The sequence below is a fragment of the Kribbella steppae genome (genome assembly GCF_004342025.1).
GTDB lineage: Bacteria > Actinomycetota > Actinomycetes > Propionibacteriales > Kribbellaceae > Kribbella > Kribbella steppae.
Map to the genome: position 1 here is coordinate 1 of NZ_SLWN01000010.1, position 112,949 is coordinate 112,949.

The window sequence follows — 112,949 nt, forward strand, 5'->3', positions numbered from 1 at the left end:
CTTCGACACGCCGGTACGTCGCGCCACCTCCATCGGCTTGTGCCCCCGACTCAACAGGTCCAGCACCAGCCGCCGCCGATCCCCAGACACCCTCGGTCTCGCCACAACACCCTCCAACAGTCAGGCGTTGCGACAATCACCTGAATCCAGCGTCGCCAGGCGGTACTTTTCTTCCGCAGAGTGCGGGTCAGCGGGTGCCGGTGAAGTCGAGGCCGTTGCCTCCGGCCCGGAGTTTGAGGCGGTTGGAGTCGACCCCGTAGCTGACGTCGCCCTTGAGGGTGGTGAGGAGGGTCTGCTCGAGCTTGCCCGCGTCGCCGGGGCAGGCCCGGCGGGTGGTGGCGATCTCGCCGAAGGTGAGGGTGCCGGTTCCGCGCGCGACCTTGGCCTGGAGTTCGTTGCAGCCGGTGGAGCCGGTGACGCGGTCGCCGTTGAGGGTGATCCAGGCCTTCCCGGAGCCGGCCTGATGGGACGCGGTCTCGTTGCTGATCACGGTCTCCAGCGACCACTTGGTGCCGTCGAGGACGAGGTCGGGCTCGGCCGACTTGCGGTCGGTCAGGGAGATCGTCGTACCGCCGGACGTGACGGTGAGCCGGTCGGCCTCCAGCTTCCAGGCAGGCTCGGACTGCAGGATCTTCATCAGCCAGCCGTCCTGCGCGTGCCGTGGTTCGTCACAGCCCATCGCCGTCGACGCGATCTCACGGTCGACGGTGATCTTGCCGTCGCCGGTGTCCACCGGTGACTGCATAGAGTTGCAGCCGGCACTGGCGATCAGCCGGCCGTCGTCGGTGAACGTCAGTCGGACCTGGCTGTTAGGGACAAGCTGCTTCGGTTTCCCGTCCTCCGTCACCGCTGTGGACAGGTACACCTTGCCCTTCAGTGATCCGCCGGCACTCGACTCGTCTCCGCACCCGGTCAGCGCCAGCATCAGGCCGGCGCCGGCAACGGCGATCATCCGCATCCTCACACCCTACGGACGCGGCCGGCGCGTCAGGCGTTGCACCGGTCGGCCGGTGGCTCTGGGTAATGGCGACACGCGCGACACCACTGGGAAGCCGGATACTCTCAGTGAAAAGGGGACCCCGGGTTGGCTTTTCAGATCACGGTTGGATAACGTCGGGCGCCGTACGTGCGAGAGCGAACGAAAAGGACATGGCCGGGGAGTCTGCATCTCCCGGTCTGCCCGGATCGGTGCGGCGCATCGGGGGCGTCGACTGTCCTGGCCTCTCTGGGGACCAAACAGAACAATTGTTGGGCCGTCCTGTAGTGCTGGGGCAACGCAGCGCGGCCCGTCGAGCAGACGAGGAATGTTTCGCATGCCCCCCATCCGAACTGCCCGAAGCCGCGTGGTCATCCCAGCGGTGTTCCTTGCCATCGGCGCGCTCATCGCCGCGCCGATCGCCGTTCAGGCGGCCAAGGACTCCCCTGTCGCTGCGACCACGACCAGCGCGGACAGCACGGCTTCGACCCTCCCGAGCGTCGGACGCGTGGAGACCTGCGTCCTGGACGCGTACTCCAGCTGTACGGTGCTGCACGGCTTCGGCGTGAAGCCGACCGCCATCACGGCGACCGGTGCCGGTCCGTCGATCATCTCGATCGACCCGAACCAGACCACTGACAAGAGCTTCCGGCTCCGGGCCCTGAGCCGCGGCGGTGACAAGTACCGCTCCGGCACCACGATCCGCTACACGGCGCACTACGACTTCGTCGCGGCGCCCGCACAGCCCACCACGCCGACCCCGACGGCCACGTCGACGCCGACCAAGGCGCCGACCAGCAGCCCGACGCCCACAGCCACCCCGACCAAGACCCCGACGGCGACACCGACCACGCCGACCCCGACGGCCACTCCCACCGCGACGTCGACCCCCACATCCACGGGTAGCCCGGTGAAGAGCTGCACGAACCCGGTGTGGACCACCACGTCGAACAACAACCAGGGCGAGGGCCGGACCTTCGGCGCGTACTACGTCCACAACAACATGTGGAACAACGAGAACGGCACCTACGCGCTGGGCGCCTGCAGCTTCGACAACTGGTACGTCGACGTCACCCAGCCGCTGCCGGGCGACAAGGGCGTCCAGGCGTACCCGAACGTGCACAAGGACTACAACGACGTGCCGCTGTCCAAGATCCAGTCGGCCAAGTTCGCCGCGACGACTCCGGCCAACTGCAGCGCCTGTATCTACAACGTCGCGTTCGACGCCTGGATCGGCGACGGGCTGAACAACGAGCTGATGATCTGGACCGACAACAAGGGTCAGGTCCCGGCCGGCCGCAAGGTGGGTACTGTCACCTTCGGTGGGTTCACGTACGACGTCTGGCACTCGGACGGCTACACCGCCTACGTGTCCCAGGTGACGCAGAAGTCCGGCACGATGCCGCTGGCCAGCTTCTTCAAGGACATGGTCGACCGCGGCTGGGCCCCGAAGGCCACGACCTGGCAGGTCGACTACGGCGTCGAGGTCGTGTCCACCGGTAACACCAAGCAGCGCTTCAGCTTCACCGACTTCTCCATCCAGGAGAACTGAGCCCGACCCCGCTCTCGCGAACCCGCGGCCGCCGTGACGCCCGACGTCACGGCGGCCGCCGCATGTACGTAGGGTGCTGGCGTGAGCGGACTGGTGATCTTCGACAACGACGGTGTGCTGGTGGACTCGGAGCGGTTGGCCAACACGATCCTGGCTGAGCTGCTGACCGAGGCGGGATTGCCGTACACCTTCGAGGAAGCGGTCCGCGACTTCATGGGCGGGAGCATGGCCTCGATGCGGCAGAAGGCCGAGGCGCAGCTCGGACGGTCGCTGCCCGCCGACCTGGAGGACCGGTACCACCAGCGGCTGTTCGACGGGTTCGCGCAGTTGCAGGCGATCGCCGGCGTCGAGGCGGTGCTCGATCACCTGGACGCCGGGGGAGTGGCCTATTGCCTGGCGTCGTCCGGCACCCATCGCCGGATTCGAACCGCCCTGACCACGGTGGGTTTCCTGGATCGCTTCGAGGGCAGGATCTTCAGTGCGGAGGACGTTGCCCACGGCAAGCCCGCACCGGATCTGTTCCTGTACGCCGCGAGCCGGCTGGGTGTGAAACCGGGCGACTGCGTGGTCGTCGAGGACAGCCCTCTCGGCGTCGCCGCGGCCAACGCGGCCGGGATGACGGTGTTCGGGTACGCCGGTATGACGGACCCCGCGAAGCTGTCGGCCGCGACCGCGGTTTTCCATGACATGGCTGCCCTGGCGGAACTGATCGACGGGGCCTGAGACACTGGAGGGGCTATGTCTACCCTCCAGTCACCTGGCAGCGATCGACCGGTCCGCGCCGAAGCGGTCGTCGACCTGGCCGCGATTCGTCACAACGTCACCACGCTGCGTGCCCGCGCCCAGGGCGCGCAGCTGATGACCGTGGTCAAGGCCGACGGCTACGGCCACGGCATGATCCCGGTCGCCCGGGCCGCCCGCGAGGCCGGTGCGGACTGGATCGGCGCGGCCGTCCTCGAGGAGGCACTCGCGCTGCGCGAGGCCGGCGACACCGGGCCGATCTTCTGCTGGCTGACCACTCCCGGTGAGCCGCTCGAGGACGCGATTGCCGCCGGCATCGATCTGTCCGCGGGCGCGCCCTGGGAGATCGACGAGCTCGCCGCCGGGGTGACCGACCGGCCGGCCCGGGTCCACCTGAAGATCGACACCGGCATGAGCCGCGGCGGCGCCGTACCGGAGGAGTGGCCGGGGCTGATCCGGGCCGCGCTCCGCGAGCAGCAGACCGGCCGGATCGAGATCAAGGGCCTCTGGTCGCACCTGTCCTCCTCGGACGAGCCGAAGAGTGTGGCGAACGAGGCCCAGCTGGCGACCTTCACCGAGGCGATCGAGGTGGCGGAGTCGTTCGGCATCGACGCCGAGTTCAAACACCTGGCGAACTCCGGCGCCACCCTCGCGCTGCCCGAGACCCACTTCAACCTGGTCCGGCCCGGCGTGGCGACGTACGGGCTCTCGCCGTTCGGGCACACGCTGCCGTCGGCCGAGCTGGGGCTGGTGCCGGCGATGACGCTCAAGGCCCGGTTCGCGATGGTGAAACGCGTCCCGGCCGGCGCCGGCGTCTCCTACGGACTGACCTGGACCGCGTCGCGGCCGTCCACCCTCGGGCTGATCCCGCTCGGGTACGGCGACGGCCTGCCGCGGCACGCGTCGAACGGTGCCCCGGTCCAGGCCGGCGGCGAACGCCGTACCATCGTCGGCCGGATCTGCATGGATCAGTGCGTGGTCAACCTCCAGGACGACCAGGCCGCCGCAGGCGACGAGGTGGTGCTGTTCGGACCGGGGACCGCGGGCGAGCCGACGGCGGACGACTGGGCCGATGCGGCGGGGACCATCAACTACGAGATCGTCACCCGGCTGGGAGCCAGGATCCCGCGTCGCTACGTCGATGGCGGACCGGCATGACCCCTTCTGTCTCCAAAGCAGGGCGGACCGCCGGCCTGATCGGAGCCGCGGTCGGGGTGCTGGCTGCCGGAGCGGCGGCCGGGGTCGCGGTCGAGCGACAGATGATCGGCCGCCGGTCGAGTCAGCGCGCGCAGCTCGAAGCCGAACCGTTCGGCTCGCTGCGCGGAACGCCGCACGTGTTCACCGCCGACGACGGCGTCGAGCTGTACGTCGAGGTGGACGAGCTGAAGCGATCACGCCGGGCCGCGCCGCCGCCGAAGCGACGGTTCGGCAAGCGGCTGCCGCTGCCACCGGAAGACCTGACCGTGATCTTCGCGCACGGCTACGGCCTGAACATGGACTGCTGGCACTTCGAGCGCCGCGACCTGGCCGGGATCGGCACGATGGTGTTCTACGACCAGCGCTCGCACGGACGCTCCGGGCGGTCGCCGAAGGAGAACGTCAGTATCGAGCAGCTCGGCCGCGACCTGTACGGGATCCTGCAGGAGTTCGCGCCGACCGGCCCGGTGATCCTGATCGGGCACTCGATGGGCGGTATGTCGATCATGGCGCTGGCCGAGGCGCACCCCGAGCTCTTCGGTGACCGGATCATCGGTGTCGGCCTGTGCTCGACCAGCGCGGGCGGCCTGGACCAGGTCCCGATCGCCTTGCCGGGCAGGCTGGGGATGCTGGTCCGGTCGCTGGCCACTCCGACGGTGTCGGTGCTGGCGCGGATCCCCGATGTGGTGGAGCGCAGCCGCAAGGCCGGCACAGACATCAGCTACCTGCTGACCCGGAAGTACTCGTTCGGCTCCGAGGTGCCGCCGGCCTTCACCGAGTTCGTCAACGAGATGATCGCGGCGACACCGATCTCGGTGATCGCGGAGTTCTACCCGATCTTCGCGCTGCACGACAAGTACGGCTCGCTGGAGCCGCTGCAGAAGGTGGAGTGCGTAGTGATCGGCGGTGACAACGACCACCTGACCCCGTTCGCCCACGCCGAGGAGATCGTCCGGCACGTGCCCGGAGCCGAGCTGGTCGAGGTGAAGAACTGCGGCCACCTGGGCTTGATCGAGCACCACCGTGAGTTCACGGCCGCGCTCCTTGGCATGATCGAGCGAGCCGAACAATCTCTAGGACACACATGACTGTGCTTTTGGCCGGGCCTTCGGCGCCGGCAGGGTCATGGGGCCTTGGCTCCCGGCCTTCCCTCGTCACTCCAGTCGCTGTGCACACTGCCACGCCTCCGGCGCGGCGGGTCATGGGGCCCTGGCTCCCAGCCTTCCCTCGTCACTCCAGTCGCTTCGCTCCCTGCGCTCCTCAGTCCAGGCCGGGAGGCCCCATGACCGGGCTCCCTGCGCTCCTCAGTCCAGGCCGGGAGGCCCGATGACCGATCTTCATGTGGTGGATGCCACTGCCGAGCATGCGGATGAGATCGTCGCGGTGATCCATCATGCGTTCTCGTCCCGGCGGGTGCTCGATCCGCCGTCCACCGCCTTGTCCGAGAACGCGACGACCGTCACCGCCGCGGTGAACAAGCACGGTGGTCTGCTGGTCCGGGTCAACGGCTCCCCGGCCGGTGCGGTGCTGTTCGAGGAGTCGGGTGACGTCCTCAATCTGCGCCGGGTCTCGGTCGATCCGCGGCACCAGGCGCGTGGGGTCGCGTCGGCGATGGTCGGCTGCGCCGAGGAGGTCGCCCGACGGCGGGGGCTGAGCCGGGTGCAGTTGATCGCGCGGATGGAGTTGCCGGACACCGTGGAGTTCTGGCGGCGGCGTGGGTACTCGGTTGTCGAGCAGCACGACCACAACCTGATCTACGCCAAGGCGATGCCGATCGAGCTCGCTGTCCCGACGGCCGACGACATGCGAGCGATCGGCGAGGAGCTTGCGGGTCAGCTGCGGGCCGGCGACGTACTCGTGCTGTCGGGTGACCTCGGCGCGGGCAAGACGACGTTCACCCAGGGCCTCGGTGCCGGGCTGAAGGTGCGGGGTGACATCACATCGCCGACGTTCGTGATCTCACGGGTGCACCCGTCGCTCGCGGGTGGTCCGGCGCTGGTTCACGTGGACGCGTACCGGCTGGGTGGGATCGCGGAGCTGGACGATCTCGATCTGGACGCGAGCCTGGACGACGCGGTCACGGTGGTCGAGTGGGGTCACGGGCTGGCCGAGTCGCTGGCTCCGGACCGGCTCGACATCGTGGTGACCCGCGGCGACGACGATACGGACGAGACCCGCGAGATCCGGATCACCCCGGTGGGTCCGCGCTGGGCGGCGTCCGGCGTCCGCGTGTCTGTGATGGAGAGTTACTGAGATGCTGCTTGCTTTTGACACCTCGAGTGCCGCGGTCACCGTCGCGCTGGCGGATCCGACAAGTGGTGAGATCGCGGCGTCCTCGACGACCGTCGACGCGCTTCGGCACGGTGAGTTGCTCGCGCCTGCGATCGCTGCCGCGCTGGAGAAGGCGGGCTGTACGCCGCGCGACCTCACCCGGATCGCGGTCGGCGTCGGGCCTGGTCCGTTCACCGGCCTCCGGGTCGGACTCGTGACCGCGCGGACCATGGCCGACGTACTCGGGATCGAGGTCGCCGGGGTGTGCAGCCTGGATGTTCTGGCCCGGCAGTCGTCGTTGTCGCTTCCCGTTGCCGTTGCGACGGACGCGCGGCGCAAGGAGATCTACTGGGCCTTGTACGACGGCCCGGCCGCGGACGGGAGCCGACGTCGCCTGGAGGGTCCGGCAGTCGATCGGCCGGCCGAGGTGGCGCACGTCCTGTCGGGCCTGCCGGTGATCGGGCGCGGTGCTGTGCTTTATGCGGATGTCCTTGGTGTGGCGGACGCTGAGGTCGTGGAGTACCCGTCGGCCGAGGTGCTGGCGACCGGGGTGGCGACCGGGACGCTCGAGGTCGTCGCGCCGGACCCGCTGTACCTGCGCCGGCCCGACGTGACGATGTCCGGCGGGCCGAAGAGCGTGCTGCCGAATTGACATCCTCCCCGCCCGTGGAGGTCGGGGATTTCAACTACTACGCGGAGGTAGCGTGTTGAGGTTCACGCTTCGGCGAGACCCGTACGGGCGTCTCTCGGCGTGCGCTGACGGCCCGTCCGGCCGCGATATTGACTGCCGCGTTCACGTCCGCGTTCGCCCGATGTCCGCAGGCTACACATCGGAAGACCGCTTGGTTCTCGCGGTTGTCCGGTGCGCAATGCCCGCAGACGCTACAGGTCTGCGACGTGAACGCAGGATTGACTCTCTCGACCCGCCTCGCGGCCTTGTGCTCCAGGCGCTGGACGAGCAGTCCCCAGCCGTTGGCCAGGACGCCGCGGTTGAGGCCGGCTTTGGCACGGCGACGGTTCGGCAGGTACGCACCCGGTCGCTTCGGATCGGGCTTGGGCTTCGGCCGCCTGATCATCTGCATGATGCGCAGGTCCTCGACGCGGATCACGTCGAAGCGGCGGGCGAGGTCGGTGCTGGTTTTCTCGACCCAGTCTTTGCGGCGGTCCGCGGCGCGGGCATACAGTTTGGCGATCGCGGCCTTCACCCGTTGGCGCCGTTTAGAGTCGCGTCGGCACCGGGAAAGTCGGCGCTGCAGGTGCTTCAGCCGTGTCTGCTCACGGCCCGACAGACCAGGACAGATCAGCAGCTCACCGGTCGACAGGGCGGCGGAGACGGTGACGCCGCGGTCCACGCCGACGACCTCGCCCGTCCCTGGTGCCGGGATCGGCGTCGGGATGACAGCGAACGCAAGATGCCAGCGGCCCGCCCGGTCGCGGGTGACGCGGTACGACTTCGCGTCGGGCACGGCCCGGGACATCCGGAACCGAACCCAGCCGACCTTCGGCACGTTGATCCCAGCCCACTTCCGGTTCAACCTGACGATCCGCGTCGCCTGACCGCCGACGATGCGGAACCCTTCGTTCAGGCCGGCCTTACGCCAGGTCGGCCGCTGGTGGGTGCCTGCGTAGAAGTTCTTGACGGCCTGGTCGAAGTCCCGAAGCGCTTGCTGCTGGACGGTCTGCGACCCGGCTCGCAGCCAGCCGAGCGCGGCTCGCGCTTCAGTCAACTGTCGGCACTGTTCGGCGAAGTTCGGCGTCGCTTCCTTGTCGTTGGTCCACATCGACCACTGCTCAAGAGTCAGATTCCACACGTACCGGGCGTGCCCGCACTGCTCCAGCAACGCAGCCTGCTGCGCGGGAGTCGGGTACATCCGGAACCGGGACATGGAATCGATCCAACCAGCCGGGACCGACAGTCTCCGATCCCCGAGGGGAGGCAGTCGCGGTACCTCCCCACCCCGAACGACGGGGCTTCTCCGCGACGATTCAGGTGAGACCCGCCATTCGACCGGTGACCGCGGACGACCTGCCCGCTCTGGTCGCGCTGGACGAGGTGTGCTTCGGGTCGGAGGCGTGGAGTACGGTCTCGTGGGCGGCTGAGTTCGACCGGCTGTCCGAGGACCGGGTGATCCTGGTCGCGGACGAAGGTGCGATCGTCGGGTACGTCGTACTGCTGGTGCCGCCGGTCGCGTTGGACGTGGTCGAGTTGCTGCGGATCGCGGTGGCACCGGCCGGGCGCCGGACCGGGATCGGTGGACAGTTGATGACGGCGGCGTTGTCGAAGTGCTCCGGCCGGACGGTGTTGCTGGAAGTTGCTGCGGGCAACGAGTCGGCCGATGGTCTCTACCGGGCCTTCGGGTTCGAGGAGATCAGCCGGCGGCGCGGGTACTACGCCGGTGGCGAGGATGCGGTGATCATGCGGTGGCGGGAGACAGTGTGAGTTCAAATACGGTGGAGCCCCTGATCCTGGGGATCGAGACGTCGTGTGACGAGACCGGTGTCGGGATCGTCCGCGGGCAGACGCTGCTCGCCGACGCGATCGCGTCCAGCGTCGAGGAGCATGCCCGGTTCGGCGGCGTCGTACCGGAGGTCGCCAGTCGCGCGCACCTGGAGGCGATGGTCCCGACGATCCGGCGCGCGTGCGAGACCGCGGGGATCAAGCCGACCGACGTCGATGCGGTCGCGGTCACCAGCGGGCCCGGCCTGGCCGGCGCGCTGCTGGTCGGTGTCGCCGCGGCCAAGGGACTCGCGCTGTCGCTCGAAAAGCCTCTGTACGGCGTGAACCACCTCGCGGCCCATGTCGCCGTCGACACGTTGGAGCACGGCGATCTGCCGAAGGGCTGTGTCGCGATGCTGGTGTCGGGCGGGCACTCGTCGCTGCTCGCGGTCGAGGACATCACCGAGGGCGTGCAGCCGATGGGGAGCACCATCGACGACGCCGCGGGGGAGGCGTTCGACAAGGTCGCGCGGGTGCTGGGGCTGCCGTTCCCGGGTGGTCCATATGTCGACAAAGCGGCGCGGGACGGTGGTGACCGGCTCTACGTGAAGTTCCCGCGCGGGCTGACCTCGCAGCGGGATCTCGAGCGGCACCGGTTCGACTTCTCCTTCTCCGGTCTGAAGACGGCCGTGGCCCGATGGGTCGAGGCGAAGCGTCGCGACGGGGAGGACGTGCCGGTGAACCATGTCGCCGCGGCCTTCCAGGAAGCGGTGTGCGACGTGCTCACGCGCAAGGCGATCGACGCGTGCAAGGACCGTGGCTTCGAGCACCTGCTGATCGGTGGCGGGGTCGCGGCGAACTCACGGCTGCGCGCGATGGCCGAAGAGCGGTGCACTGCGGCCGGCATCGCCGTACGCGTGCCGCGGCCCGGATTGTGCACCGACAACGGTGCGATGGTGGCGGCGCTCGGATCGGAACTGGTCCGGGCCGGGAAGGCGCCGTCGCCGTTGGGATTGCCGGCGGACTCGTCGATGCCGATCACGGAGGTGCTGAACAAGTGAGGTGGACGGGGCCGGACGGCTTCGAGGCCGACGACTCGGTCGAGCGCATCGATGTCGATGTGGTGCACGGCTTCCTCAGTACGTCGTACTGGGCGACCGGGATTCCGCGGGAGATCGTGGCGCGGTCGATCGAGGGCAGTCTGAATCTGGGTGTGTATGCCTCGGATGGCTCGATGGTCGCGTTCGCGCGGGTGGTGACGGACCGGGCGACGTTCGCGTGGCTCGCGGACGTGTTCGTGGTGGAAGGGCGCCGGGGTCACGGGCTCGGTCGGTTTGTCGTGTCCACACTGCTGGATCATCCGGAGCTGAAGGGTGTCCGCCGCTTCATGCTGGCGACCGCGGATGCGCACGAGCTTTACCGCAGCTACGGCTTCAGCGAGCTGGCGGACCCGAGCCGGATGATGGTCATTCGCAGGGACGCAGCCGAGCTCTACGGCGCGAGCTAGCTGCAGCGGCGGGACTACGGTGCAGCGGGGGACTGCGCTGCAGCGCGGGGAAGGGCGCGGCAGCGGGCAGAGACCTGGGGCTGATGCGCCGCTTGCTCCCCAGGTGAACGGCCAGCGGCTAACCGGTTCTGCACCGCACCCTGCCCCAGCCAGGTGAACGGGCGACTTCGGCCGGGTGACGGTCAGTCGACGTACGGCTCCTCAGCCCGTACGTCGACTTAGTGGCGGGCCCTCGGGAGAGTGCAGCAGCGGACGCAGCACCTCGCCCACCGGCAAGTCTCCCGAAGACCCGCACGCAAGATCGATCATATGTTCGACTGTACTCACAATGCAAGTTCACCCGGAGACTCGGCGGCACGAGTACGCGACGGCGTCCCGGCCGATTCGCGTGATGATCAGCGTGGCGCTCGCGGAGCCCTTCGGGGTGAGCTTCTTCCGGAGCTGGGCCGGATCCAGGTCGACTCCACGCTTCTTGATCTCGAGTGTGCCGATGCCGTGAGTGCGCACCCAGGAGCGCAGCGCCTTCTCCTTGTACGGCAGCTCCTCCACGACCTCGTACGCCGAGGCGAGGGGAGTCGGCACCAGCTTCGCTGCAGTGACATACGCAATCCGCGGATCCAGCAACCACCCATCGACTGCAGCAGCGACCGCAGTCACCAGACCGGCCCGCACCACGGCACCGTCAGGCTCGTAGATGTACTGACCCACCGGACCACTCTCAGCCTCCGGTGCCTCAGTCACCGAAGCGCCACTGGGTAGAAGGGTCGCCCGCCGCGCAGTACCGGCGTACAAGCGCCCAGACCACAGCGCGGCCTCCTTCACCTCACCGGCATCGCTGATCCACTCCGCCTCCACGCCATCCGGTACGGCGTCGTGCGGGATGCCCGGCGCGACCTTCACACACGCCGTGCGGCTCAGGAGCTCGGTGACGAAGGTCCACGGTGGTGAGTAGGCGTTGTGGTCGAACACGCGCCGGCCATCCGCCCGACGCGCCGGGTCCGCGAACACCACGTCGTACGGCGCGAGGTCGAACGACTCGGCGTCGCCGACGACGACCTCGCCGGGCAGGCCTAGTGCGGACAGGTTGGCGCGGGCCGCGGCGGCGGTGGCTGGATCGCGTTCGACGCCGGTGACTCGCAGGCCGGCGCGTGCAGCGCCGATGAGGTCGCCGCCGATGCCACAGCCCAGGTCGACCACGCTGCTACCTGGCAGCGTTGCTGCAATGCGCTGAGCCCGGTGAGAGCCCACAGTGCTTCGTGTCGCTTGTTCCAGGCCGTCTGGAGTGAAGAACATCCGGGCTGCGTCCGGACCGAACTTGGCAACGGCTCGGTGGCGTAGTGAGGCCTGGGTGACCGCAGTCGTCACGAGTGCGGCGTCGTACTGGCGGCGAAGCTTCTCGACCAGTTGGAGCTCCTGGCCGGGCTGGTAGCTCGCACAGGCGTCAGCGAGGAGTTCGGCGCCGGGTCCGTCCAGCAAGCCGGTGACTGTCACCCCGCCACTTTAGAGGGGGCTAGAGCAGCCCTTGCTCCAGCTGCGGGTGGCCATCGAGTAGAGGCGCCAGTTCATGGCCGAGCGGGTCTTGGGGCCGTAGATGCCGTCCGCGACGAGCTTGTGCCTGCGCTGAACCGTCTTGACCACCGCACGCGTGTTGCTGCCGTAGACGCCATCGACTGCCAGCTTGGTGCCGTAGCAGAAGTTGAGGTTGCGCTGCAGGATGCGGATGGCCGTGTCCGGGTCGCCGAACACCGTGGAGCCGCGGTGTGGGTCGTCGCCGTACATGAGGTTGCAGTAGGTGCTCGCACTGCCGTAGACGGACGGCATCGGGATGCCCCAGCTGCGGTTGACCGGGACCAGCATGGCTGATCGGCACTGCGGCAGCGCGGCCGCGGCGGCGGCCGTCCGGGCGCTGTTGGTGTCCGCGGCCGGCGCTGCCTGCGGGGGCGCTGCGGCCGGTGCGTCCATGCTGGGGCTGGCGGCAGGCTGGTCCTTCGAGGCGCCGGCGGCGACCGCTCCTACTGCGAGCGCGCCGGCTGCGGCGAGGACCGCGACAGTGCGGCCGGACAGTTTGGGCAGAGAGGGAAAACTGAGGGCCATGGTCTCTCCTCGGACCCAGGTCCCGAGGGCAGCCGGGACGCCGTACAGAGAACGGTCGCACGGCACCCCCGGTTAGGCCCAGCGTTTGACCACAATCCGTACTCGGATGGTCACAGCTGTATTCCGGCCGGCCGAGATCTAGCACTCGAGTTGACCGAGTGCTAATCGCGGCCTAGATTCGGTCTTGGCACTCTCCGGTGGAGGGTGCCAGCGGTCCGGCCTCTGACCCCCGCGACGGCAGGGGAGCGCGACCACTCTGAACCACAGACAAGCGAATCGACCGTGGAGGTCAGCAAGTGTCGGTCACGATCAAGCCGCTCGAGGACCGTGTCCTCGTCGCGCCGCTCGAAGCCGAGCAGACCACGAAGTCCGGCCTGGTGATCCCGGACACCGCCAAGGAGAAGCCGCAGGAGGGCGAGATCCTCGCTGTCGGTCCGGGCCGGATCGACGACAACGGCAACCGCGTCCCGCTGGACGTCGCCGTTGGTGACAAGGTCATCTACTCCAAGTACGGCGGCACCGAGGTCAAGTACGACGGCCAGGACTACCTGATCCTGGGCGCCCGCGACATCCTCGCAGTCGTCAACAAGTGACGACCGCCCGCTGTTCCTGACTGACACCGCCCTGGTGCCGACCACCGGCGCCGGGGCGGAGTCGGTCCGGTGCAGTGTGGCTCGGACCTGCTTGGCGCAACGAGAAGAGAATTCAGAGAGGGACTGGTTTTTCCATGCCGAAGATCCTCGAGTTCGACGAGAACGCCCGGCGCGCGCTGGAGCGCGGCGTCGACAAGCTCGCGAACACGGTGAAGGTGACGCTGGGGCCGAAGGGCCGCTACGTCGTCCTGGACAAGAAGTGGGGCGCCCCGACCATCACCAACGACGGAGTCACCGTCGCCCGTGAGGTCGAGCTGGACGACCCGTTCGAGAACCTTGGTGCGCAGCTGACCAAGGAGGTTGCCACCAAGACCAACGACATCGCCGGTGACGGCACCACCACCGCGACGGTGCTGGCGCAGGCACTGGTGCACGAGGGCCTGCGGGCCGTCGCCGCCGGGGTCAACCCGATGGGCCTGAAGAAGGGCATCGAGGCGGCCGTCGAGGCCGTGTCGGCGCGGCTGGTCGAGACCGCCCGGCCGGTGGACGACAAGGGCGACATGGCCCACGTCGCCACCATCTCCGCCCGGGACGCAGAGATCGGCACCCTGATCGCGGACGCGTTCGACAAGGTCGGCAAGGACGGTGTGATCACCGTCGAGGAGTCGAACACCTTCGGGACCGAGCTCGAGTTCACCGAGGGCATGCAGTTCGACAAGGGCTTCATCTCGCCGTACTTCATCACCGACGCCGAGGCCGGCGAAGCGGTGCTGGAGGACCCGTACATCCTGATCCACCAGGGCAAGATCTCCGCGATCGCGGACCTGCTGCCGCTGCTGGAGAAGGTCGTGCAGTCCGGCAAGGCGCTGCTCATCATCGCCGAGGACGTCGAGGCCGAGGCGCTGTCCACCCTGGTGGTGAACAAGATCCGCGGCAACTTCACCTCCGTCGCCGTCAAGGCGCCGGGCTTCGGTGACCGCCGCAAGGCGATGCTGGAGGACCTGGCCGCACTGACCGGTGCGCAGGTCGTCGCCCCCGAGGTCGGCCTGAAGCTGGACCAGGTCGGTCTGGAGGTGCTCGGTTCGGCGCGCCGGATCGTGGTGAGCAAGGACAACACCACGGTTGTCGAGGGTGCCGGCAAGGCCGACGACATCGACGGCCGGGTGAACCAGATCAAGGCCGAGATCGAGCGCACCGATTCCGACTGGGACCGGGAGAAGCTGCAGGAGCGGCTGGCCAAGCTGGCCGGTGGCGTCTGCGTGATCAAGGTCGGCGCGGCCACCGAGGTCGAGCTGAAGGAGAAGAAGCACCGGATCGAGGACGCTGTGTCCGCGACCCGGGCCGCGATCGAGGAGGGCATCGTCGCCGGCGGCGGCTCCGCCCTGGTGCACGCGGCCACCGTGCTGGAGGACGGCCTGGGCCTGGAGGGTGACGAGCTCGCCGGGGTCCGGATCGTCCGCAAGGCCATCGTCGAGCCGCTGCGCTGGATCGCCGAGAACGGCGGTTACGAGGGCTACGTGGTGACCGCGAAGGTCGCGGAGCTCGAGCTCGGCAGCGGCTTCAACGCCGCCACCGGCGAGTACGGCGACCTGCTGGCCCAGGGCGTGCTGGACCCGGTCAAGGTGACCCGGTCCGCGCTCGCCAACGCCGGCTCGATCGCCGCGCTGCTGCTCACCACCGAGACCCTGGTGGTCGACAAGCCCGAGGAAGAGGAGCCCGCCGCGGCCGGTCACGGTCACGGTCACGGCCACTGATCCTCAGGTCACACGCAACACCCGAACCGCCCGGCTGGTCCCTCGGACCGGCCGGGCGGTTCACTGTGTGTGGCCGGCGAGGCCCTCGTGAACCGGTCGAAGTGGCAACCGAAGCCTGAGGTCACCGGGTGTGCTTGGGTTGCGGTGTGATTCGGGAGCGGAGCAAGGACGACCTGGAGAGCTGTGTCGGCTTTCTGCGGGACGTGCATGAGCTGGCTGGATATCCGTTGAACTGGCCGGCGGATGCGCGGGCGTGGCTGACGCCGCCGGGGCTGCTCGGCGCGTGGGTGATCACGACTGAGGACGGCCGGGTCGCCGGGCACGTCGCTCTGACTGCCGGCTCGGACGGCAGCGCGCTTGTCGAGCGGTTGTTCGTGGATCCGAAGGCAACCGGCGGTGGCCTTGGGCGGCAGCTTCTCGACCATGCCGTGCTGATGGGCTCGGAGTTGGGGCGACGGGTCTGCCTGGAAGTGGCCGACAACTGTCATGCTGCGATCGGGCTCTATCGGCGGGCGGGGTGGCGGGAGATCGGTCGGACACCGATCGACTGGGGTGCCGACCAGGCCTCCGCCGTACTCCACTTCGAGCCCTCGTCCTGACGAACTGGGGCTGCGTCGCGCCACGATCTACCGGCAGATCGCCCGGCCCGGTGGCCGTACGGGCGGGTAGTGACAGATTGTGATGGAAAACCCTGCGTGATTACGAATTGCCACTAGGCAGGAGAAGGTGAGCGTCGTACCATCTTTCAGGCTGACCGGTCCAACACGAGGGGGCGAGGGTGACCGAGGTCCAAGCACCGCACACCCACGACCGGGTCGAGCTCAGGGATCTTGCCGCGCTTGCGAGCGAAGGCGACCGGACAGCTCTTAATGACCTGCTCACCAGGGTGCGCGCCGTTGCCCACCGCTACGTGCGGTCCAGGCTCTGGACGTATCCCGGCGGCGCCGACATGGTCGACGACGTCGCTCAGGAGGTATGTGTCGCGGTGTTCGGCGCACTCAGCCGATACCGTGATGAGGGAAGGCCTTTCGAGGCTTTCGTCTACGGCATCGCGGCCCGCAAGGTCGCCGATGCCCAGCGTGCGTTCGCGGTGGCCGACGTCTCGACGCCGGACCTGCCGGACGGCGCGGACGAGTCACCGACGCCGGAGGAGCACGCGGTCCGGCATTCAGAGGTCCAGCACATCATGGACCTGCTGGACAAGTTGCCGGAGAAGTTGCGGGAGATCCTCCGGCTCCGGGTGGTAGCGGGGATGTCAGCCGAGGAGACCGGCCGGGCACTGGGGATGACACCGGGGGCGGTGAGGGTCGCACAACATCGGGCGTTGAACACGCTCAGGGGGTTTGTGGGGCATGAGGCACAGCTGGAACGAGGAGCAGGGGAGGGGCATCATGGCTGACCGTTTCGATCTCGACGCGATCGACGCTGATGACGCACTGCTCGACCTGCTGGCCGCTGGTGGGGAGTCCGCGCATATCGCGGGTGAGCATGACCCGGCCGTGAAGCTGCTGGCCGATCTGCGGCTCGCCGTGGAAGTCGAGGATGAACTACCGGTCGAGACGATCGACGATCCGGAGAGCTTCCTGGCGCGGTGCGCGGCGCTCAACCCGGTGATGGACCCGTTCGCCCGCAAGATGGCGACGCGCGGTCTGGCACTCGGTGTCGCCGCGGTGGCCGCACTGTCGGTCTCCGGCGTCGCCGCGGCCGTGACCGGCGATCCGCTGTCGCCGTACGAGAAGGTCATCGAGAAGGTGGTCAACGCGGTCCGCCCGGAGACGAGCTTCCCGAAGGAACAGCTCGACGGCATGCCGGTGGTCGACAAGACGAAGATCGTCAAGGTCGCCAAGGACTTCCAGAAGAAGGCGGAAGAGCGGAAGGCAGCCGAGGAGGAGCAGAAGGCCAAGGTCGATCCGCTGGCGGCCGACCCGCCTGCCGACCGGCAGCAGGCCATGCCGCCGCTGCTGCGGCCGGCGCCGGTTGAGAAGCCGTCGGCGATCGAACAACCGATCGCACCGGTGACGTCCGAGCCGACCAAGGCGCCGGATCAGACCGGCGAGACGACGACGGATCCGACCACGGAGCCGACGACCGAGCCGTCCACCGATCCGACGACCGAGCCGTCCACGGAGCCGAGTGCGCCGCCGACGACCGAGCCGACGACTGACCCGAGCACGCCGCCGACGGAGCCGTCCACCGACCCGAGCACGCCGCCGACGACGCCGCCGCCGGCGAACAACGATGAGTCGGGCACCGGTGAGACGGGGAACCCGACAAACCCGGCCACGCCGCCGACGACGCTGCCGAGTGGTGACACAGGTGAGTCCGAGGACCAGTCGCCGGTCGGCAACCTGCCGGCCGACGAGACGCCTCAGCCGCCGGCCGACGCCGACCAGAAGGCGCCGCCGGCCGACGAGAAGCCGGCCGAATCGCCGCTGGACGGGCTGACCGGGCTGGTGGAGAAGATTCTGCCGGAGGTACTGCCGAGCTCTACCGGTGAGGCGGTCGAGGTGCCGAGCGCGGCGACGTTCTTCGGCACGGAGGGGAAGCACTCGAGCGGCAAGGTCACGACCGGTTCGGTCAAGGAGACGTACGCCACGGGCAGGCACTCCACCGGCAGCTACGCCGAGGGCAAGCACGCCGCCATCGCCCGCGCGCACGGATCCACGGACTCGCCGGACGTGCTCACGATCCTCAGCGTGGTCAACGCGCCGACGAACTGATCACCGCACGTGCCCGCCCGGTTGCTACCGGGCGGGTTCGTCGTGGTGCCGGGGAACCGCCGGTTGTGGACGGGCGGTTCGGGGTGCCTGGCGGGGGCGTCATAGGATGGTGTCCCGTTCTCGCCGTGTAAAGGTGCTCGTTTTCCCCATGGACATCACACCCGCTGGAGTTCCCGACAAGTTCGCCGTCCTCGGTCTCACCTTCGACGATGTACTGCTGCAGCCCAACGAGTCCGACGTCATCCCGTCCGAGGTCAGCACCCGGTCCCGGGTGAGCCGCAACGTCGAGGTGAACATCCCGCTGCTGTCCAGCGCGATGGACACCGTCACCGAGGCGCGGCTGGCGATCGCCATGGCCCGCCAGGGCGGCCTCGGTGTCCTGCACCGCAACCTCTCGATCGAGGACCAGGCCCAGCAGGTCGATCTGGTCAAGCGCTCCGAGTCCGGCATGATCGCGCAGCCGATCACCATCGGCCCGGACGCCAGCATCGGCGAGGCCGACGCGCTCTGTGGGCAGTACCGGATCTCCGGCGTACCGGTGGTCGACAACGCCGGTGTCCTGGTCGGCATCGTCACCAACCGGGACATGCGATTCGAGACCGACCTGTCCCGGCCGGTCCGCGAGGTGATGACCAAGCAGCCGCTGATCACCGGCAAGCAGGGTATCTCCGCCGACGACGCGATGGCGCTGCTCAGCCGGCACAAGGTGGAGAAGCTGCCGCTGGTCGACGACGCCGGCAAGCTGACCGGTCTGATCACGCTGAAGGACTTCGTCAAGCGTGACAAGTTCCCGCTGTCCACCAAGGACGCCAGCGGCCGGCTGATGGTCGGGGCCGCGATCGGCTTCTTCGGCGAGGCGTACAAGCGCGCCATGACCCTGGTCGAGGCGGGTGTCGACGTACTGGTCGTGGACACGGCACACGGACACTCCCAGGCGCAGCTCGAGATCATCCGCAAGCTCAAGGCCGACCCGGCCACCCGCGGCGTGGACGTGATCGGTGGCAACATCGGCACCCGTGAGGGCGCCCAGGCGCTGGTCGAGGCCGGCGCGGACGGCGTCAAGGTCGGCGTCGGACCGGGCTCCATCTGTACGACGCGGGTCGTATCCGGCGTCGGCGTACCGCAGGTCACCGCGATCTACGAGGCGTCGCTGGCCTGCAAGCCGGCCGGCGTCCCGGTGATCGGCGACGGCGGCCTGCAGTACTCCGGTGACATCGCCAAGGCCCTCGTGGCCGGTGCGGACACGGTCATGCTGGGGTCGCTGCTGGCCGGCTGCGAGGAGTCGCCGGGCGACCTGGTGTTCATCAACGGCAAGCAGTTCAAGGCGTACCGCGGGATGGGTTCGCTCGGCGCGATGTCGTCGGCCGGCGGGCTGCGCAAGTCGTACTCCAAGGACCGCTACTTCCAGAGCGACGTCGGCACCGACGAGAAGCTGATCGCCGAAGGTATCGAGGGCCAGGTCCCGTACCGCGGCCCGCTGTCGGCCGTCGCCCACCAGCTGATCGGCGGCCTCCGCCAGTCCATGTTCTACTGCGGCTCCCGCACCGTCCCCGAACTCCAGGACAAGGGCCGCTTCGTCCGCATCACCTCAGCCGGCCTGCAGGAATCCCACCCCCACGACATCCAGATGACAGTCGAAGCCCCCAACTACTCCGGCCGCTAACCGTCACCCAAAGCACCCCCGCAGCTTGCGGGGGTGCTTTGCGTCCGGGTGGTGTTTACGGATGCGGGAGCTTGCCTCGGCTCGGGGGTTCCGCCGCCGGATGGACTCGATGTCGGGGGAGACGGGGAAGATCGGTAGCCTGTCGGCATGAACGAGATTGAGATCGGCCGCGCGAAGCGGGGGCGGCAGGCGTTCGCGTTCGACGACATCGCGATCGTGCCGTCGCGGCGGACGCGGGACCCGGAGGAGGTCTCGGTCGCCTGGCAGATCGACGCGTACCGGTTCGAGTTGCCGATCCTGGCCGCGCCGATGGACTCGGTGATGTCGCCGGCCACCGCGATCGCGATCGGTAAGGCCGGCGGTCTCGGCGTGCTCAACCTCGAGGGCCTCTGGACCCGGTACGAGGACCCGACGAGCCTGCTGGAGGAGATCACCTCCATCACCAAGGAGCAGGCGACCCACCGGCTGCAGGAGATCTACTCCGCGCCGATCAAGCCCGAGCTGATCTCGCAGCGGGTCCAGGAGATCCGCGACTCCGGTGTCACCGTGGCCGGCGCGCTCTCGCCGCAGCGGACCAAGCAGTTCGCGAAGCACGTCGTGGACGCGGGCGTCGACCTGTTCGTCATCCGCGGTACGACGGTCTCCGCGGAGCACGTCTCGGGTCAGGCCGAGCCGCTCAACCTCAAGCAGTTCATCTACGACCTCGACGTACCGGTGATCGTCGGCGGGTGCGCGACCCATCAGGCCGCGCTGCACCTGATGCGCACCGGCGCGGCCGGCGTACTGGTCGGCTTCGGCGGCGGTGCGGCGCACACCACGCGCAAGGTGCTCGGTGTCGCGGTGCCGATGGCGTCCGCGGTGGCCGATGTGGCGGCGGCGCGGCGGGACTACATGGACGAGTCCGGCGGCCGGTACGTGCACGTGATCGCGGACGGCTCGGTCGGGCGGTCCGGTGACGTGGCGAAGGCGATCGCCTGCGGCGCGGACGCGGTGATGGTCGGTTCGCCGCTGGCCCGGGCGAGCGACGCACCCGGCGGCGGGTACCACTGGGGCGCGGAGGCGTGGCACGCCGATCTGCCCCGCGGTGAGCGGGTCGAGGTCGGCGTCACCGGGACGCTGGAACAGATCCTGTTCGGCCCGTCCTGGGTGCCGGACGGCACGATGAACCTGGTCGGCGCCCTGAAGCGCGCGATGGCCACCACCGGCTACACGGAGCTCAAGGAGTTCCAGCGGGTGGAGGTCGTCGTCGGGTGAGGACGGGCGTCCTGCTCCTGCACGGGTCCAGCGGTACGCCGGACCTGGAGCGCGCGCCGGTCACCGGGTGATCTTCCCCGGTGAGACGCCCAAGACCGGCGGTCAGCGGATGGCGCGCGGCGGGACCGAGGAAGCGGATCGCGAGCTCGGCACACTGGCCTGGGGCGACGTACGCAGGGTGCTCGGCGGCTGAGTGTGGGCGACGTGCGTCGAGTCCTCACCGGTTGAGTCGTTCTGGAAGGATGGCGCCATGGGATTGTTCAGCCGACAGAGCAGCCAGGACGCCGACAACGTTGCCCTCGCCGCCGCGCGGGGCAGACTCTCCTCGGACGACGTCGATCAGGTGCGTTTCCTGATCACCACCAAGAAGACGATCCACGCGGTCAAGCTGATCCGCGACCGGACCGGCCTGGACCTGAAGCACGCCAAGGGACTCGTCGACGACATCCGGCTCGGCCGGTACGTCGCGCCTGTCACCGACACACCGCTCGTCCGCCGGCCCGGCACGAACCTGGCCGAGCGCACCCGCGCCCTCAAGGCCCAGGGCGAGCTGCACCAGGCCACGGCGCTGGTCGTGTCCGAGACCGGCATGACCGAGGCCGAGGCAGGCCTGTTCGTCGGCGCGTTGAAGACCGACCTCCAGGATTCCTAGCCCTTCACGTAGGAGAGCTTCTCCGCTATCTTGCCGGCGCGCAGACGCAGTACGTCGACACCGCGGACATGACCGCGCTCACCGGACGGCTCCTGCCAGGAGTACTGCCAGCGCACCACGGCCCGATCACCCAGCACCACGGTCTCCTCGGTCTCGAACCGTGGGTCGCCGGTGTTCGCGAAGAGCTTCTCCCACTCCGCCCGTACGTCGGCCGCGCCCTCGAACCGAGCGCCGTCCGGAGCGGGTGAGGTGGACTCGAAGACACAGTCGTCGGTGACGAGTGCCATCACCGCCTCCAGGTCCTGGCGGTCGAACGCCGCACCGAACCGGGCGACGACGGAATCTGCCGTGGACCAGCGCGGGTTGCGGCCGAAGGCGCCGATGAGTTGGTCGGCCGGGTCGGTGAAGCCCGCGACCGCCTCGGCGACGGCGCCTGACGAGCGGTAGATCTCCTCCCGCTCTGCGTACCAGGTGGCGACCTCGTCCACCAGTTCCGGATCCAGCCGGGGTTCGGCGCCGATCGCGGCCGCCAAGTCCCAACCGTGGACGAGGTGGTCGGCGGCCAGTTGCCGAAGATACTCGGGCGGGTCCTCGTCGCCGTACGAGAGATGCACCTTGTCGATCGGCGCCGCGGCCGCCTCCTGGGCAGCGCGGGCGGCGGCGGCCGCGGCGGTGCCGGGGTCGTCACCGAGCAGGTCGCCGTCCAGGGAGTCACCGACGTCCGCGATGGTCTTGCCCTCCATCAGCGGTACGGTCCAGCGCTCCTCCCCGACGACATGGTTCACCAGCGTGCGCACGTCCCAGTCCGAGCACGGCGTCGGCGCCGACCACTGATCGGGACCCACCTCGTTCACCAACCTGACGAAGCCGTCGACCGTCCGGTTGTGCAGTTCCACCACGTCCATGAGCGCTCCCCCTCGGCAGGTGCCCCGTGCCGGAGCACTTAGCGCCAGAGTCCGCCCCGGGGAGAGGGGGCGTCAATTACCGGGGGGTTACCGCCCGAGCTGGAGCTGCTCCGCGGCCTCGTGGGCGTGCTGGGAGGCCATCATGTCGCCGGTGGCGGCGAGCAGGTTGCCGTGGTGGCGGTAGCACGAGCCGGCCAGGTCTTTCATCACCGTGTCGTCGTCGGTGAAGGGGATCAGCGCGGTCGCGACCTCCGCACACCAACCGCCCAGGTCGAGCGCCATCTCGGTCCGCCCGGCCTGGTAGTACGCCTCGGAGATGTCGAGCAGCAGTTGCGCCCAGATCGGCGCGTAGGTGCTCGTCTCGTACCGCATCCGCTGCGACTCCCGCTCGGACGAGATCGCGAACAGGTAGTGCGCCTCCACGCCCAGGGTGAGCGCGGTGTCGGCGTCCTGCAGCAACAGCGGCCGGACCAGCTCGGCCAGCTCGGTCGCGCGTACCGCCGCCGACTCGGGGTCGGTCCGGCCCGACACCGTCGCCAGTGTCATCCCCGGCGCAGGCTCGCTCAGCGCCAGCAGGCGGTGGTACTGCTCGAACGGCCCGAGCTTGATCTCCGCGTTCTCCAGCGCTGCGACCAGGGTCAGCGGCAGGCCACGGTCGAGCTCCTCGGTGACACGTGCGGCCGTCTCCGCGTCGGTGGCGAACGCCGTCTGCAGGCTGGTCTCGCCCTCCATCATCCGGCCGACGATGCCGAGGTGCTTGCCCTTGCGGGTGAGCGCGGCGACCAGCGTGCGGAGGTCGGTGGCCGACTCCGAGTCCGCGAGGGTGTCAGCGGTCGTCAGCCCGATCTCGTCGGCCTCGAGGGCGAGGTCGAGCCGGCCTTCGGCGGCATGTACGTCGGCCGATACGGCAGCCGCCGTACAGAGATATCGCGCGTAGGACAGCGACTGTGGGCTCTCGTTGATCCTGTCAGCCAACTGCAGGAACAGCTGGGTCGCCGCGTCCGCCGACGCCACCGCCAGCGCGGGGTCGCCGTACCGCCGCAGGATGAGCGCGTTCATCGCCAGTACCCGGGCGAAGTCAGGCTGGTGCTTCAGCCCGTCCTCGCCACCGACGAGCTGCCCGTACGCGATCACCGCCCCGTCCATCTCCAGTACGGCGGTCGCGCCGTGACCGCGATGGGCCTGGGTCATCGCCCGCCGGGCCCGGACGTCGGCCAGGAAGGAGGTGGCGTCGAGGACACCGGCGTCGCTGAGCTCGGTGTAGCCGAGTTGAGCCTCGTGCAGCGCGGCAAGCGCTTCCTCGTGCCGGCCCGACGCGTTCAGCGAGCCGGCCAGCTCGTACTGCGTCGCGGCCATCAGGTGCTTGGCCTCGTAATGATCCGGGTGCCCCTCGGCGCGTTCCCGGGCCAACTCGATGACACGTTGCTGGTACGGCCCGGCCTCGTCGGCACGACCTTCCTCGATCAGTACCTGAGCTGTTTGCAGAGCCTCAGCCAGCTCGTCCTCAGGAGGCGTCCAAAGCCCCCCGCTGTCCACCATCTTGACGTTCCACCCCTTCGCAGGTTCAACCGAACACCTTAGTGGTCTCTGGGGCGGAACCCTTAGGGCTGACACGTGCGATTTCCGGTACTGACATGAGTATTACCGGCAGGTAGCCTGGATTCATGAGCGAGCGTAGTGAGCGAATAATGGGTAGAGCAGTGTTCTCGCTCATTCCGGAACCGAGCGCCAGCGAGGTGGAGGAATGAGCGAGCAGACCTCGATTCCTGCCGACCCCGAGCTCGACCCGACCGCGTCGTACGCGACCGACCAGTCGGTTGTCCGCCGGTTGTCGGGGCTGCTCCGCGCCTCGGCCGGGGCCAGGACCACCTACGCGCCGGCGACCGGGCAGCCGATCGCGACACTACCCGTGTCCAGCCCGGAAGACGTGGTCGCGGCCGTCCGGTCGGCGCGGCGGACCCAGCAGACCTGGAGGCGGGTGCCGCTGGCCGAGCGTGCGGCGATCCTGCTGCGGTACCACGACCTGGTTCTGGACCACCGGCACGAGCTCGTGGACCTGGTGATCCTCGAGTCGGGCAAGGCGCGCAAGCAGGCGTTCGAGGAGGTCGCGCACGTCGCTCTCACCGCCCGCTACTACGGGCGCAAGGCCGCCGAGTTGCTGGAGCCGCAGCGCAAGCTGGGCATGTTCCCGATCCTCACCCGGGCCGAGCAACGGTTCGTCCCGAAGGGTGTCGTCGGCATCATCTCGCCGTGGAACTACCCGCTCAGCATGGCGATGGCCGATGGTCTTCCGGCCGTGCTCGCCGGTAACACCGTCGTACACAAGCCGGACAGCCAGACCCCGCTGACCGCGCTCCGAGCGATCGAGTTGCTGTACGACGCCGGGCTGCCGCGCGAGGCCTGGCAGCCGGTGCACGGCGACGGCCCGACCGTCGGCGGCGCGATCATCCAGAACACCGACTACATCTGCTTCACCGGCTCGACCCGGACCGGCCGGCTGGTCGCACAGCAGGCCGGCGAGCGGCTGATCGGCTGCAGCCTCGAGCTCGGCGGCAAGAACCCGATGCTCGTACTGCGGGATGCCGACATCCACCGCGCCGCGGAAGGCGCCGTCCGGGCGTGTTTCTCGAGCGCCGGTCAGTTGTGTGTCTCGATGGAGCGGCTCTACGTCGCCGACCAGGTGTACGACGCGTTCGTCACGGCGTTCATCGACCGGGTGAAGAAGATCCGGCTGTCCGCCGGGACCGGCTGGGACGTGGACATGGGGTCGCTGATCTCGAAGGCGCAGCTGGAGACCGTCACCCGGCACGTCGAGAACGCCCGGTCCAAGGGCGCCGTCGTACTGGCCGGCGGCAAGGCCCGGCCGGATATCGGCCCGCTGTTCTACGAGCCGACGGTGCTGTCCGGGGTGACGCCGGAGATGGAGTGCTTCGACAACGAGACGTTCGGGCCGGTGGTGTCGATCTACCGGTTCTCCGACGAGTCCGAGGCGATCCAGCGCGCGAACGAGGGCGAGTACGGGCTCAACGCCAGCGTCTGGACGCGGGACGGCCGGCGCGGCCGGGCGATTGCGGCACAACTGGTGGCCGGCACGGTCAACGTGAACGAGGCCTACGGCGCGACCTTCGGCTCGATCGACACCCCGATGGGCGGGATGCGGTCCTCCGGGCTCGGCCGCCGTCAGGGGGTCGAGGGCATCCGCCGGTACGTCGACATGCAGGCGATCGCGACCCAGCGGCTGCTGCCGATCGCGGCCTCGCACGGACTCTCCGACGAGACCTACGCCGAACTGATGACCGGAGCACTGCGGGTGCTGAAGAAGCTGGGCCGTCCATGACCTTCGACTACGACGTGCTGGTCATCGGGTCGGGGTTCGGGGGGAGTGTCAGTGCGCTGCGGTTGACCGAGAAGGGGTACAAGGTCGCCGTACTCGAGGCGGGCGCGCGGTTCGACGACGCCGGGTTCGCGAAGAACTCGTGGGACAAGAGCCGGTTCCTGTTCGCGCCGAAACTCGGCTGGTACGGCATCCAGCGGATCAGCGCGCTGCGGGACGTGATCATCCTGTCCGGAGCCGGTGTCGGCGGCGGCAGCCTGGTCTATGCGAACACCCTCTACGAGCCGCTGCCCGCGTTCTACACCGACCGCCAGTGGGCGCACATCACCGACTGGAAGGCCGAGCTCGCGCCGTTCTACGACCAGGCCAAGCGGATGCTCGGCGTCACGACGTACCCGGGCTTCACTCCGGCCGACGAGGTGATGAAGCAGGTCGCCGACGACATGGGGGTGGGGGACACGTTCCACCCGACCCCGGTGGGCGTCTTCTTCGGTGAGCCGGGTGTCGAGGTGGACGACCCATACTTCGGTGGCGCCGGCCCGCGTCGGACCGGGTGTATCAACTGCGGTGAGTGCATGACCGGCTGCCGGCACAACGCGAAGAACACACTGACCAAGAACTACCTCTACTTGGCCGAGAAGTCCGGCGCCGAGGTGTACCCGATGACCACGGTGACCTCGGTCGAGCCGCTGCCGGGCGGCGGGTACGCCGTGGACACCCGGCGTACCTCCGACCGCAGGAGCACGCGGCGGTTCACCGCCCAGCAGGTGGTGTTCGCCGCCTCAGCCCTCGGTACGGCGAAACTGCTGCACCGGCTCCGGGACGAGGGCAAACTGCCCCGGCTGTCCGACCGGCTCGGCGTACTGACCCGGACCAACTCCGAATCGTTGCTCGGGGCAATCTCCAGGGACCGCGACGTCGACTACAGCCGCGGCGTCGCGATCACCTCGTCGTTCCACCCCGACGACATCACCCACATCGAGCCGGTCCGGTACGGCAAGGGCAGCAACGCGATGTCGCTGCTGCAGACCGTGCTGACCGACGGCGACGGGGACCGGCCGCGGTGGCGGACCTGGCTGCGTGAACTCCGCGTCCAGCGGAAGAACATCCGCCGGCTGTACGACCTGAAGCACTGGTCCGAGCGGACCGTGATCGCCCTGGTGATGCAGACCGCGGACAACTCGATCACGACGTTCGGCAAGCGGGACCGGCTCGGACGTTGGCGGCTGACCTCGAAACGGGGTCACGGCGCACCGAACCCGGCCTGGATCCCGGTCGCGAACCAGGTGGTCCGGCGGATGGCGAAGCTGATGAACGGCACCCCGGGCGGCACCATCGGCGAGCCGTTCAACGTGCCGATGACGGCGCACTTCATCGGCGGCTGCGCGATCGGCGACTCACCCGAGACCGGCGTGGTGGACCCGTACCACCGGGTCTACGGGTACGACGGCCTGCACATCCTGGACGGCTCGACCATCTCGGCGAACCTCGGCGTCAACCCGTCGCTGACGATCACCGCCCAGGCGGAACGGGCACTGGCGTTCTGGCCGAACAAGGGTGCGGACGACGTCCGGCCGGCGATCGGATCGGCGTACCAGCGGGTGCAACCGGTGAAGCCAGGGCATCCCGTCGTACCGGCCGATGCGCCGGGCGCCTTGCGGTTGCCGATTGTGCCTAAGCAGCCTGTGACGAAGCCGTAACACAACGACAATACTTCCGCACAGTCACCAGGGAAATGAAAAAACCTCAGCACGGATGTGGCTGCTGAGGTTTCTGAGGTTTTCTGAAAAGTGCCATAAAAGGGAGCAGGTCCCTCAGGAACGTTTCCGCCCAAATCGTTTCCCGAGGGACCCACTCAAGCCGGGGTGAGGCGCCCGGCGCTTGGGATCGGGTCACCAGCCACAGCTGGCGACCCGAGCTCTTGGTACCCCACTCTACATCCGATTCCAGGAGTTTCGAGCTGTCGCAAGTGGTTGTGACCACTCTGCGTGCTGATCGTAATGATCAGCATTTCGTTGCTCCTTGTCACCGGGTGGCGGTCTTCCTTGCGGTTAACCGCCTCTGCACACATCAACGAGCCCTCTCACAGGGGGTTACGAGGTTCCCCGGAAAAATCCAGAAAGTTTCCCGGGGAGTGCGGAGAGTGGCTGACGCAGGTCGGGGCCAGGTGTTCCACGTGACGCCCCTCGCAGAGAGAACCGGCCCGGCTGTCTTACTGTGGGCCGACCGTCAGATGAGGCAGGAGAACGATGAGCGACATCCTCGAGGTGGCCCGGGCGCAGGTTCTGGAGCAGGGCGTGGGTCTGTCCCAGGAGCAATTGATCGAGGTGCTGCAATCGCCCGACGACCAATTGGCCGATCTGCTCGCGCTCGCGCACGACGTACGGGTGAAGTGGTGCGGTGAGGAGGTCGAGGTCGAGGGGATCATCTCGCTGAAGACCGGCGGCTGCCCGGAGGACTGTCACTTCTGCTCCCAGTCCGGCCAGTTCACCTCGCCGGTCCGTTCGGTCTGGCTGAACATCCCGGAGTTGGTCGAGGCAGCCAAGGAGACCGCGAAGACCGGTGCGACCGAGTTCTGCATCGTCGCCGCCGTCCGCGGTCCGGACCAGCGGCTGATGTCCCAGGTGAAGGCCGGTATCGAGGCGATCAACGCCGAGGTCGACATCAACATCGCCTGCTCACTCGGCATGCTCACCCAGGAGCAGGTCGACGAGCTCAAGGCGATGGGGGTGCACCGCTACAACCACAACCTCGAGTCGGCCCGCTCGTACTTCGGCGACGTCGTCACCACGCACTCCTTCGAGGAGCGCTGGGACACCTGCCTGATGGTCAAGGAGTCCGGCATGGAGCTATGCTGCGGCGGCCTGGTCGGGATGGGCGAGACCCTCGAGCAGCGCGCCGAGCTGGCCGCGCAGCTGGCCGAGCTGGACCCGCACGAGGTGCCGCTCAACTTCCTCAACCCGCGCCCGGGTACGCCGTTCGGCGACATGGAGATCATGGCCGGCAAGGACGCGCTGCGGACCATCGCCGCGTTCCGGCTCGCGATGCCGCGGACGGTGCTGCGGTACGCCGGCGGCCGCGAGCTGACCCTGGGCGACCTGGGCACCCGCGAGGGCCTGCTCGGCGGTATCAACGCCGTCATCGTCGGCAACTACCTGACCACGCTCGGCCGCCCGGCGACCGCCGACCTCGACCTGCTCGCCGAGCTGAAGATGCCGGTGAAGGAACTCCAGAAGACACTGTGAACGGGTACTGCGGTCATTGCGGCCGGGAACTGGCCGGCAGCAGTCACGAGGACTGCCGCCGGGCCCTTGCGCTGGAGCCGCCCCGCTACTGCGGTGAGTGCCGCCGCAGGATGATCGTCCAGGTGCACCCGATGGGCTGGTCGGCCCGCTGCTCTGTGCACGGCGAGCTGGATCCTCAGGATGGAGGCGGGAGCGGTGGCAGAGTCGGTCAGTGAGTGGTTGCAGCGGGATTCGGAGCGCCTCTGGCATCCGTACTCCTCGTTGAGCGAGCCGTCGCCGGTCCGGCTGGTCCGCGGTGCCGACGGCGTACGGCTGCGTCTGTCCTCCGGGCCCTCCGGCGAGAGCGGTGACGTTGCCGGTGACGTTGGTGGCACGGTCGAGGTGATCGACGCGATGGCGTCCTGGTGGTGCATGATCCACGGCTATCGCCACCCGGTGCTCGACGCGGCGGTGAAGAGCCAGGTGGACGACTTCAGTCATGTGATGTTCGGCGGGCTGACGCACGAGCCCGCGATCCGGCTGGCCGACCGGCTGGTCGAGATCACCCCGGAGCCGCTGCGGCATGTGTTCTTCTGCGACTCCGGTTCGGTCTCGGTCGAGGTCGCGATCAAGCTCGCCCTGCAGTACCAAGTTGCCCGGGGCAACAGTGGCCGGACCCGGATGCTGACCGTCCGCGGCGGGTATCACGGCGACACGTTCGCGCCGATGAGCGTGTGCGACCCGGTGAACGGGATGCACTCGCTTTTCACCGGTGCCCTGAAGGAGCAGGTGTTCGGCCCGCAGCCGCCGGCCGGGTTCGATCGCCCGGACGACGATCCGGAGTTCCTGGCCTGGGCCGCGGCAGTGTCTGACATCGCCGAGCGGAATGCGGACGGCATCGCCGGGATCATCGTCGAGCCGATCCTGCAGGGCGCGGGCGGGATGTACCCGTACAGCCCGGCCTGTCTGCGCGTACTGCGTGAACTCGCCGACCGTCACGGCTTCTTGCTGATCCTGGACGAGATCGCCACCGGCTTCGGCCGGACCGGGACGATGTTCGCCTCCGAGCACGCGGGGATCGACCCCGACATCCTCTGCATCGGCAAGGCGCTGACCGGCGGCTACCTCTCGATGGCCGCGACCTTGTGTACGACGGACGTCGCGCACACCGTCTCGAACGGTCCGGGCGGTGCACTGATGCACGGCCCGACCTTCATGGCGAACCCGCTGGCCTGCTCGGTCGCGCTGGCCTCGATCGATCTGCTGCTGTCCCAGGACTGGGCCGGCCGGGTCGCGCAGATCTCCGCGGGTTTATCGGCCGGCCTGGCGCCGGCGGCGTCGATGCCAGGGGTCAAGGACGTCCGCGTGATCGGTGCGGTCGGCGTCGTACAGCTGGGCGGTCCGGTCGACATGAAGCGGATGACGGAGGCCGTACTGCGCCGGGGAGTGTGGGTCCGGCCGTTCCGCGATCTGGTCTACACGATGCCGCCGTACATCTGTACCGACGAGGAGATCGCGACCATCGGCGCCGCAATCACGGGTGCTGTGCAGGAGGTCGGCTGATGCTCGAGGAATGGCTCGCCCCGAAGGCCGCCGCGTTGGAGTCGCGCGGACTCACCCGTCGACTCCGGGCGCGCGCGGCCGATGAACGGCTGATCGACCTGGCGGGCAACGACTATCTTGGTCTGGCGTCCGATCCCCGGGTGATCGAGGCCGCGGCTGACGCCGTACGCGTGTGGGGGACCGGCTCGACAGCTTCCCGGTTGGTCACCGGTACGACGGCTTTGCACGAGGAGATCGAGTCGTCGCTGGCTGACTACGTGGGCCAGGAATCCGCGCTGGTGTTCTCGTCCGGATACCTCGCCAACCTCGGCGTGGTCACCGCACTTGGCGGCCCCGGCACGCTCCTGGTGTCCGACGAGCACGTCCACGCGTCGCTCGTCGATGCCTGCCGGTTGTCCCGCTCCCGCGTCGAGATCGTCCCGCACAACGACGTCGATGCGGTCACCAAGGTCCTTGCCGAGCGCAACGAGCCGCACGCGGTGGTGATGACGGAATCGGTCTTCAGCGTCCTCAGCGACGCGGCCCCACTGACCGAACTGGCCGCCGCCGCCCGCGCGCACGACGCCGTACTGCTGGTCGACGAGGCCCACGGCCTGGGCGTCACCGGCGAAGGTCGCGGCTCGGTCCACGCCGCCGGCCTCGCCGGTCTCGACCACGTCATCGTCACGATGACGTTGTCCAAGGCAATGGCTTCCCAAGGTGGCGTCGTGCTGGGGCCGGCCTTGGTGCGTGCGCACCTGATCAACCGGGCGCGGTCGTTCATCTACGACACCGGTCTCAACCCGGCGGCCTGTGCCGCTGCGCTCGCGGCCCTTCAGGTGTTGAAGAATGAGCCCGAGCGGCCGCTCGCGATCCACACTGCCACGGCCCGGCTTGCGTCGGCCTGCGACGTTCCCGCTGCCTCCGGGCCGGTTGTCTCCGTGCCGATGCCTGGACCTCGCGAGACCGTGCAGGCCGCTGAGCTCTGCCTGGCCGGCGGTGTCCGGGTCGGCAGCTTCCGGCCGCCTTCGGTGCCGGACGGCATCTCGCGTCTTCGGCTGACCGCGCACGCCGGCCTCACCGACGCCGACCTCGACCAGGCCTGCGACGTCATCAGCCGCGCCATCCAGGACGTCTCGTGACCAAGGTCCTCATCGTCACCGGCACCGACACCGGCGTAGGCAAAACCATCGCCACCGCAGCCCTCGCCACCATTTACGCCGGCGCCGCGCTTCGCGCGGGTAGCGGGGTTGTGGGTGCCGCGCTCAACGTGGGTGGAGCGGGCGCGCACCGTGGGTCGTCCGTCGCGGTGGTCAAGCCGGCTCAGACCGGCGTCACGCCGGACGAGCCAGGTGATCTCGCCGAGATCAAGCGCCTGACCGGCCTCACCGACCTGCACGAAGGCATCCGCCTCCACGACCCGCTGGCGCCGACCACGGCCGCCCGCCGGGAAGGTGTTCCACTCCCGACGGTCGAGGCTCAGGCCAAGTTCATCGACGACCTGGCGACCACTCGGGACACCGTCCTGGTCGAGGGCGCCGGCGGCCTGTTGGTCGGCCTGGACGAGGACGGCCGGGGCCTCGCCGAACTCGCCGCTGCGTTGAGCGCACCCTTCGCCTTCGTCGTGGTGACCCGCTCCGGCCTCGGCACCCTCAACCACACCGGGCTGACCATCCAAGCTCTCCGGGCCCGCGGGCTACCCATCGACGGTCTGATCATCGGCTCCTGGCCCGCAGAGCCTGACCTGGCCGAGCAGTGCAACCTCGAGGACCTCCCCGTGACCACCGGCGTCCCGGTGATCGGCCGGATCCCGGCCAACGCTGGCCGGCTCGATCGGGCCGCCTTCACCGGCGCCGCGCCCGGCTGGTTCACATGACCGGTTGCCCCGCTCGGTACGACGAGGAGCTCGGGTACTGGATTGTCGACGATCCCGCGCTGGCCCGTGAGGTGCTACTGGACCCGGAGACGTTCCGGCCGGACAACGCCGTACTCGCGCACACGCCGTTGTCGGTGAAGGCGTTGCGGGTGTTGTCGGCGGTCGGGTTCGCGTTGCCGCCGACGCTGGCGAACAACGCGGGGGAGTCGCACCGGCCGATCCGGGCGGCGGTGGCGCGGTTCTTCAGCCCTGCCCGGGTCGCGGCGGTCGAGCCGCTGACCCGATCGCTGACGGCGTCGCGGGTGGCCGAGGCTGTGACCGTTCTGGCCAGGGGCGGCCAGGTCGATCTGGTGGAGGCAGTTGCTGCGGAGCCGCCGGCGCTGGTCGTGCTCGACCTGCTTGGTCTGCGCGATGTCGACGTACCCGCGTTGAAGGCGTGGAGTCGCGAGTCGCTGGAGCTGTTCTGGGGGTGGCCGGACGAGGACCGGCAGTTGGAGCTCGCGCACAGTGCGGCCGAGTTCTACGACTGGCTCCGATCTCGTACGACGGCCGCGCGCCAGGACCCAGGGGACGACCTCTTCAGCGTCCTGGTTGACCTCGGCCTCACCGACGAGGAAGTGTGTGCGGTCGGCTACTTCCTGCTGATCGCCGGCCAGGAGACGACGACCCAACTCATCTCCACCGCCTTTCATCGCACACTCCGCCCTGCGGGCAGCAGAGCGGAGAGCGAGCCGGGCGACGGAGTGGAGGGTGCGGGCGAGCATCCTGCGGAGGTGGTCGAGGCGGTGTTGCGAGAGGCCTCCTCGGTGCCCACCTGGCGTCGGGTCACGGCCCAGCCCGCTGTGGTCGGAGACTTCGAGCTGCCTGCTGGGGCTCCGGTCCTGCTCGGGCTGACCGGCCGAGGAGGTCCGGCCGATCTGGCGTTCGGAATCGGGATCCATCGCTGCCTGGGTGCTGGACTGGCGCGGTTGGAGGCTCGGGTGGCGCTCGAGTGTGCGGCTGACCTGCTGAGCGCCGTACACCTGGTGGAAGAACCGCCGATGATCGAGCTGCTGTCGTTCCGGGCCCCGCAACGACTTCGAGTCGTAACGCGCAGTAACACCTCGGACAACTAGCGGCGGTAGCGTCCGCTGGGTGAGCTTCCCTCCCCGCCGCCGGGTGCGGCTGTGGTTCGGCCGGCACCTGATCGCGGACTACATCGGCGAGCCGGCCTCCGCCGACCGGCACGAAGCCGCCATGCGCCGCCGGTTCCCGGGTCTGGAGATCACCAACGAGCCGCTGCGGACCTCGGATTACAACCCCGCTGACCTGCACCGATAGGCTTTGCGGGTGACTGAGCATGAGTTGGTTCTGGTCGTCGACTTCGGGGCGCAGTACGCGCAGCTGATCGCGCGCCGGGTCCGCGAGGCCAAGGTGTACTCCGAGATCGTGCCGCACTCGATGCCGGTCGAGGAGATGCTGGCCCGGAACCCGAAGGCGATCGTCCTGTCCGGTGGGCCGCAGTCGGTCTACGCCGAGGGCGCGCCGCGGGTCGAGTCCGGGCTGTTCGAGGCCGGGGTGCCGGCCTTCGGGATCTGCTACGGATTCCAGGCGATGGCGCAGACGCTCGGCGGCGAGGTCCGTCGGACCGGGCTGCGCGAGTTCGGCCGGACACCGGTGACGGTGAGCTCGGCGGGCACGCTGCTGGCCGGGATCCCCGAGGATCTCAACGTGTGGATGTCACACGGTGACGCAGTCCACGCGCCGCCCGCCGGCTTCGCCGTACTGGCCGCCTCCGAGGGCGCGCCGGTCGCGGCGTTCGAGGACCTGGACAAGCGGCTGGCCGGTGTGCAGTGGCACCCGGAGGTGCTGCACTCGCAGGCGGGACAGGCGGTGCTCGAGCACTTCCTCTACGACATCGCGGGCTGCAAGGGCGACTGGACCACCACGAACGTCGTGGAGGAGCAGGTCGAGCTGATCCGCCAGCAGGTCGGCGACAAGCAGGTCCTGTGCGCGCTGTCCGGCGGCGTCGACTCCGCGGTCGCGGCGGCCCTTGTACACAAGGCGATCGGCGACCAGCTGACCTGTGTGTACGTCGACCACGGCCTGCAGCGGGCCGGGGAGTCGGAGCAGGTCGAGAAGGATTACGTCGCCGCGACCGGCATCCGGCTCGAGGTGGTCGACGCCGAGGATCAGTTCCTCGGTGCGCTGGCCGGGGTCACCGATCCCGAGCAGAAGCGGAAGATCATCGGCCGCGAGTTCATCCGGACCTTCGAGGCGACCGCGCGGAAGCTGGACGCCGAGCGGCACATCGAGTTCCTGGTCCAGGGCACGCTCTACCCGGACGTGGTCGAGTCCGGCGGCGGCACCGGCACCGCGAACATCAAGTCCCACCACAACGTCGGCGGTCTGCCCGACGACCTGCAGTTCAGCCTGATCGAGCCGCTGCGGACGCTGTTCAAGGACGAGGTCCGCGAGCTGGGCCTGGCCCTCGGACTGCCCGAGACCATGGTCTACAGGCACCCGTTCCCAGGCCCCGGGCTGGGCATCCGGATCATCGGCGAGGTGACCAGGGAGCGCCTCGACATCCTCCGCGCCGCCGATCTGATCGCCCGCACCGAGCTGACCGCGGCCGGCCTGGACCGCGACATCTGGCAGTTCCCGGTGGTCCTGCTCGCCGACGTCCGCTCGGTCGGCGTCCAGGGCGACGGCCGGACCTACGGCCACCCCGTCGTACTGCGTCCAGTCACCAGCGAGGACGCGATGACCGCCGACTGGGCCCGCCTCCCGTACGACGTCCTGGAGCGCATCTCCACCCGCATCACCAACGAGGTCGACGAAATCAACCGCGTAACCCTGGACATCACCAGCAAACCTCCCGGCACCATCGAGTGGGAGTAACCACCCGCTGAGTGACGGGTGCTGCCCGCCAGCGCCCCGCCGCCGGACGGCGGGCGCGCGTGGGTTAGTTACTCGGTTAGGCGGACGTGGAGGGCGTGGGCTTCTTGGGATCGACCTTGGGTGTTCAGGCGGTCCACCAGGAGCCAGCCGGCGCGGTACCAGAGGTCGTGGCCGGTGGGGAGGGCGGTGAAGATCTGCTCGACCAGCTTCTCGTCGGTTGTGCCGTGTTCGGCGACCAGCAGGCGGGCGTTGGTGTGCTGGTCCTCGTAGCCGCCTCGTTCGTAGTGCTCCGCGGCCTGTGTCGCGTGTTGTACGGCGATGTCCGTTTCGCCTTGCTGGAGGGCGATCATGGCCAGGTCCCAGTGAACGCCGGCGGTCTGGAAGAGGACGCGCTGGTCGGCTGACGGGAGTGCGTCGAGGACTGGTCGGGCGCGTTCGATCAGCTCCACCGCTTGGGCGAAGTTGCCCGCATAGCGGGCCGACTGTGCTGCCAGCCGGACGGCCTGCACCTGCTCTACAGGTTGCTCGGCAGTCTCGTGGTACGACGCGGCCATGAGGAAGGCGTCGACCGCGTCCTCGTCGCGGTCGAGCTGTTCCAGCAGCAGGCCCTCATCCTGCCGAACCATGCCCAGCCAGGCGGGGTGTGCTTCGGCCGGTGCGGCGGCCAGTAGCTCCCGCACCTTCGTCAGTGCGGACTCCAGCTCGCCCAGCGCCCGGTAGGCATCGATGAGTACGCCGCGTACGTCTGCAAGCGGATCGGCGAGCTCAGGGATGCTGCCCAGCGCAGGTAGGGCTTCCTCACCCGTCTCTGCCGCCTCCAGCGGGCGTCCGGTCAGCAGGTACGCGCGGGCCAGCTCCACCTGAGTCAGTGCGACATGCACCTCCAGACCAGGCGTGCCCGCTGCCAGCGCGACCGCTTCGGTCAGATCCTCGGCTGCCTCGGCCGGACGCTCCAGCTCCAGCCGAAGACGCCCACGCTGCTTGTACGCAAAGGATCGGGGCAGCTCGGCCGACGTACCAAGGCCAACCGTCGCGGCCGCTTCTGCTTCCTCGAACCGGCCCAGTTGCGCCAGCAGGTTGCACTCGACGATCGCAGCGCCCGAGCGGAGGTCTTCGTCGATGTCAGCGCGTTCACGGAGCTCAGACAACTCCCGTACGGCGTCCTCGGGCCGGTCGGCCTGCGCGTACATGGTCGCCAGCGAGTACTGCCAGTGGCCACGGCGCCGTGGTTCGTCGTTGGCAACGAGCCAGCGCACTGGCTCCTCAGCCGTCGCGAGGCCTTCGTCGATCTGGCCGTTCTCACACAGCAAGCGGCCGATGCGTCCGCGGTCGCGCAGTACGCGGACCTCCTCGCCTGCCTCGGCGTACAACGCGAGCGCCTCGCGCCAAGCCTCCAGTGCGACCTCGGGCTCGTCGTGCGCCACCAGACCGCGGCCGTCCAGCACGCGGGCCCGGTCCACCGGCGTCCACTCGCTCTCCGGCACCTCCTGCTCGAAGGCCTGCCACGCAGCCGTCGCCTCATCGATCCGCGCCTGCTGCCACGCGTCCTCGGCCCGGTCGAGCCAGCCACGCCCAGTGGGCACAGGCTGCTCGTCGACTGCCGTATCCACCGGGCGCGGTGCCTGCTTGTGAAGCTGCGCCCGTCGCGCGGTCTCCGACAGCGGCAAGTACTCCACCCACGGCTCGGCGGTCAGCATCGCCTGGATCGCCTCACTGCGGTGCTTCGTCCCGTTGCGAGCATCGAACTGTGCAGCGAGCTCCAGCGCACGCCCGGTCAGTTGCTCGCTCAGCTCCGCCGCTGGGACGGCCTCTGCTCGCGGCAGCCGAATCGTCAAGCCGTCCACGCGGCCGAGTGCATGCGCGGCCGCCGCCGCGAACGTCATCTCCGCGTACGGCGACGGCGGGTCGTCGAACTCGTTCAGGTGCCGCTCGATCAGCTCCACGGCCTTCAGTTCGTTGCCGGTGCGAGCCAGGAACACCACGTGATCCGCGTGCTCAGCCAGCTCACCGACCCGGCCGCGCAGTATCCGGTAACCCTTGCGGTGCGCGTCGACTGCCTCGGAATACATGCCCTCGGCAACATATGCCGGCAGCAACGCGGTCAGCATCTGCTGCGGTTGTTCGGCGCAGGTCAGCTGCCCGTCCAGCACGTTCACGGCCAGCGCGACGGCGTCCGCCGTACGTCCGACGCTGGTCAGGTGGTGCACCTTGGACGTGGGGTCGCAGCCGACGCAGTCCGACAGGTCGTCGCGTGGTGCGGTCGACCAGAGCCGGAACTGCTCGGCCGCAGCCTCCACATCGCCGATGTGGTGCGCGACCAGCCACCGGTGCTGATGTACGGCGTGCATGCTGTGACCGCTGACCTGCCACCGCCGTTCCATGTCGTCCAGTACGGCGTACGCCCGGTCCAGCGGGACCTCGGGGAACTTGGTCAGCGTGCTGGGTGCGTACTTGAAGCACCAGTGGAACAGGTGCGAGTAGTCCTGGTACTTGCCCGGGTCCGCATCCCAGTCCGCCACACACCGAGCGAACGGCACCAACGACTTCCGCGGCTCTCCACCCATCACGTACGCCGTGACGAGCGACAGACGACTGTAGAACGCCAGGTCGTCCTCACCGGCCGCGTCAGCCCGCCGTACGACGTCCTCCAGCAAAGCGGACCGTGCTTTCCCGTACGGCGCGCTCTCGGCACGCTGAAGCCGGTCGACCAGTTCCTGGTTCATCGGGACGGGTCCTCCTGGGTGGGGACGGCCTGATCGAGCAGACCGAGGAAGGATCGGTTCACCAGCGCGGAGTCGGCCGGGCTGATCGGGTGGTAGCCGAGCATCAACGCGTGTCCGTACAAGCCTTCTACTGCGAGCTGTGCGAGCTCACGGTCGCCCAGCGACGCCATCCGCCGTACCAGCGGACTGCGGTGGTTCAGGACCAGTTGCGGGCGGCTGTCGTCGTGGGTGTCGAGTGCACCGAGCACCTCCGACCAGAGCGCGTCCGCACGGTCCTTGGTGGCTCTGAGCTCACTGGCGAACTGTGCAGACCGGTCGACGAGGTAGAGCGCGGGCAGACTGGCCGGCTCGAAGGCACGGACCACTACCTCGCAGCCAACCGAGTCCAGCGCGTCCTGTGCCAGCTGGACGAACGGGCGAAGCTGCAGCTCGGTGTCCGGGTCCAGACTGTCGAAGCTGGTGCTCAGCTCGGTCGGGTCGAACCTGGTGGTGACGAGGCCGGGGACCACCTCGGGCAGCCGCTCGAGCAACTCGCTGTCGTAGGTGTAGCCGCCGTTCACCACGGTGATCTGCTGCGCGGCGGCGACCGCGGCCAGCTGGCGGAACTCCTCGATCGTGGCGACGTACCGGATCTCGCCGGAGCGCTCCTGCAGCTCGGCGGTCGTCATCCGACCGTGGTTCGTCTCGAACCGGAGCCAGCGGTGGACCAGCCGCAGCATCTCGTCGTCGTGCAGCGCCAGGGCCTTCACACCAAGCTGGTGGATCGCGAGAAACTTGTCGAGCTTGGCAGGGTCCGTGCTGCCGAGCCGCACCAGCCAGCCGCGCAACTGCGCACCGAGTGCGTCCCGGGTGGCCTCGAGGTTCCCGTCGTCGAAGAGCGCCTCACGGCTCGCGGTCGGCCGCAGTTCGGAGGTGTCGATGACCGCGCGGACGAAGAACGCCCAGTCGGGCAGTAGCCCTTCGACGTTCTCGGCGAGCAGCATCCGCTTCAGGTAGACGCGATGCGTCGCGCGCTCGGCCGGGTTGGCCGCGAACGGCAGGACGAAGGCGACACCGGTGAGGCCGGCGGCCGGGTTGTTCAGGTGGATGACGTCGAACGGCGTGAACCCGAGCTTGTCCTGGGCGTAGCCGACCAGGTCCGCGCGCTGGGCGCCGCCGATCCCTTCCCAGGGTGCTTTGCCGTCGGTGACCTGCTCACCGTCGACGCGGATCTCGATCGGCAGCAGCGCACCGAACAGCCGGATCAGCTCGACGACGGTGGCCTGCTTGTACCACTGCTCCGCACCACGCCGGGCCTTGAGCGTGACCGTCGTACCGACCTCGGAGCGGTCCGCGGTGTCCGCGATCGTGTAGCGGCCGTCCGCCGTACCGATCCAGCGGGTCGCGGGGCCGTCGGCCGGCTGGGTGACGACCTCGATCTCGTCGGCGACCATGAACGCAGACAGCAGCCCGATCCCGAACTGGCCGAGGAACTCCGTCCGGGCGAACCCGATCTCGTCCCGCTTCGAGCTCCGCCCGATCGTGGCCAGTAACTCCCGGACCTCGTCCGGCCGCAGGCCGATCCCGGTGTCACTGATGCTCAGTACGTCGTCGGCGGTGCGTACGTCGATCCGCCGCGGCGCCTCGGGATCCATGCCCTGACGGGCGGTGATCGCGTCGACGGCGTTCTGCAGCAACTCTCGCAGATACACCCGCGGACTGCTGTACAGATGGTTGCTCAGCAGGTCGACGATCCCCTGCAGATCGACCTGGAAGTTCTCACTCACCCCGGCAACCTACGTCATCACGGTGTCGGCTGCGGAGTGAGCCGAGCCGGCGCCACAGTTCCCTGGCCCGTGGCGCCGGGGCCTCGGGTCAGCGAACCAGCTTGATCGAGTTGATCGGCGTCAGGTTGTAGTTGCCGTAGCTCCAGGCCGGAAGGTAGTCGGTGCAGTCGGTGCCGCTCGACCCCTTGCAGAGCCACGCCCCCGCGCCGCCGGACTGGTTGTTGAAGACGAAGTGGTCTGGTGGGGCGCTGAGTCAACCTTCCGTCGGTGGGCGGATCGCTCGCCCGGCCCTTCGGGATCGCCCGAATGGCGGTGGGGTCTCTTCGGATCTGGCCGAAAGGCGTTGGCAACTGTTCGCTTCGTGTTGGTGACGCGCGGTGGTGTACGGCGTACTTTCGTCATAGGGGGTGGGGACATGACACTGACGGTGGGGACCTTCAATCTGAACAACCTGTTCGACCGGTGGAACTTCGCCGGTGCGGTGGACGCGCTCGCGCAGGGGACGAGCTCGGTGCCGGCGACGTACACCTTCGAGGACGAGCACCGACGCCGGCTGCAGTTGGACAGCCGCGGCAAGCTGCTCGTGGCGAAGAAGCGCGAGGACACGGACCGGGTCGCCGAGCGGCTGCTCGCCGCGGATGCCGACGTGTGGGTCGTGCAGGAGGTGGAGAACGCCGACGTGCTGCGCGAGTTCAACCGCGTGCAGCTGAACGGCGCGTACGAGCACGTGATGGTGATCGACGGCAACGACTCGACCCGGTTCATCGATATCGGCCTGCTGTCGCGACGGCCGCTCGGCGGGGTGACCAGCTACCAGCGGACGTTCCATCCGGACGTGCCGGACCGGCCGATCTTCTCCCGCGACCTGGTCGAGGCGGAGATCCTCGACGCGCGCGGGCGGCGGGTGCTGACCGTGTTCGGGACGCACCTGAAGTCGAAGTTCGTCGACTTCACCGTCGAGGATCCGGTCGCGGCCGCGGCGGCCGCAGAACTGCTACGGGCCCGGCAGGCGGACACGATCATGCGGATCATCGCCCAGCGGACGAGCACCCGGCAGCGGTTCATGCTCTGCGGGGACATGAACGACACCCCGGACTCGCCGGCGCTGACGTCGTACGAGAAGGCCGGAATGGTGAACGCGCTGCTCACGCCGACCGAGGTCGGCACGGTCAAGACGACCGTGCAGCTACCGGCCAACCCGGCCTGGACGTCGACGTTCAAGGCGTCCGGGCAGCCGCGGGCGTTCGACCTGATCGATCAGATCTGGCTGTCTCCGGCGTTGGCGCCGCGGCTGCGGGACGCGTTCATCGGCCGGCGGAAGAAGCTCGAACGGGACGGGACCGATCACGACCCGGCCTGGATCTCCCTTGATCTATAGGGATTTCGCCTGAGCCTGGATCCCGTCCAGGAGGCGGTCGAGACCGTAGCGGTACGAGTCGGTGGCCGCCTCGCGGACGGTGTCCTGGTAGCCGTTCGCGTTCCAGATCGCCGTCATCGCGGGATGTCTTTCGACGTCGAAGTACGTCTCCCAGAGGTCGTTGCGTTCGTGCCACCAGGTCTCGTCGCTCTGGCCGGTCGCGCGCTCGACCAGTCGGCTCTCGGCCTCCAGGGAGGCGGCTGAGTCGACGTACGTCGTGATGGCAAGAGCGGCCGTGTTCGTGTCGCGAGGGCTGAGGCCGAGGGGGAGGAGGGTGGACAGTAGGTACTCGCGGCCGGCCAGCATGCCGGGGCCGACAGGCGGGCGGACGGTGGAGACCCGGGCGAGCCAAGGGTGGCGCTGGAACATCGCGCGGGTCTGTTCGGAGTACAGCTCGACCTGCTCACGCCAGTCGGCCGGTCTGGGGTCGCCGGGGCCGGGTAGCTGTCGCTCGGCCAGGATCTCGTCGACCATGAGGTCCAGGAGCTCCTCCTTGGAGGGCACGTAGGTGTAGAGCGTCATGGTCCCTACGCTGAGTGCCTTCGCCACTCCACCCATGGAGGCTGCTTCGAGTCCGCGCTCGTCGGCCAGTCGGATGCCGGCTCGCACTAGGCCGTCGACGTCCAATGAGGGTCGTCGGCCGGCAGTGCGTCGTACCTGCTGGCCTGCGTCTGGCTGGGCCGGCTGCTGGGCCTTCCCCTGGTTGCGCCAGAGCAGCGCGAGGGTGCGCTCGGGCTGACCTCCACCGCTGTGCCGGACTGTCACAGTGCACAGCGTCCCATGCGTCAGCGGAAGGCGTCGGCGTTGGCTATCGCCCAGTCGCGATAGGTCGTCGCGGCGCGACCGGTGAGCGCTTCAACTGTCGGCTCGGGGGTCATCGGGTACTCGGCCATCATCCGGAAGCCGTCGAGCAGCCACTGTGCGGTCTCCGTACCCACGATCGGCGTCCAGATCGCCATGTACTGCTCGGGCGACAGTTCCTCGAACTTGACCTCGCGACCGATCGCCTGGGCGATGTACTCGACCTGCTGCGGAGCGGTCAGCCCTTCCGGGCCGCTCATCGTGAGCTTCTGCCCGGTGAAGCTCTCGTTCAGGATGACTACCCGCGCTACTGCCGCGATGTCGGCCAGGTCGATCGGTGTCTGCACGGCGGCCGGGTACGGCGCCCGGACGACGTTCTCTGCCTTGATCGACGTGGCCCAGTCCAGCGTGTTGTTCATGAACTGCCCCGGTCGCAGGTGCGTCCACGCGAACCCGCCGTCCTCGATCGCCCGCTCGATCTTGTAGTAGTGCCACTCCGCCGGATCGCCTTGTGCCTCATACTCCGCGGGTTCACCGGACAGTACGACGACCCGCCGGACGCCGGCCTCCTGCGCACACCGCACGAAGTCGTCGACGTACGCCGGAAGTGGCGCGAGGTAGACCGTGTCGATGTTCTCGAGGGCCGCGGGGAGGGTCTCCGGTTTGCCGAGGTAGCCCTTCGCGATCTCGATGTGGTCGGGGAGCGCCGCCTTCTTCGGGCTGTTGGTGAGCGCACGGACCGGTGCGTTCGCCGCTACGAGTTCGTCGACGAGCAAACGTCCGACGCTCGCGGTCGCGCCTGTCACGAGGATCGTCATGGGATGTGCCTTCCCTGGGTGGTCGATTCTCGTAGGGTATACGGGAATTGAATGTGGCGCACATGGCCGACTTGAAGATCTGGGGAACATATGTTCGACTGTGCTGCATGAGATGGGCTGGTCAGCAGGTCGACGCGGAGACCCCGGGGACGTTGCCGGGGCTCGGGTCGATCGCGGGTCTGGTCCGGTCGGTGACCACGCCGGAGTTCCGCGGTATCACCTTCCACGAGGTGCTGGCGCGCTCCGCGCTGAACTCGGTGCCGGGGACGTCACTGCCCTTCAACTGGACGATCAATCCCTATCGCGGCTGCACGCACGCCTGCCGGTACTGCTTCGCCCGGCCTTCGCATCGCTATCTCGAGCTCGACCAGGGGGAGGACTTCGACCAGCAGATCATCGTGAAGACGAACGTGGTGGACGTGTTGCGGCGCGAGCTGGCCCGGCCGTCCTGGGCCGGCGAACAGGTTGCCTTGGGCACCAATACCGATCCCTACCAGCGGGCCGAGGGGCGCTACCGGCTGATGCCGGGGATCATCGAGGCGTTGGCGGGTTCGGGTACGCCGCTGTCCGTGCTGACCAAGGGGACGCTGCTCCGGCGGGATCTGGCGCTGTTGGAGTCGGCTGCCTCCGAAGTCCCGGTCGGTATCGGCATATCGCTCGCGCTGGCCGACGAGGAGCTACGCAAGCTGGTCGAGCCCGGCGTCCCGTCGGTCCGTGGTCGGCTCGACCTGATCCGCGCCGTCCGCGAGGCCGGTCTCACCTGCGGTGTGATGGTCGCGCCGGTGCTCCCGTGGCTCACAGACTCGGCCGAGCAACTCGACGCCCTCTTCGGTGAGTTGGCCGAGGCCGGCGCCAGCGGGGTGACAACGCTCGTGCTTCATCTGCGGCCGGGCGTGAAGGAGTGGTTCATGGCCTGGCTCGCCCAGGAGCGTCCGGATCTGGTCTCGCGCTACGAATCCCTCTACGCCCACGGCGTCAATGCCGCGCCGAGCTACCAGAACGCCTTCGAAGCCAAGGTTCGCCCGTTGCTGGACAAACACGGCTTCGGCCGAAGCTCCCGCCACCGCTCGGACCCGATGAGCCCCGAAGATTCCACCGCTGCCCGCGTCCGCTCACCCCGCCGTCGCAACCCAGTCCGCCACTCCCGCCACCCCGCCCCGATCCCACACACCACCCCCGACGTCGACCAGCAAACCCTGTTCTAGCCGGTGGTTCACCCACGCGTGCTGGTGGCCTTCTACCGCGACATCCTCCAGGTGGAGGTGTCCGAGCACGAGACGCGTTGGGCTGCGCTCATGGTCGACGACCGGTGCATCAACATTCAGGCCCAGGACTGGTACGTGCCTCCCGTGTGGCCGGAGGACGCATCCGCGCAGACGAAGATGATCCACTTCGAGATGGATACCAGGGACATGGAAGCGGCGGTCGCGCTGGTGGTCCAAGCCGGTGGAATGGCAGCGCCGCACCAGCCGCCCGACCGCGACCCGAAGCAGCTCCGGGTCATGCTCGACCCGGCTGGACACCCATTCTGCATCTGTGCTTAGGGACGGCCGCGAGGTTTGTGGACAGAGGTGACGCGAGGGCGGAGGGCCGCAGTGCTCGAGGTCGCCGTGCTGGTCTGGGTGGCGGCTTGGCTAGCGGCTGGTGAGGTGAGGGCTGTAGTCCGGTAGCTGTAGGGCGCCGAGCGCCTTGCCGAGGCCGTTCTGGGACCAGGCGAGCTTTTGGATCGAGGCCGGGAGCTTGACCAGGGTTGCCGTTGCCCAGGGCACCAGTCGTACGGCGGTCCGGCTCCCCGGGATCACCGACCGCATCGTCTTCACCGCGGCCGCGCGACTGAGGTCGACGTACCGGCTGATCCGCTGCTCGTAGCTGCGCAGCCCGGCCGGGAGGTCGTTCCGGGCCGACGCGAGCTCGCCGGCCAGCACGTACGCCGTGACCGCGGCCAGACTCGTCCCACCGCCGATGGCCGGTCCAGGACTGAATCCCGCGTCCCCGACGAGCCCGACCCGGCCCCGGCACCAGCTGTCCAGGGTGATCTGGTTGATCGCGTCGAAGTAGAAGTCGTCGGCCGTCGCCAGATGCTCGAGCAACTGCGGTACCCGCCAGCCGCAGTCGCGGAACTCGGCCTCGACGATCTGCCGCTGCTGCTCCTGATCGCGATGGTCGAACCGCAACTCCTCGGGCTTGCGGAACAGGAAGGCCGCTCGGGCCTCACCGGTCTGGTGCACACCATAGGTGCTGACGATCCGGTTGACGTCGATGTGGACCAGCATCCGGTTCCCCAGGTCGAACAGATCAGGCAGCGAGTACACCGCGAGGTAGCCGCCGAGCGGCCGGCGCAGTCCTTCCTCGGGGCCGAAGACGAGCCGGCGGACCGTCGAGTGCAGGCCGTCGGCGCCGATCACCAGGTCGAACCGGCGCGGTGCCGCATGGTCGAACGTCACGTCGACGCCCGAACCGTCGTCGTGCACGGTGGCGATCGAGTCGCCGAAGAGGTACTCCACGTCCGCGCGCGTCGCGTCGTACAGGATCTTCGTCAGTTCGCCGCGGAGGATCTCGACGTGCTGGTCCGAGATGCCGGCGCTCAGCCGGTCGACGTTCACATCGACCGGGCGTCCACCGCGCCGCTCCAGAGTCATGATCGTGGTCCGGGTGCGTGCCTCGTGGATCTGCGCCCACAGGCCCATCCGACGCACCACCTCGACACCTGAACCGAACAGGTCGACGGCGTGTCCGCCGAGGCCGTGCCGCAGCGCCGGGGTGCGCTCGACCACGGTGGGCTCGAAGCCGAACCGGCGTAACCAGTACGCGAGTACTGGACCGGCCACACTCGCTCCTGAGATCAGCACCCTTGCCACGGCGGGCCCCTTCTGTTTGTTTACTTAACGGAAGGTAAGCAATCAGGATGCGGTCTTGTCAATGCCTTACTTAACGGTAGGTCAGTTAAACTTGCCGGCATGCCGAGAGCGCGCAGCGCAGACACCAGGGAGCGGATCCAGCAGGCGGCGCTGGACCTGTTCAGCGCGAAGGGAGTGCAGCACACCAGCCTGAAGGACATCGCGGACCGGCTGGGGATGACCAAGCCGGCGCTCTACTACCACTTCAGCTCGCGCGACGACCTGGTCAGCAGCCTGGCGAAACCGCTGATCGACGACTTCGACGCGTACGTCGGTGCTATGGAAGCCGATCCGCCGGCCGACCGGCGTGAACTGCTCGGGTCGTTCTTCGACGTCACCTATCGGCACCGCGGACTGCTGCTGCTCGCGATCCGCGATCTGTCCGTGCTGCAGGAGATGCATCTGACCGACCATGTCGCGGGCTGGCGCCGTCGGATCGTCGCCCTGCTCATCGGGGAGTCGCCGGCGCTGGCCGACCAGGTGCGCGGCATGGTCGCGATCGGTGGCCTGTCCGACTGTGCCGTCGCCTTCGAGGGCGTCGATGTCGACGAGCTTCGGGCAGCCGCGGTCGACGCGGCGTACGACACCTTGCGAAGCGAGTGAGCCCGAGGAGCCGTCGATGACGGCTCCTCGGGCTCAGCTAAGGCTGCAGGACTAGGGCTTCTGCGCGACGCCGACCCACAGACTGCACGAGACGTCGGTGAACTCGCCGTTCTCGACCAGTCGCTCGGTCTCCGCGTCGGGGTGCCAGCGGAACGGCGCGGACACGCCGGGCTCGACCAGCTCGAGACCGTCGAAGAAGCGGGCGATCTCCTCCTTGCTGCGGACCTGCGCGTCACCGCCGTCGGCCTTGTAGACCTGGATCGCGCGCTCCCACAGCTCGGGCGCGAAGTCCGGCGTGCAGTGCGAGAAGATCAGGTAAGAGCCTGACGCGAGCGGCTCGAGCAACTGCTGGACCAGGTCGTACGGCTTGAGCGCGTCGGGCAGGTAGTGGAAGACGCCGACCAGGCTGAGCGCCACCGGCTGGCTCAGGTCGAGGACGTCCTTGACCTCGGCGGATTCGAGGATCGACTGCGGGTCGGTGACATCAGCCTCGAGGTAGGCGGTCTTGCCCTCCGGGCTGCTGACCAGCAGGGCCCTGGAGTGCGCCAGCACGATGGGGTCGTTGTCCGCGTAGACGACCCGAGCCTCCGGAACCACCTGCTGCACGACCTCGTGCAGGTTCGGGCTGGTCGGGATGCCGGTGCCGACGTCGAGGAACTGGGTGACCCCGCGCTCGGCGACGTACCGGGCGGCCCGGTGCATCCACATCCGGTTCGAGCGGGCGGCGGTGCGAAAACCCGGGAACGCCTCCAGGAGGTGCTCGGCCGCCTGCCGGTCGATCGCGAAGTTGTCCTTGCCGCCCAGGAAGTAATCGTAGACACGGGCGCCATGCGGCCGATCGAGGTTCAGTCGGTCGTAGACCTCGGCGTCCTGCGATTCATTCATGAAGCTTCCCATCCGCAGTACAGGGTTGGCGTCGAGGAAGTATCGTAACTGGCGAGCAACGATCGGTGACACCGGCTGGACGAAAAGTGTCGAGCAGTTTCGGTCGACCCGGTCTGGTGAGTCAGACGAGTGTGAGGATCTGAGGGCCGTCTTCGGTGACCGCGACGGTGTGCTCGGCGTGGGCGCCGCGGGTCTGGTCGGCCGAGCGGAGGGTCCAGCCGTCGTCGTCGATGACGTAGGTGCTGCCGGGGCCGCTCCAGAACCAGGGCTCGATGGCGAAGACGTGACCCGCGCGGAGCTTGAGGCCGCGACCGGCCCGGCCGCCGTTGGGGACGTGGGGTTCCTCGTGCATGCGCCGGCCGATGCCGTGGCCGCCGAAATCGAGGTTGGTGCCGAACCCGGCCGCCTTGCCGATCTGGCCGATCGCGGCGCCGACGTCACCGAGCCGCTTTCCCGGCACGGCCGCGGCGATCCCGGCCGCCAGTGCTTCCTCGGTGGTGGCGATCAACTCCAGGTCCTCGGCGCGCGGCGTACCGACGCAGAAGCTGATCGCGGAGTCCGCGCACCAGCCGTCGATCGAGGCGCCGCAGTCGACGTTCAGCAGATCGCCGTCCTGCAGTTTGAGGTCGCCGGGCGGTCCATGCAGTACGGCGTCGTTCACCGAGGTGCAGATGACACCGCTGAACGGGCTGGTCGCGAAGCCCGGCTGGTACCCCTCGAACAGGGACACCGCACCGGCCGACCGCAGTACGTCGCGGGCCACGCCGTCGAGTTCGCGCAGCGAGACCCCGACCGCGGCCTCCTTCTTCACCGCGGCGAGCGCACTGGCGACGACCCGTCCGGCCGCCCGCATCTGCTCGATCTCCGCCGCAGTCTTCAACTCGACCATGCCAACTCCTCGACCTCGGCAGCTTCCCGGATAACTATACCGGTACTATTATCACGGTCATGGTCGACCACCTCTGCCCAGTGGGGACCGCGGGCGGGGCCGGCAACTCGGCGCTTGATCTCCTGAAGTGCGAACCAAACGGGTGGGCGGGGCGTCTCCCAAGCAACGGGTTGAGCTTGGGGGCGCAGGATGGCGGTACGACGACGGGCTGTGCTGGGCGCGATGCTCGCCGGAGCCGGAGCATTCGCAACGGCGGGGTGTATCGCGGACACAGCCGCGGACACCGGTGCCGGTCGAGGCGCTGGACCGGCGACCGGGCAGAAACGCAAGACAGACAAGGCGAATCAGCCTGACGAGCTCACCCTCGTGGCGACCGGCGACGTACTGCTGCATGAACGTCTTTGGACCACAGCGAAGCGCGACGGGCGCAACGGGGACTGGGACTTCGCGCCGGTGATGAGCAGCGTGAAGCCGCTCGTCCAGGGCGCCGACCTCGCGGTGTGTCACCTCGAGACCCCGCTGGCGCCGCTCGGAGGCCCCTACCGCGGCTACCCGCTGTTCCAAGGGCCGCCGCAGATCGCCGCTGCTCTCAAGCAGACCGGGTACGACGTGTGCACTACTGCGAGCAATCACAGCTTCGACAGTGGCGCAGCCGGTGTCGACCGCACACTGACGACACTCGAGCGAGCCGGCCTCCGTCACGCTGGCACGGCCCGCACGTCGGCCGAGGCCGAATCGCCAACAATTGTTGACGTTCGCGGCGTGAAGATCGCGCTGCTCAGCTACACCTACGGCTTCAACGGCCTGCCCTATCCCGACGGTGACACCTGGCGCGCCGGCACGATCGACGTACCGACGATCAAGGAGATGGCGAAGAAGGCGCGTGACGCCGGTGCCGACATCGTGGTTGTCAGCTGTCACTGGGGCACCGAGTACTCGAGCAAGCTCAACGACCAGCAGCGCGAGGTGGCTCCGCAACTGCTTGCCGACAGCAACATCGATCTGCTGCTCGGTCATCATGCCCACGTCGTCCAGCCGATGGAGCAGCACAACGGCAAGTGGGTCGCGTACGGGCTCGGCAACCTGATCGCCGCGCACCGCGAACCCAGCAGCCCCAAGGCCGAGGGACTCCTGGTCCGCTTCACCTTCAAGCGATCCGGCGATCGGTGGATCACCTCGGCGGCCGAGTACGCACCGCTGTTGATGACTGATGCGTTGCCCGTGCGCGTTCTCGACGTACGACGTGAGCTCGCCAAGACCGGTCTGGCAGCCGCACGACGTACCAGGTTGGAACGGGCAGACCGTCGTACGACGGCAACCGTTCAGTCACTCGGTGCTACGCCGCGACCCCTGTGAAACGCGCGACCGTGACGATTCCGCGTGACGTCGATGTGCTGAAAATGCTTTGAGAGTGGGCGGTGCGGCGGTCTATGGTCGGCCGCATGAGTACGTACTTCGTGATGGTCCGTCGTGCCCGCCTCCGGGCAGGCGAGGGGTGCCTGGGGATGGCATCCGCTCGATAGTCGTTGGGCCCAACGCGTCGTGGACGCCGCCGGGGTCAGACCCGGTGAACTCGTCCTCGACGTCGGAGCCGGCCTCGGTGCGCTGACCGCGCCGCTGGTCCGGGCCGGAGCCCAGGTGGTCGCCGTCGAGCTCCACCCTGGTCGTGCCGACCGATTGCGTCGGCGGTTCGCGGACGCGCCGGTGACGGTGGTCCGTGCCGATGCCGCCGATCTGCGGTTGCCGTCACGACCGTTCCGGGTGGTGTCGAGTCCGCCGTACAACGTCTCCACCGCCTTGCTGAAACGCTTGCTGGCACCGGGTTCCCGCCTGGTGTCGGCTGATCTGGTGTTGCAGCGGGCGGTGGCGAACCGGTGGTCTCGCGGTGACGCACCAGGGGCGAACCGGTGGTACTACCACTACGACTTGTCGATCGGTCTTCGCCTTCCCCGTAAGGCTTTCACCCCACCGCCCCATGTCGATTCAGCAGTTCTGGTGCTGCGCAAACGGTAGAAAGGGCAGAACCCCCGCCGGTCAGAGGTGACCGGCGGGGGTTCTTTGCTGTGAGCAACTAGCCGTGCCAGGAGGTCCAGAGCGCGGCGTAGGAGCCTTGGCGGGCGACCAGCTCGTCGTGGCTGCCCAGCTCGCTGATGCGGCCGTCCTCCACCACCGCGACGCGGTCGGCGTCGTGGGCGGTGTAGAGGCGGTGGGCGATCGCGATCACCGTGCGACCCTCCAGTACGGCGGCCAGCGAGCGCTCCATGTGTCGCGCCGCTCGCGGGTCGATCAGCGACGTGGCCTCGTCCAGCACCAGCGTGTGCGGGTCAGCCAGCACCAGCCGGGCCAGCGCCAACTGCTGCGCCTGCGCCGGCGACAACGCCAGCTGCCCGGAGCCGACGCGCGTCTCCAGACCGTCCGGCAACGCCTCGGCCCACTCGCGTGCGTCGACAGCCGCCAGTGCACTCATCAGCTCGTCGTCAGTCGCTGAAGGTCGAGCCATCGAGAGGTTGTCCCGCAAGGTACCGACGAAGACGTGATGCTCCTGCGTCACCAGCGCGACCTGGTTGCGCAACTCGTCCAGCGGCAGCTCGGTCATCCCGACCCCGCCGACCGTCACCGAACCCGTCCGTGGCGGATGGATGCCCGCGACCAGCCGGCCGAGCGTCGACTTGCCCGCGCCGGATGGACCGACCATCGCGACCCGCTCACCCGGCTGGATGGTCAGATCGACGCCATGCAGCACGTCGCGGCCGTCGACGTACGAGAACCGCACGTCCTTTGCCTCCACGAGCTCACCCGAAGGTGCCCGGCCGGACGGTGTCCGATCGTCCTGTACGTCGCTGATGCCCAGCAACCGCGCGAACGCGGCACCACCGGACTGCAGCTCGTCCAGCCAGGAGAGCAACCGGTCGACCGGATCGATCAGCTGGTTGACGTACAGCACGGCAGTCGTGACCGCGCCGAGGGAGACATTCCCGTTGATGTGCAGCCAGCCGCCGAACAGCAGCGTCCCCACCACCGGCACGAGGTAACTGATCTCGGCGACGGGGAAGTACATGGTCCGGAGGAACAGCGTGTAGCGCTCGGCCAGGTAGGAGCCGCGGATGTCGGCATCGGTCCGGCGGACGCGTTCGTCGTACCGCTGCAGGGCCTCGACCGTCCGCGCACCTTCGACCGTCTCGGCCAGTGAGCTCGTCATCTGCGCGTACGCCGCGTTCTCGCGCAGGTACCCGCCCTTCGCGCGACGCAGGTACCACTTCGTGCTGAGCCAGAGCAGCGGGGTCATCGCGAGCAGCGGCACCAGCACCCAGACGCCGACGAGCATCGTCGCGGCGACCGTGAACACCACGGTGACGAACGCGATCATTGTCTCCGGTACGGCGAACCGCACCGTCCGCGACAGGGTGTCGACATCACGCGACGTGCGGGACAGCAGGTCGCCGGTGCCGGCCCGCTCGACGGTGCCGATCGGCAGCGCGAGGGCGTTGTCGACGAACTCCTCCCGCAGCTCGGCCAGCACCTGCTCGCCGAGCGCGAACGACTTGAACCGGGCCCACCGGGTCAGCAGCGACTGCGCCACGATGAACACCGCGATCACCAGGATCACCTGGTTGACCTTGGCAGCGGTCGTGCCGTTCTGGACGTCCTCGACCAGACCGCCGATCAGCCGCGGCGCGGCCAGACCGGTGATCGCGGCCAGCCCGTGCAGCAGCGCCGCCGGGCCAGCCGGCGGGCGTGCCGACGGATCTCGGCGGGGCCCGCAACGGGCAGGATCTGCCTCATGTGAGCACCTCCTCCTCTTCCGTCTCACGGGTCACGGTCTTGCGGTAGTACGGGTCGGTGTCGAGCAGTGTGCGGTGCTTGCCGGTGGCAACCACTCGGCCGGCGGCGACGAAGATGACCTCGTCGACCCGGTCCAGCAGCAGCGGGCTTGCGGTCAGCACGACGGTGGTGCGTCCGGCCCGGTGGGCACGCAACCGGTCCGCGATCCGCGCCTCGGTGTGCGCGTCCACCGCGGAGGTCGGCTCGACCATCACCAGCACGGCCGGGTCCAGCAGCAGGGCACGGACCAGCACCAGGCGCTGCCGCTGCCCGCCGGAGAAGGACCGGCCCTTCTCCTCGACCTCGGAGTCGAGTCCGTCGGCCAGCGCGACCAGCACGTCCTCGGCGGACGCCGTACGCATCGCTGCCATCAGTTCGTCATCGGTACGACGGTTGTCCGGGTCGAGTTCCTGGCGCAAGGTGCCGGTGAACAACTGGGAAGCGGTGTCGCTTACCAGGATCCGCGCACGCACGTCCTCGCGAGTGGCGCTGGCGAGAGTCACGCCGCCGTACCGCACCTCGCTGGTGTCGTCGTACCGACCCAGGCGGTCCGCCAGCTCGCTGTAGGTGTCCGGCTCGGCCGAGACGATCGCAGTGAGCTGTCCGTCGCGGGCGCGGATACCTGACACCGGGTCGACCAGGTCACCGCCGTCCGGCAGCCGCACCGGCTGCACCGGATCGGTGATGTCGGGCGTCAGCGCCAGCACGCGGATCACCCGGCGCGCCGCGACCAGGCCGCGCATCAACTGGTTGGCGAAGTCAGTGGCGTTGCGCAGCGGCAGCACCAGGAACGTCGCATAGCCGTAGAAGGCGACGAGCGATCCCGCGCTGAGATCGCCGCGCAGGGCGAAGTGCGCGCCGAGACCGACGACCAGTACGACGAAGACGCCAGGCAGCAGTACCTGGGCGGCGTCCAGCACGGACTGGATCCGCGCCACCCGCACACCGGCGTGCCGCACCTGCTGCGACTCGGCGCGGTACCGACGGGAGAAGGACTCCTCGCCGCCGATGCCGCGCAGCACGCGCAGACCGGCGACGATGTCGGAGCCGAGCGAGTTCAGCTCGCCGACGGCCTCACGTTGCGCCGACTGCCGCTTGTGCAGCGGCCGCAGCATCGGACCGAGCAAGAACAGCATCACCGGTACGCCGATCAGCACCACCAGGCCGAGCGCGGTCGACGTGGAGAGCAGGATCGAGGCGACCACGACGAAGGCCACGATCGCGCCGGCGAAGCGGGCCGAGACCTCCATCAGGTTGCCGACATAGGCCAGGTCGCCGGCTCCGACGCTGACCACCTCGCCGGTGGCCAGGTGCTTCGGCAGGGTCGCGCCGAGGTCGGCAGACTTCCTGGTCACCACCTGGACCGTGCGGTAGGCGGCGGTCAGCCAGTTCGTCACCGCGAACCGGTGCCGCATGATGCCGGCCAGCGCCTGCACCACACCGACCACGAACAGCGCAGCGGTCCACTGCAGCAGCCGCTCGCCGTCGCGCGCGGAGATCCCCTCGTCGATCGCCTTGCCGAGGATCGCGGGGATGAAGGCCTGCGAACCCATCCACAGGATGCCGAACGCCATCCCGCCGGCGAGCGTGCGCGACTGACCGCGCGCGACCCAGGCCAGATAGCGGGTCGGAGAGCGGTGATCGGGAACGCCGGGATCGGCGAGAGGAAGCTGTCTCATGGCTCCTTCAGGCTAGGTGTGCGCACCGACAGCCGCATGCGAATTAATCGCGTCTGGGATCGGCACGGTGGGTGCCGCTCCGGTCTCCCCGCGCATCAAAAGACCTTCACCTTGCGTTGGGCAACGAGTCTCCGGCGCGCCATGTGCGCCGCCTGTGCTGGAACCATGCTGGTGATCGCGCATCGGGGAGCGAGTGGCTACCGCCCGGAACACACGCCGGCGGCGTACCGCCTGGCTGCTGAACTTGGAGCCGACTACCTGGAACCGGACCTGGTCGCCACCCTCGACGGCATCCTGGTCTGCCGGCACGAGAACGAGATCTCCGGTACGACGGACGTCGCGGACCACCCGGTCTTCGCGGACCGGAAGATCACCAAGATCGTGGACGGGACCGCCGTGACCGGCTGGTTCGTCGAGGACTTCACCTACGCCGAGCTGCGGACCCTGCGGGCGCGGGAGCGGATGCCCGCGTTGCGCGCCGGCAACACGGAGTACGACGGGCTGGAGACGGTCCCCACCTTCGACGAGGTGGTGGCGCTGGCCCGGCAGGAGTCACAGCGGCTCGGCCGGCCGATCGGCCTACTGCCGGAGATCAAGCACCCGGCGTACTTCCGGCGGGTCGGACTGCCGCTGGAGGAGCTGCTGACCGAGCGGATCCTGACTCTGGGGCTGCGCAACGACGAGATCATGGTGCAGTCGTTCGAGCCGACCAGTCTGCGTCGGTTGTCGGTGATGACGCGGGTGCCGCTGGTGCAGCTGGTGGACTCCGAGAGCGCGCCGAACGACTTCCTGCGGACCGGCGACGGCCGCACCTTCGCGGACCTGATCGAGCCGGCCGGTCTCCGCGAGGTCTCGACGTACGCGCACGTACTGGCGCCGCACAAGGACCTGGTCATCCCCCGCAGGTCCGACGGCTCACTGGGCGAACCGACCCGCCTGGTCGACCAGGCTCACCGCGCCGGCCTCGCCGTCCAGGTCTGGACCTTCCGCGCCGAGCGCCGCTTTCTCCCCACCGACACGGACTTCCCCACCGAACTATCCGCCTTCACCCGCCTGGGCATCCAAGGCCTCTTCGCCGACCACCCCGACCAGGCCCTGGCAGCAGTCCGCAAGACCGCTCTGAACGTGTAGACGTGCGGCAGGGTGCGATGAGCCGGATCACCCTGCCGCACGCCGGCGGTGGTTGCTGCGCCCGGTTGGCGCAGTCGAGATCACGCCGCCGGGGGCTTGTTGTTGGTGGTGGTGTCGTCGTAGATGCGGGTGGCGATGTCGGCCTCCGGGGTCGGGGGCTGGTTCACCGACTGCTGGACGTTCTGCCAGACGGCCTTGCCGTCGGACTCCGGGATCACGACCCAGGCGACCACGTAGCCGATCAGGGCGGTGCCGCCGGTGATCAGAGTGAGGCCGACGATGCCGAGGCGGACCAGCGTCACGTCGATGTTCAGGTACTCCGCGATACCGCCGGAGACACCCGTGAGCATCCGCTGGTCGCGGGAACGACGGAGGACCTTGCCGGACAGGTTGGAGAACGGTGCGTTCGAGTTCGTCATGACTCAACTCTCGCGCCTGGAGGGCTCCCGCGACATCCGGATCGGTACCGACCCGACCCTGGCCTGACCCCGGGGACCCCGAGCCGGCGGCCCTGAAGACTTTCGGACCAGGATTGCCTGACCGAAGACGGAGAAAGTGTCGGTGGGCCTGTTTACGGTCGGTGGATGGACGTCGACGTACTGGCGAAGGTCGTGCTCGGATTGCCGGGAGTGGAGGAACACGAGGGCTGGGCGGGTCAGCCGGTCTTCAAGGTGCGGAACAAGAGCTTCGCCTACATGTCGGAGGACGGCACCAGGCTGCAGCTCAAGGCGCTCCGGGAGGAACAGGAGGCGCTGGTGGCCGAGGATCCAGACGTGTACGCACCGTCCTGGGCCTCAGGCCGCTTCGCCTGGATCAACGTCGATTTCGCGGCGGCGGACGACCAGGAGTTGCTCGAGCTGGTGACCGAGGCCTGGCGCCTGAGCGCCCCGAAGTACCTGATCACCCAGCTCGATCAGGTCTGAGGCGCTTGCGGACCAGGACCCAGCGGGGGCTTGTCCGGCTGACCTCGGTGAAGCCGGCGTCGAGGAAGACGGAGAGCGGGCCGCGATAGAGATCTGCCGAGGAGACCTTCTCGTCCTGATCGGTGTCGACCGCGCAGCCCTCGACCGTGCGGGCGCCGTACGACTGGGCGAAGTCGACGGCGCCGACCGCGAGCTCACCGGCGATGCCCTGGCGGCGGTGGCCGACCGGTACGACGAAGCACGTGATCACCCAGGCGTCCGGGTGGTCGGTGCGCCAGTTGGGTGAGGCGACCACCCGCGGGTACGACGTCCGCGGCGCGACCGCGCACCAGCCGATCGGCGTCTCGCCGTCGTACGCGAGCACACCGGGCGGAACGTCGCCCTTGCAGACCTGGGTGCGCAGGTCGCGGCGGTTGGTCTCGCGGGTCCCGGCGGCCCACTGCTGTCCGCGCAGGCGGAAATACTGGCAGAAGCAGCGTGCCGGGTCGCCGCGCTCACCCATCACCGCGGCCACGTCCGGCCAGGCGTCGGGACCGGCTGCTCGCACGTCCACCATGGGCTTACCGTAGCGAGGGCTGGCTTGCACTCGTTTGGGGCGAGTGCTAATACTTGGTTAGCACTCCATGGGTGAGAGTGATAAGACTCGCTGCCCCGGAGTGTGCAAGAAGACGGCCTCGATGAGGTGCCGGAGCGTGACGGGACGTGACCGTCGCGGTGTGGCGCCGTCCGTCGCGGGCATCCGGCCGGCTGAACCACCAAGACTCGACGCGGGAGGACTCGCGGAGAATGCCCAAGCTGATTTCTTTCAATGAAGAGGCGCGCCGCGGCCTCGAGCGGGGTATGAACACCCTCGCCGACGCCGTCAAGGTGACGCTTGGCCCGAAGGGCCGCAACGTCGTCCTGGAGAAGAAGTGGGGCGCCCCCACGATCACCAACGACGGTGTCTCCATCGCCAAGGAGATCGAGCTCGAGGACCCGTACGAGAAGATCGGGGCCGAGCTCGTCAAGGAAGTTGCGAAGAAGACCGACGACGTCGCTGGTGACGGCACTACCACCGCCACCGTGCTGGCTCAGGCTCTCGTCCGCGAGGGTCTGCGCAACGTCGCGGCCGGCGCCAACCCGATGAGCCTGAAGAAGGGCATCGAGAAGGCGACCGAGGCGGTCAGCGAGCAGCTGCTGGCGCTGGCCAAGCCGGTCGAGACCCGGGAGCAGATCGCTGCGACCGCGTCGATCTCGGCTGCTGACAACCAGGTCGGCCAGATCATCGCCGAGGCGATGGACAAGGTCGGCAAGGAAGGCGTCATCACCGTCGAGGAGAGCAACACCTTCGGCCTCGAGCTCGAGCTCACCGAGGGTATGCGCTTCGACAAGGGCTACATCTCGCCGTACTTCGTCACCGACACGGAGCGGATGGAAGCGGTCCTCGACGACCCGTACATCCTGATCGTGAACAGCAAGATCTCCAGCATCAAGGACCTGGTCCCGGTGCTGGAGAAGGTGATGCAGACCGGCAAGCCGCTGGCCATCATCGCCGAGGACATCGAGGGCGAGGCGCTGGCGACCCTGGTCGTCAACAAGATCAAGGGCACCTTCAAGGCCGTCGCCGTCAAGGCGCCGGGCTTCGGTGACCGCCGCAAGGCCATGCTGGTCGACATCGCCGTCCTCACCGGCGGCGAGGTGATCTCCGAGGAGGTCGGCCTCAAGCTCGACTCCGTCGACCTGGAGCTGCTCGGCCAGGCCCGCAAGATCGTCGTCACCAAGGACGAGACGACCATCGTCGAGGGCGAGGGTGACGCGGACCAGATCGCCGGCCGGGTGAACCAGATCCGCGCCGAGATCGAGAAGTCGGACTCCGACTACGACCGCGAGAAGCTGCAGGAGCGGCTGGCCAAGCTGGCCGGCGGCGTTGCGGTGATCAAGGTCGGCGCGGCCACCGAGGTCGAGCTGAAGGAGCGCAAGCACCGCATCGAGGACGCCGTTCGCAACGCGAAGGCGGCCGTAGAGGAGGGCATCGTCGCCGGCGGCGGCGTGGCCCTGCTGCAGGCCAGCGTGATCGCGTTCGAGAAGCTGGAGCTCGACGGTGACGAGGCCACCGGTGCCGCGATCGTGCGGTCCGCGGTCGAGGCTCCGCTGAAGCAGATCGCCGTGAACGCCGGCCTCGAGGGTGGCGTCGTGGTGGAGAAGGTTCGCAACCTCGAGCCGGGCTGGGGCCTCAACGCCGCCACCGGCGAGTACGTCGACCTGATCGCCACCGGCATCATCGACCCGGCCAAGGTGACCCGCTCGGCGCTGCAGAACGCAGCCTCGATCGCGGCTCTGTTCCTCACCACCGAGGCGGTCATCGCTGACAAGCCGGAGAAGGCCTCGGCCGCTCCGGGTGGCGCCCCGGACATGGGCGGCATGGACTTCTGATCCACTGAAGTCCGACAGCACAGCTGCACAGAGCGGCCCCGGGCACCCGCCCGGGGCCGCTTTCTGTTGTCCGGCCCGCAACTCTCCGTGACTGAGTGAGCCCGGTCGTGACGGGTTGTCAGGGCCTCGGCGAGCGCCGTACTGTCGAATTCGGGTGTCAGGGGTGGCGCCCGGGGGGTGCGCATGCACGCGTTGCTGGAACGTCTCGGCCGGGGGGCCGCTCGCCATCACTGGCCGGTGATCGGTGTCTGGCTGGTCATCGTCGTCGGGCTGTTCGTACTCCGGTCGTTCTTCGGCGGCACCTACGTGAACAACTACACCGTGCCCGGCAGCGAGTCCTCGGCGGGCCTGAACGTGCTGAACCGCGACTTCGCGAAACAGGGCGGGTACTCCGGATCGATCGTGTTCCACTCGACGTCGGGGAAGGTGTCCGACCAGGCCGCCGCGGTCAAGACGGCGATGACGAACGTCGGCGGTCTACCGGATGTGGTCGCCGCGACCGATCCGCTGGCGACCACCCCATCGCCGTACGTCTCCAAGGACGGCACTGTCGTCAACGCGCCGGTCTCGTTCTCCGTGGTCCCCGCGGCCCTGGACACCGACTACCTCGCCTCGCTGGACACGGCGGTCAAGCCGGCCCGCGACGCCGGGCTCGAGGTGGAGTACGGCGGCGGCGCCGGGCAGATCGGGAAGCAGGCCGACGACCAACTCTCGGAGGCGATCGGTCTCACCCTGGCACTGATCCTGCTGTTCCTGATGTTCCGGTCGATCGTCGCCGCCGCGCTGCCGCTGGTGTCCGCGGTCTTCAGTGTGGGCGGCGGTCTCGCGATCCTGGGGCTGCTCGCGGCGGTGAAGGAGTTCCCGGTCTCGGCCCCGACCGTCGCGACCCTGCTCGGATTGGGTGTCGCGATCGACTACGGGCTCTTCCTCGTCTCGCGTCATCGTGAGCAACTGGACAACGGCATGGAGGTCGAGGAGTCGATCGGCCGGGCGGAATCGACCTCCGGTGCGGCCATCCTGGTCGCCGGTGGCACGGTGGTCATCGCCATCCTCGGTCTGTACGTCTCCGGCGTGCCGTTCGTCGGCGCGCTCGGCCTCTCGTCGGCCATCCTGGTCGCGGTCACCGTCGTGGCCGCGCTCACACTCATCCCGGCGCTCCTCGGTCTGGCCGGTCTGCTGGTGCTGAACCGCGCCGATCGAAAGCATGTCGTCGAGGAACGCGCGCTCGAGGCGGAGCTGGAACCCGACGCCGCGGCAGCACATCGCGCCGAGGAGCGGGCGATCCGCGATGCGAAGCATGAGCAAAGCGCCTTCGCTCGCTGGGGACGCCGGGTGAGCGACCGCCCGTGGACGTACGGGACCATCGCGACCCTGTTGCTCCTGATCCTGACCATCCCGTTGCTCTCGCTCAACCTGGGCCAACTGGATGCCGGCACGGACCCGGCCGAGGACTCGAGCCGGAAGGCGTACGACCTGATCGCCCAAGGATTCGGCCCGGGCGCCAACGGGCCGCTGACCGTCGTCGTCTCGCTGCCGACCCAGGACGCGAGCGCCAACCAGGCGCTGCTGACGAACCTCACCGGCGCGCTGCAGAAGACGCAGGGCGTCGCCGCCGTCCAACCGCCGACGACGAACCCCGCCGGTACGACGGCCGCCGTCAACGTCGTCCCGACGACCTCACCGTCATCGGCCGAGACCGAAGACCTGGTCAACCGGATCCGCAGCGATGTACTGCCCGGCGTGGGTGCGACGACCTACGTCGTCGGCACCGTTGCCGGGTACGTCGACTTCACCGAGAAGGTCGCCGGGCGGATGCTGTGGCTGATCGGGGCAGTCGTCCTGTTGGCGCTCATCCTGCTGACGGTCGCGTTCCGCTCCGTCGTGATCGGGGTGAAGGCCGCGGTCCTGAACCTGTTGTCAGTCGGAGCGGCGTACGGCGTCATCGTCGCGGTCTTCCAGTGGGGCTGGGGATCGTCGCTGGTGGGCATCGAGGAGACGGTTCCGATTCCGTCGTTCGTGCCGATGCTGATGTTCGCGATCGTCTTCGGCCTGTCGATGGACTACGAGGTCTTCCTACTGTCCCGGGTCCATGAAGCCTGGGTCGCGACCAATGACAGCCACCGTGCGGTCGCGATCGGGATCGGCGCGACCGCCCGGGTGATCACGACCGCGGCGGCGATCATGATCGTCGTCTTCCTGAGCTTCGTCCTCGACGACGACCCAACCGTGAAGATGCTGGCCGTCGGCATGGCTGTGGCCGTCCTCATCGATGCCAGCGTGGTGCGGATGGTGCTCGTTCCGTCGGTGATGACGCTGCTCGGCGACAAGGCCTGGTGGCTGCCTCGCTGGATGGACCGCATCATTCCCGACATCCAACTCGAAGGCGCCCCGGAGCCGCCACCGCAGCCACGCGAGAGCGCTGGTGTCCCGCCGACTCCCTGAGGATCAGCTGCGCAGACCCGTGTCGAGTTGGTGGTAGAGCGTGCCAACCCGGCTGCGACTCGGGTCGCGACCGGGCCAGCGCCGTACCACCTCGCGAACTGTCGGCGACGCGTGCTCGATCGCCCAGCGGATCTCCCCGTCGCCGAGGCCGGGGTCGTCGGCCGCCAGTTCACGGGCCTGGGCCATCGAGACCGCCGGGCCGAGGATGTGCTTCAGCTGGTGCGGGGACTCCAGGTCGTGGATGTACGGCGCCCCGGCCGCACCGACCGCGGCGCGAGCAGCGGCCTTGGCAGCCGGATCGCCGACTTCGCCTGCGGCTTTCTGAGCAGCCCAGGCACATGAGCGCAGCTGAGCAGTCCGATCGCCTCCGAGCGCATAGGCGCGGGCAGCTTCGATCGCCTCACGTGGGCGGGTGTCCGCGGGAGCCTTCGCCTCGAACAGCGGCAACGCGCGCTCGGCGCAATCGACGGCGAACTGGGTGACACCACGACGGTCTTCGTCGGTCAGCTTCATGTGTGTCAATCGTATCTTTGAAGCTGTTGGTGGAGACTTCGCCAGCACTGGCTGCCAGCCAGTGCTGGAGAAGTCTCAAAGCATCACGTGCCGGCGATGAGGCGTTTGGCGAGCGTGGCGGAGAAGGTGCCGGCCGGGATGCCCTTGCCGATCCCGCAGTCGCCGTCGGAGTCACCGGGGACCTTGAGCCAGAGCAGCAGGTCCGCACCGCCGCCGACCTGGGACGGGACGCCGAGCTTGCGGCCGGCCGGGTTGCACCACTCGCCGTTCGAGCCGTTGCCGTTCCGGCTGGTGTCGACGACGAACTGGTTGCCGCCGCCGAGCGCGGTCTTGATCGCGTTGCCCTTCGTCACCGACTGCTGGGTGCTGTAGTAGTTCGACACGTTCAGCGCGAAGCCGCGGATCTTGCCGACGTCGACCAGTCGCAGCCGCCGGGCCATCTCACCGGCCTCGATCCAGTTGGTGTTTCCGCCGTCCATGTAGGCCCAGGTGTTCGCATTCTTGGTTGCAATCTGGTTCGCGGCGTACTTGAGCAGGTCGATCCGGATCTGCCGCTGGTCCTCCGGCATGCAGTCGAGTTGGGCCAATGCGTCCGGTTCGATCACGACCACGGCCGGCCGGTTGCCGATCCCGTCGGCGAACTTGGCGATCCAGTCCCGGTACGCCGCCGGCGAGCCGGCACCGCCACCGGAGTGGCCGCCGCAGTCGCGGCCGGGGATGTTGTAGGCGACCAGGATCGGCAGCTTGTCGGCCCGGTCCGCGGCAGTGGTGTACGACGTCACCGCCGCCGTGATGTCGCCGCTCCAGTTGCCGAACCAGCGTCCGCCGGCCTGGTCGGCGATCTTGGTCTTGATCTCGGTCTCGCCCGGGTGCTGTTTCACGTATGCGGCCGGGTTGGAGTTCGGGTCGACGTAGAAACCGTTGGTGAGCTGGACCGGGTTACCGGTCGCCGGTCGCGGCTCGGCGGCCAGCACAGGCTGGCCGCCGAGGCTGAACAGTCCGGCGGTGAGCAGGCCGGCGGTGAGCAGGCCGGCGGTGAGCTGGCCGAGTGGGGCCGTGCGCAAAGGGGACATCGCGGTAGGTCCTTCCGTCAGGAGCGGCAGTGACTACTCAACGTGTCCACGACGTTACCCCGGGAGACTGCTAGTTGTTCTCGTCGACCTCACAGAACGACGAATAGTGGTCATCGGTGTAGTAGACGTACGTCGGTGTGGTCAGCGCACCACCGCCGACCAGGCGACGCGCACCGCGGTCGTCCGAGCCGGGCGTCTTCACGGTGTACTCGTGGTAGTAGCCACTCGACTCGTCCGGCAGGATGCCCTCCCGGTTCTGGAAGACGGTCCCGTCCTGCGGATACGGGAACGGCCCACCGGAGTGGATGAGGTCGAGCGTGTCGGAGGCCTGCGACGGCAGCGTGCTCAGTGCGCAGGTCGGGATGGCCGTCGGCGCGGAGTAGGTGAGCTCGGCAACAGGTACGGCGTACGCCGTGGAGCCCAAGGTGGTCGCGGTGACGAGGGTGAGGGCGGCGATGAGGGTTCTCATGTGCGGGAGGCTTCCCGGCGGAGATAGCGCCGGTACATCCCAGGTGTGAAATAACAGTTGGACTATGACCCCGGTCAGGCCCTAGAGTCTGGCCCGGCGAGAACGATCCCGCAGCGGAAGGAGCGACCGATGAACACACTGACTTGTTTCCCGGCGCGTCCGACCCGCTCGCACAGCTCGCACTGAGCGGAGCAGTCGCGCCTCCTGTTGGAGGATTCGTGAACATCCGCACCACCGTCGAGGCCGACCTCGACACCATCCTTGCCCTGATCGAGCGGCAGTCGGTCAACACCGTCACCCTCGACCGCTACCGCGATTTCCTTGCCGACCGCACCTACCGGCACGACTGGACCTGGGTCGTCGAAGAGGACGGCAAGATCGTGGCCCTCGCCATCTGGTGGGGCCCGCCCGAGCACGACCACCCGTTCAGCATCGACGGCCTGTACTACGCCGGCGACGGCGACCCGGTGCCGGTCTGGACGGCGCTGATCGAGCAAACCCTCAAGAGTCGCCCGGCCGACGCCGAGCCGCCGGAGTACCACTTCTTCCTGCCCGGCGACTGGAAGGAGCAGCCGGAGGTCGTCGCCGAGCTCGACCTCCGTCGAAAGGCGGCCGAAGCGGCTGGGCTGACCGCGGTCACCGAGCGACTGCGGTACGACTGGAAGCCGGAGTACGGGCTGCCGCCGCGATCCACGCGGCTGCGGTTCGAGGAGGCCGATGACGAGGCCTTCGTGGACGTGTTCCGCCAGGTGTCCGAGGGCAGCCTCGACGCCGCAACTGCACGGGAGATCGCCCGGCTCGGCGCCGACGGCGCGGCCCGTGAGGAACTGGAGCTGTACAAGTCGATGCGAGGCGACCGGGCCTGGTGGAGGCTTGCGTACGACGCCGACGGCAAGCTGATCGGATTCGAGATCCCGTCGGCGAACCAGGGCGGGATGACGGTCGGGTACCTCGGCGTACTGTCCGAGCACCGCGGTCACCGCTACAGCGACGATCTACTGGCCGAGATCACCCACTTCCTCGCGGAGCTGGGTGCCGAGCGCATCACGGCGGACACCGACTTCGGCAACGTCCCGATGGCCCGGAGCTTCGAACGCCTTCATTACCGGAACTTCGCGGTCCGCCTGGTGCTGCACTTCCCGGCGAACTGACACTTTCCCTCGGCGCGTCCAACTCGGGCGCGCCGAGGGGAAGACGGTAACGGCTCCGACCCCTATGCTCCCTGACATGTCAGAGAGCTCCGGCGGATGCCGGGGACGGGCGAGGACCGGCGATGCGTGACATCGCGCTCATCCTGCATGTCGCCGCTGGGGTTCTGGCGGTGCCGTTCGGCCCGTTGGCGATCGTCCTCACGTTGCGCCGACGGGGGCTGAACTGGGCCGGCGAGGTCTACCACTGGACGATCGCGATCGTCTGCCTGACCGCTCTCGTGATGGTCCCGTACGACTGGGCCGGGCTCTGGTTCTTCTGGCCGATCTCGGTCGCGTCGTACCTGTTCGTCTATCTCGGTCAACGCGCCGCCGAGGCACCCGGCGGGCTCTGGTACCGCGGTGTGCTGCGCGGGTACGGCGGAGGCTGGATCGCCTTGTGGACAGCGATTCTGGTGGTCAGCGCACCCCGGCAGCCGTGGTCGTGGGTGATCCCGATCATCGTCGGCTCCGCGATCATCGAGTGGCTGTGCTTCAAGCCGATGCCGGGCTGGACCAGGGAGGTCCAGCCCGGCAGTTGACGTCAGCGCAGTGGCTGGAAGAAGGTGCGCAGATCACCGGCCAGCAGGTCGGGCACCTCCATCGCGGCGAAGTGACCGCCGCGGTCGTACTCCTTCCAGTGACTCATCTTCCCGGCCGGGTCCGCCAGGCTCTTGATCGCCGTCTCGGCCCCGAACACCGCGACCCCGGTCGGCGGTCCGGCAACGTCGCCCCACCCCTCGGAGTCGCCGTCGGCCTGCTGAGCGGCGTACGCCTTCCAGGCCTGCATTCCGTCGTACACCGCGTGCGCCGACGACGCCCCGGATCCGGTGAACCAGTACAGGCTGACGTTCGTGAGCAGCTGGTCGCGGTCCACAGCCTCCTCGGGCAGCTTGTGGATCGGGTCGGTCCACTCGGCGAACTTCTCCACGATCCACGCGAGCTGCCCGATCGGCGAGTCGTTCAGCGAGTAGGCCAACGTCTGCGGCCGGGTCGACTGCAGCACCAGGTACCCGAAGCCCTCATCCATCATCTGGTTGAACCGCTCGGCCCGCGCCCGGTCAGACGCCGACAATCCCTCCAGCGGAAGCGGATCCCCGAACGGCGTACCCGCGGTCACCCCGGCCAGATGTACGCCGACAACGCGCGCCGGATCCACCATCGGCAGCATCCCCGCGACCCCCGAGCCGGCGTCCGTCCCGTGGGCCGCGTACCGCTCGTACCCGAGCCGGCTCATCAGTTCCGCCCACATCTGCGCGACCCCGAACAGGTTGAACCCGCCCGGCCCGAGCGGCGTCGAGAACCCGTACCCGGGCAGCGACGGTACGACGACATGGAACGCGTCGGCCGCATCACCGCCGTACGCCACGGGATCGGTCAGCCGGCCGATCATCTGCTGGAACTCCACGGGCGAGCCCGGCCAGCCGTGGGTCAGGATCAGCGGCACCGCGTCCGGCTCGGCCGACCGCTGGTGGAAGAAGTGGATCCGCTGCCCGTTGAGCTCGGTGATGAACTGCGGGATCTCGTTCAGCGCCGCCTCGGCAGCGCGCCAGTCGTAGCCGTCGGCCCAGTACGCCGCCAGCTCCTTCAGGTACCCGACCGGAACGCCGCGGCTCCAGTCGTCCACCGATGGCGTGGCCGGCCAGCGAGCGCCGGCCAGCCGCGCCTTGAGGTCGTCCACCTCAGCCTGCGGGATCTCGATCCGGAAGGGCCTGATGTTTGCTGTGTTCGTCATGCCCTCAAGCTAGAAACAATTGCGGCGAGCTCCCTTCCGCAATCAGGAAGAAGGACGAAAGGTCAGACTTCCTCGCGTACGTCGCTCCTCGGCGTAGGCGGGCGCGGCGTACCGACGAACGGGTAGTGGCCGGAATTGGCGCCCTCGGACAAGTCCATCGCCGCCTGGACACCCCTGACCAAACCTCACCACGACCGACTACTACCCGTTCTTCGGAACATCCACCCGATTCCACACCGGCAACGACGTGCGAGCCGCGGGCCCCCTCCGACCAGTACCTGAGCCAGGCCACGACCCACACCAGGCAGGAACACCTGAAATGGTGTTCACCTTGTCGACGCTGGACCACTCGCGCCGGCGGCTACCACCCGGCTGTCCACGGATCCAGGCTAAGTCCAGGTTGTTCAGCAACCTGGACTTAGCGGGGTTCAAGTCCAGGTTGTCGGTCAGAGAGCTCAGGCCTGACCGGCTTTTTCTTCGGGGGTGGCTTTGCGGACGACGAGACGGGTCCAGGCGCCGACGTAGACGCGGTCGTCGGAGTTCAGCTCGCGACGCTGGCCCGGGACGATCGGGTCCTCGGGCAGCGGACCGGAGGAAGGCGCCACATAGGTGCCGTTGGAGGACTGGAGATCCTCGACCCACCAGCGGGTGCCGTCGGTGGTGAGCTGAGCCTGCCGGCGGCTGACGCCGGTGTCGTCACCGCAGTCGATCTCCGGATGGATGTTCCGGCTCTTCGACGGGCGGCCGATCAGCACGCTCTTCTCGGTCAGCGGGATCACCACCGGCAGACCAGGCGACGGACACGGGTCGTCACTCTGCTGTACGGCGTACCAGTCGGGGTCGACCCAGCGTTCGACGACCCAGTCGGCGGTCGCGGCCGGCGCCGGCGGCACCGCGGGCGGCGTCCCCAGGTCGAGGGACGACTTCGGACGCGGCATGGTGCCGGTGGTGAAGTCGTAGCCGCAGCTCTCGCAGAACAAGGCGTCCACGGCGGCCGACTCCGAGCAGTTCGGGCACGTCTGGGTCGACGGCGCCGCCGCCGGCGCCGGCGCAGCAACGGCCGGCGTCGGGACGGACGCCGCGGCCGGGGTGGCCGCGGCGCCGATCGGCAGGCCGCAGACGTCGCAGTAGTCGGTCGAGACGGACGGGTGCCCGCTCGGACAGCTGACTGTCGTCATTTCTTCACCCGGGTGGTCTTGGTGGAGGCGGTATCGAGCGCCATCTCGTCCGCCTTCTCGACGGTGCGCTTGAGCCGCACGGTGCCGGTGTCCTGGTCCTCGATGTCGACCACCTTGCGCAGCCGGGTGGTCGCCTCCTCGTTGCCGGTCTGCGCGGCCAGCTGGACCGCGCGGCCGAGCTTGGTGGTCGCGGTCGCGGTGTCACCCGCGGCCTTCGCGGCCAGGCCTTCCTGGATCGCGTCCGCCAGCTCGGTCTGCCCGGTGTAGTGCGCGACCTCCGGGCTGATCCGCGTGGTCAGTGCCTCGTCCGCGGACCACAGCGCCTTGACCAGGCCCTGCGCGACCACGTCGTCGCCGATCGCCAGCTGCACCCGCGCGGCCAGCTGCTCCTGCCCGATCGCCTTGGCCGCCAGGCGGATCGCCACGTGGTAGTCACGTGACTCGTCACCCCACGAGCCGGTCGGGAACGAGCTGGTCAGCGCGTTGACCGCCGTACGACGTGCGGTCAGGTCGTCGACCGTGGGGGCGACCTGACGGACGAACAGCACCTCCGCGCCCTGCGGAGCCCAGACCCGCAGATCGGCCTGCGCGACACCACGGCTCATCGCGTTCTGGATCAGCTTGGAGAACTCGGCGGCCAGCTGGTCCGGCGCCGGGATGATGTCGACGGTGCCGAGCAGTGCGGTCGCGATCCGCCGTACCTCGTCGACCTGCCAGGCGACGCCGACACCGCGGCAGTCGCATTGGAACTGGCCGGTGACCGCCTGGATGGTCTGGGTCAGCACCTCGGGGGTCTCGTGCTGGTTCTCGCCGTCGGTGAGCAGGATGGCGTGCTTCTGGGTCAGCGACGGCACGGTCGCGAACACCCGGGACGCCAGCCGCAGCCAGGTGCCCATCGCGGTCCCGCCGTCGGCGTAGAAGCGGGACACCGCGTCCTTGGCCGCCTGCCGGGTGAACTGGTCCATCCTCACCATCACCGGCTCCGGCGACGGCGGGAACGCCAGCGCGGCCCGGTCGTTACCGGAGATCACCGCGAACCAGACCCCGTCCAGGATCTGGTCGAGCGCGGTCTGCGCGGCGTACGCGGCGGCCCGGACGCCGTCGGCGCCCATCGAGCCGGAGGTGTCGACGATGATGATCTCGCCCGCGTCACCGCTGCCGGACTGCCCGGCCGCACCGGCGCCGCTGCAGTCCACCGTGACGATGGCGTGCACGTCGGTTCCGCCGTCGGGCAGGAACTCGTTCTGGTAGACGGATGCGGTGAACTCGGCCATGAGTGCAGCGTCCTTTCTGCAAAAAGCTGGTCTAGAGCCGCGCCAGCGCGACGGTGATGTTGTCCTGTCCGCCCTGGGCATTGGCCCAGTCGACCAGGGCGGACGCGGTGGCCAGAGGCTCGCCACCGTGCGCCGCTGCGGTCTGACGTACGAGGTCGGCCAGCGGTGCCGCTTCGGAGCAGTAGTTCCACAGCCCGTCCGAGCAGACTACGAGCCATCCCGGCCCGCTCACCTGGACGGTCGTCGTACGAGGTGTGTGGTCCGGGGCGTCCTTGCCCAGCCAGCGGGTGATCGCGTGCGCGTGCGGACCGGACTCGGCTTCGGCCCGCGAGATACCGGTCGCGATGAGCTCGGCGGCCCATGAGTCGTCCACGGTCAGTGCGACCGCCTCGGCGTCGTCCGGGAACCAGTACGCGCGGCTGTCCCCAACCACACCGGCCATCAGCAGACCGTCCTCCAGCACGGTCGCCACGAACGTGCACGACGCCGGGTTGGGACTGTCCGGACTCGTGTTCTCCAGCACGGCGTCATTGGCCGCATCGGCAGCCGCCTTGAGCCGGGCCGCGATCGCACCGTGACGGGACGACTCGGTGCCGATGCCCTGTGCGTGACCGGCCGCCAGTACGTCGCGAGCGGCACGCGCGGCGGCCAGGCTGGCGACGTCGGAGTCGAGTGACGAGCTGACCCCGTCGCAGACGACCAGCAGAGCCCTGCTGCCCGGCTCGGCGTCGGCTGCGAGGGCCATGGCGTCCTCGTTGCGGCTGTGCCGGATGCCTCGGTCGCACACCCCGGCCACCCACGGTGCGGGCTGCTCGTCGAAGTGGTCGCGTGGCTTGGCGGCCTTGGTACCGCAGGTCTCGCAGTAGCCGTCGGCACCGACCACACCGCCACAGGAGTGGCACGGGCTGACCGGAGTCGTGTTGATCTCGACCGTCGGCTCGGTGTCCGTGTCCAGGGCCGGTGTGGTGGGCGTGGTCGGCTGGAGCTCAGCCCCACAGGCCTCGCAGAAGCGGTCGGCCTCGGACACCGGGCCACCACAGCTGGGGCAGACCGTCTGGGTCGTACTCGTCATCGCAACGTCCATCCTCGAACCTCGTTGGCCTGGTCGACCAGGGCGATCCGCTCCGGCCGGCTCTGCGCATGGTCCGCCAGTTGACGGTAGGTGGCCTCGAGCCCGTCCCGCAGGGCCGGCTCGGTCGCCTCCTGTCCGTCGATCCGCAGACCTTCCTGCGGACCGGACTGCTGAACCTCCGCCAGCGCGGACCGGAACACGTTCGCGGCCAGGTTGGCCCGGTCGACCGGGTCGATGGTCAGCGAATCGATGCTGTCCATCGCCTCGGCCAGCGCGGGCAGGCCACGCCCTGATCCTGCCAGCAGACCGGCCCGCTGGCGACGAGCCCGAACGTACGCGCCGCTGGTCCGGGGCACCAGGTCGAGCGCCGCGATGGCGCCGTCCAGGTCGGAGCGCTCGGTGCGGATGTCGGCCAGTCCGAAGGCCGACGGTGCGATGTAGTTGGCATCGGTCCGGGCACAGGTGAGGTAGAGGCCTTCGGCAACGTCGTACTCACCGCTGAGCTCGCAGGCGATCGCCAGCGCGAGCTTCGGCGCCAGCTCACCCGGAACCTGGCCGTAGACGGCGTTGAACGCCGACTGGGCTGCAGCAGCGTCGCCACGGGCCAGTGCCACCAGTCCGGCCATCCAGACCGCGCGCCACTCCCACGGGTCCTCAGCAAGGAGGTCGGAGACCGCTGTGTCGACCATGTCGTAGCGGTACTCACCGACCTCGAGTGCGGCCTCGGCGATCTCCAGCAGCGTCTGCGGCGAGGACTCCGGTGCGTCCACGAGCAGTTCGAGCCGCTTGGACGGGTCCGGCACGCTCACGGTCTTCAGCCAGCCGGCATTCTTGTCGCTGTCGTCCTGCATCAGCGACGGCAGTTGCTGCCACGGTGCGGCCTTGTCGCCCAGCCCGGCCGACTTGTCGCCGGGCGTGCCGAACAGCAACGACGACGCCGAGTGCTGCGCGGCCTTGTTGCCCTGCTTGTCCGCGACGACCTCACGCAGTACGCCGAGCAACTGGACCCGGAACTCGTCCGCGGTCTGGAAGCGGTCCGCCGGGTCCTTGGCGCACGCCTTCAGCAGCAGCCGGTAGACCGAGTCGTACTTCTGGAACAGCGGTACGTCGCTCACCGCCGGCAGCGACGTCACGAACCGGGACTGGTAACCGCGGAACTCCATCGCCAGCACGCACAGCGTCCGGCCCAGCGTGTAGATGTCGGAGGCAACGGACGGCCCGACCTCGGCGACCTCGGGGGCCTGGAAACCGACCGTGCCGTAGATGGCCGAGTCCATGTCGTCGATCCGCCGGACACCGCCGAGGTCGATCAGTTTGACCGCGTCGCCGACCTGGATGATGTTGTCCGGCTTGAAGTCGCAGTAGACCAGGCCGAGGTCGTGCAGGTACGAGAAGGCCGGCAGGATCTCCAGGATGTACGCGATCGCCTGGTCGATCGGCAGCGCGTCGTACTCGCCCTTGTTGGCCGCCATCCGCTGCTTGAGCAACGTCTTCAGCGAGGTGCCGCCGACGTACTCCATCACGATGTAGCCGGCACCCTCGTGGGTGACGAAGTTGTAGATCTCCACGATCAGCGGGTGCTCGACCCGGGCCAGGAACTGCTGCTCGGCGATCGCGGCCGCGACGGCGTCCGGGTCCTCGGAGTTGAGCAGGCCCTTCAGCACCACCCAGCGGTCGGACACGTTCTTGTCCCGGGCCATGTAGATCCAGCCGAAACCACCGTGGGCCAGGCAGCCGGCCACCTCGTACTGGCCGCCGACCAGGTCGCCCGGGTGCAGCTTGGGCGAGAACGAGAACGGGCTGCGGCACTTGGGGCAGAACCCGTCGGTGCGGCCCGGCTGGTCACCACGAGCCCGCCCGACCGGGTTGCCACAGTTGGGGCAGTTCCGGCGGTCCTCCGGGACCATCGGGTTGACCAGGATCGCTTTGCTCGCGTCGATCGCGGGGATCGACGGTACGTGCGTCAGACCTGCGCCGAGACGTGCACCGCGCAGCCGTGTGGACGACGTACCAAGCCGGCGGGTCAGCTTCGAGCCGGCCGCGTGGGCGCGAGCTGAGCCCAGGGGGGTCGAGGCGAGCCGGTTGGACGCTCGGGAGACCGTCGACACGGTGCTGAGCTGGTCCGGAGCCGTGGAGCCATCCGGCGCGGGCGACCCACAGACGTCGCAGTACCCATCGACGAAGGTGCCGGTGCAGCCGGGCTGGTTGCAGGCACCGGCCGCCGGGCTCGGGCTCGCCGTCCCGGACGACGCGGGCGAGCCGCAGACGTCGCAGTACCCGTCCAGAATGGTGCCCGTGCAGCCAGGCTGCGTGCAGGCGGTGGTCGTCGTCATCTGGTCCCTCCGGTGCTCTCCAGGTAAGCCTGGTACGCCGTGACGAGTGCACCGAGCCTGACCAGGTCCACTGGCTCCGACTCGATCACCTCCCGTCCACGCCGGTACAACTCGGCAAGATCCTCGTTGGCCGGCGCGACCTTGGCTGCCTTCACCTTGTACGCGTCCAGTCGGGCGGCAAGCTCGTCCCGCCGTTCCAGCGCCGCGCCGTACGCCGACTGCGCCTGACCCAGCGCACGTCGTACGGCGTCCAGCCGGGTCAGGTACTTCTCCAGTTCGGCCGGGGTGTTCGGCACCGCCCCGATCGCAGTCACATCCGGTACGGCGAGACGCGGGGCCGGTGTGACCGCAGCGACAGCCCGGTCGGCGAGCGCCCGTACCGCGATGCCCTGCGCCTCCAGCTCACTGCGGAGCGACCGGGCCCGGGCGACGTCGGCCGCGCGCTCCTTACGGGTCGCGGCACCGACGATGAGGTCGCGCTCGGCCCGGGCCGCGTCGATCTCCAGCGGACCGATCAAGCCGCCGATGTCCGCACCGCGTTTGTTGCGCTCGGCAAGATCGGTGAGCCGGCGATCGAGGTCGTGGTGCTCGGCGATCGCCGCATTGCGGGTGCTGGCCGGCTCGCGGGCGACCAGGTCGTTGATCCGCTCGACCTGCGCACGCAACTGGCGCAGATGCGCGGCGAGGTCGGCGTCACCCGGCTCCAGCGCGAGCTTGGCCCGCAGGCTGGACGCCAGCGCGTCCGACAACTTGCATGCCTCAGGCAACGAGACGGCGAGTGACCCGCCGGCCCCGCCGGTATCCAGACCGCCCCAGATCAAGGTGGAGATCCGTTCGGTCTCGGCCGCCCCGACCCGCCCGGAGTCCCAGGTGACCAGGATCAGCTCGTACCGGTCCGACACCGCCTTCCACACCGCCATGCTGAGGACGACGTCCGCACTCAGCGCATCGGCGTCGGGGGAGTGCAGTGCAGCCTGGTCCAACTCTTCCAGCTCCGCCTTCCGGCGGTCCCGCCACGTCCCCAGCGCATCGAGGAACGAGAGCAACTCCGTCGCCGGAATGCTGCTCCCCATCCTCCCCGGCGGCGCCGGCGCCGAGGTCGTCGGCGTACGAACGGTCATTGACCCGGGATCCTGCCGTAGAGGGACGGCGGCGGGGACGTCAGCGTGCCGAGCGCAGGCTTGAGCCACTTGTTGTACGAGATCATCCAGGTGCCGTCGGCCTTGATCTGTGCGAGCACCTGGTTCACGAACCGCACGAACTCCGGGTGCTTCAGCGACATGCCGAGGCCGTAGGGCTCGTCGCTGAACCGCTCCGGGAGCACCCTCGCGTACGGGTCCTGAGCGACGTCACCGGCCAGCACGGTGTCGTCACCGCTGATGCCGTACGCCTTGCCCGACTGGAACAGCGCCAGGCAGCCGGTGTCGGTGTCGGCGGTGACCGGGATCGCCTGCGGGTTCCGCTTCTTCAGGTTGTCCAGGCTGGTCGAACCGGCCGGGGCACAGATGGTCTTGCCGTTCAGATCAGCCGTGCTTTTTGCCGTCGAGTCGATCGGTACCAGCGTCTTCTGCCCCGAGCGGTAGTACTCGGCGGAGAAGGCGATGTCCTGCCAGCGGGAGCAGTTGATCGTCATGTTCCGTGCGACGATGTCGACCTGTTCCTTCTGCAGCACCGGAATCCGCTGCGGGCTGGAGATCACCCGCAGCTCGACCTTGTTCGGGTCGCCGAAGATGGCCTTCGCGACGGCCCGGATCATGTCGATGTCGAAGCCCTCGATCTTCCCGGAGACCGCGTTCCGCGCGCCGAGGTTCAGGCTGTCCGCGGACACTCCGGCGATCAGCCGGCCGCGCTGCTGGATCTTGGCCATGTAGGAGCGGGCCGGCATCGCGCCGGGCTGTGGCATCGCGCCCTCGGGGGTGTACGACATCAGCGGGTTCCCGCAGTCCGGCTGGGTGGCCGGCGGTGCTGGTGCCGCCACGGAGGGCTGCTCCTTCGGCGGGATCTCGGTCGCGTCGTACGCATCCGTGCCGCAGGCGGTGGCGGCGAGCAGGATCGCGAGCGAGGCCGCGACCGGGGCGAGCAGCTTCTTCATCGGTACTCCTCCAGTCGCTGCGACATTCCCCAGGCGACCAGCAGCGCGGCAGCGATCCCGATCGGCACACCCAGCCAGCCGATCGGCGGCAGACCGTTGCGGGCGTCGGTCAGCGAGGTGCTGACATCTCCGCTCGTCGTGTTCAGTTGCTCGGCCGAGCTGCGGTCGAACGCACTGAACGCGAGCACGGAGTTCGCCTTCGGTGTCTTCCCGACGGCCAGGTCGACCGCCTGGTCCCAGGCCCCGTCGGTGTCGAGCTTCCGTACCCCGACGTGGACCTCCTTGTAGTCGTCCCACTGGCTTTGCAGTGATGCGTCGATGCCGGAGGTCTTGCGCAGTTGCTCGTCGACGGTCCCGGCCGAGGCCTGGTAGGCCTCTTCGTAGGCGCCGCCGGAACCACGGGCGATCAGGGTCAGGCTCTCGTTGGACCTGGCGTCGTACGCCGCGATCCTGGCCCGGGACAGCGCGAGCGTCCGGTCGTAGGAGCCCGAACGGGTGTCCGAGGCGTCGCTGGACGCGTTGGCGAGCGCGAACCCACCGATGATCGTGGTCAGCAGCACGAGCACCCCGCCGGTGGCGATCGGGACGTTGATGTAGCGGTGGGTACGTCGGGCCAGCCAGCGCAGCGTGACAGCGAAGACCACCAGCGTCAGCAGGCCGCCGACCAGGACCCAGATGTTGCCCTGCGAGATGCCGTCGAACTCGGTGTCGACGCGTTCCTCGTTGGCCTGGACCAGCGCCTTCACCAGCGGGAGCGAGTCGTCCTGCAGTACGGCGTTCGCATCCCTCAGGTACTGCGATCCGATCGGGAGGCCCTGTCGGTTGTTGGCCCGGGCCTGCTCGATCAGGCCGCCGTACGTGAGCAGCGTCTGGTTGAGCGCGCCGAGCGCGTCCGTGTCGGCGGGCTGCGCGGTCGCCGCCTCGGCGATCAGGCGGGCGGCCTCGTTCAGCGACTCGACGAAGTGCTCGCGCTGCGCCGGCGGCTCGAGACCGCCGACCAGGAAGGCGTTGGTGGCATCGGCGTTCGCGCTCACCAGGTTGGTGTGGATCGCCTGGATCCGGACCAGCTGAGCTGCGTTGGCCTCGGCGCGCTCGAGGGCGCCGTCGGCCTGGCGGAAGCCTTGGGCGGCGGCCAGGCCGAAGACGACGCTCATGACCGCGGCCAAGATCAGGAACGCGCGCATCCGGCCCGGCGTGCCGTCGAACCACCGGGCGATCGGGCCGCGCGGGCTGGGTGCCTGCGCAGTCGGCTGTTGTACAGCCGGTGGGGCCGACTGCTGGGCCGGCGGGGACCAGGCCGCGGGCGGCGGCGCACTCTGGGTCTGGGTCACGCCTGTTCTCCTTGCTCGGACTGATCCTGCTGCGCTGCCGCTGCCTGCTCCGGCTCCGCTGCCTGCTCCGGTCCCGCTGGTTTCGCCGGCTCGGCGGCCCGCTCTGGCTCGGTGTGTTCAGGCTTGGTGCGTTCGGGCTCGGTGTGTTCGGGCTCGTCGGTGAGGTCCTCGGCGAGGATCTGACGCAACTGGTCCTTGGTGGGTGCCGTGACGTCGCGGAGCCGCCAGGCGTGCCGGCCGATCGCGGCCTCCAGCACGTTCCGGGCGAACCGGCCGTTGCCGAACGACCGGTCCCGCGGGGTCGCCGCGAGGATCTCCCGGAACTTCTCCAGCGTCTCCGGGATCAGCTCGTAGTCGGCGCCCTCGGCCAGCCCGGTGAGGATGTCGGTCAGCTCGTCGTCGGTGTAGTCCTCGAACCCGATCGTGGTCCGGAACCGGCTGGCCAGCCCCGGGTTCGCCGCGATGAACGTCGCCATCGGTTCCGGATAGCCGGCCACGATCACGACCAGGTCGTCGCGCCGGTCCTCCATCTCCTTGACCAGCGTGTCGACCGCCTCCCGGCCGTACTGGTCGGCGCCGAAGTCACCCGCTGTCAGGCTGTACGCCTCGTCGATGAACAGCACCCCGCCCACCGCGGACGCGACCACCTCGGCGGTCTTCGTCGCGGTCTGGCCGAGATACCCGGCGACCAGCTCGGAGCGGTCCACCTCGACCAGCTGCCCCTTGGACAGCAGCCCGAGCGCCTTGTAGATCCCGCTGACCAACCGGGCCACGGTCGTCTTGCCCGTACCGGGATTCCCCACGAACACCAGGTGCCTGGTGATCGTCGGACTCTTCAGTCCCGCCTCGGTCCGCAGCTTCTCCACCCGCAGTACGGCGACCTGCCGGTGAACCTCCCGCTTCACCTTGGCCAGCCCGGTCAACTCGTCCAGCTCAGCAAGGAGCTCTTCCACAGTCTTCGCGGGCTCTTGCTCGACGGCCGGCTCGGTCGCGGTCGCCTTCTCGACAGCTGGTTTCGCCGGGGCACCGACCTGAGCCGGGGCACCGACCTGAGCCGGGGCACCTACCTGAAGAGGTCGCGCGCCGGCAGCCTGCAATTGAGCTGCGGCAGCAACGGAAGCATTGCCGACGACCCGCATGGTCGGCTCACCCAGCGTGCAAGCCGCCGAAGAGATCTCGGCCAACGCCTCTGCGTAGGCGACCTTGTCGAGCGAGCCAGTGGTGATCAGCTCCGTCAGTACAGCGGTCGGCGCACCACGCCACCGGCGACCGCGCACAGCGGCGTCGAAGAAGTCCTGGGTCGTCGCGCCGGGGGTCACCTTTCCCCAGTCCGCTGGAGCACCCGGAGCCGACTCCGCCAGCGCGGCGGCCAGCGAGAGTGCTTCCGCGCGGGCGGTCTCCTCCGGGATGCCGGCGCGAGTAGCTACAGCCAGAAGGTCCGACAGGGCCTGCTGCAATGACTTGCCCCCCTCGCCGCTCATGCTCCTCCTCGTCCAGCTGGTGGTTCCAGCGGTCCTGTGTCCGGTGGTCCTGTGTCCGGTGGTGGTGTCGACGGAGTGGGGCCGAGGGCCAGGCCACCGCCGGTCGATCCGGTGCCGAACTTCTCCTGCAGGAACCGGCCGTGGGCGATCAGCGCCGCCGCGTCGGCCCGGTTCACTGCGTCGAACACCTTGTCCATCGTCGCGCCCAAGAGGTCCAACTGATCGATCAGGATCATCAGCGACGTCTTGCCCTTGTCGACCGGCCGGGTGTCCGCCCACTGCCGTGGCAGCCGCAGATACCCGCCGATCGCCTCCGGCAGGTAGTCGGTCGCGGTCGCCATCACCGAGTACGCCTGCGCACTGCCGCCGAGGTTGCCGAGCCGTGGGATCGTCTCCCGCACGACCCGGACCACCCGGGCGACGCGTGACGCCACCACGGCCGGTACGGCGCCGCCCGCAACCAACTCCTCGACCCGGACCAGGGCCGCCAGCAGGTCGTCGGTCGTCGGAGCGCGGGGAGTCGGGGCAGGCTCGGGCTCCGCCTTGCGGCCGGTCAGCCGCGCGAAGAAGTCACCGAGTGCCATTCAACTCCGTCCCCCGCTCCCCGTGGTGTCAGCGACCGAGGTCGAGGTCGAGGCTGCCGTGGACGACGCGCTGGTCCTGCTGCGCGACCCGGTCCAGGTACGCCCGGGACTTGGTCACCTCGGTCTCCAGCGTCCCGATGGTGGCCGCCATGTTGTCCAGCGCCTCCACCTTGAACGCGTCGATCGCGTCCATGGTCGCGTAGATGTTCGCGAACGCGGCCTGCAGTTGCGGCAGGCCGATCGTTGCCGACGCCGCCTGCTGCTGGATCGCCACCGAGTTGTCCCGCAGCATCTGCGAGGTCCGCTCGATCATCCCGCTGGTGGTCGTGTTCAGTGCGGTGATCTGGTCCAGCACCAGCTTCTGGTTGCCCAGCGCCTGCGCCACGATGACCGCCGTCCGCAGGGCCGAGACCGTGGTCGTCGACGCGCGGTCGACGCCCTTGATCAGCTCGATGTTGTTCTTGATCACGATGTCGATGGCCAGGTAGTTCTGGATCGACACGGCCAGCTGGGTGAGCAGGTCCTGGTGCTTCTGCCGGACGTAGAACAGCACGTCCTCGCGGAAGGCCTTCGCCTTGTCCGGGTTGGTCGCGTCCAGCTCGGCGATCGCCGCCGACAACCGGGCGTCCAGGCGCTCGGCGACGTACACGTACTGGTTCAGCCTGCCCATCGCGTCCCAGAGTTGCTGCTTCTCCATGTTCAGCGCGGCGTTGTCCTTGCCGAGCTCGTCCTGGCCGTTCCGCAGCGCGTGCAGGATGCCCTCGAGATGGCTCTGCGCGCTCTGGTACTTGCGGAAGTAGTCCTCGATCTTGTCCCCGAACGGGATCATCCCGAGCAGCTTCTTCGGGCCGGTGGCTTCCTTCGGGTCCAGGTCCTCGACCGTACGGCGAAGCTCGAGCAGCGTCTTGCCGACGGTCGAGCCCTCGGACAGGCCGCCTTCCTGCAGCGCCCGGACCGGCGACTTGAGCAGCCGGTTCGAGCTGTCCGCGGCGGCGCGGATGTCGACATCGCCCATGCTCCGGACGTCACTGGCTTTGGCGGCGAACTCCGGCGAGCGCGGCTCGGCCGTCATCAGCGCGGACAGGAAGGTGTCCACCTTGGAGTCCAGCCCGGGCAGCGCGGCCGGGTCGACCGCGGGGGCCATCGTCGGCGCGGCCGTCGCGGCGACCGGCTGTGACGGCGGCGGCGCGGTCAGTATCAGACCGGGTGCGGTCGCCGTCGGCGGCTGCAGCGGCTGCGCCTGCGCAGCCGGCGCCGCGGCTCCAGGTGTGGCTGGTGTGTTGTCGGCTTCGGTCATCGTCGTTCCCCTCCGCTGCGTCCCCCGGCAGATGCGCTGTCACCTCCGTGACGCGCACACAATCTACGCGGTTCCAGGTCCCCCTGGCGCCCCTGTTGCCTACTCGTTGTTAGCTACGCCGATAGCTGACGAACGTGAAGCCTTCGTGGGGGGTGCGGGCGGTTTCGGTCCAGAGGTCGGGATCGACGGTGGGGAAGGTGACGTCACCGGCGGGGGACTGGGCTACCTCGGTCAGTTCGAGGCGGTCGGCGTACGGAAGGGCCTGGCGGTAGATCTCCCCGCCGCCGGCCACATAGATGTCGCCGTCGGCCTTGAGCGCCTCCTCGACACTGTGCACGACCTCGACGCCGTCGGCGGACCAGTCAAGTTGCCGGGTGACGACGACGGTACGGCGGCCGGGCAGCGGGCGGCCGATCGAGTCGTACGTCTTGCGGCCCATCACCAGGGTGTGGCCGAGGGTGAGCTGCTTGAAGTGTTGCAGGTCCTCGCGGATCCGCCAGGGCAGGTCGTTGTCCCGCCCGATCACGCCGTTGGCGCCGACCGCAGCGATCAGGATCAAGCTCATCCACGTCCTCGCTTCGCTCCGGGCGCGGATGAGGCACGAGGCGCGCTGTGCTTGATGATGCCCTCGCTTCGCTCGGTCATACGGCGATGGGCGCCTTGATTCCGGGGTGCGGGTCGTACCCGACCAGTTCGACATCCGCGATCTCGTAGCCGTCGATCGCGTCGCGCGGCGTCAGCTTCAGTGTCGGCAGCGGCCGGGGCTCCCGGGTGAGCTGCAGCCGGGCCTGGTCCAGGTGGTTCAGGTAGAGGTGCGCGTCGCCGAGTGTGTGGACGAAGTCGCCGACCTCGAGCCCGGTCTGCTGCGCCACCATGTGCGTCAGCAGCGCGTACGACGCGATGTTGAACGGCACCCCGAGGAAGATGTCGGCCGACCGCTGGTACAGCTGACACGACAGCCGCCCGTCGGCGACGTAGAACTGGAACATCGTGTGGCAGGGCGGCAACGCCATGTCGTCCACATCCGCCACGTTCCAGGCGTTCACGATGTGCCGGCGGGAGTCGGGGTTCTTCTTGATCGACTCGATCACGCCCGCGATCTGGTCCACGTGCCGGCCGTCCGGGGTCGGCCAGGACCGCCACTGGTAGCCGTACACCGGCCCGAGCTCACCCTCGGCGTCGGCCCACTCGTCCCAGATCGAGATGTTGTTCTCGTGCAGCCACTTGATGTTGGTCGAGCCGCTGAGGAACCAGATCAGCTCGCCGATCACCGAGCGCAGATGCAGCTTCTTCGTCGTCACCGCCGGGAAGCCCTCGCGGAGGTCGTAACGCGACTGGTACCCGAAGACACTCACCGTGCCCGTCCCGGTCCGGTCGCCCTTCTGCACCCCGTGGTCCAGCACATGCCGAAGAAGATCCAGGTACTGCTGCATGGCGCCAAGCTAACACCGACCTCCGACAAGCCGGCGGACCGCCAGGCCATCACAAGTGCGCCCGTTGCGCGGCACCACGCCGGCGGCGGGCGAGGGCAGGCCATTGTGATGGCCTGGCGGTCCGGGCTGGCAGACTCGCGGGGTGGACGAGTACGTGCTGACCTTGGTGGTGCGGGTCGAGAAGGGGGCGCGGCCGGGGCAGACGGATGCATTGGAGACGGCGGCGCGGGCGGTGCTCGCGATCCTGGCGGACGAGCGGTCGGCCGGTGAGGGGGAGTGGGCCGAGGCGATGCGGGCCTGGCAGGACGCCAGGATCCGGAAGGTGGTTCGACGCGCACGCGGGGCCGAGTGGCGACGCGCCGAGGCCTTGCCGGGGATCACGGTGACGGGGTCGGACGCCGAGGTGCGGGTCTTCCCGCCGGTGCCGCTGGACGCCGTACCGAAGGATCTCGCCAAGCTTCAGGTGACGGGCACCGACTTCGAGGACCCGGACGACTTGGCGGCGCCGGAGCCGGGGATCCCGGTCCTGTGGATCAATCCGGGACTGACGATGTCCAGTGGGAAGGCGATGGCGCAGTGCGGCCATGCGGCGCACCTCGCCTGGCTCGCGCTGTCAGCGGCGGGCCGGAAGGAGTGGGTGGCGGCGGACTTCGCCTTGGCGGTGCGCACCGCCACCCCTGGTCGCTGGCGGGACCTGCTGACCAGTGGTCTCCCTGTGGTCCAGGACGCCGGCTTCACCGAGGTGGCGCCGGGCTCGCGGACCGTGATCGCTATCATCCCTTGCTGACGCGGTAGTGCAGGTGGGTGACCCGGTCGCCCTCGACGACCTTCGGGTTGTCCAGCAGGACGTGCTCGCCGACGTAGTCGCCGAAGAACCGGACGCCGCTGCCGAAGACCACTGGAGCGAGGTTGTACGCGACCTCGTCGACCAGGCCGGCCGCGAGCGCCTGACCGGTCAGGTTGCCGCCGGTCAAGGCGATGTCACCGTCGCCGGCGTGCTTCCTGGCCTGCGCGATCGCTTCCTCGATCCCGTTGACGAAGGTGAACGGCGCGTCCGGGAACGGCCAGTCGGTCGGGGCCTCGTGGGTGACGACGAAGACGTGGTCACCGACCGCGGGGACGCCGTTCCAGCCGTTGGTGATGTCGAACAGCCGCCGCCCGATCACGCAGGAACGGATGTTCGGCCAGGTCGCGTTGATGTAGTCGGCACTCGCCTGGCTGAGCTGGAACGGGCGGCCCGGGTCGCTGCCGTAGACCTCGACCGGGCCGTTGTAGTACCAGTCGAACAGCGCGCCGACATCGTCCTCGGTGTCCGCGACGAAGCCGTCCAGCGACACCACTGCGGAGGCGATGACGTTTCCCATGATCACTTCTCCTTCTTGACCCGATAGGTGAGGTGCTGGGCGGCCGGGGTCGAGACCGACTCGACCAGATCCAGCGAATAGGTCGGTGCCGCATCGGCCGGGAACAGCCGGGTTCCGGCACCCAGTACGACGGGCGCGACGTGCAACCGGACGATGTCGGCCAGCCCGGCGGCGAGGACCTGGTGGCAGATCTGGCCGCCACCCATCACGTAGACGTCTTTGCCTCCGGCAACCTCCCGGGCCTGGTCGACCGCACTCTCCACGCCGTCGGTGACGAAGCGGAAGCGATCGCCGAGCCGGGTCTTGTCCGGAGCCTTGTGGGTGACGACGAAGATCGGCGGATTCACCTCGCCGGTCGGCTTGGCGCCGTACCCCATCTCGTCGCTCCAGCCGCCCGGGGCGTCGATGATGTCGAACAGGATCCGGCCCTGGATGACCGCGCCGGTTGCCTCGAAGGCCTCGTCCAGCACGTTGCGGTCCTCGGCGGTGCCGTTGAAGACCCACTCGTGCAGGGCCTCGCCGCCGTCGCCGAGCCCGTTGGCGAGACTGACGTTGGGGCCGGTGACGTAGCCGTCCAGGGAGACCGAGATGTCGACGACGACCTGTGTCATCGGTCAGCCCTCCTTCGCGACCAGCGCGGCGAGCCGGTCCATCGAGTCGCGGATGCCGACCTCCATGCCGGACTCCACGAACAGGTCGCGGGTCTCGATCGACGGGAACACCGAGCGCTGGTGCAGCCGGACACCGGTCTCGGTCGGCTCGAACGTCATCTTGTCCAGCGAGACCTCGCCGGGAGCGCCTTCCCACTCGAAGGTCTGGATGACGAGCTTGTCCTGCTCGACGGCGTGGAAGACACCGCGGAAGGCGTACTCACCGGACTCGTCCTTGTGGATGTAGCGGTAGCTGCCGCCGGGGCGGACGTCGTATGACTCGACCGTCATCTCGAGGCCGCGCGGGCCGAGCCACTCCGCGATCAGGTTCGGGTCGGTGGTCACCTTGAACAGCTGCGCCGGCGTGGCGTCGAACTCGCGGGTGACCTCGACGAACGGGGTGCCGGCGGGTGCGTTGATGGTGGTGGCGTTCATTTCTCCTGCTCCTTCACGGTTTTCAGTACGGCGTCCAGACGGCGGAACCGGCGTTCGGTCTCCAGCCGGTACTCGTCGATCCAGCTGGTCAGGGCTTCGAGGACCGTCGGCTCCAGATGGCAGGGGCGGCGCTGGCCGTCCCGGGTCCGGGAGATCAGCCCGGCGGCCTCGAGCACCTGGATGTGCCGCGACACCGCCTGCTTGGTGATCGGGAACGGCTCGGCCAACTCGTTGACGGTCGCCGGACCACGCGACAGCCGCGCGATCATCGCTCGCCGGACCGGGTCACCGAGTGCGGTGAAGGCCCGATCGAGCTGCCCATCGTCAACTGGCATCTTTATCAACCATTCCCTTGATCAACCGATGCGTTGACTATAAGCATCCCTCATTCGCGCGTCAACCCCTCGTGGACCCAGTACGGCTAGCAACTTTGGTTGACAAGCGGCTCTTGTCAACTTAGGTTGCTTGTATGACGGAGTTGGTGGATCCCGAGGACCCCGCGGCCGGCCTGGCCGCGGTGGTGGCGCTGCGCCGGCTGGCCGACCGGCTGGAGGACAGCCAGGTGGAGCAGGCGATGCGGGCCGGCTGGAGCTGGTCCGACGTGGCCGAGGTGCTGGGGGTCACCCGGCAGGCCGTTCACAAGAAACACGCCAAGCGGCTGATCGCCGCGGGTGTCGCCCTGAGGAGGCGCTGATGTCGTCCGACGCGAAGGACGTTCGCACCATCCTGGTGCGTGGTGCGCGAGAGGTTGCCCGCCGGGACGGGTCCCGGACGGTCGAGGCCGAGCACGTACTGGTCGCTCTCGCCGCGATGGAAGGCAATCCGGCCGCGCGGCTGCTGGCCGATGCCGGGTTGACCGAGGATGCGATCCGGGCCGCGCTGGATCGTGAGTGGGAGCAGAGCCTGGCCATCGCCGGGATCGCGGTCCGGGTCGGACTGTTGCCACAGGCAACGCCTGACCACAGCCGCGATCCACAGATCGGTGAGTCGGTCCGGCTGCTGCTCAAGCGGGCGCTGGACGCTGACCCGAAGGTCGGCGGTACCCGGATCGGTTCGGTCCGCATCCTGGTCGGCATCCTCGACACCGAACGCGGCCGGGTGGCCCGTGCCCTGGACGGCGCCGGCGTGGACCGGGTCGCCCTCCGCGCCCGCGCCGCCGAAGCCCTCGCCCAAGGCGTCCACTGATGTCCGGCCCGGAGCGCCCACAGGAACCCGGCCCGGGTCCGCGGGGATCCGGCGCCGTACGTTCGCAGACGTCCGTCGACCTGGCCGGCTCGCGTCTGATCACCAGCCGCCTCATCTCCTGCGGTCTGCTGGTCGGCCCGGTCTTCGTCGCCGCCTTCCTGATCCAGGGTGCCCTCAAGGGATCGGGGTACGACGCCTTGCGGCACCCCGTCAGCTCACTGGCGCTCGGGTCGAACGGCTGGGTGCAAGTGGCCAACTTCCTGGTCTGCGGCGTGCTGACGATCGCCTTCGCTGTCGGGCTATGGCGATCCGGCATCCGGACCGGCGCGGTGCTGATCGGCGTCTGGGGAGTCGGCCTGATCGGAGCCGGGCTGTTCGTGACCGATCCGGTGAGTGGGTTCCCGGTGGGTACGCCGGCCACCATCGACTACACCACGATCGGTGCGCTGCATGACGGGTTCTCAGTGCCCGCCTTCCTCGCCCTGGCCGCGGCGCAGGTCGTGCTGTCCCGCGGCCAGGGGTGGAAGTGGCTCACCTATTCATTGCTTAGCGCAACAACTTTCGTGGTGTGCTTCCTGCTCGCCAGTTCCGGTTTCAGTCAGACGGCATCGCTGGTCGACGTCGCCGGACTCTTCCAGCGGCTGGCCGTCACGATCGGCTGGGCCTGGATGTTCGCGCTGGCGCTCCGCATCCGCCGTACCTAGACGGTCTCGAACCCGGCCATCATCGCCATGTCCTCGTGCTCGAGGTTGTGGCAGTGGATCAGGTACTTGCCCTTGTGGGCGGTGAACTTGACCAGCACCTCGACCACCTCCGCCGGCCGGATGTCCACGGTGTCCTTCCAGCCGGCGTCGTACGGGCCGAGGTCCTTGCCGCGGCGGCTCAGCACCTGGAACGGCGCGAGGTGGACGTGCACCGGGTGGTGGACATCGGTCACGAAGGTCCAGATCTCGTACTGGTCGAGCTTCACCTGGGCCTGCATCACCACCGGATCGAACGCCTTCCCATTGATCGTCCACCCCTTGTGGCCGCCGGCGTCACCACGGCTGAACTTCCACTTCCGCCGTACGGCGCCCGCCGGCTTCGGCAGGACGGCGTACGACGAGAGCTTGGCCGGGATGCGGCTGTCGTCGGTGGCCTTCCTGGCGACCTTGAACCGCAGGACGTTGGCGTTGCCGTCCAGCTTGTTGACCAGCGTGACCTCGTCGCCGGGCTGGTACTGGGAGAAGTCCACGATCACGTCGAAGCGTTCGGCCGGCGCGATCACCAGGGTGGCGTGCTCGACCGGTGCGTCGAGCAGTCCGCCGTCGCTGCCGATCTGGACGAACTTCGCCGGACCCTTGTCGAACGCCAGCTCGTAGCGACGCGCGTTGGCGGCGTTCAGGATCCGGAAGCGGTAGCGGACCGCGTCCACCTCATGCACCGGCCACGGCGCGCCGTTGACCAGTGTCACGTCGGCGACGACACCTTCCATGTACGCCGACTCGACACCGGGCCGGTCCTTCGCGGCCGGGTAAAGGAACGAGCCGTCCTCCGCGAACGCTCGGTCCGCGATGACGAGCGGGATCTCGCGATCGCCTGCTGGTAAGGGCAAACGGTCCTCTTCGTCGTCGCGGATGATGTGGAAGCCGAAGAGGCCGCGGTAGACCTGGGGAGCGGTGTAGTCCATCCGGTGGTCGTGGTACCAGAGTGTCGCGGCCCGCTGCGTGTTCGGATACGTGTAGACGCGGCTGCCCGTTTTCACGTCGCCACCGGTCATGTTGTGGTGGCCGCCGTGGCCCTGGTGGTCGCCAGGCGGCATGAGCAGGTCCAGCGGCCAGCCGTCACTCGCAGCCGGGGTGTGACCGCCGTGCAGGTGTACGGCGGTCGGTACTTCGAGCTGGTTGACCTGCTCGATCACAGTGGTCCGCCCACTCCGTACGTCGAACGTCGGGCCGGGCAGGAGGCCGTCGTACCCGAGGACCTCGGTCTTGAGGCCGGGGAGGATTTCCAGGCTCGCCTTCCGCTGTACGACGCGGTAGTAGTCGGCTCGCGCGTCGGTGCGGACCGGCTTCTTCACCGGCGGGATCGGGAGCGGGACCTGGAACGGCTCGGGCAGCTTGGCCTGGCTGCGTAGGAGCTCTCCGGCCTGTGACGGCGACGGGTCGAGACCGCAGTTGGTCAGTGTGAGGGCGGCACCGGTGCCGCCGGCAACGGCTAGGAAACCACGGCGGGACATCTTCACTGGGAGGGCTCCTTCCGGCTGCGGCGTGCGGCGGGGCGGAACGACCAGACGGTCATCCACACGACTGCGACGACAATCGCCGTACCGAGGGGGACATGGACGGCGAAGTTCTGCAGGTAGCCGTAGGTCAGCTGGACGAACTCGGCCACGAACAGGACGACGGACAGCAGCAGCGGCCAGATGCGGCCGCCGCCGACGAGCCAGTAGAAGAACGCGGCGACGAACTGGATCATCGACACCATCCACAGCGTCGACCCGATCGGGCCGTGGACGTTCATCGCGTCGACGTCACCGGACAGGAAGTACCCGGCCAGGATCGGCTGCGCCACCACCAGGCCCGCGTGCAGCAGCAGGGTGATCCGCAACGCCCACAACGACCCGCGTGGGCGACGGACTCGTCGCTCGGCGGCGACCGGCGCCGTCATGACGCGACCTCCGTGCGCCGGCGCCGGGGACTGCTCGCCGGCTGGGCGGCGGTGAAGGTCCAGAACGCGAACGCCACCGAGGCGGCGACGAGGGCGATACCGAGCGGGATATGCAGGGCGAGCTGGCGGCTGTAGCCCATGCCGACCTGGAATCCCTCGCCGAGCACGATCAGCAAGGTCACGACCGGGGCGAGCAGGCGACCGCCGGAACGCCACCAGATCGTTGCCACGAGCAACTGGAACAGGCCGGTGACGGTGACTGCGAGGCCGAGCGGCTCGTGGATCCGCAGGGCGCCACCGGAACCGTTCAGGTAGATGCCCGCCAGGATCGGCTGCAGGCAGACCGCGATTGCGTGGGTCGCGGCAACCAGCCGGAGGGCGGCAAGGGACTTCATGTAGACAGACAATAGTAGTCTGGCTACATGTAGGGCAATCAGGTATCTCCCTGGGGCGCGCTCAGGTGCGCCCCGGGGGTGCGGGTGCAGGCTTCCGGAGGGCTGGTCAGGCTTCCCGACGAGTAGTCAGGCTTCGGGCGAGTGGTCAGGCTTTGGGCGAGTGGTCAGGCTTCCGGGCGAGTGGTCAGGTGAGGTGGCCGAGGGGTGCGACGGTGATGCCTGCGCGTTCGCAGACCCAGTGCGGGTCGGGGCCGAGCTCGGGCTCGATCCGGAGCTCGTGGTCGTTGAGGTCGTCGCACGCCGTACAGCGCGGCCAGCGAACGCGGGAGTCGACCAGCCGGTCCTGGACGTCCTGCGCGACCAGGCCGGCGATGTGCTCGGCGCCGTCCGGCCACTGGTCCAGCCACCACTGCCGGCCGGCCACCGCGTCCTCGAGTACCGACACCATCACCGCATCGTCGAATCCCCGCGCAGCCAGGTCGTGCAGGACCATGGCGCGGGCGGTCAGCAACACCCCGGGCTCATTCATCGCCCTTCAGGGTGCCACGCCGTACCGACAAAACCCCACGCCACGGCCGAGGCGACCTCGGTCTGCGGCCATTTGAGCGGATAACCACCGAAGTGGCCGGTTCTCCCCCCGTGTTCGGAGGGGAGAACCGGCCAGGTGAAGGGTTATCCACCGAAATGGTCAGCTGGCGGTGCAGGCCGGGGTGGGGTCGATGCGGTCGGCGAGGCGGAGCTCGCGTTCGGCAGCGGTCCGCAGTACGGCGCTGATCCGGGAGCGGACCGTGAGGGTGCGGCGCGGGGCCGGCTCGTCGTGCGGCTGCTGCGGAGCGTTCGGAAGAGCCGACTGCGCCAGGTTGCGAGCGTTCTCTACTGCGGTGTTGCCGGCGATGAAGTACGTCATGGTTCTGCTCCCTTCCTGAGAGCGTGTTCGGTCGGCCGGCGGCCGGTCGGCCGTCGGAGGTCGTGGTTGATCAGCCCAGGCACCCTGAGGCGGGTCCTAGGTGTTCTGTGTGGTTGTCAGCGTTTCGGTGCGGGCCCGCTGCTGGCGCGGACGATCAGTTCGGTGGGCATCAGGACCTGGCGTTCGGTGGTGGCCGGGTCGAGCAGGATCCGGCCGACGATGCGGCCCTTGTCCGTGATCGGCTGGCGGATCGTGGTCAGTCCGGCCGGCTCGGCGGCCGGGATGTCGTCGAATCCGGCCACGGTCAGATCCCTGCCGGGAGTCAGTCCGCGGACCTTCATCGCCTCCATCGCGCCGAGCGCCTGCACGTCGCTCAGCCCGACGATCGCGGTCGGCCGGTCCTGGGAGTCGAGGACGTACTCGGCTCCCTTGCGACCGGAGTTGAAGGAGTTGTAACCGCCGGAGACGATCCGCATCTGGGCATCCGGCATCGTCTTCTCCAGGCCTTGGATCCGCGACTCGCAGTCGCTGCAACCGACCTCGTCGAAGGACAGCTCCACCGCCCCGTCCTTCGCCTCGGGCTTGTCGACCAGGACGACGATGTCGCGGTGGCCGAGCCGGGTCAGGTGCTGACCGAGCTTCGCGGCCGCCTCGACCTCGTCGATCGCGACCCAGGACAGGTCCGCGTGGTCGCCGCGATCGGTCGAGACCGCCGGGATGCCGCGCGCGGTGAGGATGTCCACGGCCGGGTGGTCGCCCGGTACGCAGAAGATCGCCGCCGCGTCGATGGCCGCCTGCTGCACCGCGTTGCTGCCGCCGACGATGTCGGCCGAGCTGAGCGGCATCAGTAGCAGGCTGGTGCTGAACTCCTCGGCGACCTCAGCCAGTCCGGCCAGGAATCCGACCGCGTACGGGTCCGAGAACGCGTACGCCAGCTTGTCGGTGAACAGCACCCCGATCGCGCCGGCCTTGCCGCTCCGTAGCGCCCGTGCGGACGCGTCGGGACCGGCGTAGCCGAGCTCCTGGGCCGTGGCCATGATCCGCTCGCGCAGCGCGGCGGACAGCTGGTCCGGCTTGTTGTAGGCGTTGGAGACGGTCGACGGGGACACCCCGACGGCCTGCGCCACGGTCTTGAGCGTGACTCCCGCCATCTCTCGTCTCCTCTCCTTCTGACTGCCTTCTGTATCGATCTTCTAGATCGATCTAGAAAAACGATACAGAAGACCTCTGGGGAGTGCAAGAGGGTATTTCTCGCGGTGCCGGGACCGAAGGACAGGAGGTACTGCTGCTGAGGCTGGCGCGAGGGGAGCGCCCAGGCGGGGCGCGGACGCCGGCCAGTGAATACCTCCTGTCGTTCGGCACCTCATGCGGGATGATGGCGGGCATGGGGTCGTTGCTGGAGGTCATCGCGCTGCATCCGGCGGATGCGGAGGCTGCACAAGAGGGTGGGGCGGACCGGCTCGAGCTGTGCGCGTCGATGGAGGCGGATGGGTTGTCGCCGTCGGTGTCGACGGTCAGTGCGATCCGGCGCTCGACCGATCTGCCGCTCCGGGTGATGCTGCGGCTGTCCGACTCCTTCACCACCAACGGCGCCGAGCTCAACCGGCTGACCGCGATGGCGCAGTCCTACCTTTCTGCCGGCGCGGATGGGTTCGTGTTCGGCTTCCTGACGCCGGACAACGAGGTGGACGTCGAGTCGGTGGCCGCGCTGGCCAGCACGTTCGCCAGTACGCCGTGGACCTTTCACCGGGCGATAGACGCGGTATTGGAGCAGCGGGCTGCTTGGCGTGCGCTGCGGACGCTGCCGGGTCTGGACTGTGTACTGACGGCCGGGTCGTCGCTCGGGGTTGGCACCGGACTGGATGACCTGTGCAAGCTGGCCAAGGATGATCCGGCAGTGGCGAAGGTGATGATGACGGGCGGCTCGTTGCAACCGGAGCATGTGCCCTGGCTGTACCAGAGCGGCGTACGGCGCTTCCACGTCGGCTCGTCGGTCCGCCAGGACGGCTCGTGGACGAAGGCGTACGTGAACTCGCGCTTCGTCCGGTCCTGGCGCAACCTGCTCGACGCCCAGGACAGCCGGGACTCCGACGCGTGATCCTGATCGACCCACCGGCCTGGCCCGCCTGGAACAGAGTCTGGTCCCACCTGGTCAGTGACGAGTCGTACCACGAGCTGCACGCGTTCGCCCGGGCAGCAGGTATCCCGGCCCGCGGCTTCGACCGCGACCACTACGACGTCCCCAGCGACCGCTACGACGACCTCATCGCCGCCGGTGCCGTCCCCGTCTCGAGCCGTGAACTCGTCCGCCGTATCACCGCCGCCGGCCTCAGACAACGCAAACGGCACAGTGCCTAGGACATGAACAAGCGCCCGGATCCTGGTGGATCCGGGCGCTTGGGTCAGTCGAGCAACTCGGTGACTGTGCCGGCGGCGACCGTGTGGCCGCCTTCGCGGACGGCGAAGCCGAGGCCGAGGTTCATGGCGATGGGCTTCTCCAGTTCCACCGTGAGGTCGATCGTGTCGCCGGGCATGACCAGGGTGATGTCACCGAGGTCGATACCACCGGACACGTTCGTCGTCCGGAAGTAGAACTGCGGGCGGTAGTCCGCGGCGAAGGGGGTGTGGCGCCCGCCTTCGGCCGTGGACAGCGCGTGCAGCTGCGCCCGGAACTTCCGGTGCGGTTGCACACTGCCCGGCAACGCCACCACCTGGCCGCGACGGACCTCGTCGCGCTTCACGCCACGTAGCAGCACCGCCGCGTTGTCGCCCGCCTCCGCGGACTCCAGCGACTTCCCGAACGTCTCCATCCCGATCGCCGTACTGGTGACCGTCGGACCGAGCCCGACCACCTCGACCGTGTCGCCGAGCTTCAGCGAACCACGCTCGACCGCACCGGTTACCACGGTTCCGCGGCCGCTGATGGTGAGCACGTTCTCGATTGGCATCAGGAACGGCTCGCCCAGCTCACGGTCCGGGATCGGCACGTAGCTGTCGATCGCGTCGAGCAGCTCCCCGATCGCGGCGGTCCAGTGCGGGTCGCCCTCGAGCGCCCGCAGTCCGGAGACGCGGACGACGGGGACGTCGTCGCCCGGGAAGCCGTACTCCGACAGGAGTTCACGGACCTCCAGCTCGACCAGGTCGAGCAACTCGGGGTCGTCGACGGCGTCGGACTTGTTCAGCGCGACCACCAGGTACGGCACACCCACCCGGCGCGCGAGCAGTACGTGCTCACGCGTCTGCGGCATGGCGCCGTCCTGTGCGGAGACGACCAGGATCGCGGCGTCCACCTGGGCGGCGCCGGTGATCATGTTCTTGACGTAGTCGGCGTGCCCGGGCATGTCGACGTGCGCGTAGTGCCGGGTGGCGGTCTCGTACTCGACGTGCGAGATGTTGATGGTGATCCCGCGCGCGACCTCCTCCGGCGCCCGGTCGATCCCGTCGAACGCGACGAACCGGTTGACGCCCGGGTCGCGCTCGGCGAGCACCTTGGTGATCGCGGCGGTGAGGGTGGTCTTGCCGTGGTCGACGTGACCCATCGTTCCGATGTTGAGGTGCGGCTTGGTCCGCACGAACTGGCTCTTGGCCATGACTGATTCCTTTGCGTGTCAGAAGATTCGATCGAGCCAGGACCCCCGGCTCCTTCCGCAGCGCTGTCACCGCAGGGGAGGGGGCCGGTGAGCGGTCCACCCTCCTCCGCGGGTCCTGGTCAGCAGGAAGAGGGTCGGCTTCGCGCGCCGGTGAACAGATCTGAATCGACTGACGCCGCCCACGTGGGAGCGCCCGTCAGGCCGGTGCCTGACAGGTCGTACTCGAAAACCACGCGGAACATGTGCATCACGGTAGGGATCAACGCTGCCGTCGGCAACGGAATTCCCGCGCTGTGCGCGGGGAGAAGAAGGAGGTCGCGGTGAGGGAGTGAGGATCAGTTGAGGGCGAAGAGGCGGGTGCCGTCGGAGAAGACGGGTCGGGCGCCGGCGACCGTGACGGCTGGCTTGTTGCAGGTGACCTCTTCGGACTGGGCGACCGATTCCGCGGTCGGGCCGGCCAGAATGGGGCGCGGCTGGATGCCCGTGGTGCCGATCATCACCGGGGAGCAGCTGCCGTTGGTCTGGGGCATCAGCGTGACCACTCGACCGTCCGGCAGCAAGCCGAAGCCGGCCCGCGGATACTCAGGTTGCTGCAGCTTCGGCGGCACCTGCAGCAAGTGGTGCCACTGCGGCGTCCCGTCCGCCGGGCTCACCGCGGACACGTCGTACGTCTGGGGCTGGCCGGGATCGGTGGCATTCCGGCAGGTGATCAGCACCAGTGAAGCGTGCGTGGCCGCGAGTTGTGCGTCGCAGGAGGACGACCCGAGTCGTGGTCGTGGTGTGCCCGGCACCGGCGTCGTCCAGCTAACGCGGCCCTCACCGACGTCGACGGCCCACTGGTAGAGCGTGCCTCCGGCCGCACCGGTCCAGATGAGTCCAGACACCTCACGAGTGTCAGGTACGGCGACCAGGTCACCGACCCACGTGGCCGGGTCCAGCTCGGCGCTCAGGTCGAACCGGTTGCCCAGGTTGACCTCCCACCGCTGGTCGCCGTTCTTCATATCCAGCCCGCGTACGACGGCGCCGTTGCCACCACACGCATCGACCACGACAGCCTGGTCGCCCATGAGCTCGCCCTGCGTCACGGTGCAGTGCAACTGCGTCCGCCAGTGCGTCGGATTGCTCACGCCATGCGCGACGACGTGGTTGTCCTCTGCCACCAGCAACTGGTTCGCATCGACCGCGAGAGCCGTGCCATCCGTGTGGACCTCGGTGAGCACCTTCCCGCTCACCGCATCCAGGACGGCGTACGTCGGCAGGTTGATGCCACTCGGTGCACGGGTTCCGGCGTACGGGAGATGGGCTGCGAGAGTGCGGCCGTCACTGGAGACCAGGAGACCTCTGGAACCGTTGTCGGCCGCGTCGTCGACGTCGGCCCGGGAGTACCGCCACCGGATCTGGCCGGTGTTCGCGTCGGACATGACGACGCCGTCCGATCGCAGTTCGGCGACGCCGCCCGCCGTACCGGCGATGGCGCCGCTGGCAGGCACCTCGCGACTCCAGGCGAGGGCTCCGTCGAGTTGGACCGGCTGCTGTTCGGGCTTGGTGGTGGTCGTGGTGCTGACCGTGTTGGCGGTCTCCAGCCGGGCCTGGACGAACGGCTCGCCGGCGGACACCCCGATCCAGGCGAGCAGCGACCCGCACACCACGGTCAGCCCGAGACTCAGCAGCCGCGGTGGAGCTTGTGCGTACGCCGGTGCAAGCCGCAAACGTCTCGCCAAGGCCAGCAGTGCGCCGGCGAGCACCAGAGCCACGGACGCGAGCAGGAGGTACGGCCACCGCTCGGACATCGCGGCACCGGGCTGTGCCGCCGGCCAGCGCCACCAGCAGAGGCCGACCGCGATCACCCCGACCACAGCAAAGGCAAGAGCCGGGACGGTTACCAGTCGCGGTTGGGCCCGGCGGAACCATACGCAGGCCAGTCCGGCGGACAACGCCGTACCCGCGATGGGGGCCCAGACCGGGAAGCCGGTGATCTGGTCCGGGTCGGCCGGCCATTTCGCGGCCGCGCCGAGACCACGTCCGAGCAGGACCGAGGCGGCCACGACCGCACCGAGGGCGGCGCCGAAGTACACGATCGGGATCAGCCCGGCGATCGGCCGGGCCGCCTCAGGGCCCCAGGACTCGACCTCCCGGGAGACGTTGTCGCGGGCGGCCGCTTCCCACTCGTCATGACCTCTCGCGGTGGCGTACAACCGGGTCTGGGCCAGGCCCTGCAGGAACGTCATCCGGCCGCGGGCGAACTCCCGGTCGCCGATGTGCGCGTACTCCTGCCGGATGCCCGCGGCGTACTCGTCGTACCGCTCGGGGGACAGGCTCAGGATGCGCAGGTCGGCGTCGCAGAGGACCGCGCCGTTCGCGTCGTCCGGCTCGCAGTCGTGCTTGGCGGTCAGCCGGACCAGCCGGCCGACCTCCTCGACCCGCTCGGCGTCGACGCCGTACGCCGCCAGCTCGAGCTCGGCCAGTTGGGCCGAGACTTCCTCGTTCTCGCCGGGGTCGGCCTGCGGGTCGTAGATCGCGTCGTGGAACCAGGCGGCCAGCCGGACCGTGTCGGCGTCCGCGGCGGAGTCGGCCAGCGCGTCGATGGTCTCCAGCACCTCGGTCAGGTGCCGCTGGTTGTGATAGTGGCGGTGTTGCTCTGCGTAACGAGCCAGCAGATCGTCGCCCAACGGCTGCGCGTGCGGCAGCAGGCGATTCCACTGGTCGCGCAGGTCCATGGCTGGGAGTCTCGCACCCGGTGGGAGCCTGGACCGACCGATCCGGGGCTCCCGGATAGTCTCGTGGCCAAAGCGATATCGGCTCGTCACCTGACCGGCGCGATGGGTGCGTCCGGCATCGAATCCGACCGATGCGATTGCGGCCCAGATCACACCGATCTGGCCTTGCGGGGGCAGGTGGCCTGGAGGGGAGGCATCGATGCGATTCGGCTTGGTGGGCACCGGTCCGTGGGCGAAGCTGACGCACGGACCGGGTTTGCGGGCCGCGGCGGACGCGGAACTGATCGGTGTCTGGGGCCGGGACGCCGGGAAAACCGCCGCGATCGCGGCCGACCTGGAGGTCCAGCCGTACGGCGACTACGCGGAGTTACTGGAATCGGTCGACGCGGTCGCGTTCGCGGTACCGCCGAAGGTGCAGGCGTCGATGGCGCTCGAGGCGGCCGCGGTGGGCAAGCACCTGCTGCTGGACAAGCCGGTCGCCACCTCGGTCGACGACGCCCGCGCGCTGGCCGACGAGGCCGCGGACGAGGGGATCGCGTCGGTGGTGTTCTTCACCCATCGGTTCGAGCCGCCGAGCCGGAAGTTCTTCGCCGAGGTCCAGGCCAAGGGCGGGTGGAAGGGTGGCTGGACCCGGATGCTGGCCGCACTCGATGCCCCGGACAACCCGTTCACGGACTCGCCCTGGCGGCGGGAGGAGCATGGCGCGCTCTGGGACATCGGGCCGCACGCACTGTCGAACCTGACCGTCATGCTCGGTCCGATCACCGATGTGACAGCCGTCGGCGGCGAGGGCGACCTGGTGCATCTGGTCGTCCGGCACGAGTCCGGTGCGACCAGTACGGCGAGCCTGTCGCTGTTCGCCCCACCAGAGGGCAGCAGCTTCGAGACCGGCATCTGGGGCGAGTCGGGTACGGCGTTCCTGCCGGACGGCTACTGGCCGCCGGAGGAGTCGTTCCAACTCGCCGTACACGAGTTGGTCGCTGCGGCTGAGTCAGGCGAGTCGCACCCGGTCGACGTCGCCTTCGGGGCCCGAGTGGTCGAGCTGCTGGCGTCCGCCGAGGAGCAGCTCAACGCAGCGCGATGACGGTGTCCGAGCCGGAGGCGAGCACCAGGTTGCCGATCGCGCGGACGTCGCGGCTGCAGGAGATGCCGGCGGGGAGACGGACCTGACGGTAGCCGCCCCGGCTGATCACATTCGCCCAGCAGGCGTCCGAGCCACGGCTGAACGAGATCACCCGGCCGTCGGCGGTGACGGTGACCTTCATCCGCGGGCTGACCGGTGCGCTCGTCTGCCAGGCGGTCTGACCGGTGGTGGCGTCGATCGCAGTGACCAGGGTCCGGCCGCCCTCGAGCTTCCTGGCGGCCGGGCAGTCCACCACGACCAGGTACCTGCCGGCCGCGTTGAGCAGGGTCCGGCACGCCCAGTTCCCCGGCACCGGCCACCGCCACTTGGTCTCGCCGGTCCGCGGCTCGATGGCGGTCAGAGCAGCGGGTACGTCGGAGTCGCCGCCGGGCTCGGCCACGACGACCAGACCGGCCACGACGACCGGCCGGCGGTAGTTGTCGCTGGACTCCTTGGTCCACAGCTTCTTGCCGGACTTCAGATCGAGGCCGACCATGTCGTCGGTTTCGTCACCGCAGCTGCGGCCGAGGAAGGTGACCACGGTGTCGGTGGTCGCGACAGCGCCGATACTGGTGCAGCGGCCGGGCTCGAACGTCCACCGGTCATTGCCGTCCGGGTCGACGCCGCGCAGCTTGTCGGAGCCGCGGGCGACACGTTCGCCGGTCAGCAGCGGGTCGGCTTGGTGGATCAGGTGGTCGCGGGTGCCGCCCGGCCAGGCGGCCTTGCGCTTGCCGGTGTTGGCGTCGAGGAGCAGGTAGCCGACGTCGGCGAACTCAGCGAGCACATAGTCGCCATTGCCGGTCGCTACGATCTCCGGCTTCTCGTCCGAGTCGGACCGGCTGTAGCGCCACCGCAGTACGCCGGTTGCCGCGTCGAGCATCTCGACCACACCGGACTGTCGGGGGATGGCGATGCCGTACCTGGTGCCGATTGCCTCCTCGGCGCCCGACCCCAGCATTGACTTGCTGACCCACGCGACGCTGCCGTCCAAGGTGGAGGCCGTGGCCTTCCCTGCTGGGCGGCGTGCATCCTCCACGCGCTCGTTGGTGCTCAGCACGTAGTTGCGGGCCAGCGGCTGGATGATCAGCAGGAGGACGAGTGCGACCACCGCAGGCACCGCTAGCCAGGCGAGGTGCTGGCCGAGGTTCCTCGAGGGGAGGAAGCGGGCAGTCCTGGTGCGGAGGAGTGAGGCGATCAGTGCGGCTGAGCCGGCCAGGAGGAGTAGGAGCAGAGCCGAGATGAGCAGCGGGACTCGAAGGCCAACGCCCAAGGCTGGGTTGACTCTTGGCACCTGAGCCCAGGCGACGAGCAGTCCGGTGACGGCGACAGCTACCACCGCGCCTGCGATGAGTCGTGAGCGTTGGCTGGCGCTGCGGGCGCACCGGAACAACACAGGTGCGCTGAGCAACGCGACGGCAGCCAGTACGACGGTTGGCCAGCCGACCTCATCCTCGGCGGCCGGGACTTCCCAGGAGGCGCCCGCCGCGGCGATCGCGACGACTGCGGAGGCGATCGCGCTGAAGGTGGCTGTTGCGGTGAGTGCGGCCTGCTGCCAACCACGCCAGGGTGCCGGGAGCTCACTGTCCAGTCCGGCGAGCTCTGTCTCGAGGTTGACGCGTGCGACCGGGCTGAGGCGTTGCCGGGCCAGCTGGGTCCGGTAGAGGTGGCCGTCGAGCAGTTCGCGGACCTCGTCGTACCGGTGCTCGAGGGCGGACTTCCGGTCGGTGGCGTCACGCCGTACCTCTGAGATGTGGACGGCGTACCGGCTGGGGTCGGCGGCGAGGATGGCGTTGACGGCGTCGAGCAGTACGTCGCCGTTGGCGTCGCGCCGGGGCGGTGCGTAGGCGTCGGGCGGTGGTGCGGCCAGGTCGCCGGTGAGGCGGATCAGACGGGCGGCCTCGGCGATGCGGATGGGTGGTACGCCGTACTGCGGGAGGAGCTCCTCGGCCAGTACGGCGGAGGCCTCGGCGTCCTCGGCCGGAGTGCCACCGGGCTCGTGCACGGCCCGGTGGAACCAGGCGGCCAGCCGCACGGAGGTGGGGTCGGTGGAGAGCTGGATGAGCGAGTCGAGCGCGGTCAGGACGATGTCGAGGTAGTAGTCGCGGTACGCGCGGCGATTGCGGTCGACGTACCGGGCGACCAGCTCGTCCGCAAGCCGCGCCGAGCCGGGCACCAGCCCGTCCCACCTCGCCCGCAGCTCCACCACTGCCACAGTTTGCCAGTTGCACCCCTCAGCAAACGCTCGATCTCCCCACCGAGACCTTGCGGTTCCCGCCCAAGCCCGCGTCAGCGTGCCCTAGCGGCGGGCGGTCAGGATGCCGGTGAGGAGGCCGGGGTAGAGGGTGTCGAGGTCTTCGCGGCGCAGCGAGCTGATCCGGCGGGTGCCTTCGGTGTGGGTGGTGAGGACGCCGGCCTCGCGCAGGATGCGGAGGTGGTGGGCGCGGGTGGAGGCGGTCACCGGGAGCTCGATCTCGCCGCACGCGATGCCCTCGGGGGCGTCGGCCAACGCCCGGATGATCTGCAGCCGGACCGGCTCGCCGAGGGCCTGCAGCACCGCCTCGACGCGGATCTCGTCACGCGCCGGCTGCGGTAGAGCCTTCCTACTCATCGTCGTCCTCGCTTCGCTCCGGGCGCCGACGAGGCACGAGCTGGGCTGTGCTTGACGATGAACTCGCTTCGCTCGTTCATGGGCCCATCATACGACGCCGGTCGAAGTTTGATGAACTTCGTAGTACGATCTTCGTCGAACTACCAATCCTCGTTCGGAAGGTCCTCGATGTCCGCACGGATCTACCTGCTCGGCGCCGGCGCGTTCGCGGTCGGCACCAGCGCGTACGTCGTGTCCGGCGTACTGCCCGACGTCAGTTCCGAGCTCCACGTCTCGCTGACGGCCGCGGGCCAGCTCGCCACCGCATTCTCCCTGGCGTACGCCGTCGGTGCGCCGATCCTGTCCACGCTGACCGGCCGGTGGGAGCGCCGTACCCTCCTGATCGCCGCACTCGTCCTGGCAGCGCTGGGCAACCTCATAGCCGCCGTCGCCACCGACTACCCCGTACTGATCGTCGGTCGGGTCGTGGCCGCCTTCGGAGCCGCGGTCTACACGCCTGCGGCCACCCTGTTCGCGACAGGCCTGCTGCCGCCGGAGGAGCGCGGTAGAGCCGTCGCGATCGTGTTCGGCGGTCTCACCTTCGCCCTGGTGCTCGGCGTACCGGCCGGGACCCTGCTCGGCCCCGTCCTCGGTTACAAGGGCGTCTTCGCTCTGATTACCGTCGTCGCCGTGCTGGTTGCCATCGCCGAGCGCTCCGCACTGCCGAAGGTGGATGCGCCGCCTGTGGTCAGCCTGCGAGAACGGTTCGCCGGCGTGACCGACCGCCGGGTGCAGACCGTACTGGCGATGTCGGTCCTCGGAGTCCTCGCCGCGTTCAGCGTCTACATCTACGTCGTGCCGCTACTGAAGGAGACCGTGCACCTCGGTGGCAGCGCAGTGGGGATCTTGCTGCTCGTCTACGGGCTGGGCGCCGTGGCGGGCAATCTGCTCGGCGGCCGGGCGACTGACCGCTTCGGCAGTCTCCGGACCCTGTACGGCGTCCTGCTCGGCAGCATCGTGATGGTCGCGACTCTGGACCTGACGGCGACGACTGTGGTCGGCGCTGGTACTGCACTGTTCCTGTGGGGCATGTTCACGTGGGCGTTCAATCCGCCGATTCAGAACCTGCTGCTCGAACTCGGTGGTGGCCTGCTGATCTCGCTGAACGCATCTGCGATCTACCTGGGCGCCGGACTGTCCGCTGTAGTCGGCGGACTGGTCATTCAGCTGGTCGGGATCACCTATCTGCCCTTGATCGCGGCAGTGCTCGACGTGGCCGTGCTCGGCCTGCTCGTCACCCTGCGGCGCGATCCGGCGCTCCAGCGGGTCGAGCACTTGGAGGAGGAAGAGCAAGTCCTCGCTGCGGTTGCGGACTAGCTCTTGACACTGCTCCGGCACTGACGCAGTGTTTCATCGATCCGCCCCATCGGTGAATGGATGATTCACATGCCCGAACCCGCTGCACCGCAGCCGCCGTCGGATATCGCGGACCGGGTTCGGGCGACACTGCCGCGGCTGACCGGTGCGCTGCGGCTGGTCGCCGACACCGTGCTCGCGGAGCCGGAGATCGTGGCCGAGCTGTCCACCGCGGCGCTGGCGGAGCGGGCCGGGGTGTCACAGGCGAGCGTGACCCGGTTCGCCCAGGCGATCGGGCTCGCGAGCCACCAGCAGTTGCGGATCGCCGTCGCGACCCAGCTCGGCCGCGCGACCGTCCCCGGCTGGAGCACCGACCTCGGTCCGGTCATCGCCGACGACGACACGGTCGGCCGGGTCGCGACGGTGGTGGCGAACGCCGACATCCGGGCCATCACCCAGACCGTCGACCAACTCGACCTCGAGGCTCTCGACCGGGCCGCGCATGCCCTCGCCTCCGCCCGACGGATCGACGTGTACGGCGTGGGCGGCAGCTCGACCATCGCCGCCGAACTGGAGATGCGGCTGTTCCGGATCGGCGCGCAGGTCCGGGCCTGGCCCGAGATCCACGGTGCGGCCACCTCCGCCGCCTTGCTCACCGACGCCGACGCCGTGGTCGCGATCTCCCACTCCGGCGCGACCGCCGAGGTCCTCGAACCGGTCGAGCTCGCCCGCGATCGGGGCGCGACCACGATCGGCATCACCAGCGATCCGCGGTCGCCGCTGGCCGGCGTGGTCGACGAGGTGCTGACCACGGCCGTGCTCGAGACCTCGTTCCGCAGCGGCGGTCTGGCCGCGCGGCACTCCCAGTTGGTCGTCACCGACTGCCTCTACATCCGGGTCGCCCAGCTGACCTCGGACCGCGCCGGCCAGGCGATCGATCTGACCGAAGACATCAGCGCCAAACACTCCGTCCGAACTCGCCGCCACCGAGGAGACCGACGATGAAGTCCCGCCTGATCCCTGTGTTGCTCACCGCCTTGATAGCAGCAGGACTGGTGAGCACACCGGCTACTGCTGAACCGGCTGCGCCTACTCCCAAGACGATCCCGGCTCTGACCGGTTGGCAGTCGGCGGCCGGTACGTTCCAGCTCACCCGCCAGAGCCGCATCCTGGTGGAGCCAAGTCAGACGGCGGTGCACGACGACGCCGCCACCTTCGCCGCCGACGCGAAGGAGCTCACCGGACGCGTTCTCCCGGTCGTCCGCAGTACGTCGGCCGGGCTTGCGGGCGATCTGGTCGTGCGGCTCGACCCGGCCCGGGCGGATCTCGGGGCTGAAGGCTACGAGCTGACAGTCGGGAAGACCGTCGCCATCACCGCGAAGACCGACGCGGGTGCGTTCTACGGCACCCGGACCGTCCTGCAGTTGCTCAAGACCACGACGATCCCGGCCGGGAGCGTCGTCGACGTACCGGCGTACGCCGAGCGTGGGGTCGGTGTGTGCGCGTGTTTGATCAACGTGTCGATGGCGTGGTTCGAGCGGTTGGTGAGGGACGCGGCGTACCTGAAGCTCAATCAGCTGTGGGTCGAGCTGAAGGTGAAGAGCGACACGCATCCCGAGTCGGTCGAGTGGGGCTACTACACCAAGCCTCAGATCGCTGCCCTGCAACAGCTTGCGGACCGCTACCACGTGACGATCGTGCCGGAGGTCAACTCTCCCGGCCACATCGAGCCGTGGATCCGCAACCGGCTGGATCTGCAGCTCACCGACAACGCAGGCCAGAAGCAGGTCAGCCGGCTCGACATCACCAAGCCCGAGGCGTTCGAGTTCCTGACCGACATCATCGACGAGAACCTGAGTGTGTTCCGTACGCCGTACTGGCACATGGGAGCCGATGAGTACATGCTCGGCTCGGACTACGCCCGCTACCCACAGCTGCTCGCGTACGCCCGGGAGAAGTTCGGGCCGGACGCCGTACCGCAGGATGCGTTCGTCGACTTCATCAACCGGATCAACGCCCATGTGAAGGCGAAGGGCAAGACGTTGCGGATCTGGAACGACGGCATCACCACCGCGGCCACGGTTCCGCTGGATCGCGACATCATCGTCGAGCACTGGCTCGGCAGCGGCGTGAAGCCGAGTGCGCTGCTCGCCGAGGGGCGTCAGGTGATGAACGCGGCGTACGCGCTCTACAACGTCCGCGGCGGCTTCAAGACCAACGCCCAGCAGCTCTACACCTCCGGCTGGACGCCGCTGAAGTTCGACGGTGAGACGGTTGCTGACCGCAACGGAATCACCGGCGCCAAGATCACCCTCTGGCCGGACAACGGGTCCGGCAACACCGAGAACGAGATCGAGGCCGAGGTCCGGATGCCGCTGCGCTTCATCGCGCAGGCGACCTGGGGCTCGCCCCAGCCCGACCCGGACTACGCCGCCTTCACCGCCCGGGCGGACGCGGTCGGCCGAGCTCCCGGCTTCGACAACGTCAACCGCACACCTGTCACCGCAGGCACCTATTCGCTGGCTACTGGCGGTAAGTTCCTCGGCCCCAAGGACAACACCGAAGGCGCGCCGCTCACCTTGGGCGGGACCGAGTCGGCCTGGGATGTCACTCCGACGACCGACGGCTACTACACGCTGACCAACCTGGCCTCCGGCCGCTGCGCCGAGTCCCGCCTCGGGACCCGCTACCTCAACACACCACTCGAGCCTGGTACGGCGATCACCGCGCAGACCTGCGACACGACCAACCGCCTGCAACGGTGGCAACTGGCGAAGTCTGGCGATCGCATCACGCTGGTCAATGCGATCACTCGAATGGTCGCCACCTTCGATGGCAGCGGCCTGATCCAGCAGATCCCGGACGGCCACAGCCCGGCTCCGCTCACCATCACGCCCGTGGTCCGGTCCACCGCCGCTGTTGACCGTCAGACGGTCACGCCGGGCACCGCTGCCACGCTGACCGTCACCGTCACCAACACGACCAAGACAACTGCGACCGACATCACCGTCACGCCGTCCGCCCCGGCCGGCTGGAACATTGCCCCTAGCAAGCAATCCGTCGACGCCCTCGCCCCGGGCGCCACGAAGGAGTTGTCGTTCACCGCGACTCCACCGGCCGATGCCCCCGCGTCCACGGTCGCTCTCGGTGCGGTCACGTCGTACATGCAAGGACGTGCAACGCATCAGCTGGCGACGACGGCCGGCGTACGACTGAGTTGTGTGCCGGAAGCAAGTAGTCCGGTGGCGGTCACGTACGTCGACAGCGAGGAGACGGCTGGGGAGGACGGCCGCGCGGTGAACGCGATCGACGGGAACCCGGCGACGTTCTGGCACACCGAGTGGTCGGCCAGTCAGCCCCCGCCGCCGCACGAGATCCAGCTCGACCTGGGTTCGACGAAGTCGGTCTGCGCGGTCACGTACCAGACCCGGCTGAACGCGACGAACGGGCGGATCGCGGACTACGAGATCTACCTGAGCACCGACGGTACGAACTGGGGACAGCCGGTGGCCAAGGGCACGTTCGCGAACAGCCCGGATGCCAAGTGGGTGCCGATCGCCGCGACCACCGCTCGCTATCTGCGGTTGGTCCAGTTGTCCGAGGCGAGCGGGAACCCGTTCGGTACCGCTGCCGAGATCACCGTCGACGCGAAGTGAGGACGATGTCATGCGAGCAACCGCCGTCCTGCTCGCCACTGCCTTGGCGGCGAGTGCGTTGACCGGTGTCCCGGCCCAGGCTGCCGCTCCCGACGTACTGAACGTCTCGTTCGGTGGTTCGTTCTCGAGTGGCAACACCTACACGGCCGCGACCGGTGAGGTGATGGGTGGCACGCTCACCCGCCGGTCGGGTGCCGAGTCACTCGACCCGGCCCGTGGTGTCGTCCTCGGCGGCGGGGCAGATGGCGTCCGGTTCCAGCCGAGTACGGCGCTCAGCGGTGGCGACGTCCAGCGGTCGTTCCTGATCGAGACGGCGTACACACCGGACGCGACCCAAGGCAACCTCGCCACGATCACTGCGATCGGTGGTGCGATCTTCGGTCGCTACAACGGCACGAATCTGCAGTACGGCTTCAGCGTCGAGAGCGGTGGTGAGTGGCGCGATGTCGTCCAGAGCGTCCCGGTGCCGTCGGCGGGTGAGCAGCACGTACTCGCGCTGGCTTATGAGGTCGGCGGTGGCGGTGCGACGCTGCACGCGTTCCTGGACGGGCAGCAGTTGCCGGCCGCGGTCAGTACTGATGGGGACGCGACCTGGCATCCGGACGCCGGTGCGGACATCGGGCTCGGTAACGAAGTACACCCGTCGGCCTTGCAGCGCGGGCTCGAGGGCTCGATCCGGCAGGTGAGGTTGGCGACCTTCGCCGGCGCCTTCAACCCGGCCGATCTGAAGCTGGCCCGCCCGGTGGTCTCGACCGCGAAGGTCAGCGTCGGGTTCGAAGGCCAGATCGGTGCTGACGGCAACTACCAGCCGGCGCTCGGCGAGCGGGCCGATCCGGCACCCTCGATCAGCGGAGGCGTCGTCCCCGAACCCGGTCGGCTCCGGCTCTCCGGTGACTCGGCGGTCAGGTGGGACGCCTCCGGCCTTCCGGAAGACAGCGGGGTCCTGGCGGAGACCGTCTTGTCCCCGGATGTCCTCCGCCCAGGCGTCCAGTTGATCGACCTGCTCGGCATTGCCCAGTTGGTCGTCGGCCAGGACGATGTCGAGCTCAAGGCGGGTGGCCAGACCGTCCCAATCGAGCTACCGGTTCCGTCGGTCAAGGAGGGGGTGCGCTACTACTACCTCGGTCTGGCGATCGAGAACGGCGACACCGTCACTGTGCTCACCGGTGCGTCCGCTGTACGACGTACTGTCCCCGTCGCAACGTCCAACGGCCAGGTGCGGTGGCTGGTCGGGGCACGGGGGATGGCGTATGGCGTTGGTGTCAGCACGTTCCTCGGCAAGCCGCCGTCCGAAACGAAAGGGCTGCAGGCGTTGCCGTGTGTCGTAGGCAGGCTGGAGCCCGGGCGCACGCAGCCGGTGGCGGAGGGGGAGTGTGTGACCTCCCTGGTGGCCAAGGCCTCGGCGATCCGGCCTGACGCGCGGCAGGTTGCGTGGCAGCGGATGGAGCAGACTGCGTTCCTGCACTTCGGCGTGAACACCTTCACCGGACTGGAGTGGGGTCACGGCGACGAGGACCCGGACCTCTTCCGGCCGACTGGTCTCGACACCGATCAGTGGGCCCGGACACTGCGTGACTCCGGCTTCAAGCTGGCCATCCTCACTGTGAAGCACCATGACGGCTTCCTGCTCTACCCGTCCCGCTACAGCAAGCACAGCGTCGCCGCCAGCTCGTGGGAGGACGGCAAGGGTGACGTGGTGCGGGCGTTCGTCACGTCGATGCGCAAGTACGGCCTGAAGGTCGGGCTCTACCTGTCACCTGCGGACGAGAACCAGTACCTTGACGGCGTCTACGCCAACGGCAGTGCGCACACACCACGGACCATCCCGACCCTGGTGCCCGGTGACGACCGGGAGGGCCGCGACCTGCCGCAGTACACGCTGACCGCGTCGGACTACGGCGCCTACATGCTCAACCAGCTGTACGAGCTGCTGACCGAGTACGGGCCGGTGGACGAGGTGTGGTTCGACGGTGCGCAGGGCCGGATCCCACCGGACAAGGTGGAGACGTACGACTTCCCCAGCTGGTACACGCTGATCCGTGAACTCGCGCCGCAGGCCACGATCGCGGTGAGCGGACCGGATGTGCGCTGGGTCGGCAACGAGTCGGGACTGGCGCGGCCGGACGAGTTCAGCGTCGTACCGACGATCACGAAGCCCAACGGCTCACCCGACTACGCACTCGGGTACGCCGCCGCCGACCAGGGCAGCCGGAAGGCGTTGCTGGCCGGGCGGGACGCTGGTGCGACCGAGCTGGCCTGGTGGCCGGCGGAGTCGGACGTGTCGATCCGTGAGGGCTGGTTCCACCACCCCGAGCAGGAGCCGCGGTCAGTGGAGCAGCTGACCGACATTTACTACAAGTCGGTCGGCCGGAACTCGGTGCTGCTGCTCAATATCCCACCTGACCGTCAGGGCCGGTTCGACGAGCGTGACGTGACCAGACTGGCCGAGTGGAGGGCCCGACTGGCCGCGGAGATGCCTAGCGACCTGGCTCGGGAGGCCCAGGCGACCGGTGACGGCGTGAGCCCGCGGGCGGCGATCGACGGCAACCCGGACACGTCCTGGCGGAACCCGGGGACAGGCACGCTGGCACTCACGCTGCCGAAGCCGGCGACGCTGCGCAGGGTCTCACTCGGCGAGGACATCCGGTTCGGCCAGCAGATCGAGAGCGGTGTGGTCGAGGTACGGACGGCTGACGGCTGGCAGCAGGTGGCGACCTTCGGAGCGGTCGGGCAGCGGCGCATCCTGACCCTGGACAGCCCGGCGACCACCACGGAGCTCCGGGTGCGGATCACCCAGTCCAGGTCGAAGGTGAGACTCGCAACTGTGTCTGTTTTCTGAGTCGGACGGGGCTTAGGGCAGGCTAGCGCCCATGCGTCTTCTGGCCGTGCTGCTGCTGCTCACGTCTACGGTGACCGGTCCGAACGACCCGACGCCGGTTGTCGACGGATGGAAGACGTCACCGGTGTACGTCGATCCGACCCAGCGCTCACTCGTCCCGGACGAGGCTGCGGAGGAGCTGGCCGATCGAGTCAAGGACCATGAGCCGGTCATCCGGATCGCCGTGGTGCCGGCTGAGGCACTCAACGACGGGAGGCGGGACCGGACCGACTCCGCCCGGGCGTACGTGGAGTCGGCCGTCGACAAGCAGGCGGCGGACGGGATCTACCTGGTCGTGTTCGGTGGCGCGGTCACCTGGGGGAGTGCCGTCGGGGTCGACACCCCGATCGCCGACATCCTGACCGACGAGCTGCGTAAGCACAGCCGGTCCGACGCGGTCGGCACGCTCAACGGGGTGCTGGACCAGCTCGACGTACCGAAGGCCTCGTCTGGTCCGCCGGCCTGGTTGTGGCTGATGGCGGTCCTGTTGGTGCTCCTGGTCGGCGGGTGGTTCGGACTGCGCTGGTGGAGGTCCCGGCCTGACGAAGGGCCGGCGCTGTACCGGCCGTCGTACGACGTACTGCCGGACGAGGCGGACACGCTGAAGGAGCGGCAGGCGCTGGCGCGGGAGGACGTCACGCGGTTCGGGGAGGAACTGGATACGGCGGACGTGCGTCTGGACGGCGTGGACACCACGGCAGACGTACAGGCGGCGATGGATGCGTACGCCGACGCGGGCCGGGTGGTCGACGGTGAGCCCGACGACGAGCAGTTGCGTGGAGTGCGGGCGACGGTCGGGTACGGCCGCTGGCGGCTGGCCTCCGCACAGGCGCGGATCGCAGGGAAGCCCGCACCTCCATGGCGGGCTCTCTGCTTCTTCAACCCCGCTGATGGCATCTCGGTGACGGACTGGACGTACACACCAACCGGTGGGAAGCGCCGCGAGGTCCCCATCTGCGCTGCCTGTCAGGACCGCCTCTCGAGAGGGACACGATGAAACGTCTGCTCGGAGCGATCGCGCTGGTCGCCGCCGCCGTTCTGCCGGCCGCACCCGCTCACGCGGCTGAGGACCCGGACGCGTACATGAACACCGTGGCCGGACAGCTCGGTGAGCCCGGTGTCTGGGTGGACCCCGACGTCGACGGGCTGACGGCGTCGGAGGCCGCGGAGCTGGACCGGGCTGCCAAGGCGGCCGGTGCGCCGATGCGAATCGCGGTGATCCCGGCCGCGAGGATCAACGTCGCCAAGTCCACGTACTACTCGACCCCCGCCTGGGAGGGTGAGGAGATCGCCGACCAGCTGTACGACCGCGTCGGTGTCGAGGGTGTGTACGCCGTCCTGGTGGACGCGACGTCGGAGTCCAAGGGTCGCGGGTTCCACGCCGTACAGCGGGCTGACCACGGGCCGACGTACCACGTGGAAGACGCGGTGGACCAGGCGGTGGACTGCTGTGCGCCGGACTACGAGGACATGCTGGTCCGGTTCATCGAGCGGGCGCAGGACGTGGACAAGCCGTTCTACGTCGACGCAGCGCCGTACGCCGGTGGTGTGGGCGGGCTGATCGGGCTCTGGTGGGGTCTGACCGCGCTGGGTGCCCGGCGGACGCGACGGAAGGACGAGAAGGAGCACCTCGAGGTCATCCGGCCCCTGCTGAACGAGGAGATCATCGCGCTGTCGCAGCAGGTCTCCGCATTGCCGACGACGTCCGACCCGCAGCAGTCCAAGCTCTCCAAGGACGTCCTCGACACGGTCGAGAAGGCGAGGCACCGGCTGGACGAGGCCAGAGGTGACGCCGACATCGAGGCCGTGACCACGCTGCTCGGATCTGCCCGCTACGGACTGGTCTGCCTCGAGGCGATTCGCGCCGGGGAGCCGATCCCGGAGCCGACGGCGCCCTGCTTCTTCGACCCGCGTCACGGGCCTAGTGCGGCCGCGGTCGAGTGGCAGCCGGAGCGGGGGAGCGTCCGCGAAGTCTCCGTCTGCTCGGCCTGCAAGCAGCGGGCCGACGCCGGACAGAAGCCTGAAGTCCGGATGGTGGAGCAGTGGGAAGGCCGCCTGCGGCCGTACTGGATGGTCGGCGAGGACATGGCCGCGTACATCGACGGCTACTGGTCGCAGGGTGACGGCCGCCGCTGGTGGTTCCCGGACGACGATGCGCGTCGTACTGCGGACCGGATGCGGACTCGCTGGCACTCACGTCGCCCTGGTGCCCGGCTCAGACTCTGGGGCTCCGACGTGGGCAGCTCGGTCAGTAGCTGGTCGTCGTCCTCGTCCAGTGGTTCAGATGACGACAGCTGGTCGAGCGGGAGCTCGAGGAGACGCTCCTGGTCCTCCCGCACTCGCTCGAGCGGTGGAGGCTCGTCCCGCCGCTCGTCGCGGCGGTCAGGCGGCTCCCGCCGTTTCTAGGACCACTGGCAGGTCCTCACTGTGCAGGACCGCCAGCGACGTGACCGCACGGGTGAGGCAGACGTAGAGGCGGCGGAGGCCGGTGCGTTCGTCGGCCTCACCCGCGACGATGCCGGCCGGCTCGACCAGGACCACGTGGTCGAACTCGAGACCCTTGGCCAGGGAGGCCGGTACGACGTCCAGATGCGCGTCGACGTCGTCCTCGTCGCCCAGCACCGAGAACACGATTCCCTTGTCCTGCAAGGCTTTCCGGGTAGCTGTCACCAGTGCGTCCGGCACGATCAGTCCGATGGAGCCGAGGCGCGTCGACACCTCCTCGACCGTCGACACGGCTGCGGTGAGGCTGTCCGGTACGCGCGTGATGGTGAGCTCACCGCGCGCCCGACGTACTGCGGTCGGCGGCGTGAGGTGCGGTGCGATCGACGGTAGGAGGCGGGCGGCGTACTCGATCACTTGACCGGGCACACGGAAGCCTGCGGTCAGCTCCTCGGTGTGAGCGCCGGTCTTGCCCAGGTGCTTGAGCGCCTCGTCCCAGGACGGCGTGGCCCAGGGTGTGGTGCCCTGTGCGATGTCGCCGAGGACTGTCATCGATCCGGTCGAGCACCGACGCCCGACCGCGCGCAGCTGCATGGCTGACAGGTCCTGCGCCTCGTCCAGGACCACGTGCCCGAGTGACGGCGTACGGTCGACCAGATCGGCGACCTCGTCGATCAGAGTGGCATCGGCCACGGACCACTTCGCGGCACCGGCTGACCGGGGTGCCTTGTCCCAGAGCAGCAGCGCCTGCTCCTCGGTCGTCAGGATCCCGTCGGCGTGCTCGGCCAGCAGCTCCGGGTCGGTGAACAGCCGGAAGACCAGCTTGGCCGGGTCCACAGCCGGCCAGAGCGCCTCGGCGTACTGCTTCACCGGACGGCTCCGCGCCACCGCATCCTGCACCCGGTCGTCCGGGGAGTCACCGGCCGCCTCCATCCGCAGCAGGACGGCGTGCGCCAGCCGCTGCGGCAACATCGCGCGGCCCGCGCCGTACCGGACACCACGGGTCCGCAGCTCGTTGACCAGCTCCTCCGCCTGGTACGCCGCAACCCGCCAGCGATGCGACCCTCGCGGCACGACCAGAGCCTCCTTCGGCAGCTGCACCTGCGACCACACGGCCCGGTGCAGCACCTCCGCCATCCGGGCATCGCCCTTCAGTACGTCGACCGCCGCGGCACCCGGCCCGGCGACGCGCACCCGCGCGACCAGCTCCTCGACGGTCGTCTGCTTCGCCTCGATCTCACCTAGCGCGGGGAGGACGTCACCGATGTAGCGCAGGAAGCTGGCGTTCGGCCCGACCACAAGCACTCCGGCCCGGCTGAGCTGGTCCCGATAGGCATAGAGCAGGTACGCCGCTCTGTGCAGGCCGACCGCGGTCTTCCCGGTCCCGGGTGCTCCCTGGACACAGATGGTGTCGTCGACACCGGCCCGGACGATCACGTCCTGCTCGGGCTGGATGGTCGCCACGATGTCGCGCATGGGCCCTGAACGCGGGCGCTCGATCTCAGCGTCCAGGATGTCGCTGTGCTCGTCGGGCGCCGCGGCCGAGGTCAGGTCCTCGTCCTCGAAGGCGGTCATCTCGCCATGCGTGAACCCGAACCTGCGCCGGACGCCGACACCCATCGGCTCGGTCCGGCTGGCCCGGTAGAACGGCACCGAGATGTCCGCCCGCCAGTCCACCACCAGCGGCTCGCCCAGCGCGTCGTTCACGTGCCGACGGCCGATGTGGAACGTCTCCGTGGTCGGCTCGAGGTAGTCCAGCCGGCCGAAGAACAGCGGGACCTCGGGGTCGTCCTCGAGTTCCTTCATCCGCCGCCAGATCGCGGCCTTCAGAAACTCCTGGTTGACCCGGTCCGCGCTGTGGATCTCCAGTGCGCCGGTCTTCTCCCGCATCACCGCGAGCGCGACGCGGGATGTCTTCAGATGGTCCTTCTCGGCCTGGAGGGTGTCGGTCGTATCTGCGGGCACAGCGAACCTCCGGCAAGGGGTGTGGGAAGCCCGGCCACGTTACTTGAGCACTTGGCGGAGGGAAACCGAATTACGCGCCCGCAGCCGGTCCTCGTGCAGGCCCGGGCGGAGCAGCAGCGGCAGGCTGGCCGCGAGCAGGAGCAATGCCACGATCCCGTCCAGCCAGTAGTGGTTGGCCGTCACCACGACCACCCCGAAGGTGATGATCGGGTGGGCCAGCCACAGCCAGCGCCACTTCGACCGGGTGATCAGGATCATCGACAGCGCGATCAGCGCGGCCCAGCCGACGTGCAGGCTGGGCATCGCGGCGAACTGGTTCGCCACCCCGCCGGAGCGCTCCACGCCGTAGACCGACTGGCCGAACTGCAGGCCGGTGTCGACGAAGCCGGCCATCATCCGCGGCGGCGCGAGCGGGAACACGATGTGCCCGACCAGTGCCAGCGCGGTGACCGACACGATCGTCCAGCGGACATGCGTGTAGGCCCTCGGCCGCCAGATGCTCAGCCAGAGCAGGACCGCGGCGGTCAGTGGTGCGTGGACGCTGGCGTAGTAGAGGTTCGCCCCCTCGACCAGCTGAGGAATCTTCAGCGCCGCCTGCTGGATCGAGGCTTCGTTCGGCAGGTGCAGCCAGTTCTGCAGGGCGAGGATCTCGTGGGCGTGGTCGAACGCGGAGCCCGTGTGCTTCGCGGCGACCTGCCGGCCGAGACTGTAGACGAGAAACAAAGTGGCCAGCAGAACCGCTTCTCGTATGACCCGCCAGACGACAGGCCCGGACCTCGTGTCCCGCCCCTCGCCGTCCCCACCGATCCCCACCCGCTCCAGCGCCTGTGTCCCCATCTTTTCGACGGTACCTGGCCTTCCCCCAGGATTGGCCCAGGAGGAACCCTGGCGTTGCCCTGGGCAACCCCGGAGCGACCGTTCGTGACGCGTCCGTCACGCCGTCGCGACCATCCCTTGACGGTCGCGACGACCAGCTTCTGGACGGTCGATCAGCCCTTCACGGCGCCGGTCAGCACGCCCTTGGCGAAGTGCCGCTGCAGGAACGGGTAGATGATCAGGATCGGCACGATCGAGACGACCAGGATCGCCATCTGGATCGACGCCTGTGGCGGGAGCAGTTCGGTGCCGAGCTCGGCACTGCCCAGTTGGGTGTCGTTGATGACATACGTGCGCAACACCAGCTGCAACGGCCACAGCTTGCTGTCGTTCAGGTACAGCAAGGCGCTGAAGAACGCGTTCCAGTACGCGACCGCGTAGAACAGCCCGATCACCGACAGCACCGCCTTGGACAGCGGCAGAACGATGTAGCTGAAGGTCTTCAGCTCACCCGCACCGTCGATCCGGGCGCTCTCGGTGATCTCGTTCGGCAGGTTCATGAAGAACGCACGCAACACGATCACGTTGAACGCGCTGACCATCGTCGGCACGATCAGCGCCCAGATGCTGTCCAGCAGCCCGACACCCTTCACCACCAGGTACGTCGGGATGATGCCGGGGGAGAACAACATGCTGAACAGGATCACCAGCAGGATCGGCCGCCCGGCCGTGAACGACGGCCGGGACAGCGCGTAGGCGAGCAGGCAGGACACGGTGAGGCTGAGCGCCGTACCGACCACCGTCACGAACACGCTCACGAACAGCGCCTGGGTCACCACGCCGCCGGCGAACAGCGACTGGTAGGCGGCGAAGTTGACCGACTCCGGGAACAGGACCAGCCCGCCGGACTCGTTGATCTGCTTGTTCGGCGCCACACTGGTCGAGATCACCCCGACGAACGGGATGATCACCACCGCGCAGAACACCAGCAGGACGAGACCCTTGAAGGCCCGCATCGGCCAGGACGGCATCGGTACGCCGTTGACGATTCGGCGTTGAACGGTCTTGGGACTCATCGCTGGTACACCCCCTGCTCGCCGAAGATGTGCGCCACCTTGTTCGCCGCCAGCACCAGCGCGACGCCGACGAGACCCTTCACCAGGCCGACCGCGGCGGCCACGCCCCAGGCGCCACCGATCACGCCGTTGTTGTAGACGTAGGTGTCCAGTACTTCGCTGATGTCCCGGCCGACCGCTTGTTGCTGCAGGATGATCTGCTCGAAGCCGACGGTGAGCGAGTCGCCGAGCCGCAGGATGAACAGCAGGATGATGATCCCGCGCAGCCCCGGCAGCGTGACGTGCCACAGCTGCCGCATCCGGCTCGCGCCGTCGACACTGGCCGCCTCGTAGAGCTGTGAGTCGATCTGGGACAGCGCCGCCAGGAACAGGATCGTCGCCCAGCCGGTGTCCTTCCAGATGATCTGCGACGTCAGCAGCACGTGGAACAGTTCGGAGTTCCCGATGATGTTGATCGTGGCCAGGTCGTGCGACCGCAGGTAGTTGTTCAGCAACCCGCTGCCGCCGAGCATCTGCTGGAACAGTGCGACCACGATCACCCAGGACATGAAGTGCGGCAGGTAGAGGATGCTCTGCGCGATCCGTTTGATCCGCTCCGAGAACAGCGAGTTCAGCAGCAGGGCGAGCAGGATCGGCGCCGGGAACACGAAGATCGACTGCAGGCTGGTCAGGATCAGGGTGTTCTTCAGCGCCCGCAGGAAGGCCGGGTCGCCGTTGAAGATCACCCCGAAGTTCGCCCAGCCGGACCAGTCGCTGCCACTGATGCCGAGGAACGGCTGGTAGTCCTTGAACGCGATCACGTTCCCCAGCAGCGGCACGTAGTGGAACGCGATGATCAGCGCGGTCCCGGGCAGTGCGAACAGCAGCAGCACCCTGTCCCGGAGCAGCCGTTGCCCCAGGCTCAGCTGCTGCTGCGGTCGCGTTTTGGATCGCTGGAGCATCTACTTCCCTGCCGCGTCGGTGAAGGCCTTCTCGAGCTCGGAGCGCATCGTGTCGCCGCCCGAGGACTTCCAGGTCTGGACCGCCGCCGTCCAGTCCGACACCGGCTTCTTGCCCTGCACGATCTGGCCTTCCAGGTCGGTCATCGTCTTGGCCAGCTGCGTCTGCTTCTTCGACTGCGTGTCGGAGTAGAGCCCGTACGACGCGTCGTACACGAGCCGGTCGGCCACCTTCTGCTGGATGGCGTGCTGCTTCTGCGGTACGTCGGGCTTGCCCGCCCAGTAGAGCGCCAGCGCGGAGTCGCTGATGTACTGCAGGCCGATACCGGTCTCGACCACACCGGTCTTGGTCGGCACCGGGTCGGTGCCCTGCAACGCGTAGTGGCGGCCTGCGACGCCGTACTTGCGGAACAGGTACTCCTCGGTGCCGAACGGCGCGGCCATCCAGTTGGCGATCTTCAGCAGCGTGTCGGCCGAGTGCTTGCTGTCCTTGCTGAACGAGGTGATGTTGTTCAGCGCCGAGCCCATCCAGGGCGCGCCCTCACCGCTGTCGAAACCGGGGACGTCGAGCATGTTCACCGCGAACGCGTCACCGGCGGTGTTGTCGGAGTAGTACTGGTTCCAGGCGACGAAGCTGTCGTAGTCGAAGGCGGCGATCCCGCCGTTGAACCACTGCTTGCGGGCGCTGGCCTTGTCGTTGAACGCGTCCGGGTTGATCACGCCGGCCGCGACCATCTTGCGGCCCGCCTCGAGTGCCTCGAGCTGTGCCTCGTGCTCGTACATCGAGG

105 protein-coding genes (1 of these 105 running past the window's edge) are annotated in these 112,949 nt (G+C 68.7%); 53 read left to right on the forward strand and 52 right to left on the reverse strand.

All coding sequences use genetic code 11. The features are described 5' to 3' along the window. Positions 1 to 187: 187 nt before the first annotated feature. Positions 188 to 958, reverse strand: coding sequence for an META domain-containing protein (locus tag EV652_RS27480; RefSeq protein WP_242002046.1), 771 nt, complete (start codon positions 956 to 958; stop codon positions 188 to 190). A gap of 355 nt (positions 959 to 1,313) precedes the next feature. On the opposite strand from EV652_RS27480, the gene EV652_RS44745 reads away from it, so the two are divergent. From EV652_RS44745 to tsaB, 6 genes are all read left to right on the forward strand, one after another. Next, positions 1,314 to 2,528: a GH12 family glycosyl hydrolase domain-containing protein gene (locus EV652_RS44745; RefSeq protein ID WP_199238438.1), complete on the forward strand. Its 1,215-nt coding sequence runs from the start codon at positions 1,314 to 1,316 to the stop codon at positions 2,526 to 2,528. An 81-nt stretch (positions 2,529 to 2,609) separates the two neighbouring features. Further along, on the forward strand, positions 2,610 to 3,251 hold the full coding sequence (locus EV652_RS27490) for an HAD family hydrolase (RefSeq protein WP_242002047.1): 642 nt from the start codon (positions 2,610 to 2,612) through the stop codon (positions 3,249 to 3,251). Between the two features lie 15 nt (positions 3,252 to 3,266). Then, complete coding sequence (alr, locus tag EV652_RS27495; protein WP_132212150.1) at positions 3,267 to 4,427, forward strand: alanine racemase; 1,161 nt, start codon at positions 3,267 to 3,269, stop codon at positions 4,425 to 4,427. Next, on the forward strand, positions 4,424 to 5,554 hold the full coding sequence (locus tag EV652_RS27500; RefSeq protein WP_132212151.1) for an alpha/beta fold hydrolase: 1,131 nt from the start codon (positions 4,424 to 4,426) through the stop codon (positions 5,552 to 5,554). Before alr ends, EV652_RS27500 begins: the two co-directional genes overlap by 4 nt. Before the next feature lie 238 nt (positions 5,555 to 5,792). After that, complete coding sequence (gene tsaE, locus EV652_RS27505) at positions 5,793 to 6,719, forward strand: tRNA (adenosine(37)-N6)-threonylcarbamoyltransferase complex ATPase subunit type 1 TsaE (RefSeq protein WP_132212152.1); 927 nt, start codon at positions 5,793 to 5,795, stop codon at positions 6,717 to 6,719. Position 6,720: 1 nt separating this feature from the next. After that, positions 6,721 to 7,389 carry a tRNA (adenosine(37)-N6)-threonylcarbamoyltransferase complex dimerization subunit type 1 TsaB gene (tsaB, locus tag EV652_RS27510; protein ID WP_132212153.1) on the forward strand — a complete coding sequence of 223 codons (669 nt, stop codon included), beginning with the start codon at positions 6,721 to 6,723 and terminating at the stop codon, positions 7,387 to 7,389. Between the two features lie 37 nt (positions 7,390 to 7,426). Here the strand turns inward: tsaB and EV652_RS27515 are convergent, their stop codons facing one another. Continuing rightward, the gene (locus EV652_RS27515) at positions 7,427 to 8,623 is read right to left on the reverse strand and encodes an RNA-guided endonuclease InsQ/TnpB family protein (protein WP_132212154.1); all 1,197 of its coding nucleotides are present in this window, start codon (positions 8,621 to 8,623) and stop codon (positions 7,427 to 7,429) included. A gap of 125 nt (positions 8,624 to 8,748) precedes the next feature. On the opposite strand from EV652_RS27515, the gene EV652_RS27520 reads away from it, so the two are divergent. Genes EV652_RS27520 through EV652_RS27530 form a run of 3 tightly spaced genes read left to right on the forward strand, consistent with a single transcriptional unit; the run spans position 8,749 to position 10,681 of the window. Continuing rightward, positions 8,749 to 9,177: a GNAT family N-acetyltransferase gene (locus EV652_RS27520; RefSeq protein ID WP_242002048.1), complete on the forward strand. Its 429-nt coding sequence runs from the start codon at positions 8,749 to 8,751 to the stop codon at positions 9,175 to 9,177. Continuing rightward, on the forward strand, positions 9,174 to 10,235 hold the full coding sequence (gene tsaD, locus EV652_RS27525) for a tRNA (adenosine(37)-N6)-threonylcarbamoyltransferase complex transferase subunit TsaD (RefSeq protein ID WP_132212156.1): 1,062 nt from the start codon (positions 9,174 to 9,176) through the stop codon (positions 10,233 to 10,235). Before EV652_RS27520 ends, tsaD begins: the two co-directional genes overlap by 4 nt. Then, a complete protein-coding gene (locus tag EV652_RS27530) occupies positions 10,232 to 10,681 on the forward strand; it encodes a GNAT family N-acetyltransferase (RefSeq protein WP_132212157.1) in 450 nt (149 codons plus the stop codon). The genes tsaD and EV652_RS27530 overlap by 4 nt, the downstream gene beginning before the upstream one ends. Positions 10,682 to 11,017: 336 nt before the next feature. On the opposite strand, the gene EV652_RS27535 is transcribed toward EV652_RS27530, so the two are convergent. Both EV652_RS27535 and EV652_RS27540 read right to left on the reverse strand, forming a co-directional pair. Continuing rightward, a complete protein-coding gene (locus EV652_RS27535; RefSeq protein WP_132212158.1) occupies positions 11,018 to 12,172 on the reverse strand; it encodes a class I SAM-dependent methyltransferase in 1,155 nt (384 codons plus the stop codon). A gap of 9 nt (positions 12,173 to 12,181) precedes the next feature. After that, the gene (locus tag EV652_RS27540; RefSeq protein WP_132212159.1) at positions 12,182 to 12,775 is read right to left on the reverse strand and encodes a peptidoglycan-binding domain-containing protein; all 594 of its coding nucleotides are present in this window, start codon (positions 12,773 to 12,775) and stop codon (positions 12,182 to 12,184) included. A 296-nt stretch (positions 12,776 to 13,071) separates the two neighbouring features. Here EV652_RS27540 and groES point away from each other — a divergent pair, with 296 nt between their 5' ends. The 9 genes from groES (at position 13,072) to EV652_RS27580 (ending at position 21,411) form a co-directional block, all read left to right on the forward strand. Next, entirely contained in the window at positions 13,072 to 13,368 is a 297-nt protein-coding gene (groES, locus tag EV652_RS27545; protein ID WP_132212160.1) for a co-chaperone GroES, read from the forward strand. 134 nt (positions 13,369 to 13,502) lie between these two features. Next, a complete protein-coding gene (gene groL / locus EV652_RS27550; protein ID WP_132212161.1) occupies positions 13,503 to 15,122 on the forward strand; it encodes a chaperonin GroEL in 1,620 nt (539 codons plus the stop codon). Between the two features lie 146 nt (positions 15,123 to 15,268). Further along, on the forward strand, positions 15,269 to 15,721 hold the full coding sequence (locus EV652_RS27555) for a GNAT family N-acetyltransferase (RefSeq protein ID WP_132212162.1): 453 nt from the start codon (positions 15,269 to 15,271) through the stop codon (positions 15,719 to 15,721). A gap of 179 nt (positions 15,722 to 15,900) precedes the next feature. Continuing rightward, positions 15,901 to 16,521, forward strand: coding sequence for an RNA polymerase sigma factor ShbA (gene shbA / locus EV652_RS27560; protein ID WP_132212163.1), 621 nt, complete (start codon positions 15,901 to 15,903; stop codon positions 16,519 to 16,521). Further along, positions 16,514 to 17,842 carry a hypothetical protein gene (locus EV652_RS27565; protein ID WP_132212164.1) on the forward strand — a complete coding sequence of 443 codons (1,329 nt, stop codon included), beginning with the start codon at positions 16,514 to 16,516 and terminating at the stop codon, positions 17,840 to 17,842. Before shbA ends, EV652_RS27565 begins: the two co-directional genes overlap by 8 nt. Before the next feature lie 148 nt (positions 17,843 to 17,990). Then, entirely contained in the window at positions 17,991 to 19,505 is a 1,515-nt protein-coding gene (gene guaB / locus EV652_RS27570; protein ID WP_132212165.1) for an IMP dehydrogenase, read from the forward strand. Between the two features lie 147 nt (positions 19,506 to 19,652). Next, positions 19,653 to 20,759 carry a GuaB3 family IMP dehydrogenase-related protein gene (locus EV652_RS27575; protein WP_132212166.1) on the forward strand — a complete coding sequence of 369 codons (1,107 nt, stop codon included), beginning with the start codon at positions 19,653 to 19,655 and terminating at the stop codon, positions 20,757 to 20,759. Positions 20,760 to 20,826: 67 nt separating this feature from the next. Then, on the forward strand, positions 20,827 to 20,952 hold the full coding sequence (locus tag EV652_RS45860; protein WP_255512638.1) for a hypothetical protein: 126 nt from the start codon (positions 20,827 to 20,829) through the stop codon (positions 20,950 to 20,952). A gap of 57 nt (positions 20,953 to 21,009) precedes the next feature. Continuing rightward, entirely contained in the window at positions 21,010 to 21,411 is a 402-nt protein-coding gene (locus EV652_RS27580; protein WP_132212167.1) for a hypothetical protein, read from the forward strand. On the opposite strand, the gene EV652_RS27585 is transcribed toward EV652_RS27580, so the two are convergent. Both EV652_RS27585 and EV652_RS27590 read right to left on the reverse strand, forming a co-directional pair. Beyond that, positions 21,408 to 22,316: a TIGR03086 family metal-binding protein gene (locus tag EV652_RS27585; RefSeq protein ID WP_132212168.1), complete on the reverse strand. Its 909-nt coding sequence runs from the start codon at positions 22,314 to 22,316 to the stop codon at positions 21,408 to 21,410. The two genes, EV652_RS27580 and EV652_RS27585, sit on opposite strands and share 4 nt — an antisense overlap. Before the next feature lie 87 nt (positions 22,317 to 22,403). Then, complete coding sequence (locus EV652_RS27590; protein ID WP_132212169.1) at positions 22,404 to 23,855, reverse strand: hypothetical protein; 1,452 nt, start codon at positions 23,853 to 23,855, stop codon at positions 22,404 to 22,406. Positions 23,856 to 24,060: 205 nt separating this feature from the next. Between EV652_RS27590 and EV652_RS27595 the strand changes: the two genes are divergently transcribed. From EV652_RS27595 to guaA, 10 genes are all read left to right on the forward strand, one after another. Beyond that, complete coding sequence (locus EV652_RS27595) at positions 24,061 to 25,653, forward strand: succinic semialdehyde dehydrogenase (protein ID WP_132212170.1); 1,593 nt, start codon at positions 24,061 to 24,063, stop codon at positions 25,651 to 25,653. Beyond that, a complete protein-coding gene (locus tag EV652_RS27600) occupies positions 25,650 to 27,350 on the forward strand; it encodes a GMC oxidoreductase (protein ID WP_132212171.1) in 1,701 nt (566 codons plus the stop codon). The genes EV652_RS27595 and EV652_RS27600 overlap by 4 nt, the downstream gene beginning before the upstream one ends. A 549-nt stretch (positions 27,351 to 27,899) precedes the next feature. After that, positions 27,900 to 28,895, forward strand: a complete 996-nt coding sequence (gene bioB, locus EV652_RS27605) for a biotin synthase BioB (protein WP_132212172.1) — start codon at positions 27,900 to 27,902, stop codon at positions 28,893 to 28,895. Continuing rightward, positions 28,892 to 29,110 carry a biotin synthase auxiliary protein BsaP gene (gene bsaP, locus EV652_RS46400; RefSeq protein ID WP_132212173.1) on the forward strand — a complete coding sequence of 73 codons (219 nt, stop codon included), beginning with the start codon at positions 28,892 to 28,894 and terminating at the stop codon, positions 29,108 to 29,110. Before bioB ends, bsaP begins: the two co-directional genes overlap by 4 nt. Positions 29,111 to 29,114: 4 nt before the next feature. Next, positions 29,115 to 30,437 (forward strand): adenosylmethionine--8-amino-7-oxononanoate transaminase, encoded by a 1,323-nt coding sequence (bioA, locus tag EV652_RS27615; RefSeq protein WP_439649095.1) that lies wholly within the window; start codon positions 29,115 to 29,117, stop codon positions 30,435 to 30,437. Next, the gene (locus EV652_RS27620; RefSeq protein ID WP_132212175.1) at positions 30,437 to 31,558 is read left to right on the forward strand and encodes an 8-amino-7-oxononanoate synthase; all 1,122 of its coding nucleotides are present in this window, start codon (positions 30,437 to 30,439) and stop codon (positions 31,556 to 31,558) included. Before bioA ends, EV652_RS27620 begins: the two co-directional genes overlap by 1 nt. Next, entirely contained in the window at positions 31,555 to 32,292 is a 738-nt protein-coding gene (bioD, locus tag EV652_RS27625) for an ATP-dependent dethiobiotin synthetase BioD (RefSeq protein ID WP_132212176.1), read from the forward strand. The genes EV652_RS27620 and bioD overlap by 4 nt, the downstream gene beginning before the upstream one ends. Next, positions 32,289 to 33,407 carry a cytochrome P450 family protein gene (locus tag EV652_RS27630; RefSeq protein WP_132212177.1) on the forward strand — a complete coding sequence of 373 codons (1,119 nt, stop codon included), beginning with the start codon at positions 32,289 to 32,291 and terminating at the stop codon, positions 33,405 to 33,407. The genes bioD and EV652_RS27630 overlap by 4 nt, the downstream gene beginning before the upstream one ends. A 19-nt stretch (positions 33,408 to 33,426) precedes the next feature. Continuing rightward, entirely contained in the window at positions 33,427 to 33,612 is a 186-nt protein-coding gene (locus EV652_RS27635) for a hypothetical protein (RefSeq protein ID WP_132212178.1), read from the forward strand. 9 nt (positions 33,613 to 33,621) lie between these two features. Then, positions 33,622 to 35,172, forward strand: a complete 1,551-nt coding sequence (gene guaA / locus EV652_RS27640) for a glutamine-hydrolyzing GMP synthase (protein ID WP_132212179.1) — start codon at positions 33,622 to 33,624, stop codon at positions 35,170 to 35,172. A gap of 68 nt (positions 35,173 to 35,240) precedes the next feature. On the opposite strand, the gene EV652_RS27645 is transcribed toward guaA, so the two are convergent. Next, complete coding sequence (locus tag EV652_RS27645) at positions 35,241 to 37,895, reverse strand: tetratricopeptide repeat protein (protein WP_132212180.1); 2,655 nt, start codon at positions 37,893 to 37,895, stop codon at positions 35,241 to 35,243. Beyond that, the gene (locus EV652_RS27650) at positions 37,892 to 39,661 is read right to left on the reverse strand and encodes an HSP90 family protein (protein WP_132212181.1); all 1,770 of its coding nucleotides are present in this window, start codon (positions 39,659 to 39,661) and stop codon (positions 37,892 to 37,894) included. The genes EV652_RS27645 and EV652_RS27650 overlap by 4 nt, the downstream gene beginning before the upstream one ends. A gap of 415 nt (positions 39,662 to 40,076) precedes the next feature. Here EV652_RS27650 and EV652_RS27655 point away from each other — a divergent pair, with 415 nt between their 5' ends. Next, positions 40,077 to 41,039 carry an endonuclease/exonuclease/phosphatase family protein gene (locus tag EV652_RS27655; RefSeq protein ID WP_132212182.1) on the forward strand — a complete coding sequence of 321 codons (963 nt, stop codon included), beginning with the start codon at positions 40,077 to 40,079 and terminating at the stop codon, positions 41,037 to 41,039. On the opposite strand, the gene EV652_RS27660 is transcribed toward EV652_RS27655, so the two are convergent. Together EV652_RS27660 and EV652_RS27665 are read right to left on the reverse strand one after the other, a co-directional pair. Further along, a complete protein-coding gene (locus tag EV652_RS27660; protein WP_132212183.1) occupies positions 41,034 to 41,843 on the reverse strand; it encodes a TetR/AcrR family transcriptional regulator in 810 nt (269 codons plus the stop codon). The two genes, EV652_RS27655 and EV652_RS27660, sit on opposite strands and share 6 nt — an antisense overlap. A gap of 20 nt (positions 41,844 to 41,863) precedes the next feature. Next, positions 41,864 to 42,697 carry an NmrA family NAD(P)-binding protein gene (locus tag EV652_RS27665; RefSeq protein ID WP_132212184.1) on the reverse strand — a complete coding sequence of 278 codons (834 nt, stop codon included), beginning with the start codon at positions 42,695 to 42,697 and terminating at the stop codon, positions 41,864 to 41,866. Positions 42,698 to 42,804: 107 nt separating this feature from the next. Between EV652_RS27665 and EV652_RS27670 the strand changes: the two genes are divergently transcribed. Together EV652_RS27670 and EV652_RS27675 are read left to right on the forward strand one after the other, a co-directional pair. Next, the gene (locus EV652_RS27670; protein WP_132212185.1) at positions 42,805 to 43,902 is read left to right on the forward strand and encodes an Rv2578c family radical SAM protein; all 1,098 of its coding nucleotides are present in this window, start codon (positions 42,805 to 42,807) and stop codon (positions 43,900 to 43,902) included. 18 nt (positions 43,903 to 43,920) lie between these two features. Beyond that, positions 43,921 to 44,241 (forward strand): VOC family protein, encoded by a 321-nt coding sequence (locus EV652_RS27675; RefSeq protein ID WP_132212186.1) that lies wholly within the window; start codon positions 43,921 to 43,923, stop codon positions 44,239 to 44,241. Between the two features lie 90 nt (positions 44,242 to 44,331). Here EV652_RS27675 and EV652_RS27680 read toward each other — a convergent pair whose 3' ends face one another. Next, a complete protein-coding gene (locus EV652_RS27680) occupies positions 44,332 to 45,555 on the reverse strand; it encodes an FAD-dependent monooxygenase (protein WP_132212187.1) in 1,224 nt (407 codons plus the stop codon). Positions 45,556 to 45,654: 99 nt separating this feature from the next. Between EV652_RS27680 and EV652_RS27685 the strand changes: the two genes are divergently transcribed. Then, the gene (locus EV652_RS27685; protein ID WP_132212188.1) at positions 45,655 to 46,197 is read left to right on the forward strand and encodes a TetR/AcrR family transcriptional regulator; all 543 of its coding nucleotides are present in this window, start codon (positions 45,655 to 45,657) and stop codon (positions 46,195 to 46,197) included. Positions 46,198 to 46,248: 51 nt separating this feature from the next. On the opposite strand, the gene EV652_RS27690 is transcribed toward EV652_RS27685, so the two are convergent. Both EV652_RS27690 and map read right to left on the reverse strand, forming a co-directional pair. Beyond that, positions 46,249 to 47,082 (reverse strand): SAM-dependent methyltransferase, encoded by an 834-nt coding sequence (locus tag EV652_RS27690; protein WP_132212189.1) that lies wholly within the window; start codon positions 47,080 to 47,082, stop codon positions 46,249 to 46,251. 121 nt (positions 47,083 to 47,203) lie between these two features. Beyond that, complete coding sequence (map, locus tag EV652_RS27695) at positions 47,204 to 47,971, reverse strand: type I methionyl aminopeptidase (protein WP_132212190.1); 768 nt, start codon at positions 47,969 to 47,971, stop codon at positions 47,204 to 47,206. A gap of 189 nt (positions 47,972 to 48,160) precedes the next feature. Here map and EV652_RS27700 point away from each other — a divergent pair, with 189 nt between their 5' ends. Both EV652_RS27700 and EV652_RS27705 read left to right on the forward strand, forming a co-directional pair. Then, a complete protein-coding gene (locus EV652_RS27700) occupies positions 48,161 to 49,327 on the forward strand; it encodes a CapA family protein (RefSeq protein WP_242002051.1) in 1,167 nt (388 codons plus the stop codon). Between the two features lie 114 nt (positions 49,328 to 49,441). Beyond that, positions 49,442 to 49,984, forward strand: a complete 543-nt coding sequence (locus EV652_RS27705) for a 23S rRNA (adenine(2058)-N(6))-methyltransferase Erm(C) (protein WP_132212191.1) — start codon at positions 49,442 to 49,444, stop codon at positions 49,982 to 49,984. A gap of 58 nt (positions 49,985 to 50,042) precedes the next feature. On the opposite strand, the gene EV652_RS27710 is transcribed toward EV652_RS27705, so the two are convergent. Beyond that, positions 50,043 to 51,782 (reverse strand): ABC transporter ATP-binding protein, encoded by a 1,740-nt coding sequence (locus EV652_RS27710; protein ID WP_242002053.1) that lies wholly within the window; start codon positions 51,780 to 51,782, stop codon positions 50,043 to 50,045. Continuing rightward, positions 51,751 to 53,472, reverse strand: coding sequence for an ABC transporter ATP-binding protein (locus EV652_RS27715; protein WP_132212192.1), 1,722 nt, complete (start codon positions 53,470 to 53,472; stop codon positions 51,751 to 51,753). Before EV652_RS27715 ends, EV652_RS27710 begins: the two co-directional genes overlap by 32 nt. A gap of 165 nt (positions 53,473 to 53,637) precedes the next feature. Between EV652_RS27715 and EV652_RS27720 the strand changes: the two genes are divergently transcribed. Next, on the forward strand, positions 53,638 to 54,603 hold the full coding sequence (locus tag EV652_RS27720) for a glycerophosphodiester phosphodiesterase (protein WP_132212193.1): 966 nt from the start codon (positions 53,638 to 53,640) through the stop codon (positions 54,601 to 54,603). Between the two features lie 80 nt (positions 54,604 to 54,683). Here the strand turns inward: EV652_RS27720 and EV652_RS27725 are convergent, their stop codons facing one another. After that, the gene (locus EV652_RS27725) at positions 54,684 to 55,022 is read right to left on the reverse strand and encodes a PspC domain-containing protein (RefSeq protein ID WP_132212194.1); all 339 of its coding nucleotides are present in this window, start codon (positions 55,020 to 55,022) and stop codon (positions 54,684 to 54,686) included. 165 nt (positions 55,023 to 55,187) lie between these two features. Here EV652_RS27725 and EV652_RS27730 point away from each other — a divergent pair, with 165 nt between their 5' ends. After that, positions 55,188 to 55,526 (forward strand): MmcQ/YjbR family DNA-binding protein, encoded by a 339-nt coding sequence (locus EV652_RS27730; protein ID WP_242002054.1) that lies wholly within the window; start codon positions 55,188 to 55,190, stop codon positions 55,524 to 55,526. Here EV652_RS27730 and EV652_RS27735 read toward each other — a convergent pair. Beyond that, entirely contained in the window at positions 55,504 to 56,082 is a 579-nt protein-coding gene (locus EV652_RS27735; RefSeq protein ID WP_132212195.1) for a GNAT family N-acetyltransferase, read from the reverse strand. The genes EV652_RS27730 and EV652_RS27735 overlap by 23 nt on opposite strands. A gap of 230 nt (positions 56,083 to 56,312) precedes the next feature. Between EV652_RS27735 and groL (EV652_RS27740) the strand changes: the two genes are divergently transcribed. Both groL (EV652_RS27740) and EV652_RS27745 read left to right on the forward strand, forming a co-directional pair. Then, on the forward strand, positions 56,313 to 57,938 hold the full coding sequence (gene groL / locus EV652_RS27740) for a chaperonin GroEL (RefSeq protein ID WP_132212196.1): 1,626 nt from the start codon (positions 56,313 to 56,315) through the stop codon (positions 57,936 to 57,938). Between the two features lie 183 nt (positions 57,939 to 58,121). Further along, positions 58,122 to 60,380 (forward strand): MMPL family transporter, encoded by a 2,259-nt coding sequence (locus EV652_RS27745; protein WP_132212197.1) that lies wholly within the window; start codon positions 58,122 to 58,124, stop codon positions 60,378 to 60,380. Between the two features lie 3 nt (positions 60,381 to 60,383). Here EV652_RS27745 and EV652_RS27750 read toward each other — a convergent pair whose 3' ends face one another. The 3 genes from EV652_RS27750 to EV652_RS27760 form a co-directional block, all read right to left on the reverse strand. Continuing rightward, positions 60,384 to 60,893, reverse strand: coding sequence for a putative immunity protein (locus EV652_RS27750; protein WP_199238439.1), 510 nt, complete (start codon positions 60,891 to 60,893; stop codon positions 60,384 to 60,386). Between the two features lie 83 nt (positions 60,894 to 60,976). Continuing rightward, a complete protein-coding gene (locus EV652_RS27755) occupies positions 60,977 to 61,966 on the reverse strand; it encodes a glycoside hydrolase family 6 protein (RefSeq protein ID WP_132212199.1) in 990 nt (329 codons plus the stop codon). 70 nt (positions 61,967 to 62,036) lie between these two features. After that, positions 62,037 to 62,435 (reverse strand): guanyl-specific ribonuclease, encoded by a 399-nt coding sequence (locus tag EV652_RS27760; RefSeq protein WP_132212200.1) that lies wholly within the window; start codon positions 62,433 to 62,435, stop codon positions 62,037 to 62,039. Between the two features lie 218 nt (positions 62,436 to 62,653). On the opposite strand from EV652_RS27760, the gene EV652_RS27765 reads away from it, so the two are divergent. Continuing rightward, a complete protein-coding gene (locus EV652_RS27765; protein WP_132212201.1) occupies positions 62,654 to 63,586 on the forward strand; it encodes a GNAT family N-acetyltransferase in 933 nt (310 codons plus the stop codon). A 122-nt stretch (positions 63,587 to 63,708) separates the two neighbouring features. Then, positions 63,709 to 64,164: a hypothetical protein gene (locus tag EV652_RS27770; protein ID WP_132212202.1), complete on the forward strand. Its 456-nt coding sequence runs from the start codon at positions 63,709 to 63,711 to the stop codon at positions 64,162 to 64,164. Positions 64,165 to 64,166: 2 nt separating this feature from the next. Here EV652_RS27770 and EV652_RS27775 read toward each other — a convergent pair whose 3' ends face one another. The 13 genes from EV652_RS27775 to EV652_RS27835 form a co-directional block, all read right to left on the reverse strand. After that, the gene (locus EV652_RS27775; protein ID WP_132212203.1) at positions 64,167 to 65,357 is read right to left on the reverse strand and encodes an epoxide hydrolase family protein; all 1,191 of its coding nucleotides are present in this window, start codon (positions 65,355 to 65,357) and stop codon (positions 64,167 to 64,169) included. 455 nt (positions 65,358 to 65,812) lie between these two features. Next, entirely contained in the window at positions 65,813 to 66,535 is a 723-nt protein-coding gene (locus tag EV652_RS27780) for an FHA domain-containing protein (protein WP_132212204.1), read from the reverse strand. Next, positions 66,532 to 67,809 (reverse strand): vWA domain-containing protein, encoded by a 1,278-nt coding sequence (locus EV652_RS27785; protein ID WP_132212205.1) that lies wholly within the window; start codon positions 67,807 to 67,809, stop codon positions 66,532 to 66,534. The genes EV652_RS27780 and EV652_RS27785 overlap by 4 nt, the downstream gene beginning before the upstream one ends. Before the next feature lie 31 nt (positions 67,810 to 67,840). After that, the gene (locus tag EV652_RS27790) at positions 67,841 to 68,893 is read right to left on the reverse strand and encodes a protein phosphatase 2C domain-containing protein (RefSeq protein WP_132212206.1); all 1,053 of its coding nucleotides are present in this window, start codon (positions 68,891 to 68,893) and stop codon (positions 67,841 to 67,843) included. Beyond that, on the reverse strand, positions 68,878 to 71,214 hold the full coding sequence (locus tag EV652_RS27795) for a serine/threonine-protein kinase (RefSeq protein ID WP_132212207.1): 2,337 nt from the start codon (positions 71,212 to 71,214) through the stop codon (positions 68,878 to 68,880). Before EV652_RS27795 ends, EV652_RS27790 begins: the two co-directional genes overlap by 16 nt. After that, positions 71,211 to 72,335 carry a coiled-coil domain-containing protein gene (locus EV652_RS27800; protein ID WP_132212208.1) on the reverse strand — a complete coding sequence of 375 codons (1,125 nt, stop codon included), beginning with the start codon at positions 72,333 to 72,335 and terminating at the stop codon, positions 71,211 to 71,213. Before EV652_RS27800 ends, EV652_RS27795 begins: the two co-directional genes overlap by 4 nt. Beyond that, positions 72,332 to 73,306 (reverse strand): glutamate ABC transporter substrate-binding protein, encoded by a 975-nt coding sequence (locus EV652_RS27805; RefSeq protein WP_132212209.1) that lies wholly within the window; start codon positions 73,304 to 73,306, stop codon positions 72,332 to 72,334. The genes EV652_RS27800 and EV652_RS27805 overlap by 4 nt, the downstream gene beginning before the upstream one ends. Then, on the reverse strand, positions 73,303 to 74,637 hold the full coding sequence (locus tag EV652_RS27810) for a GlnX family signal transduction membrane protein (RefSeq protein ID WP_132212210.1): 1,335 nt from the start codon (positions 74,635 to 74,637) through the stop codon (positions 73,303 to 73,305). Before EV652_RS27810 ends, EV652_RS27805 begins: the two co-directional genes overlap by 4 nt. Continuing rightward, a complete protein-coding gene (locus EV652_RS27815; protein ID WP_132212211.1) occupies positions 74,634 to 76,118 on the reverse strand; it encodes an AAA family ATPase in 1,485 nt (494 codons plus the stop codon). Before EV652_RS27815 ends, EV652_RS27810 begins: the two co-directional genes overlap by 4 nt. Continuing rightward, positions 76,115 to 76,702, reverse strand: coding sequence for a hypothetical protein (locus tag EV652_RS27820; protein ID WP_132212212.1), 588 nt, complete (start codon positions 76,700 to 76,702; stop codon positions 76,115 to 76,117). Before EV652_RS27820 ends, EV652_RS27815 begins: the two co-directional genes overlap by 4 nt. A 28-nt stretch (positions 76,703 to 76,730) precedes the next feature. Beyond that, entirely contained in the window at positions 76,731 to 77,999 is a 1,269-nt protein-coding gene (locus EV652_RS27825) for a toxic anion resistance protein (RefSeq protein ID WP_132212213.1), read from the reverse strand. A 109-nt stretch (positions 78,000 to 78,108) separates the two neighbouring features. Continuing rightward, positions 78,109 to 78,564, reverse strand: a complete 456-nt coding sequence (locus EV652_RS27830; RefSeq protein ID WP_132212214.1) for a dihydrofolate reductase — start codon at positions 78,562 to 78,564, stop codon at positions 78,109 to 78,111. A gap of 76 nt (positions 78,565 to 78,640) precedes the next feature. Continuing rightward, complete coding sequence (locus tag EV652_RS27835) at positions 78,641 to 79,432, reverse strand: thymidylate synthase (RefSeq protein ID WP_132212215.1); 792 nt, start codon at positions 79,430 to 79,432, stop codon at positions 78,641 to 78,643. Between the two features lie 142 nt (positions 79,433 to 79,574). On the opposite strand from EV652_RS27835, the gene EV652_RS27840 reads away from it, so the two are divergent. After that, positions 79,575 to 80,219 (forward strand): aminoacyl-tRNA hydrolase, encoded by a 645-nt coding sequence (locus tag EV652_RS27840; protein ID WP_132212216.1) that lies wholly within the window; start codon positions 79,575 to 79,577, stop codon positions 80,217 to 80,219. Here the strand turns inward: EV652_RS27840 and EV652_RS27845 are convergent. From EV652_RS27845 to EV652_RS27860, 4 genes are read right to left on the reverse strand one after another with little or no spacing between them, the layout of a single operon-like run. After that, positions 80,206 to 80,796, reverse strand: coding sequence for a dihydrofolate reductase family protein (locus EV652_RS27845; RefSeq protein ID WP_132212217.1), 591 nt, complete (start codon positions 80,794 to 80,796; stop codon positions 80,206 to 80,208). The two genes, EV652_RS27840 and EV652_RS27845, sit on opposite strands and share 14 nt — an antisense overlap. 2 nt (positions 80,797 to 80,798) lie before the next feature. Next, on the reverse strand, positions 80,799 to 81,407 hold the full coding sequence (locus EV652_RS27850) for a dihydrofolate reductase family protein (RefSeq protein ID WP_132212218.1): 609 nt from the start codon (positions 81,405 to 81,407) through the stop codon (positions 80,799 to 80,801). A 3-nt stretch (positions 81,408 to 81,410) separates the two neighbouring features. Then, positions 81,411 to 81,881, reverse strand: a complete 471-nt coding sequence (locus tag EV652_RS27855; protein ID WP_132212219.1) for an SRPBCC domain-containing protein — start codon at positions 81,879 to 81,881, stop codon at positions 81,411 to 81,413. Further along, positions 81,878 to 82,216, reverse strand: a complete 339-nt coding sequence (locus EV652_RS27860) for an ArsR/SmtB family transcription factor (protein WP_132212220.1) — start codon at positions 82,214 to 82,216, stop codon at positions 81,878 to 81,880. Before EV652_RS27860 ends, EV652_RS27855 begins: the two co-directional genes overlap by 4 nt. Before the next feature lie 134 nt (positions 82,217 to 82,350). On the opposite strand from EV652_RS27860, the gene EV652_RS27865 reads away from it, so the two are divergent. The 3 genes from EV652_RS27865 to EV652_RS27875 are packed head-to-tail and all read left to right on the forward strand — an operon-like array spanning position 82,351 to position 83,770. Next, positions 82,351 to 82,575, forward strand: coding sequence for a hypothetical protein (locus EV652_RS27865; protein ID WP_132212221.1), 225 nt, complete (start codon positions 82,351 to 82,353; stop codon positions 82,573 to 82,575). Further along, positions 82,575 to 83,066: a Clp protease N-terminal domain-containing protein gene (locus tag EV652_RS27870; protein ID WP_132212222.1), complete on the forward strand. Its 492-nt coding sequence runs from the start codon at positions 82,575 to 82,577 to the stop codon at positions 83,064 to 83,066. The genes EV652_RS27865 and EV652_RS27870 overlap by 1 nt, the downstream gene beginning before the upstream one ends. Next, entirely contained in the window at positions 83,066 to 83,770 is a 705-nt protein-coding gene (locus tag EV652_RS27875) for a DUF998 domain-containing protein (protein ID WP_132212223.1), read from the forward strand. Before EV652_RS27870 ends, EV652_RS27875 begins: the two co-directional genes overlap by 1 nt. On the opposite strand, the gene EV652_RS27880 is transcribed toward EV652_RS27875, so the two are convergent. From EV652_RS27880 to EV652_RS27905, 6 genes are all read right to left on the reverse strand, one after another. Next, positions 83,767 to 85,284, reverse strand: coding sequence for a multicopper oxidase family protein (locus tag EV652_RS27880; protein WP_132212471.1), 1,518 nt, complete (start codon positions 85,282 to 85,284; stop codon positions 83,767 to 83,769). The two genes, EV652_RS27875 and EV652_RS27880, sit on opposite strands and share 4 nt — an antisense overlap. A 2-nt stretch (positions 85,285 to 85,286) precedes the next feature. Continuing rightward, positions 85,287 to 85,715 (reverse strand): hypothetical protein, encoded by a 429-nt coding sequence (locus tag EV652_RS27885; protein ID WP_132212224.1) that lies wholly within the window; start codon positions 85,713 to 85,715, stop codon positions 85,287 to 85,289. Beyond that, on the reverse strand, positions 85,712 to 86,110 hold the full coding sequence (locus tag EV652_RS27890; RefSeq protein WP_132212225.1) for a hypothetical protein: 399 nt from the start codon (positions 86,108 to 86,110) through the stop codon (positions 85,712 to 85,714). The genes EV652_RS27885 and EV652_RS27890 overlap by 4 nt, the downstream gene beginning before the upstream one ends. 184 nt (positions 86,111 to 86,294) lie before the next feature. Further along, positions 86,295 to 86,639 carry a DUF8819 family protein gene (locus EV652_RS27895; RefSeq protein WP_132212226.1) on the reverse strand — a complete coding sequence of 115 codons (345 nt, stop codon included), beginning with the start codon at positions 86,637 to 86,639 and terminating at the stop codon, positions 86,295 to 86,297. A 159-nt stretch (positions 86,640 to 86,798) separates the two neighbouring features. Continuing rightward, the gene (locus EV652_RS27900; RefSeq protein WP_132212227.1) at positions 86,799 to 87,017 is read right to left on the reverse strand and encodes a hypothetical protein; all 219 of its coding nucleotides are present in this window, start codon (positions 87,015 to 87,017) and stop codon (positions 86,799 to 86,801) included. Between the two features lie 116 nt (positions 87,018 to 87,133). Beyond that, positions 87,134 to 88,168 (reverse strand): LacI family DNA-binding transcriptional regulator, encoded by a 1,035-nt coding sequence (locus EV652_RS27905; protein WP_132212228.1) that lies wholly within the window; start codon positions 88,166 to 88,168, stop codon positions 87,134 to 87,136. A gap of 233 nt (positions 88,169 to 88,401) precedes the next feature. On the opposite strand from EV652_RS27905, the gene EV652_RS27910 reads away from it, so the two are divergent. Together EV652_RS27910 and EV652_RS27915 are read left to right on the forward strand one after the other, a co-directional pair. Next, positions 88,402 to 89,115, forward strand: coding sequence for a copper homeostasis protein CutC (locus tag EV652_RS27910; protein ID WP_132212229.1), 714 nt, complete (start codon positions 88,402 to 88,404; stop codon positions 89,113 to 89,115). Next, positions 89,112 to 89,375 (forward strand): DUF4031 domain-containing protein, encoded by a 264-nt coding sequence (locus EV652_RS27915; protein WP_132212230.1) that lies wholly within the window; start codon positions 89,112 to 89,114, stop codon positions 89,373 to 89,375. The genes EV652_RS27910 and EV652_RS27915 overlap by 4 nt, the downstream gene beginning before the upstream one ends. A gap of 44 nt (positions 89,376 to 89,419) precedes the next feature. Here EV652_RS27915 and tuf read toward each other — a convergent pair whose 3' ends face one another. Further along, entirely contained in the window at positions 89,420 to 90,607 is a 1,188-nt protein-coding gene (gene tuf, locus EV652_RS27920; protein ID WP_132212231.1) for an elongation factor Tu, read from the reverse strand. 335 nt (positions 90,608 to 90,942) lie between these two features. Beyond that, a complete protein-coding gene (locus EV652_RS27925) occupies positions 90,943 to 93,324 on the reverse strand; it encodes a PQQ-binding-like beta-propeller repeat protein (RefSeq protein ID WP_132212232.1) in 2,382 nt (793 codons plus the stop codon). Positions 93,325 to 93,523: 199 nt separating this feature from the next. Here EV652_RS27925 and EV652_RS27930 point away from each other — a divergent pair, with 199 nt between their 5' ends. Continuing rightward, positions 93,524 to 94,408, forward strand: a complete 885-nt coding sequence (locus tag EV652_RS27930; RefSeq protein WP_132212233.1) for a Gfo/Idh/MocA family protein — start codon at positions 93,524 to 93,526, stop codon at positions 94,406 to 94,408. Here the strand turns inward: EV652_RS27930 and EV652_RS27935 are convergent. After that, on the reverse strand, positions 94,392 to 96,653 hold the full coding sequence (locus EV652_RS27935; protein WP_242002055.1) for an outer membrane protein assembly factor BamB family protein: 2,262 nt from the start codon (positions 96,651 to 96,653) through the stop codon (positions 94,392 to 94,394). The genes EV652_RS27930 and EV652_RS27935 overlap by 17 nt on opposite strands. Positions 96,654 to 96,743: 90 nt before the next feature. Beyond that, on the reverse strand, positions 96,744 to 97,055 hold the full coding sequence (locus tag EV652_RS27940) for an ArsR/SmtB family transcription factor (protein WP_132212235.1): 312 nt from the start codon (positions 97,053 to 97,055) through the stop codon (positions 96,744 to 96,746). A gap of 168 nt (positions 97,056 to 97,223) precedes the next feature. On the opposite strand from EV652_RS27940, the gene EV652_RS27945 reads away from it, so the two are divergent. From EV652_RS27945 to EV652_RS27970, 6 genes are all read left to right on the forward strand, one after another. Further along, positions 97,224 to 98,411, forward strand: coding sequence for an MFS transporter (locus tag EV652_RS27945; RefSeq protein WP_132212236.1), 1,188 nt, complete (start codon positions 97,224 to 97,226; stop codon positions 98,409 to 98,411). 69 nt (positions 98,412 to 98,480) lie between these two features. Beyond that, entirely contained in the window at positions 98,481 to 99,395 is a 915-nt protein-coding gene (locus EV652_RS27950) for a MurR/RpiR family transcriptional regulator (RefSeq protein WP_132212237.1), read from the forward strand. Further along, positions 99,392 to 102,046, forward strand: a complete 2,655-nt coding sequence (locus EV652_RS27955) for a family 20 glycosylhydrolase (RefSeq protein ID WP_132212238.1) — start codon at positions 99,392 to 99,394, stop codon at positions 102,044 to 102,046. Before EV652_RS27950 ends, EV652_RS27955 begins: the two co-directional genes overlap by 4 nt. A gap of 10 nt (positions 102,047 to 102,056) precedes the next feature. Then, positions 102,057 to 104,885, forward strand: a complete 2,829-nt coding sequence (locus EV652_RS44750) for an alpha-L-fucosidase (protein ID WP_199238441.1) — start codon at positions 102,057 to 102,059, stop codon at positions 104,883 to 104,885. Positions 104,886 to 104,916: 31 nt separating this feature from the next. Continuing rightward, positions 104,917 to 105,921: a hypothetical protein gene (locus EV652_RS27965; protein ID WP_132212239.1), complete on the forward strand. Its 1,005-nt coding sequence runs from the start codon at positions 104,917 to 104,919 to the stop codon at positions 105,919 to 105,921. Beyond that, on the forward strand, positions 105,918 to 107,330 hold the full coding sequence (locus EV652_RS27970; RefSeq protein ID WP_132212240.1) for a hypothetical protein: 1,413 nt from the start codon (positions 105,918 to 105,920) through the stop codon (positions 107,328 to 107,330). The genes EV652_RS27965 and EV652_RS27970 overlap by 4 nt, the downstream gene beginning before the upstream one ends. Here the strand turns inward: EV652_RS27970 and EV652_RS27975 are convergent. The 5 genes from EV652_RS27975 to EV652_RS27995 all read right to left on the reverse strand — a co-directional run. Further along, entirely contained in the window at positions 107,307 to 109,331 is a 2,025-nt protein-coding gene (locus EV652_RS27975; protein WP_132212241.1) for a HelD family protein, read from the reverse strand. The two genes, EV652_RS27970 and EV652_RS27975, sit on opposite strands and share 24 nt — an antisense overlap. Before the next feature lie 39 nt (positions 109,332 to 109,370). Further along, positions 109,371 to 110,168, reverse strand: coding sequence for a phosphatase PAP2 family protein (locus EV652_RS27980; RefSeq protein ID WP_132212242.1), 798 nt, complete (start codon positions 110,166 to 110,168; stop codon positions 109,371 to 109,373). Between the two features lie 152 nt (positions 110,169 to 110,320). After that, positions 110,321 to 111,223, reverse strand: a complete 903-nt coding sequence (locus EV652_RS27985) for a carbohydrate ABC transporter permease (protein ID WP_132212243.1) — start codon at positions 111,221 to 111,223, stop codon at positions 110,321 to 110,323. Then, a complete protein-coding gene (locus tag EV652_RS27990; RefSeq protein WP_132212244.1) occupies positions 111,220 to 112,164 on the reverse strand; it encodes an ABC transporter permease in 945 nt (314 codons plus the stop codon). The genes EV652_RS27985 and EV652_RS27990 overlap by 4 nt, the downstream gene beginning before the upstream one ends. Further along, positions 112,165 to 112,949: the 3' end of a type 2 periplasmic-binding domain-containing protein gene (locus EV652_RS27995; RefSeq protein ID WP_132212245.1), read on the reverse strand. Its footprint extends 838 nt past the window's final position; the window shows 785 of its 1,623 coding nt (coding positions 839-1,623); its start codon lies off the right edge, out of view — the gene reads right to left on this strand; its stop codon occupies positions 112,165 to 112,167. It lies immediately after the preceding gene.

Excerpts from the sequence above, each read along its gene's own strand:
- EV652_RS27480 (WP_242002046.1), bottom strand. The coding sequence starts at position 958 with ATGCGGATGATCGCCGTTGCCGGCGCCGGCCTGATGCTGGCGCTGACC.
- EV652_RS44745 (WP_199238438.1), top strand. The coding sequence starts at position 1,314 with ATGCCCCCCATCCGAACTGCCCGAAGCCGCGTGGTCATCCCAGCGGTG.
- alr (WP_132212150.1), top strand. The coding sequence starts at position 3,267 with ATGTCTACCCTCCAGTCACCTGGCAGCGATCGACCGGTCCGCGCCGAA.
- EV652_RS27500 (WP_132212151.1), top strand. The coding sequence starts at position 4,424 with ATGACCCCTTCTGTCTCCAAAGCAGGGCGGACCGCCGGCCTGATCGGA.
- tsaE (WP_132212152.1), top strand. The coding sequence starts at position 5,793 with ATGACCGATCTTCATGTGGTGGATGCCACTGCCGAGCATGCGGATGAG.
- tsaB (WP_132212153.1), top strand. The coding sequence starts at position 6,721 with ATGCTGCTTGCTTTTGACACCTCGAGTGCCGCGGTCACCGTCGCGCTG.
- EV652_RS27515 (WP_132212154.1), bottom strand. The coding sequence starts at position 8,623 with ATGTCCCGGTTCCGGATGTACCCGACTCCCGCGCAGCAGGCTGCGTTG.
- EV652_RS27540 (WP_132212159.1), bottom strand. The coding sequence starts at position 12,775 with ATGGCCCTCAGTTTTCCCTCTCTGCCCAAACTGTCCGGCCGCACTGTC.
- groL (WP_132212161.1), top strand. The coding sequence starts at position 13,503 with ATGCCGAAGATCCTCGAGTTCGACGAGAACGCCCGGCGCGCGCTGGAG.
- EV652_RS27565 (WP_132212164.1), top strand. The coding sequence starts at position 16,514 with ATGGCTGACCGTTTCGATCTCGACGCGATCGACGCTGATGACGCACTG.
- guaB (WP_132212165.1), top strand. The coding sequence starts at position 17,991 with ATGGACATCACACCCGCTGGAGTTCCCGACAAGTTCGCCGTCCTCGGT.
- EV652_RS27575 (WP_132212166.1), top strand. The coding sequence starts at position 19,653 with ATGAACGAGATTGAGATCGGCCGCGCGAAGCGGGGGCGGCAGGCGTTC.
- EV652_RS27580 (WP_132212167.1), top strand. The coding sequence starts at position 21,010 with ATGGGATTGTTCAGCCGACAGAGCAGCCAGGACGCCGACAACGTTGCC.
- EV652_RS27585 (WP_132212168.1), bottom strand. The coding sequence starts at position 22,316 with ATGGACGTGGTGGAACTGCACAACCGGACGGTCGACGGCTTCGTCAGG.
- EV652_RS27590 (WP_132212169.1), bottom strand. The coding sequence starts at position 23,855 with ATGGTGGACAGCGGGGGGCTTTGGACGCCTCCTGAGGACGAGCTGGCT.
- EV652_RS27595 (WP_132212170.1), top strand. The coding sequence starts at position 24,061 with ATGAGCGAGCAGACCTCGATTCCTGCCGACCCCGAGCTCGACCCGACC.
- EV652_RS27600 (WP_132212171.1), top strand. The coding sequence starts at position 25,650 with ATGACCTTCGACTACGACGTGCTGGTCATCGGGTCGGGGTTCGGGGGG.
- bioB (WP_132212172.1), top strand. The coding sequence starts at position 27,900 with ATGAGCGACATCCTCGAGGTGGCCCGGGCGCAGGTTCTGGAGCAGGGC.
- EV652_RS27620 (WP_132212175.1), top strand. The coding sequence starts at position 30,437 with ATGCTCGAGGAATGGCTCGCCCCGAAGGCCGCCGCGTTGGAGTCGCGC.
- EV652_RS27630 (WP_132212177.1), top strand. The coding sequence starts at position 32,289 with ATGACCGGTTGCCCCGCTCGGTACGACGAGGAGCTCGGGTACTGGATT.
- EV652_RS27645 (WP_132212180.1), bottom strand. The coding sequence starts at position 37,895 with ATGAACCAGGAACTGGTCGACCGGCTTCAGCGTGCCGAGAGCGCGCCG.
- EV652_RS27655 (WP_132212182.1), top strand. The coding sequence starts at position 40,077 with ATGACACTGACGGTGGGGACCTTCAATCTGAACAACCTGTTCGACCGG.
- EV652_RS27665 (WP_132212184.1), bottom strand. The coding sequence starts at position 42,697 with ATGACGATCCTCGTGACAGGCGCGACCGCGAGCGTCGGACGTTTGCTC.
- EV652_RS27670 (WP_132212185.1), top strand. The coding sequence starts at position 42,805 with ATGAGATGGGCTGGTCAGCAGGTCGACGCGGAGACCCCGGGGACGTTG.
- EV652_RS27685 (WP_132212188.1), top strand. The coding sequence starts at position 45,655 with ATGCCGAGAGCGCGCAGCGCAGACACCAGGGAGCGGATCCAGCAGGCG.
- EV652_RS27690 (WP_132212189.1), bottom strand. The coding sequence starts at position 47,082 with ATGAATGAATCGCAGGACGCCGAGGTCTACGACCGACTGAACCTCGAT.
- map (WP_132212190.1), bottom strand. The coding sequence starts at position 47,971 with ATGGTCGAGTTGAAGACTGCGGCGGAGATCGAGCAGATGCGGGCGGCC.
- EV652_RS27700 (WP_242002051.1), top strand. The coding sequence starts at position 48,161 with ATGGCGGTACGACGACGGGCTGTGCTGGGCGCGATGCTCGCCGGAGCC.
- EV652_RS27715 (WP_132212192.1), bottom strand. The coding sequence starts at position 53,472 with ATGAGACAGCTTCCTCTCGCCGATCCCGGCGTTCCCGATCACCGCTCT.
- EV652_RS27720 (WP_132212193.1), top strand. The coding sequence starts at position 53,638 with ATGCTGGTGATCGCGCATCGGGGAGCGAGTGGCTACCGCCCGGAACAC.
- EV652_RS27725 (WP_132212194.1), bottom strand. The coding sequence starts at position 55,022 with ATGACGAACTCGAACGCACCGTTCTCCAACCTGTCCGGCAAGGTCCTC.
- EV652_RS27730 (WP_242002054.1), top strand. The coding sequence starts at position 55,188 with ATGGACGTCGACGTACTGGCGAAGGTCGTGCTCGGATTGCCGGGAGTG.
- EV652_RS27735 (WP_132212195.1), bottom strand. The coding sequence starts at position 56,082 with ATGGTGGACGTGCGAGCAGCCGGTCCCGACGCCTGGCCGGACGTGGCC.
- groL (WP_132212196.1), top strand. The coding sequence starts at position 56,313 with ATGCCCAAGCTGATTTCTTTCAATGAAGAGGCGCGCCGCGGCCTCGAG.
- EV652_RS27745 (WP_132212197.1), top strand. The coding sequence starts at position 58,122 with ATGCACGCGTTGCTGGAACGTCTCGGCCGGGGGGCCGCTCGCCATCAC.
- EV652_RS27750 (WP_199238439.1), bottom strand. The coding sequence starts at position 60,893 with ATGAAGCTGACCGACGAAGACCGTCGTGGTGTCACCCAGTTCGCCGTC.
- EV652_RS27755 (WP_132212199.1), bottom strand. The coding sequence starts at position 61,966 with ATGTCCCCTTTGCGCACGGCCCCACTCGGCCAGCTCACCGCCGGCCTG.
- EV652_RS27760 (WP_132212200.1), bottom strand. The coding sequence starts at position 62,435 with ATGAGAACCCTCATCGCCGCCCTCACCCTCGTCACCGCGACCACCTTG.
- EV652_RS27770 (WP_132212202.1), top strand. The coding sequence starts at position 63,709 with ATGCGTGACATCGCGCTCATCCTGCATGTCGCCGCTGGGGTTCTGGCG.
- EV652_RS27775 (WP_132212203.1), bottom strand. The coding sequence starts at position 65,357 with ATGACGAACACAGCAAACATCAGGCCCTTCCGGATCGAGATCCCGCAG.
- EV652_RS27780 (WP_132212204.1), bottom strand. The coding sequence starts at position 66,535 with ATGACGACAGTCAGCTGTCCGAGCGGGCACCCGTCCGTCTCGACCGAC.
- EV652_RS27785 (WP_132212205.1), bottom strand. The coding sequence starts at position 67,809 with ATGGCCGAGTTCACCGCATCCGTCTACCAGAACGAGTTCCTGCCCGAC.
- EV652_RS27790 (WP_132212206.1), bottom strand. The coding sequence starts at position 68,893 with ATGGACGTTGCGATGACGAGTACGACCCAGACGGTCTGCCCCAGCTGT.
- EV652_RS27795 (WP_132212207.1), bottom strand. The coding sequence starts at position 71,214 with ATGACGACGACCACCGCCTGCACGCAGCCTGGCTGCACGGGCACCATT.
- EV652_RS27800 (WP_132212208.1), bottom strand. The coding sequence starts at position 72,335 with ATGACCGTTCGTACGCCGACGACCTCGGCGCCGGCGCCGCCGGGGAGG.
- EV652_RS27805 (WP_132212209.1), bottom strand. The coding sequence starts at position 73,306 with ATGAAGAAGCTGCTCGCCCCGGTCGCGGCCTCGCTCGCGATCCTGCTC.
- EV652_RS27815 (WP_132212211.1), bottom strand. The coding sequence starts at position 76,118 with ATGAGCGGCGAGGGGGGCAAGTCATTGCAGCAGGCCCTGTCGGACCTT.
- EV652_RS27820 (WP_132212212.1), bottom strand. The coding sequence starts at position 76,702 with ATGGCACTCGGTGACTTCTTCGCGCGGCTGACCGGCCGCAAGGCGGAG.
- EV652_RS27825 (WP_132212213.1), bottom strand. The coding sequence starts at position 77,999 with ATGACCGAAGCCGACAACACACCAGCCACACCTGGAGCCGCGGCGCCG.
- EV652_RS27830 (WP_132212214.1), bottom strand. The coding sequence starts at position 78,564 with ATGAGCTTGATCCTGATCGCTGCGGTCGGCGCCAACGGCGTGATCGGG.
- EV652_RS27835 (WP_132212215.1), bottom strand. The coding sequence starts at position 79,432 with ATGCAGCAGTACCTGGATCTTCTTCGGCATGTGCTGGACCACGGGGTG.
- EV652_RS27845 (WP_132212217.1), bottom strand. The coding sequence starts at position 80,796 with ATGGGAAACGTCATCGCCTCCGCAGTGGTGTCGCTGGACGGCTTCGTC.
- EV652_RS27850 (WP_132212218.1), bottom strand. The coding sequence starts at position 81,407 with ATGACACAGGTCGTCGTCGACATCTCGGTCTCCCTGGACGGCTACGTC.
- EV652_RS27855 (WP_132212219.1), bottom strand. The coding sequence starts at position 81,881 with ATGAACGCCACCACCATCAACGCACCCGCCGGCACCCCGTTCGTCGAG.
- EV652_RS27860 (WP_132212220.1), bottom strand. The coding sequence starts at position 82,216 with ATGCCAGTTGACGATGGGCAGCTCGATCGGGCCTTCACCGCACTCGGT.
- EV652_RS27865 (WP_132212221.1), top strand. The coding sequence starts at position 82,351 with ATGACGGAGTTGGTGGATCCCGAGGACCCCGCGGCCGGCCTGGCCGCG.
- EV652_RS27870 (WP_132212222.1), top strand. The coding sequence starts at position 82,575 with ATGTCGTCCGACGCGAAGGACGTTCGCACCATCCTGGTGCGTGGTGCG.
- EV652_RS27875 (WP_132212223.1), top strand. The coding sequence starts at position 83,066 with ATGTCCGGCCCGGAGCGCCCACAGGAACCCGGCCCGGGTCCGCGGGGA.
- EV652_RS27880 (WP_132212471.1), bottom strand. The coding sequence starts at position 85,284 with ATGTCCCGCCGTGGTTTCCTAGCCGTTGCCGGCGGCACCGGTGCCGCC.
- EV652_RS27885 (WP_132212224.1), bottom strand. The coding sequence starts at position 85,715 with ATGACGGCGCCGGTCGCCGCCGAGCGACGAGTCCGTCGCCCACGCGGG.
- EV652_RS27890 (WP_132212225.1), bottom strand. The coding sequence starts at position 86,110 with ATGAAGTCCCTTGCCGCCCTCCGGCTGGTTGCCGCGACCCACGCAATC.
- EV652_RS27895 (WP_132212226.1), bottom strand. The coding sequence starts at position 86,639 with ATGAATGAGCCCGGGGTGTTGCTGACCGCCCGCGCCATGGTCCTGCAC.
- EV652_RS27900 (WP_132212227.1), bottom strand. The coding sequence starts at position 87,017 with ATGACGTACTTCATCGCCGGCAACACCGCAGTAGAGAACGCTCGCAAC.
- EV652_RS27905 (WP_132212228.1), bottom strand. The coding sequence starts at position 88,168 with ATGGCGGGAGTCACGCTCAAGACCGTGGCGCAGGCCGTCGGGGTGTCC.
- EV652_RS27910 (WP_132212229.1), top strand. The coding sequence starts at position 88,402 with ATGGGGTCGTTGCTGGAGGTCATCGCGCTGCATCCGGCGGATGCGGAG.
- tuf (WP_132212231.1), bottom strand. The coding sequence starts at position 90,607 with ATGGCCAAGAGCCAGTTCGTGCGGACCAAGCCGCACCTCAACATCGGA.
- EV652_RS27925 (WP_132212232.1), bottom strand. The coding sequence starts at position 93,324 with ATGGACCTGCGCGACCAGTGGAATCGCCTGCTGCCGCACGCGCAGCCG.
- EV652_RS27930 (WP_132212233.1), top strand. The coding sequence starts at position 93,524 with ATGCGATTCGGCTTGGTGGGCACCGGTCCGTGGGCGAAGCTGACGCAC.
- EV652_RS27940 (WP_132212235.1), bottom strand. The coding sequence starts at position 97,055 with ATGAGTAGGAAGGCTCTACCGCAGCCGGCGCGTGACGAGATCCGCGTC.
- EV652_RS27945 (WP_132212236.1), top strand. The coding sequence starts at position 97,224 with ATGTCCGCACGGATCTACCTGCTCGGCGCCGGCGCGTTCGCGGTCGGC.
- EV652_RS27950 (WP_132212237.1), top strand. The coding sequence starts at position 98,481 with ATGCCCGAACCCGCTGCACCGCAGCCGCCGTCGGATATCGCGGACCGG.
- EV652_RS27955 (WP_132212238.1), top strand. The coding sequence starts at position 99,392 with ATGAAGTCCCGCCTGATCCCTGTGTTGCTCACCGCCTTGATAGCAGCA.
- EV652_RS44750 (WP_199238441.1), top strand. The coding sequence starts at position 102,057 with ATGCGAGCAACCGCCGTCCTGCTCGCCACTGCCTTGGCGGCGAGTGCG.
- EV652_RS27965 (WP_132212239.1), top strand. The coding sequence starts at position 104,917 with ATGCGTCTTCTGGCCGTGCTGCTGCTGCTCACGTCTACGGTGACCGGT.
- EV652_RS27970 (WP_132212240.1), top strand. The coding sequence starts at position 105,918 with ATGAAACGTCTGCTCGGAGCGATCGCGCTGGTCGCCGCCGCCGTTCTG.
- EV652_RS27980 (WP_132212242.1), bottom strand. The coding sequence starts at position 110,168 with ATGGGGACACAGGCGCTGGAGCGGGTGGGGATCGGTGGGGACGGCGAG.
- EV652_RS27985 (WP_132212243.1), bottom strand. The coding sequence starts at position 111,223 with ATGAGTCCCAAGACCGTTCAACGCCGAATCGTCAACGGCGTACCGATG.
- EV652_RS27990 (WP_132212244.1), bottom strand. The coding sequence starts at position 112,164 with ATGCTCCAGCGATCCAAAACGCGACCGCAGCAGCAGCTGAGCCTGGGG.